The following is a 113774-nucleotide window of genomic DNA, read 5'->3' on the forward strand; positions in this document are numbered from 1 at the left end:
TAGTGAAACGATGCATCGCCGATGGTAGTGTGGGGTTTCCCCATGTGAGAGTAGGTCATCGTCAAGCGCCTATACCGAAACCCCAGATCATGAAAATGATCTGGGGTTTCTCTTTGCGCAGAAAAAAGTTCGGAAGGGCGGCCAGCGCGCAGCTTGCCCGCCAAGGTGCAACAACTTGGCCAGGGTTAGCAACAGCCGGTGGATGGATAAAGCGTCATCCACCCTACGTGGCAGCCGTGGCCGCGATCCGCACTAAACCCCGCGCAGGACCGAATCTCATGCATTAAAAAGCCACCTGACGGTGGCTTTTTAATTACTGCGGCTAGTCGCCGCGATACTCGCAGCCGCTGGTACAGGTTTCATGGATGCGAATGCGTGATAGCTCAGGTAGCAAGGGCTTTAACTCTTGCCAAATCCACTTCGCCAGTACTTCACTGGTCGGGTTTTCAAGGCCAGGAATATCATTCAGGTAGTTGTGGTCGAGTTGCTCATATAGCGGCTTGAATATCGCTTTAATCTCGGAGAAATCACGAATCCAACCGGTATGGGGATCAACCTCGCCTTCGATATAAACTGCAACCTTAAAGGAGTGTCCGTGCAGGCGACCACACTTATGGCCGTCAGGAACGTGAGGAAGGCGGTGAGCCGCTTCAAACATGAATTCTTTGAACAATTCCACTGGTTTACTCTCTGCGATACATCTCTACAAGCGTATTGAGCGGCGCCGTGTTGCCTGCCGCGTAACTGCGCTTATCTTAACAGTTTGGATGATCTGACGGGGTGTGCCGCTGGTAATCTGCGCATAGCTGGGGCGTGAGCGGTTAACCATGGTATTTGATTAACCGCTGTGCGCTGGTTTGTTGTGCAACCAACCTAGGCCGCAACATACACCAATGATCGAACGAGCATGATGCCGCGCTATTGGCGTTTACACACGAAACTGTCCGAGTAAGGCGCTAAGTTGCTTGGCCAACTGACCTACATGCTCACTGGCTTTATTCGATTGCTGCGCTGCAGACGCATTCTCATGGGCGAGACCGGCAGCTTGAGTGACATTCTGATTGATATCATCAACAACATGGGACTGCTCTAAAGTTGCACTTGCAATAGAGGTGTTCAGGCCTGTGATGTTTTTTAATGAGTGGGCAATTTGATCGAGGCTGTGGCCCGCCAAATTGGCTTGTTCAATTGTGAGCTGTGATGCACGGCTGCTCTCATTAATCACCTTAACTGCAGCTTGCGAGTTAGCCTGCAAGCGTTCTGTCATGGTTTGAATTTCAGCTGTGGATTTCTGTGTGCGCTGAGCAAGTAAACGTACTTCATCAGCAACAACCGCAAACCCACGACCTTGTTCGCCTGCACGGGCGGCCTCAATCGCCGCGTTGAGTGCCAACAGGTTGGTTTGTTCAGCAATTGAGCGAATCACTTCAAGTACGCTGCCGATCTCTGTGCTTTCCTCTGCAAGGGTATTCATCACTGTGACTGCATTGTCGATCATTGCCGACAACTGCCCTATTTGCTGCAGGCTCGATTGAATGTTGCTCTGGCCCTGTGATGCCTGTTGCTCGGCGGACAGAACCTCAGACGAAGCATGTTCGGCGTTTTTAGCTACATCCTGAACCGCGTAGGTGACTTGGTTAATCGCGGTAGCCACTAACTCCATCTGCTGCGATTGTTGTTGGCTGTGGTTGTGCGCATCCGTTGCTACGCTATCTAGCGACTGCGCAGCCTGAGTCAGCTCTGAGGCCGAATCAAGGGATTGCTTGATAACCTGACGTAGCTTTTCGGTAAATGCATTGAAGTGTTGCGCCAATGCAGTCAGTTCATCGTTGCCCTGTGCATCAAGGCTGTGCGTCAAGTCGCCTTCGCCGCTGGCAATATTAGCCATTGCGCTTACCGCCTGGTTTAGCGGTTTGGAAATGCTGCGGGCTATCAATGTGACAACGAGCGTCATCAGAAGCATCAAGGTCAGGCTGATGATGACGACACGTGTTGCCTGGGCTGAAAACTCAGCTTGCAGGTCATCGACGTATACTCCAGAGCCAATGATCCAGCCCCAGGGTTCGAAAAGTTGTACGTAGGATATTTTCGGTACGGGTTCGCTTGCCCCTGGCTTGGGCCAACGGTAATCGACCTGACCAGCGCCTTTGGCCTTAGCGATGCTCACCATTTCATTGAACAAAGCCTTACCGTCAGGGTCTTTGAAGGTCGACAGGTTCTGGCCTTCGAGCTTTGGATTGGTGGGGTGCATGATCATGGTTGGGGTCAGATCATTAACCCAGAAATATTCACTGGTGTCGTAGCGCAGGCCACGGACTATTTCCAATGCCTGCTTTTGTGCATCTTCACGCTTGAGCGTACCTGCCGTTTCTAAGGCATGGAAGTGCGCAATGATGCCGGTTGCACTTTGTACCAAGTGCTGGGTTTTTTCGCTTTTGCCCGCATACAAGTCACTGTGAATTTGTTTGAGCAATACGCTGCCCAAGGTCAATAACATGACGATTGCGACAATAAGTATCAACCATAGACGACGGCTGATGGGTAGGCTACGCAAGCTGCTCATAGGGAAACTCCTAATTCTTATTATGGGAGCTGGATAGTGTTGTTCTGGCATTTCCCTATGCCCGCATGCTGATCGGAATCAAACAGCCTGAGTAAAGATCAAGTAACCGGCTATAAATTGCTAATTCTCTGTTAGCATTTCGGCCCGAAACGCAGAAACCTGAGGGTTGACGGATAATTTGTCCGCGCGAGTGGCTCGTGTTGCTCAAACCCCGTCAAATGACGCTAGACATGCTTCAAAAATAATTTTTTGCGCGGCTATTAAACCCGCGCACATTGGGAGATCGGATGGACGTGTGGTTGGCCGTACAGGCATTGATTTTGGGCGTGGTTGAAGGCATTACCGAGTTTTTACCCATCTCTAGCACCGGGCATCAAATCATCGTTGCCGACTTGATTGGTTTCGGCGGTGAGCGGGCAATGGCCTTCAATATCATTATCCAGCTTGGCGCCATCTTGGCGGTGGTCTGGGAGTATCGCCAGAAGATTCTAGATGTCGTTATCGGCTTGCCTAAAGAGCCCCAGGCACAGCTGTTTACCCGCAACTTGTTAATCGCATTTTTCCCGGCAGTTATTCTTGGCGTGTGCTTTGCCGACTTGATTCACGAGTTCCTGTTCAACCCGATTACCGTGGCCACGGCGTTGGTCATTGGTGGTGTTGTCATGCTTTGGGCCGAGCGCCGTAAACACAAGGTCCATGCAGAAACGGTCGATGACATGACCTGGAAGGATGCGCTGAAGATTGGTTTCGCCCAGTGCCTGGCGATGATTCCCGGTACGTCCAGATCCGGTGCTACCATCATCGGCGGCTTGCTGTTTGGCCTATCGCGCAAAGCAGCGACCGAGTTTTCGTTTTTCCTGGCAATGCCGACCATGGTCGGCGCGGCAGTGTATTCTGGCTACAAGTACCGGGACCTGTTCCAGCCGGCTGACTTGCCAGTATTTGCCATTGGCTTTGTGACTTCGTTTATTTTCGCGATGATTGCAGTGCGGGCCTTGCTCAAGTTTATTGGCAACCACAGCTATGCAGTATTTGCCTGGTATCGAATCGGTTTCGGGCTGCTGATTCTGGCTACTTGGCAGTTGCATCTGATTGACTGGAGCACTGCTCAGGGCTAGTTATATCAGCCGGGTGCAGTATCGAGATGCACCTTTGGTGTAGCCGCCCAGTGAGTGAGTCATTTGATGAGCACAAGGTTATCCAACTCGACAGCAAGCATCACCAAGCAGGTGGTGCAGCGCTATCACCAGGCATGGAAGACTAGCGACCTTGATGCCGTGATGGCGCTCTATCATCCGCACGTTGAGTACAGTGATTTCTTTCAGAACAAGGTCTTTCATTTCGAGCAGTTGCGTGAGTATGTGCGCAGCTCGATGCCGCTTGCGCCACAAGAGGTGCTTGAGCACACCGATCGAATTCGCTTTGATGACGACACGGCCTTTATCCAATACCGGATTACTTTGCGTGGCGGTCCCGGCTTGGTTTCGTTCCGTTCCAGCGAGGCAATCACCGTTCGTGATGGGCTGATCTGGCGGGTTAACGAATACGCCTCGTTGATCCATGAACAGCATGATGGCCAGCATGAGTCGGACGGTCGCCCAGCCACCAGTCGACTCGGTTTGTCGGCGCGCCAACTGGGTATTTTGGCGTTGGATCTGCAAGAATACTTCGCTAAAAAACAACCCTATTTAGATCCAGGTCTCAACCTCCAGCAAGTGGCGAGCGAAACAGGCTACAGCCGTAATCAGATCTCCTACTTGTTAAACCAGGTACTTGGCCAAAGTTTTTACCGCTATGTGAATCATGAGCGGCTCAAGCATTTATTGCAGAGTGTCGAGCAACTCCAGCAGTCGGCCAAGGTCGATGATCTAGTCTTCGCGGCAGGCTTTAATTCGCTGTCTGCATTTTATAAATGCTTTCGTTTGCATATTGGCATTACGCCCAAAGCCTATTTGAAGTTACCGGTTGCAGAGCAAAATGCCCTGCGTGCTAGCGCGCATGACAATAGTGAGTAAAGGTATGCAGGGGATGACTGTTTAATCATGGAAGTACGCGGCTCGATCAAAAACTGGAATGATGACAAAGGCTTCGGTTTTATCCGCCCCGAGCAAGGCGGACCCGAAGTGTTCGCTCATATTTCGGCAATGCGTGGTGATCGTCGCCCGGTCGCGGGTGACCAGGTCATGTACATCGCTGGTAAAGACGACAAGGGCCGTTTGCGTGCGGAGCATCTACGGATTGCCGGCGAGCTGTCCATTGATCAGCCCAAGATTCGTCGTAAGCCAACTGGGTCTGCGAAGCGGCACAAGCAGCCTGAAATGCAGAAGGCGCCAAGACCGCCACGCCGTCAACTCAGCGTGCCCATGCAAAACCTTGGGCTCAAAACCCTGGTGTTCATTGGGCTCTGCGCCTTGCCCTTGTTCGGCAGTTTCCAGTTGTTTTTCAAGGTTGGCATCATCTGGATGCTGGCGGCTTATGCGCTGATGAGCCTGGTCAGTTTCGTGCAGTACTGGAGTGACAAAGCCAAAGCCATGCGTGGCGCCTGGCGCATACCGGAAAGCACGTTGCACCTGGTCGAGTTACTCGGTGGTTGGCCTGGTGCTTTGATCGCCCAGCAATGCTTTCGGCATAAAACCCGGAAAGGGACTTACCAGTTTATTTTCTGGTTGATTATCTTGGCCCATCAACTGCTTTGGTTTGATTGGCTGGTCTTGGGTGGCGAGTACTTCGGCCACTTTATCCGGCGCTTATAGATCAATCAGCAGGCCAAGCTGTTTGCGCTTTGATAGTTTAGCCACTACCAGTTGATGCGAGCGGGTGATCAGTTCGCGCAACTCTTCATCGCCGATGGGCAACTGATCACAGTTCATGCTGACCCAGTGCGCTCGGGCCAGATAGGGTGAAGGGCGGATTCCCGGGCGATCAACAAAGCCGAGAAAGAGATCGTTATCGACCTTGAAGGCGAGATTGCCGCCGAGAAAGTTAAGGATTGCAAACATCTTGTTTCCCGCGATGGAAAACACCTGGTTTTCACCCCATTTGAAGTCTTCACGGGCGCCCGGTAACTGCAGGCAAAAAGCAGCAATTTGTTGACGATTCATCTTTGCGCTCCTATTCAGCCCAAGCTCATTCAGGCCGAGCTCAGCCTGGAGCCTTTATCCCTGCTTAGCAAGATCAGAGTCAACAGCATCCCCAACAGGGCCATGCAGGCGGCAACCATAAAGATTGAGCCGAAGCCGAAGTGACCGGCAACGGCGCCCATCAAAGGCCCGGCGATGCCCAATGCCAGGTCAAAGAATACTGCATAGGCGCCGAGTGCCGAACTGCGGCTCGCGGGCGGAATATGCGAGATGATTTCAACCCCCAAGGCGGGGTAGACCAACGACAAGCCAAAGCCGGTGAGGGCAGCGCCACATAAGGTAATCCATGGGGTGGGTGCAAGCCAGATCAGCAATAAGCCTATGCACTCGATAAACAAGCATACGGTTGCAACGCGATAACCCCCGCGCTTTTTGATCGTGCTGGAAAACCAGAGGCGAGCGAGGATAAACGCGGCGCCAAATGCACTCAGGCAATACGCCGCGTTATCCCAGTCACGGCTGTCGTAATACAGGGTGATAAAAGTGGCCAGGGTGCCAAAGCCAATTGAGCCAAGAGCAAGCGCTACGCCGTTTGGCGCTACTTTGAGAAATACGCTGCTAAAGGGCAGGCGCTTACCCTTGATAATGGGGGCTGGGGTTTTGATGCGGGCCAGCAAAAATGATCCGCCTGCAAGAACCAGGGTCAGGCTGCCGATGCTCCAGAGCCCTAAGCTGGACACCATCATGACCCCTAAGGGAGCCCCGAGCGCCACTGCGCCATAGGATGCAATACCATTCCAGGAAATCACCCGGGCGGTGTTTTCCGGTCCGACCCTGCCGATGCCCCAACTGATCGAGCCTGTGCCAACCAAGCCTTGAGATACACCGAGGATAATCCTGGCCAGTATCAGCAATATCAAGCTAGCCAAAGGATAGGCCAGCAGGGATGTGGCGAGCAGGGTTACAGCGCCACTTATCGAGCAGCCAACAAGGCCATAAAGAACACCTCGTTTGGCGCCTAAGCGGTCGGCGATGGAGCCAGAAATCGGTCGAGTCAGCAGGGTCGAAAAATACTGTGTGCCAATTACCACCCCGGCCAGTATCGAGCTGTAGCCAAGGTCATAGAGGACGAAACCGGGGAGTACGGCGAGAGGCAAGCCGACGCACAAGAAGCTGATAAAGGTAAAAAATACGATGGTTAAAATCTGCAAGGTGGAGTTATCTGCAGATGTTGGCTCGGTCGTCATTTGGCAGCTCAGGTTGGCAATGGCGGCGGAAGATCGCGGACCCCAGAAAATCGACTGCGCGAGGTATCGTTAGGTCGGAAGCTGCTCAAGACGGTCGAACTCGACCACTAAGCCTGGCTTTTTAGCCTTGTCTGCCTTCGCTCGCTGCTTTTCCAGTGCCTCTTGTTATGAAAGCTCATCATACAACTGAAAACAAAGCCTGCTAACGAATATTTCAGGATTTTATTCAGCAAACTGAATTTTATGGGCAGAGACATCGCTCGCTCATGAGTTGAAATATCAATGTGCGCGAGCAATGCCGCAGGTGTAATGTGCTCAGTTCAATCTGCCATTTGTTGTGGAGCAATAACCATGTCGTTGTCCATGTACCAAGCCAGTGTTCCTGTTTTTATCCGCATGCTGAGCAATCTCGATGCGATTCTCGATAAGGCTTTGGCTCATGCTGAGGCTGGAGGTTTTGATTCGACTGTCTTGGTAAATGCTCGCTTGGCGCCCGATATGTACCCTTTGGCGCGACAAATACAAATCGCCACCGATGCGGTTAAAGGCTGTGTTGCGCGTCTTGCCGGGGTCGATGTGCCGAGCTATGCCGACAGCGAAGCAAGCATTGCTGAACTGAAAGAGCGGATTGCCAAGACCCAGGCTTTTGTTCAAACATTCAAGCCAGAGCAGATTGATGGCAGCGAGGACAAGACTATCAATATCAAGCTGCCTTCACGTGAGTTGAGTTTTGATGGGCAAATGTTCCTGCTGCATTTTGCTTTGCCGAACTTCTATTTTCACATCAGTTGTAGTTACGCGATCTTACGCCACAATGGTGTGAAAATTGGCAAGATGGATTTCTTGGGCGCGGTGTGAATCCGCTGATCGGCAGCCTAGACTGCGAGCGAGCAATGAATTCATTAAAGACGCAATTGCTTGAGGCAATCGAGAGGTTGCCGGGCATGCAGGTTGTGCTCTGGCCCGAGCGATCAGATGGCTTTACTACGCTGAACTACGGTCAAAAGGAAATTGCCCATTTTCACCACGACAACGAACTTGATCTAGCACTGGGCAAATCGCTGATCAAGCAACAGGGTTTACAACATCCTGCGAACTCGATAAGGCATCCAAAGCGCTCGGCTTCATCTGCTTATATCGAGTTGCGCTTTAACAGTCCTGCTGACGTTGAAGAGGTGATTCGCCTGTTGAAGTTGGCAATCGTTGATCGAGAATCCGCTGCGTAGCAAACGCCAGCAGCGGATACTTTTTAATCGCGACGGTGGACTGAGCGACCTGCAGCGAAGGTTTCTTTCACTGAGCGATCATCACCCAGAATGGTCAAGGCAAATAGCTTTTCTTCCAGCGTTTTTGCTTGCTGCATGCGGTAATCAATCAGCGCTGTGGATTTGTAGTCGAGAACAATAAAGTCGGCGTCTTTGCCGCTTTCAAAGTTACCGATCTTGTCATCCAGATACAATGCATTGGCGCTGCCGAGCGTTGCCAGATACAGCGACTTGAATGGATCAAGCTTGAGGCCTTGCAGCTGCATGATCTTGTAGGCCTCGTTGAGCGACTGCAGCTGCGAGAAGCTAGTGCCACCCCCGACGTCTGTGCCCAAGCCGACACGAACGCCATGCTGCTCAAGTTTCTTCAGGTTGAACAAGCCGCTGCCGAGGAACAGGTTTGAGGTTGGGCAGAAGGCAATTGCCGAGCCGGTTTCACCCAAGCGTTTGCACTCGTCGTCACACAGGTGCACGCCGTGGGCGAAGACTGAGCGGGCGCCAATCAATTTGTAGTGATCGTAGACATCCAGATAACCGGTGCGCTCAGGGAACAGGGCTTTAACCCATTCGATTTCCTTGAGGTTTTCAGACAGGTGCGTGTGCATGTATAGATCAGGGAACTCATGGTAGAGCTTACCGGCAAGTTCAAGCTGCTCTGGTGTGCTCGTCGGTGCGAACCGTGGTGTGACGGCATAGTGCAGGCGACCCTTGCCGTGCCAGCGTTGAATCAGTTCCTTGCTGTCGGCGTAGCCGGATTCAGCGGTGTCGGTCAGGTAGTCGGGGGCATTGCGATCCATCAGTACCTTGCCTGCGATCATGCGCAGGTTGAGCGCCTCGCTGGCCTCGAAGAATGCATCAACCGACTGCTTGTGCACGCTGCCGAAAACCAATGCGGTGGTGGTGCCGTTGCGCAGCAGCTCCTTGAGGAAGATACCGGCGACATCCGCCGCATGGGCTTTGTCGGCAAACTGCTGCTCAGTCGGGAAGGTGTAGGTGTTGAGCCAGTCCAGCAACTGCTCACCGTATGAGGCGATCATTCCGGTTTGCGGGTAGTGAATATGGGTGTCGATAAAGCCGGGCGTGATCAAGGCATCCGGGTATTCTGTAATCTCGATGCCGTTAAGCGAGCCGAGCAAGTCAGCGGCATGGCCGACCTTGACTACGCGACCGTCTTCAACGAGCAGGATACCGTCCTCAAAATACTCATACGATTGTTCGATGCCGACCACGGCGGGGTCGGCAAGGCTGTGGAGTATGGACGCGCGGTAAGCTTTTGCAGGGCTGGACATAATGTTCTCGGCAGTCTGTTAGTCAGCCGCTATCCGCCTGATCGTCGGCAGATAGCGTTGGTATTAAGTGTGTTTCAAGCGTGATTACGGCGCGAGGCCGGTAATAGCTGAGCAATAGGCCCGGCGGATTTGCTGTGCTTTTGCTCGCCAAAATGTGCGTTGTAGGTGGCGATGATTTCGCCCGCAATCGACACTGCAATTTCAACCGGTAACTTGCCTTTGACTTCACCTAAACCCATCGGGCAGCGCATGCGCTGAACCACTTCTGGGTCAAAGCCGCGATCACGCAAGCGATGTTCAAACTTGGCACGCTTGGTTTTTGAGCCGATCAAGCCGTAGTAGGCAAAATCATCGCGCTTGAGAATCGCCGCGCTTAGCTCAAGATCAAGTTGATGGTTGTGGGTCATGACGATGTAGTAGCTGCCAGCAGGCATGTTATCGACTTCATCGACCACCTCATCATTGACGACTTTTTCGGCACCGGCTGGAACCTGCTCTGGAAACTCGGCTTCACGTGAGTCGATCCAGCGTACTTTGCATGGCAGGCTGGCGAGTAGCGGTACCAGTGCGCGACCCACATGACCGGCGCCAAATACAGCGATTTGCGCTTGCGGCTGACCCATTGGCTCAAAGAGCAATACGGTCGCTCCGCCGCAACACTGCCCCAGGCTGGCGCCAAGGTTGAAGCGCTCCAGGCGAGTGCTTTGGGTGCCGCTTTCGAGCATCTGGCGAGCCATTTCCATGGCTTTGTATTCAAGATGACCGCCACCGATGGTTTGGTAAATCCGTTCGGCGGTAACCACCATCTTCGAGCCGGAGTTGCGCGGGGTAGAGCCGCGCTCATCAATGATGGTGACCAGTACGCAAGGCAGGCCTTGCTCTTGTAGCTCGGCGAGGGTGCTGATCCAGCTCATTTTCTCAGCCTCCAGCTATGTAAGGGTTTCGCCGGGCGTGACAAGCACCAGTCAGCAACTTTAGGTTGCTCAACCACAGCGCTTGATGGCTCCAGCACAAACAGCGGAGACACCTGACGGGCAGGGACTTTGGCTGTTTCAGTTAAATTTTCGGTGGTATTTGTCATTGTTGTACACCATTGGGAAAACAGAGCGGCGCAGCATCACGCCGCTCATTGCACCTGCTTAGACAGGTTCTACAGCCTCACGCGCTACCGCCTTGGCCGGTTGCTGGTATTTCTTCATCTGCTCAATGCCCCAAAGCACACGCTCAGGTGTTGCCGGTGCATCGATATCGGGTTGCTGGCGATAGTCAGCCAGGCTGGCCACGGCATCCTTGATCGCACACCAGACGGCAATCCCCAGCATAAACGGCGGCTCACCCACGGCTTTGGAGTGGAACACCGTGTCTTCAGGGTTCTTGCGGTTCTCGACCAGTTTGACCCGCAGGTCGAGCGGCATGTCGGCGATGGCTGGAATCTTGTAGCTGGCCGGACCATTGGTCATCAGCTTGCCTTTACCGTTCCAGACCAGTTCTTCCATGGTCAGCCAGCCCATGCCTTGAACGAATGCGCCTTCAACCTGGCCAATGTCGATTGCCGGGTTAAGCGAGGCGCCGACATCATGAAGAATGTCGCTACGCAGCATTTTGTATTCACCGGTCAGTGTGTCGACTATCACTTCGGAGCAGGCGGCGCCGTAAGCGAAATAGTAGAACGGGCGGCCTGCAGCTTTGTCACGATCATAGAAAATCTTCGGTGTGCGATAGAAACCGGTGCTCGACAGGGAAACCTGAGCAAAGTAAGCCTGCTGGATCACTTGGTCAAAGGCGATGAACTGATCGCGAACGCGGACCTGGCCGTTGCGGAACTCGATGTCTTCTGCGCTGACTTTATGCTCACGCATCAGGAAGTCGACCAAGCGCTGCTTGATGGTTTCAGCGGCGTTCTGCGCGGCTTTGCCGTTTAGGTCAGCGCCGCTGGAAGCAGCTGTCGGCGAGGTGTTGGGTACTTTGTCGGTATTGGTCGCGGTAATCTGGATGCGTGAAATATCGACCTGGAACACTTCAGCCACGACCTGCGCGACCTTGGTATTGAGGCCTTGGCCCATCTCGGTGCCGCCGTGATTGAGATGGATGCTGCCATCGGTATAGATATGTACCAGCGCGCCCGCCTGGTTGAGGAAGCTGGCGGTAAAGCTGATGCCGAATTTCACCGGCGTCAGCGCAAGGCCCTTTTTCAGCACCGGGCTTTGCGCGTTGAATGCGCGAATTTCTTCGCGGCGCTTGCTGTAGTCGCTGCTGGTTTCAAGCTCACTGGTCATCTCGGCCAGCATGTTGTGCTCTACTTTTTGGTAGTAGTGCGTGACATTGCGGTCTTCTTTGCCGTAATAGTTGAGCTTGCGCACCTCCAGCGGATCCTTGCCCAGTTGGCGGGCAATATGATCCATTACCTGCTCGATCGCGACCATGCCTTGCGGGCCGCCAAAGCCGCGGTAGGCGGTGTTGGAGGCGGTGTTGGTCTTGCAGCGGTGGCCATTGATGGTTGCGTTGCCGAGAAAGTAGGCGTTGTCCGAGTGGAACATCGCCCGGTCGACGATAGAACCTGACAAATCAGGGGAATAGCCGCAATTACCCGCCAGTTCAAGCTCGATACCCTGGAGCAAGCCGTCGCCGTCGTAGCCGACATCGTATTCGACATAGAAAGGGTGGCGCTTGCCGGTCATCTGCATGTCTTCAACACGCGGCAGACGCATCTTGGTTGGCCGGCCAGTGAGGTGAGCCACCACGGCGCACAAACACGCGGGGCCGGCAGCCTGGGTTTCCTTGCCACCAAAACCACCGCCCATGCGGCGCATGTCGATGACGATTTTGTGCATCGCCACGCCAAGCACTTCAGCCACCAGTTTTTGCACTTCGGTGGCGTTTTGCGTCGAGGTGTAGACAATCATCCCGCCGTCTTCGGTGGGCATCACTGAGGAAATCTGGGTTTCCAGGTAAAAGTGTTCCTGACCACCAATGTGCAAGCTACCCTGCAGGCGATGCGGGGCCGTCGCCAAGGCACCGGTGGAGTCGCCAATCTTGTGCTGGTGGCTGTCGAGTACAAAGTGTTTCTTGCGCAGCGCATCAACTACATCAAGCACCGGCTCAAGGTCTTCGTACTCAATGACCGCCGCCATGGCGGCCTTGCGTGCGGCTTCCAGGCTGTTTGCGGCTACGGCCAGCACCACTTGGCCTACGAATTCAACTTTGCCGTCGGCGAGTAATGGGTCACCAGGGGCCACTGCGCCGATATCCAGCTGGCCGGGTACATCTTTGCTGGTGATGGCAATGGCTACGCCGGGGATTTCATAGCACGGCGCGGTATCGATTTTGACGATACGTGCATGTGCACGGTCGCTCATGCGGGCATAAATGTGCAGCTGGTTGGGGAATTCCAGGCGGTCATCGACGTAGGTGGCTTCGCCTGAAACGTGTTTGGCTGCGCTTTCGTGTTTTACACTGCGACCAACACCGGTGGTGAGGTCGGCGCGGAACAGCTCAGCCAGTTCAGCCTGGGTTTTTTGAATGATGTGATTAGACATATGCAGTCACCCGCGTCTCAACTTCTGGAGCTTGCATTTCAAGGAAGAACTTACGCAGCAGGTTCTGTGCAATAAGCAGGCGGTATTCTTTACTTGCGCGGAAATCGCTCAGTGGCGTGAAGTCCTCGGCCAGAGCCGCGCAGGCTTGTTCGATAACCCCCGGATACCAGGCTGCGCCGTTGAGTACGGCTTCGCAGGCGGCGGCTCGTTTGGGGGTGGCAGCCATGCCGCCGAAGGCGATACGCGCACTTTGCACCGTGCCGTCTGCCACTTCGATATTGAAGGCTGCGCAGACTGCAGAGATATCATCGTCCAGGCGCTTCGATACTTTATAAGCGCGGAATGCACGATTGGCTTGTGCGCGAGGCACTACGATCTTCTCGATAAACTCGGCTTCCTGCCGCGCCGTGACCTTGTAATCGATAAAGTAGTCTTCGAGCGGCAAGGTGCGTGACTCATTACCTTTGCGCAGCACGATCTGCGCGCCAAGGGCAATCAGCAGCGGCGGGGCATCACCAATTGGCGAGGCGTTGCCTATGTTGCCGCCAAGGGTGCCCTGATTGCGGATTTGCAAGGAGGCAAAGCGGTGCAGCAGCTCACCGAAGTCCGGATAGTCCTTGGCCAGGGCCGAGTAGCAATCGCTTAGCGCCGTGGCTGCACCAATCTCGATTGCGTCGTCGTTGATATCAATGCGTTTCATTGACTCGATGTGGCCGACGTAGATCATCACGGGCAGTTCGCGGTGGAACTGGGTGACTTCCAGCGCCAGGTCAGTGCCTCCCGCAAGCAGGCGCGCTTCCGGGTTGGCGGCGTAGATATCGGCCAAATCCGCCACGGTCAGTGGCAGCAGGCAGCGCTTGTCGCCGCTATTGAGTTCGGCGGTTTCAAGTGGGGCGATGGCTTTGAGCTGGGCAATGGTTTGCGCTTCAGCATTGTCGAACTGGTCGGGCTGTTTCTGGCAGCAGGCTTGTTCGGCAGCATCAATAATCGGGCGGTAGCCTGTGCAGCGGCATAGGTTGCCAGCGAGAGCTTCTAGTGTTTCAGCCTTGTTGTAGCCGTTGCTGTTCTTTTGCAAGGCAAACAGTGACATGACAAAACCAGGGGTGCAGAAGCCGCATTGTGAGCCGTGGCAATCAACCATAGCCTGCTGCACGCTGTGCAATTGGCCTTGGTGCTTGAGGTCTTCAACGCTGATGAGTTGCTTGCCGTGCAGTGAAGAAACGAAGGTCAGGCACGAGTTGAGTGTGCGATAACGAATGCGCTCGCGGCCTTCACTTGTATCAAGTTCGCCAACAACCACGGTGCATGCACCGCAGTCACCAGAGGCGCAGCCTTCTTTGGTACCGGGTTTGCCAAGGTGCTCACGCAAGTAATTGAGCACTGTGACGTTGGGGTCGAGTTGCTGCTCAGTGCGCAGCTCCCGGTTGAGTAGAAACTGGATCAAGGAAGACCTCCAGGCATTTTATTGTTGTCGATTTGCTGGCTTGAAGCTGATCCGAGAAGGCGTCAGCCGCGGTTCAAGCAATTCGTTTCGACTAAATCTAGTGATTTCTGACTTTTGGGTCAACTAATATTTGACGTGCGAGTCAGGCAGTTTTCATGCCCAATGGTTATTTGTAAGTCCGTCGCCAATAAATACCTGAAGATCACTGCTTTTTTTGTGCCAAGCAGGCAACTCTGCACATCGCCAGGCCGAGCCCGCGTGACGGTCAGTAAAGCAAGCTCTGCGTTGCTTGGGTGGTGATCAGCCGTGTGGCCTGAATGCCTTGGTTTGGTGCGTTTGCCGCGCCAGCTTTGCAAGCCAAGGGCCTGTGTTACACTTTGACGATCTGTGGATCAATCTCAGCGCCTGTTACCAGCGGCTTGTAGCGTCTACGCCCAAGTTCGAGCTTGACCTAAATGATCGTCCGTAACCTTGCATGTTGGCGCTTTAATGCGCCTGTCGATAACTTCTTGCAAAGCACCTTCAGGTTTTAAGGAACAGCATGACCTTCAAGGCACCGGATAGCCTCGCCGAGCAGATTGCCCAGCATTTGTCAGAACGTATTATCCGCGGTGAGTTGCAGGCGGGCGAACGTATTCAGGAGCAGAAAGTCACCCAGCTGCTGAATGTGAGCCGGGGTTCTGTGCGCGAGGCTTTGCTGATCCTTGAGCGCCGGCACTTGATCGTTATTCAGCCTCGGCGTGGTGCTCAGGTTAGTGAGCTTACGGCGCACAATGTCAAAAGCCTATACGCACTGGTGGTTGAGCTATACGGCTTACTGGCCTGCACCGTTGCGCGTGGCTGGCGCCAACAGGCCGAGTTGGAGCCGTTCGTGGATATCCAAAAGCGCCTTATCAGCAACTTCGAGCAGGGTGACATAAGTGCCTTTGTCGATAACAGTTTCGAGATCATGCGCGCCGCCTATGGGTTTTCGAACAATCCATACTTGCAACAAAGCGTCGAAAACCTGCTGCCTGCGATCAGTCGCACCTATTATTTGGCGTTTGAGCGACGGCGTAGCGAAATGGGGCAATTTATCAATACCTTTACCCGCTTGTTGCAAGCGATCATCGAGCGCGATGAGAATCAGGCACGCGAAGTGCTTAAAGGCTACTGCGCACATAATTCTAAACTGGTGCTGGCAGCATTAGCTGAACGCTAAGGAACGCTTTGCATGCGTCTGAAGTCGATCAAACTCGCAGGTTTCAAGTCCTTTGTTGACCCGACTACTGTGTCGTTTCCCAGTAACATGGCGGCGGTCGTTGGGCCTAATGGTTGTGGCAAATCGAATATTATCGACGCCGTTCGTTGGGTGATGGGCGAAAGTTCGGCGAAGAATCTTCGTGGCGAGTCGATGACCGATGTCATTTTCAATGGCTCGAACACGCGTAAACCTGTAACCCAGGCCTCGATCGAGCTGATTTTCGATAACTCGGACTCAACCCTCGTGGGTGAGTACGCGGGTTATGCCGAGATTTCGATTCGTCGCCGCGTGACCCGCGACAGCCAAAACACCTACTTTCTCAATGGCACCAAGTGCCGCCGTCGTGACATCACCGATATTTTCCTCGGAACTGGCCTGGGGCCGCGCAGCTACTCGATTATCGAGCAGGGCATGATCTCCAAGCTGATCGAGGCCAAGCCCGAAGATTTGCGTAACTTCATCGAAGAAGCGGCGGGCATATCAAAGTATAAGGAACGCCGTCGCGAGACCGAGAACCGAATTCGACGCACCCATGAAAACCTTGCACGCCTGACTGACTTGCGTGAAGAACTGGAGCGTCAGCTGGAGCGCCTGCATCGCCAGGCCCAGGCTGCTGAAAAATATCAGGAATACAAGGCCGAAGAGCGCCAGCTCAAAGCACAGCTCACGGCCCTGCGCTGGCAAGCCCTGAATGAGCAGGTGGGCCAGCGTGAGTCGATCATTCGTGATCAGGAAGTTGGCTTTGAAGCGCTGGTTGCCGAGCAGCGAAATGCCGACGCCAGTATCGAGCGCTTTCGCGATGGTCATCATGAATTGTCTGAGCAGTTCAATCTGGTGCAGGGGCGTTTTTACTCGGTGGGCGGCGATATTGCCCGGGTCGAGCAAAGTATCCAGCATGGCCAGCAGCGGATCCGCCAGTTGCAGGATGATCTCAACGAAGCGGAGCGCTCGCGTCAGGAAACCGAGTCACATCTGGGCCATGACAGCACTTTGGCTGCAACCCTTGGCGAGGAATTGGCCCAGCTTGAACCTGAGCAAGCCCTGATTGCCGCTGCGGCGGAGGAGTCAGCCGCGGCACTTGAGCTGGCCGAAACTGCCATGCATGGCTGGCAAGAGCAATGGGATGTTTTCAACCAGCGCTCGGCTGAGCCGCGCCGCCAGGCCGAAGTGCAGCAGTCGCGTATTGGCCAGTTGGAACAAAGCCTTGAGCGTCTGGCCGAGCGCCAGCGGCGTCTCAGTGAGGAGTTGCAACAGCTTGCCGCCGATCCAGAAGATGCGGCGATACAGGCGCTTGGCGAGCAGGTTGCGGTTAGTGAGTTAAGCATTGAGGAGCTGCAAGTCACCGAGGCTGAACAAGCCGAGCGCTTGCAGCAGTTGCGTGCGGATCTGGAACAAGCTGGCCAGGCACAACAGCAGGCTCAGGGTGAGCTGCAACGCTTGCAAGGTCGGCTGGCATCACTTGAGGCGTTGCAGCAAGCGGCGTTGGAGCCGGGGCAGGGGGCTGGCCAATGGCTGGACAAGCAGCAATTGCTCGACCGTCCTCGGTTGGCTGAAGGGCTTAGGGTTGAAAGCGGTTGGGAGTTGGCGGTCGAGACAGTTCTCGGCGCTGATTTGCAAGCCGTGCTGCTGGATGATCCTGGGGCTTTGGATCAGCTGGATTTTTCAGGTTTTGAGCAAGGTGACCTTCGCCTGCTTAGTCCGGCCAAAAATGGCCAGAGAGTGGCGGGCAGCTTGCTCGACAAGGTTGAGTCTGTACTCGACTTATCGCCATGGCTGGGTGCTGTTCGCCCGGTTGAAACTCTTGATCAGGCGTTGGCTCAGCGTGGCAGCCTGGCTGCGGGCGAAAGCCTGATAAGCCGTGACGGTTACTGGGTCGGCAAGCATTTTCTGCGGGTGCGGCGTGCCAGCGAGGCTGAAAGTGGTGTGCTTGCTCGGGGGCAGGAGCTGGAGCAGCTTGGACTTGAATGCACGGAGCGTGAGGCGGCGCTGGAGTTGCTCGGGGAGCGCTTGTTGAGCCTGCGCGAGCAACAGCGCGAGCATGAAGAGCAACGCGAACAGCTGCGTCGCCAGGTGCAAGATCAATCGCGGCACCTGGGTGAGCTCAAGGCCCAGTTGTCGGCCAGTGCGGCCAAGGCAGAACAGCTGGTGTTGCGTCGACAGCGCCTCGACACTGAACTTAACGAACTGTCTGGCCAGCGTGAGCTTGAGCAGGAGCAGCTCGGCGAGTCGCGCCTGCAATTGCAGGAAGCGCTGGATACCATGGCTCAAGACAACGACCAGCGTGAAACGTTGCTTGCCAGTCGTGACCAATTGCGTGAGCAACTAGACCGGGTGCGCCACGATGCGCGCCAACACAAGGATCACGCGCATCAATTAGCTGTGCGCCTGGGCTCGTTGCGCGCGCAGTACGACTCGACCCGTCAAGCCCTTGAACGCTTGCGCCAGCAGTCCGAGCGCCTGCATGAGCGCCGTGAGCAACTGAACCTTAATCTCGAAGAAGGCGCGGCGCCGCTCGAAGAGTTGCGTATCAAGCTTGAAGAATTGCTCGACCGGCGCATGGGGGTCGAGGATGAGTTGAAGCTGGCGCGCTTGACCCTCGAAGATGCGGATCGACAATTGCGCGATGCTGAGAAGCGTCGTACTCAGGCTGAGCAGCAGTCGCAATTATTACGCGGTCAACTTGAGCAACAGCGCATGGAGTGGCAGTCGCTGACGGTGCGACGTAAAGCGCTGCAAGATCAGTTGCTGGAAGACAATTACGATTTGCACGGTGTTTTGGCGACGCTGCCGAGTGAGTCCAGCGAGAAGTCCTGGGAAGAAGAACTCGAACGCATGGCTGTGCGTATCCAGCGTCTGGGTCCGATCAACCTCGCCGCGATTGACGAGTATCAGCAGCAATCCGAGCGCAAGCGCTATCTGGATGCTCAGGATGCGGACTTGGTCGAGGCATTGGACACGCTGGAGAATGTCATTCGCAAGATTGACCGCGAAACACGCAATCGTTTCAAGGAAACATTCGATCAAATAAACGCGGGTTTGCAGGCATTATTTCCGAAGGTTTTTGGGGGTGGCACAGCTTATTTGGAACTCACAGGCGAAGATCTACTCGATACTGGTGTAACAATTATGGCGAGGCCACCTGGCAAGAAGAACAGCACTATCCATTTACTCTCCGGTGGTGAGAAGGCTTTGACCGCGCTAGCGTTGGTTTTTGCAATCTTTCAGCTTAATCCGGCACCGTTTTGCATGCTCGATGAGGTCGATGCACCTTTGGATGATGCCAACGTTGGCCGTTATGCGCGTCTGGTCAAAGAGATGTCTGAGAAAGTGCAGTTTATTTACATCACCCACAACAAGATCGCCATGGAAATGGCGGATCAATTGATGGGGGTAACCATGCATGAGCCGGGTTGCTCGCGTTTGGTTACTGTGGATGTCGAAGAGGCGCTGGCGATGGTGGATGCCTAGCACCAGGCAAGGCCTTGGAAGTGATGCTCTGCCGTGATGTGGTTAAGTTTTGAGCAAAATGTTACAGCTAACTTGATATAAGGGGTTTTTTTCACCTTTTCATCGTTTTAGCCTACTGTTGTAGTGTGTTTTCAAACTCGCCAGCAGTGTAAAGTAACCTTTCGTCGTGCTAGCGTAATGCCCACTTTTGTTACGCGTGGAAAGTGCCAGTCGGAACATGAAGTTGGCCCCACGTTTTTTGAGTTATCGGAGCAGGTTTGAATGCTTCCGTTGTGTATATTAATTGTCATTAGGGGTTAAGGTATTTCATGGAATTCGGTCTACGTGAGTGGCTGATCGTCATCGGCATTATTGTGATTGCTGGCATCTTGTTCGATGGCTGGCGCAGGATGCGTGGCGGCAAGGGTAAATTGAAGTTCAAGCTTGATCGAAACCTGTCCAACTTGCCGGATGATGATAGCGACCCCGAGTTGTTGAGCCCCGCCCGAGTGGTTGATAAGCCGCAACATCAAGAACCTTCATTCGATGAGCATGATTTGCCGTCGATGAGTGCGCGCGAGTTGGGCCGCAGACGTAATAACGAGCCACAGCAAGGTGACTTGAATCTTGATGTGGACGAACCTGTTCCGACGCTGCTAAACCCAGTGGATGATGCCCCTGCGACCAAGGTCGAGGCTAAAGAACAAGCGCCGGTTGACGAAGTTTTAGTGATTAACGTAATTGCCCGCGATGCCAATGGTTTTAAAGGCCCGGCATTACTGCAAAATATTCTGGAAAGCGGTTTGCGTTTCGGTGAAATGGATATTTTCCATCGTCACGAAAGCATGGCCGGCAATGGTGAAGTGTTGTTCTCCATGGCCAATGCACTCAAGCCGGGCACCTTTGACCTTGATGACATTGAAGGCTTCAGCACGCGCGCTGTGAGCTTCTTCCTGGGCCTGCCAGGGCCGCGTCATCCCAAGCAAGCTTTTGATGTAATGGTGGCGGCTGCACGTAAACTTGCCCATGAGCTTAACGGTGAACTCAAGGATGATCAGCGCAGTGTGATGACCGCGCAAACCATCGAGCATTATCGTCAGCGTATCGTCGAGTTTGAGCGTCGCCAGCTGACCAGTAAGCGTTAAACGCAACCTAGATTCGCGTGATTATCAGAAAGCAGCTTTGGCTGCTTTCTGTGTTTCTGAGAGACCGACATGACCGACGCCGCCCAACGTATCTTGCAGCTCCGCGCCGAGCTGGATCAGCACAACTACCGTTATCACGTGCTCGATGAGCCAAGTATTCCTGATGCCGAGTACGACCGCCTGTTTCACGAGCTCAAAGCGCTTGAGGCGCAAAACCCGCAGCTGGTGACGCCGGACTCGCCAACCCAAAGGGTCGGTAGCCTGGCGCTGTCAGCGTTTGGCGAGGTCAAGCACGAAGTGCCGATGCTGAGCCTAGGCAATGCCTTTGAAGATTCCGATCTTGAGGATTTTGACCGGCGTGTTCGCGAAGGGCTGGATCTGCCTGCTGATGACCGCTTAAGCGGTGATCTGTTTGGGGCGGCCCAGGAGGTTGAGTACAGTTGTGAGCCTAAGCTCGATGGTCTTGCCGTCAGCCTTCTGTACGAAAACGGCATGCTGGTACGTGGCGCCACGCGCGGCGATGGCAGCACGGGCGAGGATATCAGCGTCAATGTGCGCACCATTCGCAATGTGCCGCTAAAGCTGCAGGGTGAAGGCTGGCCACCGGTGCTTGAAGTGCGTGGCGAAGTCTTTATGTCCAAGGCTGGGTTCGAGGCGCTTAACGCCAGGCAGCTGGAGCAGGGCGGCAAGGTATTTGCCAACCCGCGTAATGCTGCAGCAGGTAGCCTGCGCCAACTGGACTCGAAGATTACCGCCAGTCGCCCGCTGGAGTTTTGCTGTTACGGCATTGGCCAGGTACGCGGTGACTTGCCAGAAACCCACATCGGTATTCTGCATGCGCTCAAAGATTGGGGCATGCCCATTAGTCGTGAGTTGAAACTGGCGAAGGGCGCCCAAGCCTGCCTTGATTATTATCGTGACATTGGTCAGCGTCGTGCAGCGCTGCCATACGAGATCGACGGGGTTGTGTTTAAGGTCAACAGCCTGGCCCAGCAGCGCGAGCTTGGGTTCCGGGCGCGTGAGCCACGCTGGGCCATTGCCCATAAGTTTCCGGCGCTTGAAGAGCTCACTGAGCTGCTTGCGGTGGAATTTCAGGTAGGCCGTACCGGTGCTGTAACCCCCGTTGCGCGCCTAAAGCCGGTCAAGGTAGCCGGAGTCACGGTGTCTAACGCAACCCTGCATAACATGGATGAGGTTGCCCGGCTTGGCCTGATGGTTGGAGATACCGTTGTCATTCGCCGGGCAGGCGATGTCATTCCGCAGGTGGTGCAGGTGGTCAGCGAGCGTCGGCCGGACTGGAGCCCAGGGGAGCGTGAGCAGCGTAGCGTTAAAGTTCCGGAACACTGCCCGGTATGCGGCTCGGCTGTCGAGCGTACGCAATTGGTCAAGCGCAGCAAGGGCAAGGAGTCTTTTGTCGAGGGTTCGATCTATCGCTGCGTAGGTCGCCTGGCCTGTGGTGCGCAGCTTAAACAGGCCATCATCCATTTTGTCTCGCGTCGGGCCATGGATATCGAAGGCTTGGGTGAGAAGAGCGTCGAGCAGTTGGTTGATGAGGACTTGGTTAATTCGCCAGCGGATCTTTACACCTTGACGTTCGAGCAAATCGTTGGCTTGGAAGGCTTTGCTGAGCTGTCGACTAACAACCTGCTCGAGGCCATCGAGCAAAGCCGCAAGCCAACCCTGGCGAGGTTTATCTATGCGCTGGGCATACCTGACGTAGGCGAAGAGACCGCCAAGCTGCTGGCTCGTGCGCTGGGCTCGTTGGCGCGCATTCGTCAGGCGCTGCCCGAAGTATTGACCTACCTGCCTGATGTCGGCATGGAAGTGGCGCATGAGATCCATAGCTTCTTTGCCGATGAACATAATCAGTCTGTGATCAGTCAGCTAATTGAGCGGGGTGTCGAGTTACAGGAAGAAGGTGACTTGCATCCCGAGTTTGCAGCCAGCACCACGCTTGCCGACTTCATCGCCAAGCTGAACATCGCATTTATTGCGACGACTGGGGCTGAGCGGCTGGCCAGCAAGTTTGGTTCTGTACAGGACATTATTGATGCTGATTGGCTGGATGTGCGCCAGGTTGAGCGACTCAGCGAAAAGGCGGCTAAATCCTTGCGCGAGTTCTTTGATAACCCGGCTAATGCTCAGCATGCGCTCGCTATAGAGAAGCAGTTGCTCGAATTTGGCATGCACTGGCAGAGCGAAAAGAAGCAGCTCGAAGGCCTGCCACTGGCGGGGCAAACCTGGGTGTTGACCGGTAGCCTCGAAGTGATGAGCCGGGATGTCGCCAAAGACAAGCTTGAGGCTTTGGGCGCTAAAGTTGCGGGCTCTGTTTCGGCTAAGACCAGCTGTGTCGTTGCAGGGCCGGGGGCGGGGTCAAAGCTGGCAAAGGCTAACGACCTGGGCCTGAAGGTGCTGGATGAAGATGAGTTTCTGGCCGTGCTGGCCGGGTACGGTGTAGCCGTCTAGGCAGAGTAGCCGCTCAAGTATTCTGACGAATCGACTTGAGCGGTACATCGTGCGGGTCTACTGCTTGAAGACCTCCGCGACGCTCCGATGCTTAGTTGATCGCGTCAGTCAGTGCTTTGGCTGGCACGTATTTAACGACTTTCTTGGCTGCGATTTCGATAGCTTTGCCCGTTTGCGGGTTGCGCCCGGTGCGTGCAGGACGTGCAGTTACTTTCAGCTTGCCAATGCCAGGAAGAGTGATCTCGTCACCATTTTCCAGCGCATCACTGACGATTTCGCTCAGTTGATCAAGCGCGGCGCGTACGGTGGTTTTTGGGGTGTCGATGGCTTCGGCGATATCACTGATCAATTGGTCTTTGGTCATAGCCATGTTGTAGCTCCTTGAGTGATTGAGGGCTCTTGTCGTGCCCACGCAGGTAAGTGCGTTTTGAGTCGCAGGTATTGTTTATAGGCTATTGCCTAAAGATAGCGACCTGTTTCTGACTCGTGGTTCGACAAGAAATTCCGTTGGGAATGCATTTCTACGAGTAATAATATCGGTGTAGAGGGCCTTGGCAGCTTGTTGAGCATCGCCAACCGCTAATATTCTCTGGCAGTTGAATAACCCCGGGCGCTGCTTCGACGGTACAGGTGATGCAGGGGCGCGCTTGATTATCCGGATGCAGCATCGGCTTTTTGACGGGTGCAGGTCGTGATACATGTCAATTATTCACTCATGAGCGCTGATCTAATACGCCAGCCTTGTCGGTGCTTATGCTCAGGGATGCCATTGGCCGGACAAGCCAGGCATTTTTAGCGCTAAGTGCTTGAAGCGGTTGTAACTTTAATTCAAGCCGGTACAATGGCGCGGCTCGCTTCTGGTGAGCAGCGTGATGGTGGTCCTGCCGGTCCCCCCGCAACGATTACCCGTGAACCTGGTCAGATCCGGAAGGAAGCAGCCACAGCGGGAACATTGTGTGCCGGGGTGTGGCTGGTGGGACCGCCTCCAATCTATAAATCCTTGGACTCGAGGATTTATCAGTCAAATACGCCATCTCGGCATTGCAGTCTCTCGCTGCATGATCCTTATCTTTTTAATGTCTTTAGCTGCATAACGGCGCAAATAATCGTTGTTATTGATTCAACGCGACTGATTGATGCTACGCGGCTAAAACTGCAGGCAATAAAAAACCCCGCAATTGCGGGGTTTTTGTATTTAAGCAAGGCATCAAGAGATGTGATAGCTGAGAACGCTGTCCTGTTCTTTCAGGGCTTTGCGCATTTCCGCAGGAATCGAGCCGGAGCGTACAGCCAGTTCAAGGCGGATTTCTTCGAGGCTTTGCGCGAAGCTCTCGGTGTTGTTGAGCTGCTCTGCGCTTAGCACGCGGCTGTAGACATTGGTTTCAGTGTCATCGAGCAATGAAAGGACAATGCTGCCGTCCGGGCGTGGCGAGCTGAAGGTGGTGCGCAGCGGGGCAAACAAGTTCTCTACGTTCGACTGAATAGTGTTGTCCATTACCGTATTCCATCCTATATGGTGATTCAGTTAGAGGCGAGTTTACCGGCAAAGTTCGCAGTTTGCCGGTTAGATTGCAGCTACTTCGCTTGAAATGTAGCGGCAATCACTGGCAAAGCCGTGAGGCAGACGCATTTTCTCTATAAGAAAAAACAGCGCCTTGTCGCGAGCTCATTTTGCAGAGTCAAGCGACGAGTGACTCACGGGCGCGCTCAATAACTTGCTGCAAGCGCTCGCCATTGTATTGGCCTGGGTACAGCCGCTGGCTGTGCTTGGCGATGCCGGCCTGATTGACAATGGTAAAACTGAAGCTGCCTTTGCGGGCAGCAAGGATGCGGCAATCAAACGGCGCAAATGCGCTGGATAGGGTGCGAATGGCATCCTGAATTTGAGTATGTGTATTCATTTTTTTGGGTGTTTCCTAAAACTGCATGCGCATCATTGCGCGGATAAAGCTCCAACATCCGGCCCAGTTTAGGCTGGAGATCTTGATGTAATCGGAGCGAAGTTGCGCGATTAAGTTCCAGCAACAGCTTGGCGTTGTTGGCTATTTAATCGGGTCTGTACTTCGGAGGCAGGCGAGCGGCATCGCTTAAGCGTGGCAGCCTGGTCAGTCAGCAGGGTGGGGCTTGGTTGAGAGCTGTGTAGCACCGTTTTTACGAATGCGCTCTGCAACTAAATTCCAACGAGAGGGGCTTTGCGTCTATCAGACGGGAGCCTATTTGACTTACAGCGTGGTACGAACAGCGGCAATACTAGCTGTTTGGTTAAAAAATAGCCAGCGCTTTTATTGACAGTCAAACACGCGCACATTTATAGCACTGCACAGCGGATGCAATTTACCCGGTGCTCCGTTAGGATTAGCTCACTTTTGCTTCCTCACGCGACGGGTTTCGATGAGTTATCAGGTTCTTGCACGCAAATGGCGTCCGCGCACATTCAGCGAAATGGTGGGGCAGACCCACGTACTCAAAGCGCTGATTAATGCATTAGACAGCCAGCGCCTTCACCATGCGTATTTGTTTACTGGCACCCGTGGCGTGGGTAAAACCACCATCGCCCGGATTATTGCCAAGTGCCTGAATTGCGAAACCGGTATCAGCTCGACGCCTTGCGGCACCTGCTCGATCTGTAAAGAAATTGATGAAGGACGCTTTGTAGACCTGATCGAGGTCGACGCTGCCAGTCGTACCAAGGTTGAAGACACCCGCGAGCTGCTCGACAACGTTCAGTATTCTCCGAGCCGTGGGCGCTTCAAGGTTTACCTGATCGACGAAGTGCACATGCTGTCCTCGCACTCCTTCAATGCCCTGCTTAAAACCCTGGAAGAGCCGCCGCCGCACGTTAAATTCCTGCTGGCGACGACAGACCCGCAAAAACTGCCAGTCACTATTCTCTCGCGTTGCTTGCAGTTTTCGCTGAAGAACATGCCGCCTGAGCGCGTTGTCGAGCACCTGACCCACGTACTTGGCGTTGAGCAGATTCCTTTTGAGGATGACGCGCTGTGGTTGCTTGGGCGTGCAGCCGATGGCTCCATGCGTGACGCCATGAGCTTGACCGACCAGGCGATTTCGTTCGGCGAAGGCAAGGTGCTTGCCGCCGACGTACGGGCAATGCTCGGCACCCTGGATCATGGCCAGGTCTACGGCGTGCTGCATGCATTGCTGGAGGGCGACGCACGCGCGGTGATTGATGCAGTTCGTCACCTGGCTGAACAAGGCCCTGACTGGGCTGGCGTGCTGGCCGAGATACTCAATGTATTGCACCGCGTCGCCATTGCCCAGGCCATGCCGGATGCGGTAGATAATGGTCAAGGCGACCGGGATCGTGTCATGGCGCTGGCACAGGCATTGCCAGCGGAAGATATTCAGTTTTACTACCAGATGGGGCTGATCGGTCGCCGTGATTTACCTCTGGCGCCGGATCCGCGTAGCGGCTTTGAGATGGTGCTGCTGCGCATGCTGGCGTTCAGGCCAGCCGATACCAACGATGCGCCGAGGGTGGCGCTAAAGCCAGTAGGGATTAGCCAAGCCACTGCTAATCCCCCAACAGAACCAGTGGCTGGCGCTGCACAAGCGGCCCCGGCAACTATTGCTCCAGCGCCTGTTGCTGAAACGCCTGCGGCTGTTACGACTCAAGCTCCTGTATCAACAGTCGCCCATGAGCCTGATGCCGAACCAGTGGTTGAATCCGCAGTACAAACTGTGGCCGATCAGTCAGACCTTGTTGCGGCGCCTGTTGTAGCAGGGCCAGTTGCTGATGCCGCACCGTTGCCTACTCCCGTTGCCGAGCCAGAACCAAAGGCTGTACCTGCGGTAACCAACTTGCCGTGGGAAGAGCAAGCGCCTGAGCCGCTGGTTGGCGCAGAGGCCGCCGCTGAATTGGTCAATCCGCCTGCTGAAATCGTCGAGGCGATCGAGCAGGGCGCACAAGTCATCGCTGTGGCTGAACCAGAAGCCGACGAAAGCGACGATGACGAACCGCCGCTGGATTATGATTACGTAGAAATGGATGCCGACTCCATTGATTACGATTTCGACGCGGTAGAGCCAGCAGTGCCAGCAGAGCCTGAGCCACAACCTGCCATGCAGCCGGCGACTGGCCTGGCGGCTGATTGGTTGCAGCTGTTTCCAAAACTTGGCCTGTCGGGCATGACCGGGAGCATTGGTGCAAATTGCACGCTTATTTCGGTTGAGGGTGACAGTTGGTTGCTGCACCTTGATCCCGGTCACAGCGCATTGTTCAATGCGACCCAGCAGCGCCGGCTCAATGATGCGCTCAACGCTCAGCTAGGTCGTACTATCGAGTTGAAGATCGAATTGATTACACCTGAGCAGGAAACACCTGCACAGGCCGCAGCACGCCAGCGGGCCGATCGCCAGCGTGAGGCTGAAGAATCGATCAATAACGATCCTTTCGTGCAGCAAATGATCCAGCAGTTCACCGCGGTAATCCGCGCTGACAGTATTGAACCCATTGACACCCCAGTTAACCCCTGAATACCGAGGACAACACCATGATGAAAGGTGGCGGCATGGCCGGCTTGATGAAGCAGGCACAGCAGATGCAAGAAAAAATGCAGAAAATGCAGGAAGAATTGGCCAATGCCGAAGTTACCGGTCAATCCGGTGCCGGCTTGGTTAGCGTGGTGATGACGGGTCGCCACGACGTTAAGCGCATCAGCCTGGACGACAGCCTGATGCAGGAAGACAAGGAAATCCTCGAAGACCTTATTGCAGCGGCCGTCAACGATGCCGTGCGTAAAGTCGAGCAAAACAGCCAGAGCAAAATGGCCGGCATGACTGACGGTATGCAGTTGCCACCTGGCTTTAAAATGCCATTCTAAGCAACACCGGCAGTCTGATCGAATGACTGTTGTATGTGTCCGCAGCGGCTTTACTTGGGTAAGTTCGCTGCGGACACAGTTCATTTTGCCTCGCGGTTCAACCGACAGGCTTGGATGACCATCGATTTCTCCGCTTTATTGCCCACGCGAGTATTACCATGAGCTTTAGCCCATTGATTCGTCAGTTAATCGATTCCCTGCGTGTATTGCCGGGAGTGGGGCAGAAGACTGCTCAGCGCATGGCCTTGCAACTGCTTGAGCGTGATCGCAGTGGTGCTTTGCGCTTGGCGCAGACCCTCACCCAGGCAATGGAAGGCGTTGGCCATTGCCAGCAGTGCCGCACGCTCAGCGAAGAAGCTATTTGCCACATCTGCCAGGACACGCGTCGCGATGACACCCTGTTATGTGTGGTAGAAGGCCCGATGGATGTCTATGCGGTCGAGCAAACCGGCTTTCGCGGCCGTTATTTTGTGCTCAAGGGCCATTTATCGCCGCTTGATGGGCTTGGGCCTGAGGCCATTGGTATCCCGCAATTACTCGCACGTATCGAACAGCAAGGCACTTTTACCGAAGTGATTCTGGCAACCAACCCGACGGTGGAGGGTGAAGCCACTGCACACTACATCGCCCAGCTACTGACCAACAAAGGCCTGGTCGCCTCACGTATTGCCCATGGTATGCCTCTGGGTGGCGAGTTGGAGCTGGTTGATGGCGGCACTTTGGCACATGCGCTGGCAGGTCGCCGCCCGATCTCGGTCTGATAACACCAAGCTATCTGCTCAAGGGCGGCACCGGTTTAGCTCGCTGGCCTGTGTAGCAAGTCGGGTGCTGATTCGAGTGGGCTACTGGATATTTGGTGTTGAGAAGCATTACCATTAGCATCTTCCGCTAAAAGATGCTTGTGAGTGCCTGCGATGCCGGTTGTGCAGTTGTCTTCCCAGCAGTATGTACAACGTCTCTACTGCGACCATAATGTTTGGCTCAATGGCTGGCTGCGTCAGCGCCTTGGTTGCGCGCATAACGCCGCAGACTTGGCGCAGGACACCTTTGTTCGCCTGCTCAAATCGCCAGACAGCCTGGCCACCTTGCGTCAGCCCCGTGCTTACCTGTCGACCATTGCCCATGGCCTCGTCGTAAATTTCTGGCGTCGACAATCGGTTGAACGTGCCTATTTAGATGCGCTTGCGGCGCAACCTGAAGCACTGGCTCCCTCGCCAGAAGAGCGCCAAGTGATTGTAGAAACCCTGCTGGCCATTGATGCGATGCTGCTAAGGCTGCCGAGCAAGGTGCGCGAGGCATTTCTGTTGTCGCAACTAGATGGCCTGACCTATGCCGTCATTGCCCAGCGTCTGGGCGTCTCCGAGCGAATGGTTAAAAAGTACATGGCGCAGGCCATGCTGCATTGCCTGATGCTGGCGCAGCAATAGCATGTCTGCCCAGTCCGATTTCCAGGTACTTGAACAGGCCGCCGAATGGTTTGCGGTGTTGGCGAGCGAAGCTGCAAGCGACAGGCAGCGCAAGGCGTGGCAGTTGTGGCTGGCGAGTAATCCGGCGCATCAAGAGGCCTGGCAACGGGTGCAGCAAATCAGTGGTCAGTTCCAGGCCCTACCTGCCGCCCAGCGTGAGCCTGCCCATAATGCTCTGCGCGCAGGCGGCCGTACGCGTCGTCAAGTACTTAGCAGTTTGCTGTTGTTGGTGGGTGGCGCTGGCTTGGGCCTGGCTGTGTCGCGCAAGCCGGTGCAGGCGTGGGTGGCTGACCAGACCAGTGCAACCGGTCAGATCAAGCAGTTGCACCTGGCAGATGGCGGCCGGTTGTGGCTCAACAGCAACAGTTCAGTCGATATCGACTACAGCCTTGAACTGCGGTTATTACGCTTGTGGCAGGGCGAGTTGCTGGTCGACAGCGTCGCTGATATCCAGCAGCCTGCTCGACCGCTGTGTGTCGACACGGCTGACGGACGCTTGCAGGCGTTGGGTACTCGTTTCAGCGTGCGCAAACAACAACGCGGTACTTTGCTCAGTGTGTTCGACGGCCGTGTTCGCATTACCTGTGATAGCTGTGCGAGCACGCTGGTGCAGGCCGGTGAGCAGGCTTGGTTTGATCGGCAGCAGGTCGGCCCCGTCAGCCAGGCTTCACCTGCCCGTAATGCATGGCAGCGCGGCATGCTGCTGGCAGATGATCGCGCCCTCGGCGACTTTATCAGCGAACTGGCCGAGCATGTGCCCGGGCATTTGGCTGTCGATCCACGGGTTGCCGGTCTGCATCTGGTCGGCGCATTCCCGTTGGATGACCCGGAACGCATCTATGCGGCGCTTGAGGCGAGCTTACCCATCCGTGTCAATCGACGCTGGCCATGGTGGGTCACCCTTGAACCGGTTTCTGGCTAAGGCCTGCGGTTTTTTTTGATGCGATGGGTTCCCTTTTTTGCGACTCGTTTGGCCTAGTCACTATAACCATCTGCCAAAGGGTCACCCGATGCGCTCTACCGATTTTTGTCCAACTCATTTGCGCCATGCTATTCGCTGCGCTGCACTGATGTTTCCGCTTGCGCTGTTGCCGCAGCAGTCCGCAGCCGCTGAAGGTCAGGCGGCGAGCCAGCAAGTGCGCCAATACAGTATTGCGCCGGGCAACTTGTCATCTGCATTGAGCCGTTTTGCCGGTGAGGCGGGGGTGATGCTATCGGTCGATGCACGACTCACTGAAGGCAAGCAAACAGAGGGCTTGAACGGGGAATACGCTGCTCACGAAGGCTTTACACGCTTGCTCCAAGGCACTGGCCTGAGTATCAGTCAGGGCGCGCAGGGCGGATATACGCTGCATGGCCAGGCCAATGACGGCGCCATGCAATTGCCTGCCACTACCGTCAAAGGGTTTGCCTTGGGCAATGCACTGGGCAGTATCGATGGCTATAACGCCACGCACAGCAGCGTTGCCACCAAGACCAGCTTGCCACTGCTGGAAACCTCGCAATCAGTTTCGGTGGTAACCCGCGAGCAAATGGATGACCAAGGCTCGCAAACCGTTGCCGAAGCCATGCGCTACACCCCGGGTGTGATGACCAATCCGTACGGAGCGACGCATCGCTACGATTATGTAGCGATGCGCGGTTTCAATGACGGCTCGGTGGACAATCTGTTCCTCGACGGGCTGAAGATGATGGGCGACAGCGGCACCTACAGCAGCCTGCAGATCGACCCTTACTTTCTTGAGCGTATCGATATTCTAAAAGGTCCGTCCTCAGTGCTTTATGGCCGTAGCCTGCCGGGCGGCCTGGCGGCGATGACCACCAAGAAGCCAGAGTTTCAGGCCTCAGGACAGATCCAGGCGATTGCCGGCAGCAACGACAAGAAAGGTATTGGTTTCGACTTCACCGGGCCATTGGATGACCAGCAGCGCATTGCCTATCGTTTGACCGGGCTGGTCGACAGCGCCGACACCCAATTCGATTACGCCGACGAAGAGCGTTACACCCTGGCGCCAAGTGTTTCGATCGATTTCAGCGAAGACACCCATTTGACCCTGCAGGCTTACCTGCAGAAAGATCCGAACGGTGGTTATCACGGCGGGCTGCCTGCGGAGGGTACGATCAATCGTCACGCTGGGCGCTATATCTCCGAGCATTTCTTCGAAGGTGAGCCCGATCAAGACAGCTTCGAGCGTGAGCAGCAGATGATCGGCTACCAGTTCGAGCATCGCTTCAACGATATCTGGTCGGCGCGGCAAAACTTCCGCTATCAAACCTCTGATGTCAGTGCCGAGCAAGTCTATGCCGCTGGCTGGGCCAACGATACCGAGTTGTATCGTGCCTATACCGGCGCCGATGAAAAGCTGCACGCCTGGATCATCGACAATATGCTCCAGGCCGAATTCAATACTGGCGCGGCGCAGCACACTGTAGTGGGTGGGCTTGACTATCAGCGGCGCAAAACCCGGGTCGACTACACCGCCGGCACCGCCAGCAATATCGATGCTTTCAACCCGGTCTACGGCGGCACGGTAACCATCAATCCGGCATGGTCAAGCAGTGCCACGCGGCGGCTTGAGCAAACCGGTGTGTACCTGCAAGACCTGATTGCCCTGGATAACTGGCGCTTCTCGCTGGGTGTCCGCCAAGACTGGGTCAAGGTCGAGTCAGAGGACGAAATATACGGTGGTACCAGCAAGGATGAACCCAGCAAGTTCACCGGGCGTGCCGGTGTGTTGTACCTGTTTGAAAACGGTATTGCGCCGTACATGAGTTACTCGGAGTCCTTCAATCCCAATGCCTATGCCGACCAAGACGGCAATCCGCTGGCGCCTACGGAAGGCAAGCAATGGGAGTTTGGTTTGAAGTTCCAGCCTACTGGCACCGATGACCTGTACACCGCGTCGCTGTTCCATATCGATCAGGAAAATCTTGCAACCAAGGCCGCCGATGAAGACTTCTATCGCCCCGTCGGCGCTGTGCGCTCGCAAGGGCTGGAGCTTGAGGCACGTCTGCAATTGACTGAAGCTGTGCGCTTGCTTGGCGGCTACACCTACACCGATATCGAGTACTCGAAATCAATTATCAGCACTGTCGACCCAACGCTGGACAACAAGGGTAACTCACCGACCCAGGCCGCCGAACACATGGCCTCGGCGTGGCTCGACTACAGCTTCCTTGGCGGTCGCCTTGAGGGCCTGAAAATCGGTGCGGGCGTGCGCTATGTCGGCGATAGCTGGGCGGATGCCGAGAACACCCTTGAGGTGCCGTCCTACACACTGGTCGATGCATCCCTGGGTTATGACCTCGGCGAGCTCGGCCTGACCGGCGTTGATGTGCGCCTGAATGCCAATAACCTGACTGACAAAAAGTACGTGGCGTCCTGCGGCAGCCTTAACTATTGCTACTTCGGCGAGGAGCGCAACATCACCGCGACGGCGAGTTACAACTTCTGATTGGTTGTCCCAAACGCCGGAACGAGCAACTCCGGCGTTCATTTTTGTGCAGCGTTGCAATCAGCGCGGTTGATTGAGTCGGCGTTATGGCGGTTATCTCATCTTGTCTACCTAGCAAGCGCTTGGTAAGGTCGCAAGAAATAATGAGTACAGCTGATGACTGCCATGCATGACTATTTCGACGACTCCCATCGTTTGGTTCGCGACACCGTCCGGCGTTTTGTTGAACGCGAAATTCTTGCGCATGTCGATCAGTGGGAGGAGGCTGGTGAATTCCCCCGTGAGCTGTATCAAAAGGCCGGTGCCGCCGGCATTCTGGGAATTGGTTACCCGGAACATTTTGGTGGCAGTCACGAGGGCGATGTCTTCGCCAAAGTCGCTGCCAGCGAGGAATTGATGCGTTCAGGCTCAGGCGGCTTGGTCGCCGGGCTCGGTTCATTGGATATTGGTTTGCCGCCAGTACTGAAGTGGGCCAAGCCGGCGCTGCGTGATCGCGTGGTGCCACAGGTGCTTGCGGGTGAAAAGATCATGGCGCTGGCGATTACCGAGCCGGGCGGCGGTTCTGATGTAGCAAACCTGCAAACCCGGGCGGTGCGTGAGGGTGATTACTATCGTGTAACGGGCAGCAAGACCTTTATCACCAGCGGCGTGCGCGCCGATTTCTACACGGTTGCCGTGCGTACCGGTGGTGATGGCTTTGGTGGTGTCAGCTTGCTACTGATCGAGAAGGGCGCGCCCGGGTTTAGCGTCGGCCGTAAATTGAAAAAGATGGGCTGGTGGGCATCGGACACCGCGGAATTGTTCTTTGATGACTGCATGGTGCCAGCCGAAAACCTGATCGGCACCGAAAACATGGGTTTTGCCTGCATCATGGCTAACTTTCAGAGTGAACGCTTGGCGCTGGCGATCATGGCTAACATGACGGCTCAGTTGGCGCTTGAGCAAGCGCTGCAGTGGGCGCGGGAGCGGCAGGCATTCGGTAAACCTATCGCCAAGTTCCAGGTGCTCAAGCACCGTTTGGCTGAAATGGCCACTCAGCTTGAAGTGTCGCGCGAGTTTACCTATCGCCAGGCAGCGCAAATGGCCGCAGGCAAAAGCGTGATCAAGGAAATATCCATGGCCAAGAACTTCGCCACCGACATCGCTGACAAGATTACCTATGACGCCGTGCAGATATTAGGCGGCATGGGCTATATGCGCGAAAGCCTGGTCGAGCGCTTGTATCGCGACAACCGGATTCTTTCGATTGGCGGTGGCTCACGTGAAATCATGAACGAGATCATCAGCAAGCAGATGGGCCTGTAGCGGCTGTAGGGAATGACAACGCAAAGCTTGTCCGCCACGGATCGGCCGGCAAGCATTTTCGTGTGGTCAATGGCGGACAGAGAAGCGCTGTCCTCCCTACAGGACATGCGTAGGGTGTGACAAGGCGAAGCTTGTCCACCAAATGTGCGTAAAAACCTGAATATCTGCGGATGGGGTGGGTGAAAAAAGCGTCACCCACCTTACGAGAGCGTCATGTCAGTCATCAGGTTGCTAATTAACTGGCGCTGCGCAGGCGGGCCAGGTCGCGCAAAGGTGGCGCGCCAAACAGACGGCTGTACTCGCGACTGAACTGGGAGGGGCTCTCGTAACCAACCTTGTAACCTGCCACCGCCGCTTCAATGCCTTCGCTCAGCATCAGGCGCCTGGCTTCTTGCAGGCGCAGCTGTTTCTGATATTGCAATGGGCTCAATGCCGTCACTGCCTTGAAGCGATGGTGCAGGGTCGATTGGCTGAGATTGACCTCGCGGGCCAGGTCTTCGATCCGCAAAGGCTCGGTGTAGTTGCAGTTGAGCCAGTCGATCGCACGGGCAATGCGGTGGCTTTGGCTGTCGTTGATCACTATTGCATGCAGGTGATGGCCCTGGGCGCTGTGCAGCAAACGATAGAAGATTTCGCGCAGTACCATGGGCGCCAGGATGTTGATATCCCGTGGTGTCTCAAGCAATCGCACCAGGCGAATCACGGCATCGAGTAGCGGTAAGTCAACCCGGTCGAGATACAAGCCACGGCGCGGGCCGGTGTTGGGTACGCCTATTGGACCTGTGTCGGCGATCAGGTTGCTGACCAGTGCCGGGTCGATATCCAGGCGCAGGCAGAGGTAGGGTTTTTCTGGTGTGGCTTGAATGATATGCCCGCTGACGGGTAGCGGGACCGAGGCCACCAGGTAATTGAGCGGGTCGTATTGGTAGACCTCGTCGGCCAGGCGTACCTCTTTGCGACCCTGGGCGATGATGCACAGGCTTGGCTTGTACAGCACCGGCATCGGCAGGGTTGGCTGATCGGCTCTGGCGAGAAATACACCCTTGATTGCGGTCTCGGCGACATCATCAGTCGGCACCAGGCGGCTTATCAATGTCGCCAGTTCGTCCTGGCGTTGGGCGAGTAGCGTTGCGGTGTGTTCGAGGCTTGTCATGCGCGGGTCTCTCGGTTGGTCGACAAAGCTTAGCTCGGTAGATCAGGCAATTGGTGGTCTGGGAAATACAATTGCAGGAATAGGCAAAAATTGGCTTTTAACAGGCAATTGCCGCTATCGTGCCCGCCGCTTAAATAGTTTTTGCCCAATCGGCGCCAACCGCTTAAAAGCTGTTTGCGCAGTTTTAGGCAATAACTACCCAGTAATTGACTAGTCGCAATAGCGGCTATCCAAGTACGCTTTAATCACTGGGTAATGTTCTATTACCCAGGCGCAGTGCAACGCTGACGCACAGGTTCAGCAGATAGCCTATCTGTACTGAATCGGCTCTGATCCAAGCTCTGATCAAAGCCATTACGCGAGCCAATCAATATAGGTACAGATTCTCGGGGGCCGTTGACGCGAACTTATCGCTGACTGCCTTGCCGTTGTAGCTGTATTTGGCGAGCGCCGTTGCGTCAGTTGGCCAAGTACAGCGGTTAAAAAGAGATGGAGAGCGACATGACGACTTATCAACGCGCCCTGATTCGGGCCAACAACGGCTGTAATGAAGTGCTTGGGGCTTACTTGTGCGAAGCCCTTGATGATGTTTCGTCCATGGTCGGTTGCCGCGCCTTCACTGTCGAGGCAGATCCGCGGCTCAGCGCCAGTTGGATGTTGAGTGCAACCTGGGAATCACCAGAGGCGATGCGTGCGTTTACAGGCAGCGAGCAATTGGCACAGGTGCTCAGTCACGCATTGCAACAAGGCTGGATCCAGGAAATCAACTGCAACGCGCCCTAGTGGCGCGCTGCAGCTTGAGGGGGAATTAAGCTTGTGCGACCAGTTCTTCAAGGTGGTCAATAATGTCGTCGGGCTTGAGGACCAGCACATCACTCTCAAGTGCGTCGAGAATCACCTCGGCCGTGTTACCGATCAATGCGCCGGAAATACCCGTGCGTGCAACCGTGCCAATGACGGTCACCACCGCGCCAAGGTTATGCGCCGTGAGTGGGATCAGTGAGTCGGCCGGGCCTTCGGTAATGTGCAGGCGGTCTTCGCTGATGTCGAACTCGGCCTGGAACTCTTTGCAGGCCGCCCGGTAGCGCGCCTCGATTGTTTCTTTGAGTTGGAATGTGGGGTCAGCGGCAGACAACATCGGTGTCGGGTGCGCACTGATTACGTGCAGCTTGGCGTGGGCCAGGCCAGCAATCTCGAAGCCATGGCTGATAATCCCGGCATGAAGTGCCTTGTGCTCATAATCATCGTTGCCAACATCGACTGCCGCCAGCACCACGCCTTCGGTCCAGGGACGCTCGGTCTTGACCATCAACACCGGGCTGGGGCAATAACGCAAGAGTTTCCAGTCATCGGGGGTGAGCAGGGCGCGCTTGAGTGGGTTGTCCGGCAGGTGCTGCTTGATAACCAAGCCACAGCCCTCGGCCTGCTGCTCGGTAATGATGGTGTTGTGCAGGTTGTCGCGCCAGGCCTGGTTGCTGCTGACGCTAAAACCCTCGTCAATCACCATGTTGCACAGGTCAGCAAGAAACGCCGAATGGTCGCCTTTGTGGCTGCAAACCAGCAGGTGTAAGTGCGAGCCGGTGACACCGGAAATCAATTTGGCACGCTTGAGCGCCAGGGCGTCCGGCAGTGCGGGGTCAACCACAACGAGAATGCTTCGGATTGCTTGCATGACAATCTCCCAGGGAATCGGCACGTCTTCATCAACTATAGATGCAACCAGCGCACTGTGTAGTTGATACAAGTCAATCTGCCGGGCTGGCTGTTCGCGGCGTCATTCGTATAATGTGCCGCCGGTATCTATGCCGGTATCGCCCTTGATTGTTGTGAGCCTATGCAACCGCTAGCCAATATTGATTGTTTATCGCGTTTTCGCGCGCCCTTAGCGTCAGCCACAGTGCTGGCTTCGTCGTTTGTGTCAACCACTGCGGAGCGTGCTTGTGCTGACTGAAATCAATGCGTTTCTCGGCAGTGAAACGCCGCAAGGGTGGATCGATGCGGCGCTTGATCAGCAAGAAGTGATGTTGCTGGACCACAAGAATTGTGAGTTCAAGGCCGCATCAACGGCCTTGAGCCTGATTGCCAAGTACAACACCCATACCGATTTGGTGGTCTACATGTCGCGCCTGGCTCGGGAAGAGCTGGTGCACCATGAGCAAGTCGTGCGCATCATGAAAAAGCGCAAAATCGCATTACGACCCTTGTCAGCCGGTCGTTATGCCTCTGGCTTACGCGCCGGGGTACGCAACCATGAACCGGTGAAAATGGTTGATACCCTTGTGGTCGGTGCTTTTATCGAAGCGCGTAGTTGTGAGCGATTTGCCAAGATTTACCCGCATTTGGACGAAGAACTTGGCAAGTTCTACTACGGCTTGTTGAAGTCGGAAGCACGGCATTACCAGCACTACCTCAAGTTTGCCTACCAGTTTGGCGAGGCGGCGGATGTCGAGCGGACTATCGAGCGAGTAAGGGCCATTGAACAAGAGCTGATTGCCAGTCCCGACACCGAGTTTCGCTTTCACAGTGGCGTGCCAGTCGCCTCCTGATCTGCTTTACCCCCTCTAGAACGCGGTTGTCAGCTGCAAGCCTTGGCTTGCGGCTCGCTCGCGCCTGAAAAAATGCAACAAAATGTTTTGAAATATAGCTGCCTAGGCAGTAATATCTGGCGCATTCTCTGCCTAGGCAGCTTTTCAGGTGCGCAATGAGTAATCCAACCCCGCCATTATTTCCATTTTCCGTGATGGGCCTGTTGATCGGTCGTACGGCATTGCTTAAAGACCAGATCCTGGACCGTAACCTGGTGCCGTACTCGGTCACGGCAGCGCAGTTCAAAGTGCTGATCATGATTGCCCACTTTGGGGTGGATACCCCAGCCGAGCTATGTCGCCAGCTGTCGTTGGACAGCGGCGCCATGACTCGCATGCTTGATCGGCTTGAGCACAAGCAACTGGTTATCCGCCGCCGTTGTGCGGATGACCGCCGCCAGGTGCGCCTGGCGTTGGCCGAAGATGGCCAGGCGTTGGCCAATCAACTGCCAAGAATCGGTGCTGATGCGATGGATGAGTTGCTCGGTGTGCTGGAGCCTGAAGAGCGCGCCATGCTCGAGAGAATCCTCAAGAAAATACTGTTCAGCGCAGGAGACACCATCACTATGCAACGTCTGGGTGATCAGCAATGAGTCGCGTAATCAGGCGGCAATTTTCCCTTGCACTGCTGGCGCTGAGCATTGCCGGCTGTGCAAATTATTCCGGTCTCAATACCTCGGCCACGGGCATTGATGCCAGTGAACTGCAAGCGCAGAAGTCGTTAAATGAAGTCAAGGTCTCGCCGGCCACCTGGCCCAAAAGCGACTGGTGGAAAAGCCTCGGCGATGCCCAGCTCAATGGGCTGATTGAAGAAGCCTTGAAAGACAGTCCGGATCTACAGGTCGCTGAGGCCCGTGCGCATCAGGCCAGCGCAGCAGCCTATGCGGTGGATGCCGCGCGGATGCCGGAAATTGATGCCCAGGCTGGTGTCGATCGTGAGCGCCTGGCTCGCGTCCAGGACCCCTTGGGCGAGGGCGGTCGCTACAGCACGCTGCGCAGCGCAGCCATTGATTTCAACTACAACTTCGATTTGTGGGGTGGCCAGCGCGCAGCCTGGGAAGCCGCCTTGGGGCAGGCGCGAGCTGCGGAAGTGGATCAGAAAGCTGCGCAGCTGACGGTTGCCGCCGATGTGGCCCGTGCCTACAACAACCTGGGCCAAGCCCATGCCTTGCATGATCTTGCGGTTGAAGACCTCAAACGCACCACGCAGATGGTCAAGCTCAGCAAGCGGCGCATGGATGCAGGCATTGACAGTGTTTATCAGTACCAGCAATCCGAGAGCCTTGCTGCAAGTTCCAAAGAGCAGTTGCTGGCTTCGGAAAAGAATCTGCAAAGCGCCAAGATTGCCCTGGCGGTGTTGCTGGGCAAGGGGCCAGACCGTGGCCAGCAAATCGCCCGGCCTGCGATCTTGCAGGCCAGTGCCGTTGCCTTGCCCAGCCAGTTGCCAGCTGAGTTGCTTGGGCGCCGACCCGATATAGTCGCATCGCGCTGGAGGGTTGAAGCCGCAAGCAAAAGCATTGATGCCAGCAAAACGCGCTTTTATCCCAACCTCAACCTGAGCGCCTCGGGCGGTGTCCAGTCGTTGCTGGGTGATGCGATGTTTGGCAATGCCAGCCGTTTTTTCTCCATAGGCCCAAGCCTGTCGTTGCCGCTGTTTGATGGCGGCCGTCTGCGTGCTGATCTTGATGCGCGCGATGCTGATTACGACCTTGCGGTTGCCCAATACAACAAGAACCTGGTGCAGGCGCTGGGGCAGGTGAGTGACACCATCAGCCAGTTGCGCTCGATTGACCAGCAAATACAGTCGCAAAGCCTTGCCGCCCAAATCGCGCAAAACTCCTACGACACGGTTGCCGACCGCTACGGCTCGGGGATTGGTAATTATCTCGACGTATTGAGCATCGAACAGCAGCTACTCGGCGCGCAGCGCCAACTGGCCAACCTCAATGCCGAACAAATCAACTTGTCGATCCTGCTGATGGAGGCGCTCGGTGGTGGTTTTCAACCCGACACCACGGGCCTCGACACCACTTCGACAAATGCGCACGCCAACGCGCCGCTCACTGAATAATCAAAGGTAACTTGCCATGGCTACAGCTACTCATTCTGAACCCGCTGAAAACCAACAAGCGATTGATGCGGGCAATAAGCGCAAGCGCAAAACCTGGTTGTTTGTACTCTTGCTGGTGGTCATTCTCGGCGGACTGGGTTTTTGGGCCTGGTACGAGTTTTATGGCCGCTGGAATGAAAACACCGACGATGCCTACGTAAACGGTAACGTTGTCGAGATCACGCCGCTGATCACCGGCACTGTTGTCAGTATTGGTGCTGATGATGGTGATCTGGTGCATGAAGGCCAGGTGTTGATCAACTTCGACCCAAGCGATGCCTTGGTCGGGTTACAAAGTGCCGAGGCCAATCTTGCGCGCACGGTACGTCAGGTGCGCGGCTTGTACAGCAATGTGGATGCCATGAAGGCGCAAGTGCAAACACAGTTGACCGCAGTGCAAAAAGCCAAGAAGGACTACCAGCGTCGGCAGAGCCTAGCCGCTGGCGGGGCCATTTCCCGCGAAGAGCTGTCCCACGCCCGTGATGCCCTGACCTCGGCGCAAAGTGCCCTGAATAACGCGCAACAACAACTCAACAGCACTCGTGCGCTGGTCGATGACACCGTTATTGCTTCGCACCCGGATGTGCTGGCCGCGGCAGCCGATTTGCGTCAGGCCTATCTCAACAATGCGCGTAGCGCCTTGATTGCCCCTGTGACCGGCTATGTAGCCAAACGCACCGTGCAACTGGGTCAGCGCGTGCAGCCGGGTACGCCAATGATGGCGGTGGTGCCGCTGGATCAAGTCTGGATCGATGCCAACTTCAAGGAAACCCAGCTAAGCAACATGCGAATTGGCCAGTCAGTCGAGATCACCAGCGACCTTTACGGCGATGACGTGACCTTCAACGGCACGGTCGACAGCCTTGGGGCTGGCACCGGCAGCGCTTTTGCACTCTTGCCTGCGCAAAACGCAACCGGTAACTGGATCAAGATCGTGCAACGTGTACCGGTGCGAATCCATATCAACAGCGAGGAGTTGGCCAAGCATCCGTTGCGCATTGGTTTGTCGACCCTGGTCAATGTCAACTTGCATGACCAGAGTGGCCCAGTCCTGGCCCAGCAGCCGCCGGTCAAAGCCTCGTACACCACCAATGTCTACAAGCAGCAATTGGCCGATGCCGATGCCTTGATCAGCAAGCTGATCAAGGACAACAGCGAGCAAGTTGTGAAGACCGCGGTGCGCTAATCCTCTTGGGCCCCGCTTATCGGGTGGGGCCAGTCTCTATAAATTAAGGAGTGGTGATGAGCTCTCAAGCTTCTTTCACACCGCCCAGCTTGTTGCTTTGCACCATTGGTTTGTCGTTGGCGACCTTTATGCAGGTGCTCGACACCACCATTGCCAACGTGGCGCTGCCGACGATTGCAGGCAACCTTGGCGTGAGTTCGGAGCAGGGCACCTGGGTCATTACTTCGTTCGCGGTCAGTAACGCAATTGCCTTGCCGCTGACCGGATGGCTGAGCCGCCGATATGGCGAGGTGAAGCTGTTTGTCTGGGCTACCATGCTGTTCGTGCTGGCGTCATTTCTCTGCGGGATTTCGCGCTCCATGCCCGAACTGGTGGGGTTTCGGGTGGTGCAGGGGTTAATGGCCGGGCCTTTGTATCCGATGACGCAAACCTTGTTGATTGCGGTGTATCCCCCGGCCAAACGGGGGTTGGCACTGGCATTGCTGGCGATGGTGACGGTTGTGGCGCCGATTGCCGGGCCGATTCTTGGCGGCTGGATAACCGACAGCTACAGCTGGCCATGGATTTTCTTCATCAACGTGCCGATCGGTTTATTTGCCGCCTTTGTGGTGACCCAGCAAATGCGTAAGCGACCAGTGGTCACCAGTCATCAGCCTATCGACTACATAGGCTTGTTGACCCTGATTATTGGTGTCGGCGCGCTGCAAATCGTCCTCGACAAAGGCAATGATCTCGACTGGTTCGAGTCGAGCTTTATCGTGATTGGCTCGTTGATCTCAGTGATTTCACTGACGATATTTATCATTTGGGAAATGACAGACCGGCATCCGATCGTCAATTTGCGTTTGTTTGCCCACCGTAACTTCCGGATCGGCACTATCGTGCTGGTCGGGGGCTATGCCGGTTTCTTTGGCATTAACCTGATCCTGCCGCAGTGGCTGCAAACACAGATGGGCTACACCGCGACCTGGGCCGGTTTGGCCGTGGCGCCTTTGGGTATCTTGCCGGTGCTGATGTCACCGTTCGTGGGCAACTATGCGCATAAGTTTGACTTGCGAATTCTGGCGGGCATCGCGTTTTTGGCGATTGGTACCAGTTGCTTTATGCGCGCCGGCTTCAACTCGCAAGTGGATTTTCAGCACATCGCCTTGGTCCAGCTCTTTATGGGGATAGGTGTCGCGCTGTTCTTCATGCCGACGCTGAGCATCTTGCTCTCGGACTTGCCACCGGACCAGATTGCCGATGGCTCGGGGCTTGCGACTTTCCTGCGTAATCTGGGCGGCAGTTTTGCGGCATCGCTGACAACCTGGATCTGGATACGTCGCTCTGAAGTGCACCACGCTTACTTGAGCGAGCATATCAGCGTGTACGATCCGGTAACACGCCAGGCGCTGGATCAGCTCGGTGGAGCCAACGTCCAGTCCTATGCCCAGCTTGAGCAGACCCTGACGAGCCAAGCCTATATGGTCTCGACCGTGGATTATTTCACTCTGATGGGATGGGTGTTCATAGGCCTGATATTCATTGTATGGCTGGCCAAACCGCCCTTTACCGCCAAGGCAGGGCCTGCAGCTGCGGGGCATTGATCAGGAAGCGTGTTGGTTGAGAAAAACGGTGCGATTGCACCGTTTTTTTGTCAGGTGTCGAGAGAAAACGGCGCCTGGTTGAAACCCTGTTCATCGACCTGCAAGGCCCAGCCTTGACGATCCCAGTCGCCCAAGACGATGCGCTTGGCAGATTCACCGTTTACCAGCAGCTTGTGCACGGCTGGCCGATGAGTGTGGCCATGGATCATGGTTTTGACGCCATGCTCGGTCATGACCCGGCTGACTTCATCGGGGGTGACGTCGACAATGTCGCTGGCTTTCATCCGGGTTTGCGCCCGGCTTTCATTGCGCAGCTTGCGCGCCAGCTTATGGCGAGTACTCAGCGGCAAGTGACGTAGAATCCACAGGCTCAACGGGTTACGCAGGTAGCGGCGCATGCGCATGTAATTTTCATCGCGGGTGCACAGGCTGTCGCCATGCATCAGCAACACCGGCTCACCGGCCAGCTCGACCACGCTGGGATCGCGCAGCAAGGTGCAACCAGCCTCGCGACAAAAGCGCTGGCCAATCATGAAATCGCGATTGCCATGCATCAGGAAAATTGCCGTGCCGCTTTCGCTGAGTTGTTTCAGTGCGTCTGCAATCGAGCGTTGAAATGGGCTGATTGCATCGTCGCCAACCCAAACCTCAAAGAAATCGCCGAGAATGTAGAGCGCCTCAGCCTGGCGTGCGCGGGTGCTGAGAAAATGCAGAAACGCCCGGGTAATGTCCGGGCGCTCCTGTTCAAGGTGAAGATCTGAGATCAGTAGGATCACTCAACGATCTCAGCACGCTCGATGATGACGTCTTCAACTGGGACATCCTGGTGACCAGACTTCATGGTGGTAGGTACGCCCTTGATCTTCTCGACCACATCCATGCCGTCGGTGACTTCACCAAACACTGCATAACCCCAGCCTTGAACTGTAGGTGCGGTGTGGTCGAGGAAGGTGTTATCGGCAACGTTGATGAAGAACTGGGCAGACGCCGAATGCGGCTCCATGGTGCGTGCCATGGCAACAGTTCCCACTTTGTTGGAAACGCCGTTGTTAGCTTCGTTCTTGATGGTGGCGTTGGTCGGCTTCTGCTTCATACCAGGCTCAAAACCGCCGCCCTGAACCATGAAGTTGCTGATTACGCGGTGAAAAACGGTACCGTCGTAGTGACCGCTTTTTACGTATTCCTTGAAGTTGGCCACGGTTTCTGGCGCCTTGTCAGCAAACAGGGTCAGGGTGATAACGCCGTGGTTGGTGTGCAGCTTGATCATGAGAGTAATCGCTCTGTCGAATTAAGCAGGAGGCCATGTCACGCTGTATTGCCAGCTATGCAGGCCCTTGAAACTACTGTGTCAGGTTATCGCTGGGGCGCAATAAATCAACGCCGTTGAAGCCGTTTTGGCCCTGTCTCTGCGCGAGTTTTACCTGCGCCCATCGGTGCAACCGCTAGTGTAAACGTAACTTAAGTGCTACGCAGCGCAAATGAACTGGCTCCAAGGCCTGTCAGGGGGTTGACAGCTTCGGCTATGATAGGCGTTTTGCAATTGCTGGAAAACCATCAGCTCAGAAATCACCGTGCAGCCTTGGATTACCGGTTTGGGGTGTTTTGATTCCCGATGACCTTGATGCAGGGTTGTAATCTTCGGTTTAGATACTGGTCTGGTAGTTTCGATGCATTCATTGTTTTAGTCGGCCGTTGCTAAGCCGCGCACCTGCATGATCAAGGACACCATGAGCAAGTCAGAGACTCCCGCCGCAACGAACTTCCTTCGCCCCATCGTCCAGGCCGATCTGGAGTCAGGTAAACACGCGAAGGTTATTACCCGTTTCCCGCCGGAACCTAACGGTTACCTGCATATTGGTCATGCCAAATCGATCTGCCTGAACTTCGGTCTGGCCAAAGAGTTTGGCGGTGAATGTCATTTGCGTTTCGATGACACCAACCCGGCCAAGGAAGATCAGGAATACATCGATGCGATCAAGCAGGACGTGCAATGGCTGGGTTTCCAGTGGGCTGGCGAGGTGCGTTTCGCCTCCAACTATTTCGACCAGTTGCATGACTGGGCTGTAGCCCTGATCAAGTCCGGAGATGCCTATGTTTGCGACCTGTCGCCAGACGAGTCGCGGGCATACCGTGGCTCCTTGACCGAGCCGGGCAGGAACAGCCCGTTTCGTGATCGCTCGGTTGACGAAAACCTCGATTTGTTCGCCCGCATGAAAGCAGGCGAGTTTGCTGACGGCGAGCGCTCGCTGCGGGCAAAAATCGACATGGCCGCGCCGAATATCAACCTGCGCGACCCGATTCTGTATCGTATTCGTCATGCCCATCATCACCAGACGGGTGACAAATGGTGCATCTACCCAAGCTATGACTTCACTCACGGCCAGTCCGATGCCATCGAAGGCATTACCCATTCGGTCTGCACCCTTGAGTTCGAAGATCATCGTCCGCTGTACGAGTGGTTCCTGGCGCATTTGCCTGTACCAGCACAGCCTCGTCAGTACGAATTTGCGCGCCTTAACCTCAACTACACCATCACCAGCAAGCGCAAGCTCAAGCAACTGGTTGACGAAGGCCATGTAAATGGCTGGGACGACCCGCGCATGTCAACGCTGGTGGGTTATCGCCGCCGTGGCTATACGCCTGCATCCATGCGTCATTTCTGCGACATGATCGGGGTTAACCGTGCCGGTGGCGTGGTGGATATCGGCATGCTCGAATTTGCCATTCGCGAAGATCTCGACGCCAACGCTGCGCGTGCCATGTGCGTACTGAAGCCGCTGAAGGTGGTTATTACTAACTACCCGGAAAATGAGGTGCAAGTGCTCAGTCTGGCGCGTCACCCGAAGCAGGACATAGGTACGCGTGAGCTGCCGTTTGCCCGCGAGATTTATATCGATGCTGGCGACTATGAAGAAAACCCGCCGAAAGGCTACAAGCGCCTTGAGCCAGGTGGCGAAGTGCGGTTGCGCGGTAGCTACGTGATTCGTGCCGATGAAGCGATCAAGGATGCGGACGGCAATGTGGTCGAGCTGCGGTGTTCCTATGACCCCGACACCCTTGGTAAAAACCCGGAAGGGCGCAAGGTCAAAGGTGTGGTGCACTGGGTTCCAGCCGATGCCAGCGTTGAGTGTGAAGTCCGGCTTTATGACCGGTTATTCCGCTCAGCCAATCCGGAAAAAGCCGAGGAGGGTGGCAGCTTCCTCGACAATATCAATCCGCAGTCGCTGGTGGTGCTCAAAGGGTGTCGCGCCGAGCCGTCTCTGGCCAATGCAACAGTTGATGATCGTTTCCAGTTTGAGCGTGAAGGTTACTTCTGCCTCGACTCGAAGGATTCCAAGCCAGATGCACTGGTCTTCAACCGCACTGTAACCCTGCGTGATTCCTGGGGTTGAGCCTGGCGCAGGCTGAGTGAGTAACGCGGTGGTCGCAGTTGAACCTGCGGCCCTGGGTTATGCAGCAGATTTTGTGGCTTAAAGGGCCGCGTTTAAGGATTTTTTATGCTGACCATCTACAACACCTTGAGCAAAACCAAAGAAGCGCTTAAACCGCTAGTCGGCAATCAGGTACGCATGTACGTCTGTGGCATGACGGTTTATGACTTCTGCCACATTGGTCATGCCCGGGTGATGGTCGCTTTTGATGTGATTGCACGCTGGCTGCGCTTTCGTGGCTACGAGCTGACCTATGTGCGCAATATCACTGATATCGACGACAAGATTATTCGTCGCGCCCAGGAAAATGGCGAAGGTTTTGAAGTGCTGGTTGAGCGCATGATTGCCGCCATGCATGAAGACGAAGCCCGTCTCTCGGTGCTGCGTCCAGATATGGAACCGCGCGCAACAAGCCATATTCCCGGCATGCACGAAATGATTCAAACCTTGATCGACAAAGGCTTTGCCTACGCACCAGGTAACGGTGATGTTTATTACCGGGTGGGCAAATTTGTCGGTTATGGCAAGCTCTCGCGCAAGAAGATTGAAGACCTGCGCATCGGGGCGCGTATTGAGGTCGATGAGTCGAAGCAGGACCCGCTTGATTTCGTCCTCTGGAAGGGCGCCAAGCCAGGCGAGCCAAGCTGGACATCACCCTGGGGTGAAGGGCGACCCGGCTGGCATATTGAATGCTCGGTCATGTCGACCTGCTGCCTGGGCGAGACATTCGACATTCACGGCGGCGGTCCCGACCTGGTGTTCCCGCACCATGAAAACGAAATTGCGCAGAGCGAAGCCGCGACCGGCAAGCTTTACGCCAACGCCTGGATGCACGCGGGCGCAGTCCGTGTCGATGGCGAGAAAATGTCCAAATCCCTGGGCAACTTCTTCACCATCCGCGAGGTGCTGGAAAAGTACCATCCAGAAGTGGTGCGCTACTTCCTGGTGTCGAGCCAGTACCGCAGCCCGATCAACTACTCTGAAGACAGCTTGAAAGAAGCCAAGGGCGCGCTGGAACGTTTCTACCACGCACTCAAGGGTTTGCCTGAAGCTGCGCCTGCTGGCGGTGATGCCTATGCCGAGCGCTTTGCCGAGGCGATGGATGACGACTTCAACTCACCCGAAGCCTGCGCCGTGTTGTTTGAGATGGTCCGTGAGATCAATCGCCTGCGCGATACTGACCTTGAGGCCGCAGCTGGTTTGGCCGCGCGCATGAAACAGTTGGCGTCTGTATTGGGGGTGTTGCAGCTTGAACCTGAAGCCTTCCTGCAAGCGGGCGCGCAGGGCAAGGTTGATGCTGCGCAGGTCGATGCATTGATAGCTGCACGGTTGCAAGCACGTAGCGACAAAAACTGGGCTGAGTCTGACCGTATTCGTGATCAACTGACTGCCATGGGGGTTGTTCTTGAAGACGGCAAGGGCGGTACGACCTGGCGTTTAGCCGAGTAAGGCAACGTCAGATCCGCTGTAGAAGAAGCCGCTTATGCGGCTTTTTTTATGCTCGAACGCTGAGCAGAGCTTTGGTGATCCTAAAACCTGTCACCTTAAAACAAACCTTTGTCGTGTAATGTCAAGCTAAGGTGGATGACAAAGCCGTATCTTGCAGCTTGGAGCACTGTTCCATTTGAAAGTCAGGCACTTTGCTGGCGTTGTCCACGCACCAGCGCAGTGGCTGTAAGGCTCGAGTTAAAGCGTGATCGTAGTGGGGCCTGCAACGGTTCAGGTCAACGATGCCCACGCTTGCGCCGCAGGCTAATAATAATGACCCAAAGGATGTCATGATGACTTGGTTACGAGTACGTCTTAAAACCATCGGCACGGCCGCGCTGCTAGCGTCTTCGGTATGTGCCGCCTCCCTGGTATCTGCCGCCGATAAGCCCAATATCCTGGTGATCATGGGCGATGATATTGGTATCACTAACATCAGCAAATACAGCTACGGCCTGATGGGCTATCCAACGCCCAATATCGACCGGATTGCCAATGAAGGCATGATGTTCACGGATTATTACGGTGAGCAAAGCTGTACCGCCGGACGCGCCGCCTTTATCACAGGCCAGCATCCGGTACGTACGGGGCTCACCAAAGTTGGCATGCCCGGCTCGACAGTCGGGCTGCAAAAAGAAGACCCAACTCTGGCCGAATTACTCAAGCCATTGGGTTACACCAGCGGCCAGTTCGGTAAGAACCACTTGGGTGATCGCGACGAATTCTTGCCAACCAATCACGGGTTTGATGAATTCCTCGGCAACCTTTATCACCTCAATGCCGAAGAAGCGCCTGAAGATGAGGATTGGACCAAGAACCCGGTCATCGATAAAGCCATTCGCCCGCGCGGAATCATTCACAGCACCGCCGATGGCAAGATCGAAGATCTTGGCCCGCTGAACCGCAAGCGCATGGAAACCATCGACCAGGAATTCCTGGATGCGTCGCTTAACTTCATGGACAAGGCGGTTAAACAAGACAAGCCGTTCTTTGTCTGGTTTAACTCAACGCGCATGCACTACTACACCCACATCAAGGAAGAAACCAAGGGCCTGTCTGGCCAAGGTTTCTACAACGATGGCATGGTTGAGCATGACGGTCAGGTCGGTGAGCTGCTCAAGAAGCTGGATGATTTGGGTGTCGCTAAAAACACCATCGTGATCTACACCACTGATAATGGTGTGCATTTCAACCAGTGGCCAGACGCCGGTATCACCCCATTCCGTGGTGAGAAAAACACCAACTGGGAAGGTGGTTACCGCGTACCGGCAATCATTCGCTGGCCAGACCACATCAAGCCAAACTCTGTTTCTAATGAGATTGTCTCGGCTCAGGACTGGGTTCCAACATTGATGGCCGCCGCCGGTGTGCCGGATGTCAAAGAGAAATTGCTCACTGGCTACACAGCTGGTAACAAGAGCTTCAAGGTCCATCTCGATGGTTACAACCAATTGCCGTACCTTGAGGGCAAAGAGCCTAAAGGCCCGCGCACTGATTTCTACTACTTCAGTGACGACGGTAAATTGCTGGGCATGCGCGATGGTGACTGGAAGGTTGTCTACGCTGAACAGCGAGCGCACCGCTTTGATGTATGGCGCGACCCGTTTGTAGACCTGCGTGCGCCTAAGCTGTTCAATTTGCGTCGCGATCCATTCGAACGTGCTGACACTGATTCCAACAGCTACAACGTGTGGTGGGACAAGAAAGCCCAATCGGCAATCTTCCCTGGAATCTTCCGTACCCAGCAGTTCTTGATGACGTTCAAGGACTTCCCGCCACGTCAGCGTCCGGCTTCGTTCACAATCGACCAAATGGTTGAGAAACTGATGAACTTCAAGGGCAAATAAACGTAACCGCCCAGCGAAGTCGCCTACCCGGCACCTGGAATAAGGGCGATGTTCTCCACTAAACAATACGTGGACTCCATCGCCCTTATCGTCAGGTCTGCCGTGCGCTTAACAACCTATTATCCCAAACCTTCTAAAGCCTAGGACGTCCTGGAATGCCTGCTATCTGGCGTATTGATAGCCAGCGTATTTGATGGCAGTCATTGGCTTATCGATTGGTCACCGCAAATTGCCTCATTTGGCAAAAGCGGCACCTTGGCATCGCGCCTCATGCCTTGATGCCTCCGGAAAAACTGCATGCTCAGGCGGTTTTAGGTACAGCACCCGCTCAGTGGATGAAGGCAACCACCCGCCAATCAGATTCGGTCGTGGGCTCTGGCCGTTCGAACTGGCCGCGACCACCTATACTGCCGAGACCCTGTGTTTGAGGTGGAGGCAAGTCGTTTTGCCCAGCTTCGGCTTTGCGCGTGTTGTCGCACGGCTAGGATACTTGCGTACTAAGTTCAATCACTCTCAAGCGTAAAGAGAATGTCCCATGAATATGAACAAGTTTTTGTTGGGAGCCACCACTTTGCTGTTTGCTACCGTAGCCTGTGCTGATATTCCACAGCTCAACTACGATTGCCCGACCAATATCGCCGTGCATGCGGATGAGGGTGGGCCAGTGTTCATCAATGGCAAAGAGACAAAACTCAAGAAATTCAATGACAACGCCTATGAAGCTAAAGGCTCTGGAGTGGTGATCTCCCTCACGCGCAATCCCGATGAGTCATGGGATGTATCCTATACCGGTAAAGGTGGGGCCAACGGGGTTTGCAAGCCCGCGACATCGGGCGGTACACCTGCCACTAGCAAGGCTGAGGAAGCCTGCCTGACTGAAGTGGCGAAGCAAACCGGTCTTGCCACCAGCAAACTTTCTGTGACCGACGTCATGACTGCCGAAGCGGGCATTGGTGTGACGATCAACGTACCTGGCGCAGACGCTCCTTGGTCGTGCCTGTCCGATGAAAGTGGCAAGATCCAAGGCGCAAGCTATACCGGCTCTGAAGGCAAACTCTGAGTTGCAGCCAAGCGTCTTTAGGTTAGCTTGTCTATAAGTACAAAAACCGCTTTCGAGCGGTTTTTTGTGTTTTGAATTGGGCCTTTATAGTTTCAGGCCTTGCTCGCGCAGGCGTTTGTATAAAGTGTTACGGCTTACCCCAAGGCGTCGGGCAAGCTGGGAAACATTGCCGGCACAGGCCTGCAGTTTGTCATTGAGATCAGTTGGATCACTCAGGTCGAGCGTTTCGCTTGAGTTGATACACCGGGTGTTCGGCAGTACCGCCGAGCCATTGGCTGTCGATTGCTGGGTGTGCAGTTCTATCAGGAAGTCTTCTGGCAGGTGTTCAGCCTTGATCGGCAGATCATCTGCCATTGCCAGCGCGACTCGAATCACACTGCTGAGCTGGCGCAGATTGCCGGGCCAGGGGTGCGCGCTGAACAATTCCAGCACCTCATTGCTTAAACCCGCCCATTGCTGTGGTTCGCGGTACTGCTGCCACAGGCGTTTGAACAAGGCGACTTTATCGCTGCGCTCGCGAAGCGGGGGCAGTTCGAGGCTAAGCCCGTTGATACGGTAATAGAGGTCTTGGCGAAACAAGCCCTGTTCGACATCTTTTCGCAGTGGACGGTTGGTCGCCGAGATCAAACGGATATCCACCGCGTAGCTTTCACTGCTGCCCAGTGGTTGCACGCAACGTTCTTGCAGTACCCGCAATAGCCGTGCCTGCACCCGGGGCGGCATGTCACCGATTTCATCGAGGAACAGCGTGCCCTTGTCTGCCTTGCGGATCAATCCACTGCTGCCTTTCTGGTTGGCACCCGTGAAGGCGCCTTTCTCGTAGCCAAACAGTTCGGACTCAACCAGCTCGCTGGGAATGGCGGCGCAGTTGACTGCAATAAATGGCTGAGCCGCGCGGCTGCTGGCGTGGTGCAGGGCTTTGACGAAGACCTCCTTGCCCACGCCGGTTTCGCCATGGACGAGCAGGGGAATATCTTTCTCGATCAGACGTTGTGCCTGCTGGATGGCTTTATCGACCCGAGCATCGCCCATGCTTAGGTTCTCCAGTCTCAAGCCGTCTTCAGTGGGCGCTAACGGGGTGTTTTTAGCCTGTGGGCGAAAGTCGCGTGCCTTAGGCGCTAGTGGCTGTTCTGGGCGGGTGACTTGGGCATAAAAACGAAAGCGTCCACCCGCTTTTAGGGCAAACGGCTGCCCGGAGGGTTGGTTGAGCAGTTGCCGCAGCGGCACATCGAATAAGGTTTCGATATTGGTTAGCGCCAGGCTGGTGCCGAGTAGGTTGTCTGCCCGGCGGTTTGCCGATATCACCTGGCCGCTGTCATCAAATACCACCAGCCCAGCCCAAGGGCTTTCAAGGTTATTGAGGCTGGTATTGAAGGTCAGCTGGAAATAGTGCTGTTTGAACAGATTCAGGATCAGCCGGTTTTCCACTGACTGACTCATCATCTTGACCATGCCAAGGGTGTGCGATGGTGGCAGATAGCTGTCGCTGGATACATCAAGTACCGCAACCACTTGGCGCTGCTCATCGAAAATGGGCGAGGCTGAACCGGTCATAAATCGGTTGGCCTTGAGGTAGTGCTCATCCTGTTGGATGTGTATGGCTTGTGCGCAGCTTAGTGCGGTGCCAATCGCATTAGTTCCGGTCTGGCGTTCCTGCCAACTGGCCCCGGTGACAAAACCGCGGCTGTGCTGCGCGTCGAGAAATCGCTGGTCGCCCCATGATTGCAGCACCTGACCTTGGTTGTCTGCCAGCATTATCAGGCAGCTTGAGTTCGTCAGGATGGTGTCGTAATAGGGCAAGACTTCCTGGTGGGTGGTGACCACTAAGTTTTGGTGGCGATCAAGCAAGGCGCTGATCTCGCCCTGTACAGGCGAGCCAAAGCTCGGCTTGGTTTGATGCGTCAGGCCAAATTTACGACAGCGTGACCAGGAATCCTCAATGATTGCTTGATGAGTCTGTAGGCGGGCAGATTCAGCCATGCTTGGCAGTTCTCCGTTGCAGCGTTTCTTATTGTTGTGGGGCTCCGGTCTTTGCCGAGTTCCTTGAGTGTCGTTGATGACTGTTCAATGTCAACGTTTGAGTGTTCAGTTGTTCAATTAACAGTTGTTCAAAACTGTTCAATGCCGCTATGTGGCGTCGCCCCGTTTGGTTGAATACTCATTGTTAAACAATAAGATAGAGGTGACACCTGCGGGCTGGCACGGACATCGCTTAAGGATGTGAAATGGCATAACAAAAAAAGGAAGAGCCATGTCACTGACGCTGGAGCATGTCAGCCGTACGGTTGATAACCAGGTTTACATCGACGATGCCTGCCTTAGTTTCGAGCCCGGCTCTTTCAATGTGCTGCTGGGGCGCACCCTGTCTGGAAAGACCAGCCTGATGCGGTTGATGGCCGGACTCGACCGTCCAAATAAGGGGCGAATCCTGATGAACGGTGCGGATGTCACCAGCATCCCTGTGCGCCAACGCAATGTGTCGATGGTGTATCAACAGTTCATCAATTACCCCACGCTTAGCGTTTTCGAGAATATTGCCTCGCCATTGCGTCAGGCGCGTTGCTCGGAGGCCGAGATTAACGAGAAGGTTCACGCCACGGCCAAGATGCTGCGGATCGAGGGCTTGCTCAAGCGCTTTCCCCTGGAACTCTCTGGTGGCCAGCAACAGCGCACGGCCATGGCCAGGGCGCTGGTCAAGGATGCATCCTTGATTCTGTTTGACGAACCGCTGGTCAACCTCGACTACAAGCTGCGTGAAGAGTTGCGCCAAGAGATGCGTGAGCTATTTGCCGCGCGTCATACCATCGCCATTTACGCCACCACCGAACCCAATGAGGCGCTGGCGCTGGGCGGTACCACCACTATTTTGCATCAGGGGCGAATCATCCAGAGCGGCAATACGCCCGAGGTCTACCATCGTCCGCAGCATATATTGGCTGCGGAGCTATTTTCTGAGCCGCCAATCAATATTTTACCGGGCCAGATCAGCGGTACCGAGGTGAGTTTTGCTGATACCGTGCATTTCCCCCTCAATCCTGATCTGCAACAGCTTGAGCCTGGTGAATACCGCTTTGGCATGCGGCCTAGCCATATTGGCCTGGTGCCTTCCAATGATGATGACCTTGAGCTTGCGGTGACGGTCGACCTTGCGGAAATAAGCGGTTCGGAAACCTTCCTGCATGTGCGAGGCGAGCAGTTCTCGTTGGTGCTTCACCTTCCTGGCGTACACGAGTACGACGTCGATACGCCGATTCTGATTTATATCCCTACCCACAAATTGTTTGTCTTTGATGTTCAGGGCCAGCTCAAACAGGCACCAGCGCGACGCGCGGGGAGGGCTGCCTGATGGCTGAGATCCGTTTGCATAACCTGGCGCACAGCTACAGCCGCACGCCAAGCAGCGCCGCTGAATATGCGATTCGCGAGATGAATCATACCTGGGAGCAAGGCGGCGCCTATGCGCTGCTCGGGCCATCGGGCTGCGGGAAGTCGACACTGCTGAACATCATCTCCGGGCTGCTCAGCCCGTCCCATGGCGAGGTGTTGTTTGACTCAAAGGTGGTCAATGGCTTGACCCCGCAAATGCGCAACATTGCCCAGGTTTTCCAGTTTCCGGTGGTGTACGACACCATGACAGTGTTCGATAACCTGGCCTTTCCATTGCGTAATCAAGGGATGGCTGAGCCGCAAGTGCTGAGCAAGGTGCACGAGATTGCCGAAGTGCTGGATTTGCATCCTTTGCTGACGAAAAAGGCCAGCAACCTGACCGCTGATGAGAAGCAAAAAGTTTCAATGGGGCGTGGCCTGGTGCGTGATGACGTCTCGGCGATTCTGTTTGATGAGCCGCTGACGGTGATTGACCCGCATTTGAAGTGGAAGCTGCGGCGCAAGCTCAAGCAGATTCATGAGCAGTTTAATATCACCATGGTCTACGTCACCCATGACCAGTTGGAAGCCTCGACCTTCGCCGACAAGATCGCGGTGATGTATGGCGGTCAAATTGTGCAGTTTGGTACACCGCGTGAACTGTTCGAGCGGCCAAGCCACACCTTTGTCGGTTATTTCATTGGCAGCCCTGGCATGAATTTGATTGAAGTCGAGCGCTGTGCGGGCGGCGTCAGCTTTGCCAATACCCGCTTGAGTCTTGGCGCTGCACTCAACCAGCGCCTTGATTCACTTGACTATCAGCAGTTGAAAATCGGTATCCGCCCCGAGTTTGTTCATCTCTGGGATGTGCCCGGCAGCGATCTTGCCGGTGCTGCATCCGTAGCTGAAGTATCGGCTGACAGCGACGCCTTCAGCGCCGAGGTGGTTCATGTCGAAGACTTGGGCACTTATAAAATTCTCAGCCTGAACCTGGATGGCCAGCCGCTCAAGGTGCGCCTGCAAGAGGACCAGGTCGTGCCCAAGCATCGGGCATCGGTCAGTTTTCCGGCGCAGTGGCTGATGGTCTATGCCGACGACTTCCTGGTCACGGCAGACGCACAGGAGGCGCGCCATGAAAGTGCATAACAACAAAGCCTGGTGGTTGGTGTTGCCGGTGTTCTTGCTGGTGGCGTTCAGCGCGGTAGTGCCGATGATGACCGTGGTCAACTACTCGGTGCAGGACATCTTTGACTCCTCCAGCCGCTTCTTTGTCGGCGTTGACTGGTTCAAACAGGTGCTGCGTGATTCGCGCCTGCATGACTCACTGCTGCGCCAGTTTATTTATTCAGGCTGTGTGCTGTTGATCGAGATTCCATTGGGCATTGCGATTGCCTTGACCATGCCGACCAAGGGGCGCTGGGCGTCGTTGTGTCTGATCGTGATGGCGATTCCACTGCTGATTCCATGGAACGTGGTTGGTACCATTTGGCAGATATTTGGCCGCGCTGACATCGGCCTGCTGGGCTGGAGCCTGAATGCGCTGGGTATCAGCTACAACTATGCATCCAACACCACGGATGCCTGGGTCACAGTGCTGGTGATGGATGTCTGGCACTGGACCTCGCTGGTGGCGCTGCTGTGTTATTCCGGCCTGCGCGCGATTCCCGATGTGTATTACCAGGCTGCGCGTATCGATCGCGCTTCATCCTGGGCGGTGTTTCGCTATATCCAGTTGCCCAAGCTCAAGAGCGTGTTGTTGATAGCAGTGATGCTGCGCTTCATGGACAGCTTCATGATCTACACCGAGCCCTTTGTGCTGACCGGGGGCGGCCCCGGCAATGCAACGACCTTCCTCAGCCAGACATTGACCAAAATGGCCGTCGGCCAGTTCGACCTTGGCCCGGCGGCCGCATTCTCGCTGGTCTACTTCCTGATCATCTTGTTGGTGTCATGGTTGTTCTACACCGCCATGACCCACACCGATAAGAACAGCTGAGGAGGCGGGCGATGTTACGTAAACGCGTGGTTTTAGGGCTCTACATTCTGTTCCTGCTGGTGCCGATCTACTGGCTGGTGAACATGTCGTTCAAGAGCAATACCGAGATTCTGGGCAGCCTGACGCTCTGGCCCAGCAGCTTTACGCTGGATAACTACAAGGTGATCTTCACCGACCCGAGTTGGTATCAGGCTTACCTCAATTCCTTGTATTACGTGAGCTTGAATACCCTGATCTCGCTTGCTGTAGCGCTGCCGGCAGCCTATGCGTTTTCCCGTTACCGCTTTTTGGGTGACAAGCACCTATTCTTTTGGTTGCTGACCAATCGCATGGCGCCGCCTGCAGTGTTTCTGTTGCCGTTTTTCCAGCTTTACTCATCGATTGGCTTGTTTGATACGCACATTGCGGTGGCTCTGGCGCACTGCCTGTTCAACGTGCCTTTGGCGGTATGGATCCTCGAGGGCTTCATGTCCGGGGTGCCTAAGGAGATTGATGAAACGGCTTATATCGACGGCTACAGCTTCCCCAAGTTCTTTGTGAAGATTTTTATCCCGTTGATTGGCTCCGGGATTGGTGTGACTGCCTTCTTCTGCTTCATGTTTTCCTGGGTTGAACTGCTGCTGGCGCGAACCCTGACCTCAGTGGATGCCAAACCTATTGTCGCGGTAATGACGCGCACGGTTTCAGCCTCGGGTATCGACTGGGGCGTGCTGGCCGCTGCGGGCGTCTTAACCATTTTGCCGGGCATGCTGGTGATCTGGTTCGTGCGCAACCATGTTGCCAAGGGCTTTGCCCTGGGCCGGGTGTAAGGAGAAACCTATGGAATGGATGGCTTGGACATTACCGACAGCCCTGTTTTTTGGCGGTATCGGCTTGTTGCTGGTTGGTATGACCGTCTGGGAATTGCGTTCACCCTGTGTTGAGCGTCGCGGCTTTTTACCTATTACCACCAGTCGTGGTGATCGTTTGTTTATTGGGCTTTTAGGCAGCGCATACCTGCATCTTATGGTGATAGGTGTGACTGACTGGAGTGTCTGGATAGCCTCGGCGCTGTCTGTGGTGTGGTTGGTGGCAGTGATGCGTTGGGGCTGACAAAGCACGGATAACCGGCTTTCTATAGCTGTAGTAAATACCCTGAGATGGAGGTCTCTATGTTCGAAAATAACAACAAAACCCGACATAGCATGGCGCTGGCAGCCTTGCTGGCGTTGTCCGGACTCAGTGGCACGGCATGGGCCGATGCTTACGAGGATGCGGCGAAAAAATGGATGGCAAGCGAGTTCAGTCCCTCGACACTCACACCAGAGCAGCAACTGGTCGAGCTCAAGTGGTTTATCAAGGCGGCAGAGCCATTTCGCGGCATGACCATTAACGTTGCATCCGAAACCATCGCCACCCATGAGTACGAGTCCAAGGTGCTGGCCAAGGCCTTTAGTGAAATCACCGGGATCAAGCTCACTCACGACCTGATGCAAGAGGGCGACGTGGTTGAAAAGCTGCAAACCCAGATGCAATCAGACAAAAACATCTATGACGGCTATATCAACGACTCGGATCTGATCGGCACTCACTTTCGCTACGGAAAAGCTGTGGCGATCAGCGACATGATTGCCAACGAAGGCAAGGATTTCACCTCGCCAACCTTGGATCTGCCAGATTTTATCGGCATATCCTTCACCACCGGGCCCGATGGCAAGCTGTATCAGCTACCCGACCAACAGTTCGCCAACCTTTACTGGTTTCGCGCGGACTGGTTTGAGCGTGCTGACCTGAAAGCCAAGTTCAAGGAAAAGTACGGCTATGAGCTGGGTGTGCCGGTCAATTGGTCGGCCTACGAAGACATCGCCAAGTTCTTCTCTGAAGATGTCAAGGAGATCGACGGCAAGAAAGTCTACGGCCACATGGATTACGGCAAGAAAGATCCATCGCTCGGCTGGCGCTTCACCGATGCCTGGTTCTCCATGGCCGGCGGCGGTGACAAGGGCTTGCCCAATGGCCTGCCGGTCGATGAGTGGGGGATTCGGGTAGACGGTTGCCGTCCGGTGGGTTCGAGCGTTGCCCGTGGCGGCGCCACCAATGCCCCGGCCGCAGTATTCGCCACCCAGAAATACGTCGATTGGCTGCGCCAGTACGCACCGCCAGAGGCGCAGGGCATGACTTTCTCTGAAGCTGGGCCGGTGCCTGCGCAAGGCAATATTGCTCAGCAAATCTTCTGGTACACCGCCTTTACCGCAGACATGACCAAGCCAGGTTTGCCGGTGGTTAATGCCGATGGCACGCCAAAGTGGCGGATGGCACCTTCGCCAAAAGGGCCGTACTGGGAAGAGGGCATGAAGCTCGGTTATCAGGACACTGGCTCATGGACGTTCCTCAAGTCGACGCCTGAGAAGCAGCGTCTTGCCGCTTGGTTGTATGCGCAGTTCGTGACCTCGAAAACCGTGTCGCTAAAGAAAACCCTGGTTGGCCTGACGCCTATTCGTGAGTCGGACATCAACTCGCAGGCCATGACCGACATCGCGCCGAAACTGGGTGGCTTGGTTGAGTTCTATCGCAGCCCGGCTCGTGTGCAGTGGACGCCAACAGGTACCAATGTGCCCGACTATCCGCGTCTGGCGCAGCTCTGGTGGCAGTTTATTGCCGAAGCCGCCAGTGGTGATAAAACCCCGCAAGAGGCTTTGGATGGCTTGGCCGCAGCACAGGACACTATGCTCGGTCGTTTGGAGCGAGCCAATGTATTGGGCGAATGCGGGCCCAAGCTTAACGAGCCGCGTGATCCGCAGTATTGGTTGGATCAACCGGGCGCACCAAAGCCTAAGCTGGCTAACGAGAAGCCCAAGGGCGAGACGGTTAACTATGCTGACCTGTTGAAATCATGGGAACAGGCTCGTAAGTAAGCCAAGGCATGGGTTGATTGAACCTGGTGCAAATAAAAACGGCAGACGCTTAACGTCTGCCGTTTTTATTCAAGCCGCGTGCTTAGTCGTGCAGATGTTCTGCCGCGTGCAAGGTGTTTTCCAGCAAGCCTGCGCGCGTCATCGGGCCAACGCCGCCTGGCACGGGTGTAATCCAGCCTGCGCGAGGCAGGGCGGTTTCGTACACCACATCGCCAATCAACTTGCCGTCTTCCTGGCGATTGATCCCGACATCAATCACGATCGCGCCCGGCTTGACCCATTCGCCCTTGACCAGCCCCGGCTTGCCCGCCGCAACCACCAACAAGTCAGCATCGCCCACGTGGCGTGCCAGGTCTTTGGTGAAACGGTGGGTCACAGTGACGGTGCAACCGGCGAGCAACAGCTCCATGGCCATTGGTCGACCGACAATATTCGAGGCGCCAACGACTACCGCGTGCAAGCCATACAGATCAACGCCAGTGCTTTCGAGCAGGGTCATGATGCCTTTTGGCGTGCATGGGCGCAGCAGCGGCATGCGCTGAGCCAAACGGCCGATGTTGTAAGGGTGGAAACCATCAACGTCTTTATCGGGACGAATACGCTCAAGAATCAAGGATGAGTCCAGATGCTCCGGCAGCGGCAGCTGAACCAGAATCCCGTCGATGGTTGGGTCTTGGTTCAATTGATCAATCAGTGCCGCCAAATCCTCTTGGTGGGTATCGGCTGGCAGATCATAGGCCTGCGATAGGAAGCCTACTTCTTCACAGTCTTTACGTTTATGCGAGACATAAACCTGAGAGGCAGGGTCGCTACCCACCAGGATCACTGCAAGGCCCGGCGCTCGTAGTCCTTGCTGGCGTCGCTCGGCGACAGATTTGGCTATCTGTTGGCGAAGGCTGGCAGCAATCGCTTTACCGTCAATCAGTTGTGCGGTCATTGCGCGTGGTTAACCATTAGAGAGGGTGGAAAAAGGATGCGTATTCTCGCACGGAGCAGGCGTGGGGCAAAGGCGCTAAGCCACGAAATTCGTGTAACTCCTTTATCTCACTGATTTTTTTGATTTTAGTGTTGACGGATATCTAATCCGCCATTAACATTCGCCCCGCTTGTCGAGCACAGCCAGTCGCTGGGTAAGACGGCAAACAAGCAAGCTACTTACCTGGTAAGTGTTTGTGAGAATGCCGAAAGCTTAAAGTCTGCTTTTGCAGATGGATAAGCGCCCGTAGCTCAGCTGGATAGAGCATCCGCCTTCTAAGCGGATGGTCGCAGGTTCGAGTCCTGCCGGGCGTGCCATTTGGCAGCTTTGGCTCAAGTAGTTATATGGTGGGCGTAGCTCAGTTGGTAGAGCACAGGATTGTGACTCCTGTTGTCGTGGGTTCGATCCCCATCGTCCACCCCATATTGCTGAAATAAGAGCCAGGCCTTAGGCCTGGCTCTTATGTTTCACCCCCTTGTTTTGCGGACGTGGTGGAATTGGTAGACACACTGGATTTAGGTTCCAGCGCCGCAAGGTGTGAGAGTTCGAGTCTCTCCGTCCGCACCAATTAAGGTATTGTTTTCAATCAAAAAGCATTTGATTTGAAAGCAAAGTTAAAAGGCAGCCCGTAAAGGCTGCCTTTTTTCGTTTATGGGTGTTTCAGGTTGGCAGTCCGTTTGTATCGGCGGCACTGTGTTGCGCCGGCTAACCAATTGATTTGTATTGTTTTGCTGGGGTGGGCTGTGGTGCGTGGCGAAAAATAGCTTTTTCCCATTGGTCAATACAAAAGGTGTATTATGCGCCCCGGCTGTGCCCTAAAGGCTGACTTGGCGAAACCATGCTGGCGTTTGGGGAACACAAATACGCTGATTAACAAAGCACAACGCCCGTATTTAAAGGCGTTGCTGCGATGGTGGCCAATGCACGAGCCCAAGGCTCTGCGTGCGCACCATCTATTAGTTATCTCCCGTTTGCCGCCTGCATCTAGGGTGACTTCTGTAAATTGACCCTCTAGAATGCATGCCCTTGATCTGGGACTGGAAACAGTCGGCTTAATGTCTGTGCAACGAGGATTATCAATGCAAGTTTCTGTTGAAAACACTTCCGTACTCGAGCGTCGCATGACCGTCGGTGTACCCGTCGAGCGCATCGAGACCGAAGTCAACAAGCGTCTGCAGCAGACTGCTCGTCGCGCTAAGGTCCCTGGCTTCCGTCCAGGCAAAGTACCGATGAGCGTTATTCGTCAGCGCTACGAAGATTCTGCACGCCAGGAAGCTCTGGGTGACCTGATTCAAGCAACCTTCTATGAAGCCGTTGTCGAGCAGAAACTGAACCCGGCTGGTCAGCCCGCTGTAGAGCCTAAGTCGTTCGAAAAGGGCAAGGATCTCGAGTACGTTGCTACTTTCGAAGTGTTCCCTGAGTTCGAAGTAACCGGCCTTGACACTATTGCTGTCGAGCGTCTGGATGCTGAAGTTGTTGATGCTGATGTCGACAACATGCTGGACATCCTGCGCAAGCAGAACACCAGCTTTGAAGCTGTTGATCGCGCCGCTGAAACTGGCGACCAGTTGACTATCGACTTCGTCGGCAAGATCGACGGTGTTGAGTTCGCAGGTGGTTCGGCCAAGGGCACCCAACTGGTTCTCGGTTCTGGCCGTATGATTCCTGGCTTTGAAGACGCCCTGGTTGGCGCCAAGGCTGGCGAAGAGAAAGTCATCAACCCGACTTTCCCTGAAGATTACCAAAACCTTGATCTGGCCGGTAAAACCGCAGAGTTCACCGTAAATGTGACTGCTGTTGCTGCGCCTAAGCTGCCTGAGTTGAATGACGACTTCTTCGCGCTGTTCGGTATCAAGGAAGGCGGCATCGAAGGTTTCCGTGCCGAAGTTCGCAAGAACATGGAGCGCGAGCTGCGCCAAGCCATCAAATCCAAGGTTAAGAACCAGGTGATGGACGGCTTGCTGGCTGCCAACCCGATTGAAGTGCCAAAGGCGCTGCTGTTGAGCGAAGTTGACCGTCTGCGCGTGCAGGCTGTTCAGCAGTTCGGTGGTAACATCAAGCCAGACCAGCTGCCAGCCGAGCTGTTTGAAGAGCAAGCCAAGCGCCGTGTGGTGTTGGGCTTGATCGTTGCCGAGGTGGTCAAGCAGTTCGATTTGAAGCCAGATGACGCTCGCGTTAAAGAGTTGATCACTGAAATGGCTTCTGCTTACCAAGAGCCTGAGCAGGTTATTTCCTGGTACTACAAGAACGATCAGCAGATGAACGAAGTTCGCTCTGTTGTGCTCGAAGAGCAAGTTGTAGATACTGTTTTGCAGAAGGCTAATGTGACCGATAAAAAGGTCTCTTACGAAGAAGCTGTCAAGCCGGTAGAAGCTCCAAAAGCCGACTGATTTCTTTACCTCGTTCGAACACACCATAAGCCAGCCCTCGTGCTGGCTTATGCGTATTTGAAATATGACTATCTAGGGAGCGAGTGCAAGAAATGTCCCGCAATCCTTTCATGCAACAAATGCCTGACATGCAAGCCGCTGGCGGCTTGGTACCTATGGTTGTCGAGCAATCGGCCCGTGGTGAGCGCGCCTACGACATCTATTCACGTTTGCTCAAGGAACGAGTGATCTTCCTGATTGGTCCGGTCGAAGACTATATGGCCAATCTGGTTGCTGCTCAGCTGTTGTTCCTTGAAGCAGAAAACCCGGATAAAGACATTCATCTGTACATCAACTCGCCAGGCGGCTCGGTGACTGCGGGTATGTCGATCTACGACACCATGCAGTTCATCAAGCCTGACGTGTCCACCACCTGTATTGGCCAGGCCTGCAGCATGGGCGCGTTCCTGTTGGCCGGTGGCGCGGCAGGCAAGCGTCATTGCCTGCCAAACTCGCGGATGATGATCCACCAGCCTCTGGGCGGCTTCCAGGGCCAGGCATCGGACATTGACATCCATGCGAAGGAAATCCTTCACATTCGTCATCGTCTCAATACCTTGCTGGCGCATCATACCGGTCAGACGCTCGAAACCATCGAGCGTGATACCGAGCGCGATAACTTCATGAGCGCTGAGCGTGCGGCTGAATATGGCCTGATCGACTCGGTAATGATGAAGCGCGACATGCCTGCCTAAGCAGTTCAGATGAAGGTGGTTGGTCTATCTAACCACCTGTGGACTTGAAAAAGCCCACGTTTGCCTTCATCTTGTGTTTCAAGCCTACCGTATTGGATTGATCGAATGACTGACACCCGCAACGGCGAGGACAACGGCAAGCTGCTTTATTGCTCCTTCTGCGGCAAAAGCCAGCATGAAGTACGTAAATTGATTGCTGGTCCTTCCGTCTTTATCTGCGACGAGTGCGTCGACCTGTGCAACGACATCATCCGCGAGGAGGTGCAAGAAGCCCAGGCCGAAAGTACTGCGCACAAATTACCTGCGCCCAAAGAAATTAGCGCCATCCTTGACCAGTATGTGATCGGTCAGGAGCGCGCGAAAAAGGTTTTGGCGGTAGCGGTGTACAACCACTACAAACGTCTTAACCAGCGCGACAAGAAAAGTGACGATGTTGAACTGGGTAAAAGCAATATATTGCTGATCGGTCCAACCGGCTCGGGTAAAACCCTGCTGGCTGAAACCCTGGCGCGTTTGCTCAATGTTCCGTTCACCATTGCTGACGCCACCACCCTGACCGAAGCTGGTTATGTGGGTGAAGACGTCGAGAACATCATTCAGAAGCTGTTGCAGAAGTGCGACTACGATGTGGAAAAGGCCCAGATGGGCATTGTCTACATCGACGAAATCGACAAGATTTCGCGCAAGTCTGACAACCCGTCAATTACCCGCGACGTGTCGGGTGAGGGCGTTCAGCAGGCGCTGCTGAAACTGATTGAGGGCACCGTTGCCTCGGTTCCACCGCAAGGTGGCCGCAAGCATCCACAGCAAGAGTTCCTGCAGGTTGATACCCGCAGCATTCTGTTTATCTGTGGTGGCGCTTTCTCCGGTTTGGAAAAAGTGATTCAGGGTCGCTCCGAGAAGGGCGGTATCGGTTTCAATGCACAGGTTCGCAGTAAAGACCTGGGCAAAAAAATCGGTGAGTCGCTGCGCAATGTCGAACCTGATGATTTGGTCAAGTTTGGTTTGATTCCTGAGTTCGTTGGCCGCTTGCCGGTTATCGCAACGCTGGACGAGCTGGATGAAGCTGCATTGATGCAGATTCTGACTGAGCCAAAGAATGCGCTGACCAAGCAATACGCCAAGCTGTTCGAGTTGGAAGGTGTGGATCTGGAGTTCCGTCCAGACGCGTTGAAGTCGGTCGCGCAAAAGGCGCTGGAACGTAAAACCGGTGCTCGTGGTTTGCGCTCCATTCTAGAGGGCATCCTGCTCGACACCATGTATGAGATTCCGTCTCAGACCGATGTCAGCAAGGTCGTCATCGACGAAAGCGTCATTGATGGCTCTTCGCAGCCGCTGTTGATCTACGAAAACAGTGAGCCGCCAGCCAAAGCAGCACCAGACGCATAGTTCGTCTGTTACATCCTGAATGCAAAAGGGCCTGCGGGCCCTTTTTGTTTTTCAGTCGTAGCGCTTGTTTTTTCTTGAGGGTAGCCCCATCTTAGTGTTAAGGGTTATTCCCATCGTTTACGGCCGTATGGTCGCTGTAGAGCCGAAATCATGAAGACAACCATCGAATTGCCTCTCCTGCCGCTGCGCGATGTCGTGGTCTATCCGCACATGGTCATCCCGCTGTTTGTAGGGCGTGAAAAATCCATAGAAGCACTCGAAGCCGCGATGTCGGGCGAAAAGCAGATCCTGCTGGTCGCACAAAAGAATCCGGCTGACGATGATCCAAATGAAGAAGGCCTCTACCGAGTTGGCACCGTTGCCACAGTGTTGCAGCTGCTCAAGCTGCCTGACGGTACCGTTAAGGTGCTGGTTGAGGGCGAGCAGCGCGGTGAAATCGAGCAGTTTATCGAAGCCGATGGCTACTTCCGCTCGGAAGTCCAGCTGCTTGACGAAGCTGAGGTCGCCGAGCGTGAGTCTGAGGTCTTCACCCGTAGCTTGTTGAGCCAGTTTGAACAGTATGTGCAGTTGGGCAAGAAGGTCCCGGCTGAAGTGCTGTCATCGCTCAATAGCATCGATGAGCCGAGCCGCCTGGTCGATACCATGGCCGCGCACATGGCGCTGAAGATCGAACAAAAGCAGGAAATCCTCGAAATTACCGACCTGTCTGCGCGTGTTGAGCACGTGCTGGCGTTGCTCGATGCCGAAGTTGACCTGCTCCAGGTTGAAAAGCGTATCCGTGGGCGGGTCAAGAAGCAGATGGAGCGCAGCCAGCGCGAGTACTACTTGAATGAGCAGATGAAGGCCATTCAAAAAGAGCTGGGCGATATCGATGAAGGTCATAATGAGATCGATGAGCTGAAAAAGCGCATCGAAACATCGGGTATGAGTAAAGACGCTCATGCCAAAGCCACCAGTGAGTTGAATAAGCTCAAGCAGATGTCGCCGATGTCAGCTGAAGCCACTGTGGTGCGTTCCTACATCGAATGGCTGACCAATGTGCCGTGGAAGGCGCAGAGCAAGGTTCGCCTTGATCTGGCGCGTGCCGAGACGATTCTCGACGCCGATCACTACGGCCTTGAGGAGGTCAAGGACCGCATCCTCGAATATCTCGCCGTGCAAAAGCGGGTGAAGAAGCTCAAGGGGCCTGTGCTGTGCCTGGTTGGGCCTCCTGGCGTGGGTAAGACCTCGCTGGCAGAGTCAATTGCAACCGCAACCAACCGTAAATTTGTGCGGATGGCCTTGGGTGGTGTGCGTGATGAAGCGGAAATTCGCGGTCACCGGCGTACTTACATCGGCTCAATGCCGGGCAGATTGATACAAAAGATGACCAAGGTTGCGGTGCGCAACCCGCTCTTTTTGCTCGATGAAATCGACAAAATGGGTCAGGACATGCGTGGCGATCCTGCCTCGGCATTGCTGGAAGTGCTCGACCCTGAGCAAAACCACAACTTTAACGATCATTATCTTGAGGTCGACTACGACCTTTCAGATGTGATGTTCCTCTGTACTGCCAACTCAATGAATATTCCGGGTCCGTTGCTGGACCGTATGGAAGTGATTCGCCTGCCTGGCTATACCGAAGATGAGAAGATCAACATCGCCATCAAATACCTGGCGCCCAAACAAACTCAGGCCAATGGCGTGAAGAAGGGCGAGCTGGAGTTTGAGGTCGATGCGATTCGCGACATCGTCCGTTACTACACCCGTGAAGCCGGTGTGCGCAGCCTTGAGCGGCAGATTGCCAAGGTTTGCCGTAAAGCGGTCAAAGATCACGCCAAGGAAAAGCGTTTCAAGGTTCTGGTAACCGCTGAAAACCTCGAAGATTTCCTTGGTGTGCGCAAACATCGCTACGGTTTGGCTGAGCAACAGGATCAAATTGGCCAAGTTACCGGTCTTGCCTGGACACAAGTTGGTGGTGAATTACTGACCATTGAAGCCGCCGTTGTGCCGGGCAAAGGCCAGTTGATCAAAACCGGTTCGCTGGGTGATGTGATGCTCGAATCCATCACCGCCGCACAGACTGTTGTACGCAGTCGGGCGAAAAGTTTGGGCGTGCCTCTGGACTTCTATGAGAAGCGCGACATCCATATCCATATGCCGGAGGGGGCAACGCCGAAAGACGGCCCTAGCGCGGGCGTGGGGATGTGTACGGCATTGGTTTCGGCGCTGACTGAGATTCCTGTGCGCGCAGACGTCGCGATGACGGGTGAAATCACGTTGCGCGGTCAGGTTTTGGCCATCGGTGGCCTCAAGGAAAAGCTGCTTGCAGCACACCGTGGCGGTATCAAAACCGTGATAATCCCGGAAGAAAATGTGCGTGATTTGAAGGAGATTCCGGAGAACATTAAACAAGACCTGCAGATTAAACCGGTTAAATGGATTGACGAGGTCCTGCAAATTGCGCTGCAATACGCCCCGGAGCCCTTAGCTGATGCGGCTCCAGAGTTAGTTGCAAAGGATGAAACTCGCGAGTCTGATTCCAAGGAGCGAATCAGCACGCATTAGCCGGAAGGGTTCCTTGACACCATTTTAGAGCCCTTGTTATAAAGCGGCTCTAATTGGGGTTGATGAGCCCTCCAGCACTCGCTTCACGTACACTAAAAAACGAAGAAATATTCTCAACAGAAATTAAGGGGACTTAGAGTGAACAAGTCGGAACTGATCGATGCTATCGCAGCATCTGCTGATATCCCAAAAGCTGTTGCTGGCCGCGCGCTAGATGCAGTAATTGAATCTGTAACTGGTGCTCTGAAGGCTGGTGATTCTGTTGTATTGGTAGGTTTTGGTACTTTCGCAGTTAAAGAGCGTGCAGCTCGCACTGGCCGCAACCCACAGACTGGCAACCCAATCAGCATCGCGGCAGCCAAGATCCCAGGTTTCAAAGCTGGTAAAGCACTGAAAGACGCTGTTAACTAAGCGCCTTTCGGGCATTGCCCATCAGGTCAGCTTCATCGCTGATCTGACAGCGGAGCGGTAGTTCAGTCGGTTAGAATACCGGCCTGTCACGCCGGGGGTCGCGGGTTCGAGTCCCGTCCGCTCCGCCAGTTACGAGAAGGCGCATCCTCGGATGCGCCTTTCTTCTATCCGGAACTTACCCACACTGCGCGGCTGATTTATCTATACAGTCGTTCTGGGGGATGCATGCTTCAGAATATTAGGGACAATTCACAAGGTTGGATTGCCAAGACTATTATCGGTCTTATCGTTGCGCTGCTCGCTTTGACGGGTGTCGACGCGATCTTTACCAGCACCAGTAATAGTCAGAATGCCGCCGAGGTTAATGGCGAAAAAATCACACAAAGCGAGCTTGGCCAGGCTGTGGAAATGCAGCGTCGCCAGCTTGTTCAGCAGTTGGGCAGAAATTTTGATCCTGCACTGCTTGATGAAAAGCTATTGCGTGATGCTTCGCTCAAGGGCCTGATTGAACGTAGCCTGTTGCTGCAAGGCGCGACTGAAGCCAAGTTCGGTTTTTCCGAAGCTGCGCTGGACCAGGTCATCCTGATGACGCCTGAGTTCAGTGTTGACGGCAAGTTTAACGCTGAACGTTTTGACCAGGTGATTCGTCAACTGGGCTACACACGTATGCAATTCCGCCAGATGCTCAGGCAGGAAATGCTCATCGGCCAACTGCGTGCAGGTTTGGCTGCCAGCAGCTTTGTAACTGACGAAGAAGTGCAGGCATTTGCTGCGCTGGAAAAGCAGACCCGTGACTTTGCAACTCAGACAATCAAGGCTGACCCAGCTCCGGTGACGGTCAGTGATGATGACGTCAAAGCCTATTATGATGCGCAAAGCAGCCAGTTCATGAGCCCTGAGCAAGTTGTAGTTCAGTATGTTGAGCTGAAGAAGGACGCGTTCTTCGATCAGGTCAAGGTTGCTGACAAAGACTTGCAGGATGCCTACAAAGCCGAAATCGCCAACCTCACCGAACAACGTGACGCTGCGCATATCCTGATCGAAGTCAATGACAAGGTCAGCGATGACCAGGCCAAAGCCAAGATCGAGGAAATCCAGAAGCGCCTGCAAAACGGTGAAGATTTCGCGGCATTGGCTAAAGAACTGTCGCAAGACCCGGGTTCTGCCAATAACGGCGGTGACCTAGGCTACGCTGGCCCTGGCGTTTACGACCCCGAGTTTGAAAAGGCGCTGTATGCGCTGGACAAGGACCAGGTGTCTGCGCCCGTGCGCAGCAGCTTCGGTTGGCACTTGATCAAGCTGCTCGGCGTGCAGGCGCCACAAGTACCTAGCTTCGATAGCTTGAAAGAAAAACTGGTTAACGACCTCAAGGAACAAAAAGTTGAAAAACGTTTTGTCGAGGTGTCCAAGCAGCTTGAAGACTCTGCATTCGAAGCATCTGATCTGGCCCAGCCAGCCCAAGAGCTTGGCCTGAAAGTTGAAACCAGCAAGCCATTCGGCCGCGAAGGCGGAGAGGGCATCACAGCTAACCGTAAGGTGGTTGAAGCGGCCTACAGCGATGATGTGCTTGAAGGTGGTAGCAACAGTGCGGTGATTGAGCTTGATCCAAGCACTGCAGTAGTGATTCACGTTAAGCAACACCTCAAGCCTGAGCAGTTGAAGCTTGAAGAGGTCGCTGACAGCATCCGCGAGCATCTGACGACTGTACGTGCCAGTGAAGCTGCAAAAGCCGCTGGCGAGAAGCAGATTGCTCAGCTCGCTGCGGGTGATTCCTCCAGCGGTAATGAACAATGGGCTGTCACCGAAGCTGCGGCGCGTGCCCAGGAAGGTGTCGATCCTACCGTCCTGCAAGCGCTGTTTCGCATGCCTAAGCCAGCTGATGGAAAGCCGACATACACTGGCGTGAGCTTGGCCAGTGGTGATTTTGTGGTGATTCGTCTCGATGGTGTGAGCAAGCAAGAGCAGGCCCTGACTGACGAAGAGAAAACCACTTACCGTCGTGTCCTGGCATCGCGTATTGGCCAGCAAGACTTTGCGGCTTACCGCAAACAGCTTGAAGCCAAAGCGGACATTGAGCGTTACTGATTTGTCCGTATTATAAAAAAGGCCGCTTAGCGGCCTTTTTTATTGTCTGTGTTCAACCTGGTTTTGGGCTTGGATTCGGCCTGTCGCCAGCTCGATCTCTAGGCAGCAGTCGCTCGCCCAGCATTAACTGCAGCGCTAATCAAAGCGATAAATATCCATGCCCAAGGCGCCAAGGGTGAAGCCTGTGTGCGCAACGCTGAATGCTGTGCCTGCACCGTAGGCAAAAAATAGTGGCAGCAGATGTTCATCTGTTGGATGGTTGCGCGCTGCATGGGGAGCATGCTGTCGATAATCGAGCAGAGCGTTTTGTGCGTTATCGGTCAGGGCTTGTACAACCCAATCACGAAACGCCTGAGCCCAAGGCTGCGCAGCGTCATGAGTCGCTTGCCAGTCGAGTTCGCGCAGGTTGTGGGTGATGCTACCCGAGCCAATCAGCAAATAACCTTCGCCGCGCAGCTGGGTTAATGCCTGGCCGATCCTGTACTGCATTGCAGGGCCGTGTGCGCTCGGCAGGGATACCTGGACCACCGGGATAGTCGCTTGCGCATACATCAGTGAAAGGGGTACCCAGGTACCGTGGTCAAAAGGACGGTTGGCATCAAGGGTGGCGGGCAGGCCTTGGTCATTCAATAACTGCGCAACCCTGCTGGCGAGCCCAGGGTCACCGGGAGCGGGGTAATTGACTTGATAGAGTGCAGGCGGGAAGCCGCTAAAGTCATGCCAGGTGCTGGGGTGGGCTGCGCTGCTGACCTGCAACGACTGGGTTTCCCAGTGCGCTGACATCACGATTATGCCTTTAGGTGTATCGAGGTTTGCTGCCAGTGCTCGCAGCGCAGGGCCGCTAGCGCCTGGCTCAAGTGCGAGCATGGGTGAGCCGTGGGAGATATAGAGGCTGGGGAGCATGATTTATCCTGATAAATATGCGGCTGATACCGAATAGAACAACGCTTGCATGGAATAGTATTTGATCAAGTGTGCCGGGTATCAAATACTAAAAATCGGATCAATTTATCGATAAACTTGATGTGATCTTGCTCCGGCTATAGGGCTCCGGGCTGCAATAGTAATCTCCCGTGCTTTGGGGGAAGATGGTATTCAACGGAATGATTAGGTGAGGCAATCAATGCAGGCGGATTTTTGGCAGGCTCGTTGGGAAAACAATGAAATTGGTTTCCATGCGAAACAGATCAATAGCTACTTGCAGGCCAATTGGTCTGCGCTCGGTTTACAGGCGGGGGATCAGGTATTTGTGCCTTTGTGTGGCAAAAGCCTGGATTTAACCTGGCTGGCTGCGCAAGGTCTGCGTGTGACCGGTGTGGAGTTGTCGCAGATTGCCGTGGAGGCTTTTTTTGCAGAGCAGCAACTTGAACCCAGCATCACTGAGGAAGGCGTATTCAAGGTCTATCGCGCAGGTTCGATCGAGATCTACTGCGGCGATTTCTTTGAGTTCGATTCGAGCTTGGTGGCAGGCTGCAAGGGCTTTTATGACCGTGCCGCGCTCATTGCCTTGCCGGCGGAGATGCGCGCTCGCTATGTACAACACATGCGCGCAATCTTGCCGATTGGTTGCCAGGGTATTTTGGTCACGCTGATTTATGATCAAGCGAAGATGGACGGGCCGCCATTCTCGGTGGCTGACGAGGAAGTCGAACACCTGTACAGCAGCGGCTGGCAATGTCGGCACCTGCGTACCGAGGATGCATTCAACCGACGCTTTGCCGATCGCGGTCTTGAGTCGCTTGAAGAGTCGGTGTACCAGCTACGCCGCTGCTGAGCGCCCGTTAGGTTGCCTTGAGCGCGATCTTGTCAAAGATTTCCGGTGTGAGCGCCGCAAGCCCTTCGCGATCGAGTACTTCGCGGGGGTGTTGCTCGCCGGGGAAGCTGCTGTCGATCATGTTCAATAGTTGCAAGCCGCGATCTGTGAGGACAAAGTTCTCGCCGTTGCCGCCCTCGGCCTCTGGCCGTGGCGCGATAAAGTCGGCCTTGAGCAGCAGCGCCTCATAGTCGCAAGCCTGCGCCTTGAGTTCGTCCTCATCAACATGGCCAGCGCCTGCACGTTGCTCCTCTTCTGCGAGTTGCACCGCGTACTTGCGTGGATTGAAGCGCTCATTGGCTGAGCTCTGGACATGTTGCAGCAAGCGTTCAATAAGGTCCCAGTTGTACTTCATGGTCGTACTCCTGCTTTTTGACTATAGGGGCAAACGGCTGCACAAAGTGCTGTGCCTTATTAGTGTCGACCTTGTTGTGCCGCTGACGTTCAGCTGCAAGGATCAGCGGCTGCACTGGGCAAGCCGTCAGCCCCACGCAGAAGCAATAAAAAAGGCGACCCTAGGGTCGCCTTGGTTTGCGTTCGGCTGTTTAGCCGCGCTGACGCAGCGCCTCAATGCGCACCTCAAGCGGTGGATGGCTCATCAGCAGGCCAGCCAAGCCGTTTTTCAGGCTGCCATTGATGCCGAAGGCGGCGAGGGTGCTTGGCATCTCGACCGGCACGCCTTGCTCGGAGCGTAGGCGTTGCAGCGCGGCAATCATGGCGTTGGTGCCGGCCAGCTTGGCGCCGGCTTCGTCCGCCCTGAACTCACGCTGACGTGAGAACCACATGACGATGATGCTGGCGAGAATCCCCAGTACCAACTCGGCAAAAAGGGTGGCCACGAAATAACCGATGCCTGGGCCGTTTTCGTTCTTGAGGATTGCCTTGTCGACGAAATTGCCGAAGATTCGCGCAAAGAACATCACGAAGGTGTTTACCACGCCCTGGATCAAGGCCAGTGTCACCATGTCGCCATTGGCAACGTGACCAATCTCATGGGCCAGCACGGCTTTGACTTCATCGGGCGAGAAGCGCTCAAGCAAGCCTTGGCTGACGGCAACCAGTGCGTCGTTCTTGTTCCAGCCGGTGGCGAATGCGTTGGACTCATAGGCCGGGAATATGCCGACTTCAGGCATTTTGATGCCCGCTTCGCGTGATAGCTCTTCAACCGTTTGCAGTAGCCACTGTTCGTGGCGGGTGCGCGGTTGGCTGATGATTTGTGTGCCTGTGCCCATCTTCGCCATCCACTTGGACAGGAACAGCGAAATAATTGAGCCGGCGAAACCGAATACCGCACAGAAAGCCAACAAGCTACCGTAGTTTTGACCGGTATAGCGATCGACTCCCAGGATTTTCAAGGTGATGCTGGCGATCAACAACACTGCCATGTTGGTGGCCAGAAATAAGAAAATGCGTTTCATGGTTTGAAACTACTCCTCGAGGGATAGGTATTCACGGTATGCAGGCTATATAAGGCCGCAAGCGCCAGTCTTCAACCGGGCGACTATTTCAAGCTGTTTCGTTATCAATGCCCAGGTTGCTAACAAACAATAGTCGGGCCAGGCGGGCAAGCTGTTCGCTGTTCTGTTGACTGATGGCCTGGCGCAGCTGGAATGCCAAGGTTGCATGGACCCGACGCACGCTTGGCGGAAGGTCTGGGTCATTGCTGACAACATGGGGGATGCTGCGCGAGAGGCGTAAAAAACCCTTTTCAGTGAGTACCGCCTGGTCGAGTGCGTCATAGGCAATGCTGGACTCAAAGCGAATATAACCTTCCTCAGCCAGCCAAAGTTGCGTGCCGAGGCAGCTTTGATGACGCTTGCTTGGCAAACCGAACTCATCGGGCTCCTCGCGACCAATCAGGTCTTCAATATACAGGCCGATCTTGCGCGGAAAGGCCTGATAAAGCATGAGCAAGCCGGCCGCTGCGTCTTTATAGAAGTCGTCGATTTGCAGGTCCATAAATCTCGGCGCCACTTATTGTCGAAAGCTGCAGGTTTGCAGCACCGGTCAAGCCGGCGCTGCACGTCTGTTATTGACTGTAACCCTTGAGGAAGCTGCCAATGCGGCCGATGGCTTGCTCAAGGTCGTCCACTCGCGGCAAGGTCACGACCCTGAAGTGGTCGGTCCACGGCCAGTTGAATGCGGTGCCTTGGACGATCAGCAGCTTTTCCGAGAGCAGCAGGTCGAGAACGAATTTTTCATCGTTATGGATTGGGCAGATCTTAGGGTCGATCTTGGGGAAAGCATAGAGCGCGCCCATCGGTTTTACGCAACTGACCCCCGGAATGTCGTTGAGTAGTTCCCAAGTGCGGTTGCGTTGTTCGAGCAGTCGGCCTTGGGGCAGGACCAGGTCGTTAATACTCTGGTAACCGCCAAGTGCGGTTTGAATCGCATGCTGGCTGGGCACGTTGGCGCACAGGCGCATGTTAGCCAGGATATCAATGCCTTCGATGTAGCTTTGCGCGCGATGCTTGGGCCCTGAGATAGCCACCCAGCCAGAACGGAAGCCGGCGACGCGATAGGACTTGGACAGACCGTTAAATGTCAGGCACAGCACATCTGGCGCCAGTGAGGCCGTGCAGATATGTTGTGCGCCGTCGTAGAGGATCTTGTCGTAGATTTCGTCCGAGAACAGTACCAGGTTGTGCTGGCGAGCCAGTTCGACAATATCCAGCAAGACTTCCTTGGAGTAGACCGCACCCGTCGGGTTATTCGGGTTGATCAGCACCAGCGCCTTGGTATTGGGTGTTATTTTCGCGCGAATGTCAGCAACGTCAGGAAACCAGCCCGCCTGTTCATCACACAGGTAATGCACGGGCTTGCCGCCGGAAAGTGCCACAGATGCCGTCCAGAGCGGGTAGTCGGGGGCTGGAATCAGCACCTCGTCACCATTGTTGAGCAATGCTTGCATGGCCATGACGATCAACTCGGAAACGCCATTGCCCAGGTAGATGTCTTCGATGCCGATGCCTTCGACGTTCATCTGCTGGTAATACTGCATCACGGCTTTGCGCGCGCTGAACAAGCCTTTGGAGTCGCTGTAGCCTTGTGCTGTAGGCAGGTTGCGAATGACGTCTTGGAGGATCTCTTCAGGCGCTTCAAAGCCGAACGGTGCAGGGTTACCGATATTCAGTTTAAGAATGCGGTGGCCTTCTTCTTCAAGGCGCTTGGCATGCTTGAGCACTGGACCACGAATGTCGTAGCAGACGTTGGCGAGCTTGTTCGATTTGCTGACCTGCATGTGAAGTGATCCCAAGTAAGTAACTAATCCCACGGGCACCGTTGGCGTGAGAGGGCTAGTGATAAGCCGCACCGAGCAACAGGGCTGGAATGATACGTTGCAGCATGGGTTAGGCAAAGTGACTTGGCAGGCTTTTTTCGCCAAGGCGTTAGCAATGCGTGGGAGGTTTCTTGTCTCAGGCAGTGGCGCTCATTGATCTGTATCACCTTGGCTTATTTAGATTGTGTGCAATTTAATTGCGAGCTATCTTTTGCATTAAATCAGCGACCAGGAATTGTTACCGTGGCCAACTCATTGCTAGATATCCCGTGCACCACAATCAGTGGAGAGCAAAAGACCCTTGCCGATTTTGCAGGCAAGGCGGTTTTGGTGGTCAATACCGCCAGCAAGTGCGGGTTCACCCCGCAATACAAGGGGCTTGAGGCCCTGTGGCAAACCTACAAAGACCAGGGTTTGGTGATCCTGGGCTTCCCCTGCAATCAGTTCGGCAAGCAGGAGCCGGGCGATGAGAGTGATATCTCGCAGTTCTGCGAGCTTAATTTTGGTGTGAGCTTTCCGCTGTTCAAAAAAATCGATGTCAACGGCAGCGATGCCCATCCATTGTTTGTCGAACTCAAGCAGCGCGCGCCAGGTTTGCTCGGTAGCAAAGGCATCAAGTGGAATTTCACCAAGTTCTTGCTCAGCGCCGATGGCAACCAGGTTAAGCGTTTCGCACCTACGACCAAGCCTGAAGAACTCACTAACGAGATTGAAGCGTTACTCAAATGAAGCCTGAGTTGTCGCTACAGCTTGATGATCAGCTGTGTTTCAAGCTCTATGCAGCGTCGCGGGCAGTGGTGCGGGCGTACAAGCCCATGCTCGATGAACTGGGCCTGACGTATCCGCAATACCTGGTGATGTTGGTGTTGTGGGAGTGGCATCAATCTGCGCCCGAGCAAGCCACGGTAAAGGCGCTGGGAGCCCGATTGATGCTTGATTCCGGCACCTTGACGCCACTGCTTAAGCGTCTTGAGCAACAAGGCTTGCTGCTTCGTCAGCGCTCAGTCAGTGATGAACGCGCTGTCAACCTGCAACTGAGCAATCAGGGTGTGCAGTTGCGTGAGCGGGTCATACCGCTCAAGGCGCAGTTGATTTGCGAGTCTGGTGCGGACCTGAACGAACTGGACGAATTGCGCACCCAGGTTGGCGGGCTGCTTGAGCGCATCGCGCCTATGCTCGGTTATTGAGTGCGGTTTCGAGGACGTTGATCAGTTCTTCACGGGTGAATGGCTTGGCCAGGTAATTGCTCATTCCTGCGGCTGTGCAGCGTTGGCGTTCGTCACTGAGGGCGTTGGCGGTCAGTGCAATGATTGGCAGGTTGGCGTATTGACCGCTCTGGCGAATGCGTCGGCTGGCTTCGTAGCCATCCATGATGGGCATGTTGCAGTCCATCAGGATTAGGTCGATGGCATGCTCGCTGAGTTGCTTGAGCGCATGCTCGCCATCATTGGCGATGATCACCTTGTAACCCAGTTTGATGAGCATGCCTTTGGCCACAAGCTGGTTGACCGGATTGTCTTCAACCAGCAATACACAGGCTTTGTAGTCAATCTCAGTACCGCTTGCAGGTCTGTTTTTCAACTCCAGCGGGCGTGTGCTGAAGTGGCGCTCCAGGGCGTGATACAGGGCTTTGCGTGGCATTGGACGGGCCAATTGCTCAAGCGGTGCGAGCGACTTTGCCTGTTCCGGCGCGAGGAAGCTGCCATAGGCTGTAACCAGCAAGATGGGCGCCTGGCAGTTCAGGCGCGTGCTGTACAGGCATTCAGGGCAGTCGCTGATGACGACATCGGCTGTATAGCCAAGCAGGCTGGCATCGGTGTCCAGGCGCTGATACTCAAGCCCCCAGTGCGGTACTAGTGTCTTGAGCATTTCGTGCAGGCCGGAACTGACCGAGGTGAGGGCGATGACCTTGCCCTTGAGCGGCTCCCAAACCGGGGCAGGGGCGCAGCCTGTGAGCGGGAAATAGGCCGTGAACTCTGATCCAAAGCCTATCTTTGATTGCAGGCTGAGCGTGCCTTGCATTATTTCGCACAAATGGCGGCTCAATGCCAAACCAAGACCTGTGCCGCCGTATTGGCGCGTGATGCCTGCATCGGCTTGGGTAAAAGGCTCAAAGATCCGTTCGTAGGCGTCTTCAGTGATACCGATTCCGGTATCGCGCACGGAAAACTCGATTCCTGCAACAGCCGGTCGAATACGCACATCAACCCGGCCGAAGCGAGTGAACTTCAAGGCATTTGAGATCAGGTTGCTGATGATCTGGCCGACTCGTGTCGGGTCGCCAAGTACCTCGGCCGGTAGCTCGGGATCGATCAGGCAGGTCAATTCAACGCCGGGGCTGGCGTTCTGTGAGAGCAGGCTGGCGGTGTCTTCAACCAGCGCACAGAGATCAAAGGCGATGTGCTCAAGCTGCAACTGGCCTGACTCAAACTTGGACAGGTCGAGAATGTCATTGAGTAGGTCGACCAGCACTTTTCCCGAGTGATGGGCAATGCTCAGTTGTTGCTGTTGTTCACTGTTGGACGGGTTGTCGAGCGCCAGCGAGAGCATGCCAAGCAGTCCATTCAAAGGCGTGCGTATTTCATGGCTCATGTTGGCCAGAAAGGTGGCGCGGCTCTGCGCAGTCTGTAGCGCTTGTTGTTGGGCGTGCTCGAGTTCGTGATTTGATTTGAGCAGGCGGTCATTGGTTGCTTTCAGCTCTGTGGTGCGCTGGGCAACTGCAGTTTCAAGTTCGAGCAGGGATTGGTTGAGGCGTTGCTCGGCATTTTTCCGTTGCTTGATTTCATCATCGATATTGAGCAATTGCTGGTTGGCAACGCCGACCAATGTGCCGATTTCATCATGTTCGTGACCTGGCGGGCAGGGCAGCAAGGCTGCATTGGGTTTGTCCAGGGTGCGTGAGCTCAGGGCCCTGACCACTTGGATCAAGGGTTTGGTCAGCATGAAATAAAACATGACCAGCAAAATCAGCGAGAGCAATAGGGTGCGTGCAAATCCGCTGGCGATGGTTAGCATCGAGCGCCGCAGGAAATTGCTGCCAAAGGCATAGGTGTCGACTTCAATCCGCAGCGCTCCGAGGTTCTCCTCCGGGGCTCGGTCGATTAACAGCACTCTTTCAAATTGGCGACGTGCCCCAAACAATGAGTCGCTGATAAATCGGTATTGGCTATCGCTGGCTGGACGCGATGCGTGGGCCATGAGGTTGTGGTCGGCAGAGATGATGCTCGCCTGGATCACGGCGGGTGAGCGTAGCAAGCCAACCACCAGCTCTTGCGCTAATTCAGCATCGAGATTGTAAGCAATACGTGCTGCCGGGTTGTAGCTGGTGTCGAGCAACGCCTGGATTTCACGGTCGATCGAGGCGTCTTCGCTGAGGTAGTCGAATCCAACCTGAATGCAGCAGAGCACGGTGCCAAGAACAAATGCAACCAACACCGTCAGGCTGGCCTGCTTATACGAGAGACGGTGGGTTAGCGATATTTCCATGGGTGCTAGCGGGCCTGTTGGTTTCAGCGGGCAAGCATAGCTGATGTTGGTGTCGGGCTGGCAGCTTGATTTTATTTACTGTCGACGCTGTACCGCAGTGGTCTATATCCCAGCTTTACGCTTTGGAAATGACCTGCCCGGCGGGTAGACTGCTTGACCCGGTCGCATCATTGGGAGCTTGTGCCAAAAACCGCTGGTCAAGGCGGTATAACAGGCGTGCGCAGTCGTTTGCAGGCTGTCCCTTAACTGATTGCGAAACAAATACCATCTGGAGGATGGCGATGATCTTGATCGCCACGCCTGGGAGTGTGAGTTGTGGATTCGCGGATAATTGATTTTGTACAGCGTGCCGAAGGGGTTCTGGCGCGCCTGGAGCCGCTTTTGCCTGCTGAACCAGTGACGATCGACTGGCAACAGTGCCTGGCGGCGCGTTGGCAGCGGGAAGGGCGTGGCGGCTTCTTGCAGCCATTGAAGGTCAGCTTGGACCTTGACCTGACGGATTTGATTGGCGTTGATACCCAGCGTGAGCAACTGTCGCGCAATACCGCACAGTTTGTCCGCGGCTTACCGGCCAATCACGCGCTGTTGTGGGGCGCAAGAGGGACTGGCAAGTCTTCTTTGATTCGCGCATTGCTGGCTGCTCATGCGGGCAGCGGCTTGCGTCTGATAGAGATCGAGCGTGATTACCTGGCTGATCTGCCGCGAATCGTCGAGCTGTTGGCCGGGCTCAAGCAGCGTTTTATTTTGTTCTGTGATGACCTGTCGTTCGACACAGGCGAGGGTGACTACCGCATTCTCAAGAGTGTGCTCGATGGTTCGTTGGAGCGGGCGCCGGATAACGTCTTGCTCTATGCAACATCCAATCGTCGTCACTTGGTGCCGGAGAAGGAAAGCGATAACCAGAATTACAAGATGGTTGACGGCGAGTTGCACCCAAGTGAAGCGGTAGAAGACAAGATTGCCTTGTCGGATCGGTTTGGCTTGTGGATCTCGTTCTACCCATTTACCCAGGATCACTTCCTCAATGTAGTGCGTCACTGGGTAAAGATGCAGGCATCGGCAGCAAGTTTGAACTGGACTTGGGATGAGGCCCTGGAAAAGGCCGCAATTCGCTGGGCAACAGGGCGGGGTAATCGTAACGGTCGCTGTGCTTATCAATTCGCCCGCTATTGGGTCGGGCTACAACTTTTAGAGGGTGCAGATGTTTGAGTTAGAAGGTGCTGAGGAATACCCGCTGTTGGTCGCTCAGTTGGGGTCCTTGTTGGCGGATGAGCGTGACTTTATTGCCAATGCCGCACAGTTTTCTGCTTTTCTGTTCCAGCAAATGCCCGCGCTGAACTGGGCTGGTTTTTACCTGGCGCGTGACAATGAACTGGTGCTCGGGCCGTTTCAGGGCAAGGTTGCTTGCGTGCGCATCCCGTTTGGCCGTGGTGTCTGCGGGGCTGCAGCGCAAAGCCTGCAAACCCAGCGAGTGGAGGATGTTCATGCATTTGCCGGGCATATCGCTTGCGACAGCGCATCCAACAGCGAGTTGGTGGTGCCGTTGCTCAAGTCGGGCCGACTGATTGGCGTGCTTGATCTGGACAGCCCGCAAGTGGGGCGCTTCACAGCCGAAGATCAGGCGGGTGTCGAGCAAATGGTCGATGTGTTTCTGCGGCTGACCGATTGCTGAGCACAGGTTTCGCGCAAACATAAAGCCCGCTGCAGTGCGGGCTTTATGTTGTTGGAGCGAGATTTAGCTAGGCTGTGCGACTTTGCTGGCCATTTTCGCCAGCATTGCGTGCTCTGCCGCTAAGACCGCCTGTAGCGAGCCAAGCGAGTAAATACGTGAGCAATGAGCGGCGAGCTTGGGCCAGCGACTGGCATCAATGCGTTCATCGCCGTGTTGCATATTCACCCATTGGCAGGTAATCGCCAGGTCGGCCAAGGTCAAGGCGTCGCCAACGAAGAACTGTTTATCGCCCAGTTGCTCCTCTAGGTAATCGAAATGCGGCGGCAGCTTTTCGTTCATCGTCTGGGCAATTGCAGTTTCATCGCTGGCCTTGCCCATGGATGTTTTCAGTACGCGGTTACGAAATACGCAAAAGGTGCTGAGTGGGGCGATTTCATAGTCAGCGTATTTTTCCAGCCAGCGCACCCGTGCCCGTTGTTCTGCATTGTTGCCGAGCAATGGCGTGCAGTCTGGATATTGCTCTTCAATGTACTGGCAAATCACGCTGGAGTCGGCGAGGCTAAAGTCGCCATCTTTGAAGGCCGGGATGCGTCCAAGCGGGTTGAGGTCCTTGTACCAGTCGGGCTGCTTGCCGAATGGAAGGATCATCTCAAGGTCATAATCAAGGCCTTTTTCCGCCAGAAACAAGCGAACTTTTCGCACGAAGGGCGAAAGTGGGGCGCCGTAGACGATCATGCTCATTGGGTTTCCTTATGCATTGGGTTGTTCGACACTTGCCGACCTAGTCGTAAATGTTCTTCTTTTTCCAATCTTCGTCACTGCCAATGTTTTCCAGGCCCTGATTAAGCTCACTGTTTTCATCAATAGGCGCTGGTGGCTGGTTCAGTACCAGGTTATTGGCGATCTGCAGTTGCTCCTGGAACTGCTTGAGTACGGCGCTATAGCGTGCGGGGTCGTTTTGCTTGCGCAGGTATTGGACGCCACGCTCGAATGCCAGGCGCGCCTGGCCGGCTTGGTTCTGTTGCAGGGCGCGCTGGCCGATATTGCCGAAATATTCGATATGCAGCTGGGTGAGCAGTGGGGGAATTTGTTGCAGCCATTGCTTGGCCTGCCCGGCAGGCAGGATTCCATCCTGGCCTGCACGGGTAATCTGGCTGTGCAGGTCTTCGAGGATAAACCGGGTTTGCTTGGCTTGCTGCTCGTTAAGGATCTTGACTGGCGGGTTCTTCACCGGAATTGACTCGCCCTGAGCAACCAATTGTTGAAGCTCGGTAATCGACTCCTTGAGCTTGGTATTGGCTTTATCCTTGGCGAGCAGTCGTTCGCTGTAGCTTTGCTGGATTTGGCTAAGCAACAACTTGAGGCTCGGTGACATCAGTTGGCCGGGCATGGACTCAGACACTTCGGCGCAGCGCCGTATGCGGTCATTGAGCTCGGCCTTGAGCCTGGCTTTCTCAAGTTTGCTATTTTCAACGGCATGATTGATGTAGGCGATTATTAGCAAAATGCCAATACCGCCTACTATCAACAGGGTAATCACGAGCGGGGACATCTATACGACCTCTCGATCACTTGGTTTTCTGCGAGTGTAGTGCCTTAAGTGATCAGCTGATAGCACAGTCGCATTTTTTGGTTTGAAGTTATTGATTTTAAAATATTTTTACACAGAGGTTGACGACTCGATCAAGGCTCCATAGAATGCGCGCCACTTCTTAGCGCAATGTCAGATGGCAAAGCACGGGAAGCCGGAGATAGAGTTGTTGATTCCGGGCTGCGTCCCCTTCGTCTAGTGGCCTAGGACACCGCCCTTTCACGGCGGTAACAGGGGTTCGAGTCCCCTAGGGGACGCCACTTTCAACAAGTGGCGTTGCAGATGTAAAATGCGGGAATAGCTCAGTTGGTAGAGCACGACCTTGCCAAGGTCGGGGTCGCGAGTTCGAGTCTCGTTTCCCGCTCCAGTTTAAGATGTGTTGCCCGGCAGGCGGCACAAAGGCTAGCCAGAGACAGCTCTGATTAGCCTGCAAAGTTCCAGGTCCCCTTCGTCTAGTGGCCTAGGACACCGCCCTTTCACGGCGGTAACAGGGGTTCGAGTCCCCTAGGGGACGCCATTTTGTTGTAAGCACTTCGCAAGAAGTGTGTTGTAAATGCGGGAATAGCTCAGTTGGTAGAGCACGACCTTGCCAAGGTCGGGGTCGCGAGTTCGAGTCTCGTTTCCCGCTCCAAATAAACAAAAAAGCCGCTCACTGAGCGGCTTTTTTGTGCCTGAAAATCAGCATCTTTCAAAAGCCCGCTCAATATTGTGTATTGGCGGGCTTTTGTCTGTCAGTGGGCTCAGTGCTTGCTGGAGGTCTGCGGTGACAGGGCGAGCAGGCGCTTCTCCTGGTTCCAATCAAAGGGTTCGTCATTTTCCATTGCTTCAAAGCGGCGCTCATCAAGCGTCTGGAACATTTCGATTTCTTCATCGGGCATGAAGTGCAGGCAATCGCCACCGAAGAACCAAAGCAGGTCGCGGGGGACCAGGTGGGCGATTTGCGGGTAACGATGAAATATCTGGCTGATCAGGTCCTGGCCAAGATACAAGCTGCTCTCGGTATCGACTGGCAGCAAGGCAATTAATTCGTCGTAGCGTTCTACGAACAGCGCGTGGCTATCGTCGAGAATTTGCTCGGCTTCACCCAGGGCGACCAGAATACCGCGCAATTGAGTGAGCAGGGCGAGGTGGTGATCAAGGTGGCTGCTGGTCATGGCGATAATCCTGAAAGTAAAACGGGCGCGGGAGTATAAAGCTCCGCGCGCCCGCTGTCCTGTTATGGACGATGGGTTGCTGTAATGCTTACCTGATTTTGCCGCGGCTGAGCTTGAGCTCATCCTTGGCAAAGTCATCGACATCAATGACCACACGCCGCGCTGCTTCAGCTTGTTGCAGGCTGGCGGCTTCTTCGGCTGAGAGCACGCCTGCCGCGAGTGCGGTTTCGATCAGGGTTTGCCCCGGCACTTCGTTAACTTCGCCAGCCTTGGCCGCTTTATGCAGTTTTTTCTGCAGCGGCTTAGCCTGCTCAAGCAGATCCATTGCCCGCTGCAAGGCCGCGACTGGATCTTTATCGGCGGTTGGTCGGTAGCAACCGGTGAGGATTTCTTCCAGCGCTGCATCGCCTTTGTTGCGACCGATGATTTCGGCAATTTCTGCATCAAGTTCATCACTTGGGCCACGGTGACGACGGCCTAGTGGGAATACCAGCACGCGCAGGGCGCAACCAAGGAACTTGTTAGGGAAGTTGCACAGCAGGTCATCCAGCGCTTCTTCGGCTTTGCTCAGGCTTTCTTCCATTGCCCAGCGCAGCATGGGTTTGGAGTGAGCTGAATAGTCAAGGTCGTGATAACGCTTGAGTGCGGCCGAACCCAGGTAGAGATTGCTCAAGGCATCGCCAAGGCGTGCGGAGAGGCGTTCACGGCGTTTCAGTTCACCACCCAACAGCATCATGCTCATGTCGGCGAGCATGGCGAACGCCGCAGACAGGCGGTTCAGTGCGCGGTAGTAAGGCTGGCTGAGGTTGTCGCCGGGTACGCTGCCAAGACGGTTCAGGGTCAGGCCCAGGACCAAGGTGCTGGCGGCGTTACTAATCGCAAAACCAATGTGCTGCATCAGCAGCGCATCAAACTCGATGAGCGCCTGGTCCTTGTCTTCACGGCTGGCCAGGGACATTTCCTTGAGCACGTAGGGATGGCAGCGGATCGCGCCTTGACCGAAGATCATCAGGTTGCGCGAGAGAATGTTCGCACCCTCGACGGTGATGAAGATCGGTGCGCCTTGCCATGAGCGGCCCAGATAGTTGTTAGGGCCCATGATGATGCCTTTGCCGCCGTGTACATCCATGGCGTCGCTGATGCAGTCACGGCCGCGCTCGGTCAGGTGATACTTGAGGATTGCCGAGAGAACCGATGGTTTTTCCCCGAGGTCGACGGCATTGGCGGTGAGGATGCGCGCACTGTCCATCATCCAGGCATTACCACCAATACGCGCCATGGCCTCCTGAATGCCTTCAAAAGCCGAAAGTGGCACGTTGAATTGCTCACGCACCTGGCTGTACTGCCCAGTCACCAAGCTGGTGAACTTGGCGGCGCCGGTGCCCACCGCAGGCAGTGAGATGGAGCGCCCGACCGAAAGGCAGTTCATCAGCATCATCCAGCCTTTGCCGAGCATCTCTTGTCCGCCGATCAGGAACTCAAGCGGAACAAACACATCTTTACCCGAGTTAGGGCCGTTCATGAAGGCCGCGCCCAGCGGGTAGTGTCGGCGACCAATCTCGACACCGGCGGTATCGGTCGGTACCAGCGCCAGGCTGATACCGAGGTCTTCTTCTTTACCCAACAGGTGGTCAGGGTCATAGGCTTTGAACGCAAGGCCAAGCAAGGTCGCGACTGGGCCCAGGGTGATGTAGCGCTTTTCCCAGGTCAGGCGCAGGCCGATAACTTCCTTACCTTCCCATTCGCCTTTGCAGATGATGCCGGTATCAGGCATGGCGCCCGCATCGGAACCAGCCAATGGGCCGGTCAATGCGAAGCAGGGGATGTCTTCGCCGCTCGCCAGGCGGGGTAGGTAATGGTTGCGCTGTTCGTCTGTGCCGTAGTGAAGCAACAGCTCTGCAGGGCCGAGCGAGTTGGGCACCATCACGGTCGAGGCAAGGTCACCGCTGCGGGTGGCAAGCTTCATTGCGACTTGTGAGTGGGCGTAGGCTGAAAAGCCTTTGCCGCCGTATTCCTTGGGAATGATCAGGGCAAAGAAACCGTGATCCTTGATGTGTTTCCAGGCCTTTTCGGGAAGGTCCATCTGCTGACCAATGTCCCAGTCAGTGACCATGGCGCAGAGTTCTTCGGTGGGGCCATCAAGGAAGGCTTGCTCTTCTTCGCTGAGCACTGCCTTGGGGTAAGCCAGCAGTTTGTCCCAGTCAGGGCGACCGCTGAACAGTTCGCCATCCCACCATACGGTGCCGGCTTCGATCGCATCGCGCTCGGTTTCGGACATGGGCGGCAGTACTTTCTGGAACCAGGCGAATAGCGGTGCGCTAAACAGCTTGCGGCGTAAGTCGGGTAATGCCAATGGCAGGGCGACTGCAAGCAGGATCAGCCATAGCACCGTCATAAGCGCGCCATGTGCGTGGCTGAAAGAGCCCATGACCAGCAGGTAAACGGCAACGCATGCCAAGGCGGGTATTGGTGAGATGCGGCGGTGGGCCAGATAAGCCACGCCAATCACTAAAACAATTAACCAGACTGCGAGCATTTAACGTCCTCCATGATGACGCCTGGGCGTCATGAGCTTAGCCATCACCTGTCAATAGATGACGAAATGAGCGGTGAGCTTGGCTTTCGTATTGTCACTTCAGCGTATTGATCCTACCGAGACTGGGCTCGCCAGGCCATTGGCAGGCGCTGATGCAGCAATACGTTAAAGCTAACCGCTTCATCGATAAAGACCACCCTACGCTAATTGAGTTCGCAGATCATGTTCAAGGTGTGACATCTGATGCTTGTCGGCGAGAAATTTACCTTTAAATGCGCAGCGCCTGGATGTATTTGCACTCGTTTGCGTGACCCCATTCAGGCAAGGCCTGACAGGGCCATTATGAAGCGCAGTAATAGTCACCATCAGGCTTGGGGGCTTTCTTCTTTATGGCACAGTGCTAGGCTGTGCGGGTGCCAATTTATTTCATTAAATTTCGACTGTTGCTTCGAGCCCATGCCTTTGGGCGGTAAACTTGTGCAGTCGCATCACGGCATAGCTTGTCTCTTTAACTCACTTTTTATTTTTGGGTGCGTGCATTCTTTATGACTACCGCTCTGTCCATTCGTCAACTTACAAAAACCTATGGCAATGGCTTTCAAGCACTCCACGGCATTGATCTGGATGTAGCTGAAGGCGATTTTTACGCATTGCTCGGCCCTAATGGCGCTGGCAAATCCACCACAATCGGCATTCTTTCGACCCTGGTGAATAAATCCAGCGGTACGGTCAATGTGTTCGGTTTCGACCTCGATAAAGACCCGGCTTCACTCAAGCGTTGCATTGGTGTGGTGCCGCAAGAGTTCAACTTCAACCAGTTTGAGAAAGTCTTCGACATTGTTGTCACTCAAGCCGGTTACTACGGCATTCCTGCGCGAATCGCCAAGGAGCGTGCCGAGCACTACCTCAAGCAGCTTGGCTTGTGGGAGAAGCGTGATGTAGCGTCGCGCGAGCTTTCTGGTGGCATGAAGCGCAGGTTGATGATTGCCAGGGCGTTGGTTCACGAGCCGCGCTTGTTGATCCTCGATGAGCCTACGGCTGGGGTTGATATTGAACTGCGTCGTTCTATGTGGAGCTTTTTGACCAAGCTCAATGAGCAGGGCATCACCATCATCCTGACCACTCACTACCTAGAAGAGGCCGAGCAGTTGTGTCGCAATATCGGCATCATCGATCATGGCCGGATTGTGGAAAACACCAGCATGCGCGAGCTGCTGCAAACCCTGCATGTTGAAACATTCCTGCTCGACCTGACGGCTTCCTTGCTGGTCGAGCCCGAGCTTGAAGGCTACCCGGTCAAGCTGGTTGATCATCACACCCTTGAGGTGCAGGTCGACAAGAATCAAGGTGTAACCGAGCTGTTCCGACAGCTTGCCGAGCAGAATATCGACGTCTGCAGCCTGCGCAATAAAAGCAATCGACTGGAGGAGTTGTTCGTCAACTTGGTCGAGAAGAACCTGGCCAAGGAGACCCTATGAACACCGAACACTTAAATTCAGAATTTGCCGCGAACATGGTTGCCCTGCGCACTATTGTGTATCGCGAAGTGCGTCGTTTTACCCGTATCTGGCCGCAAACCCTGCTGCCGCCAGCCATCACCATGGTCTTGTATTTTGTCATCTTCGGTAACTTGATTGGCCGGCAGATTGGCGACATGGGCGGATTCAGCTACATGCAGTACATAGTGCCGGGCCTGATCATGATGTCGGTGATCACCAACTCATATGGCAACGTGGTTTCGAGCTTTTTCGGCAGTAAATTCCAGCGTTCGATTGAAGAGTTGATGGTGTCCCCCGTGTCGCCACACACCATTCTGATCGGTTATGTAACCGGTGGCGTACTGCGCGGTCTGGCTGTGGGCTTTATTGTTACGCTGCTGTCGCTGTTTTTCACTGACTTGCAGGTTCACCACCTTGGTTTGACTGTATTGGTGGTGCTGTTGACTGCGACGATTTTTTCGCTGGGCGGCTTCGTCAATGCGGTATTTGCCCGCAACTTCGACGACATCTCGATTATTCCGACCTTCGTCCTGACGCCGCTGACATACCTGGGCGGGGTGTTCTACTCGATCAATCTGTTGCCGCCGTTCTGGCAGACCGTCTCGATGGCCAATCCGGTGCTGCATATGGTCAACGCCTTCCGATATGGCATTCTTGGCGTTTCCGATATTCGCATCAGCGTCGCTGTCGCCTTTATGCTGCTCGCTACAGCCGTGCTCTACCTGGTTTGCGTGCGCTTGCTGGTCAGTGGCCGCGGTATGCGCCAGTAACAGGATCACTGAAATAAAAAAAGCGGTGCTTGGTCGTCCTGCCAAGCACCGCTTTTTTGTGGGTGCAGGTTTAAACCTTGAGCACCAACTTGCCGAAGTTTTCGCCGCTGAACAGCTTGAGCAGGGTTTCCGGAAAGGTTTCCAAACCTTCGACAATATCTTCTTTTGACTTCAGCTTGCCGCTGGCCATCCAGCCGCCCATTTCTTTGGCGGCATCGGCAAACTGGCTGGCGTAGTCCATCACCACGAAGCCTTCCATGCGCGCCCGGTTGACCAACAGTGAAAGATAATTGGCCGGGCCCTTGACGGCTTCTTTGTTGTTGTACTGGCTGATGGCGCCACATATTACGATGCGTGCTTTCGGCGCGATCCGGGTCAGCGCGGTATCGAGGATATCGCCACCGACATTGTCGAAGAACACGTCGATGCCTTTCGGACATTCACGCTTCAGACCTGCTGCCAGGTCTTCATTCTTGTAGTCGATTGCGCCGTCAAACCCTAGCTCATCGACCAGTAACTTGCATTTTTTCTCACCGCCAGCGATGCCCACGACACGGCAGCCTTTGATCTTGGCGATTTGCCCGACAATGCTGCCAACGGCCCCAGCAGCGCCCGAGATCACCACGGTTTCTCCCGATTTAGGAGCGCCGACATCGAGCAAGGCGAAATAGGCCGTCATGCCGGTCATGCCTAGCGCAGACAGGTACAACGGCAGCGGCGCGCGGCTGGGGTCAACTTTATAAAAGCCGCGCGGCTCGCCAACGAAGTAGTCCTGTACGCCAAGTGCGCCATTGACATGATCGCCCACTTCGAACTTCGGGTTCTTCGAGGCGATGACCTCGCCAACACCCAAGGCACGCATCACTTCGCCCAGGCCCACCGGCGGGATGTAGGACTTGGCGTCGTTCATCCAGCCGCGCATGGCTGGATCGAGCGACAGGAAGGCATTCTTGACGACGATCTGGCCTTCAGCAGGTTCAGCCACTGGGGTTTCGACAAAGCTGAATGTATCGCGTGTTGGTGCGCCAACTGGGCGCTTGGCGAGCAGAAATTGGCGGTTGATTTGGACGGTCATGGCAATTTACTCATTGTTCGAAAACTAGGGTGATAGCGCGTCATGTGCCAATGAGCAACCTGCGCCTGAAAATCGAATGTAGGCCGATTTATCGAGGTGATAGTAGGTCTCAGTGTTTTATCACTATTTTTAATCCAGCAACTATGATGCTTTTGATAGTGCTGCCCGCCACCTTGGGTTCCTGACTAGACTCGATCATCAGAAATCTTCAATACAGGGGAATATGCACATGGGCTTTAGCTTCAGCGGTGAAGTTGCGTTGGTTACGGGGGCTGCGGCTGGCATTGGTCGTGCAACGGCGCTGGCATTTGCTGAGCAAGGGCTGAAGGTCGTGGTTTCCGATGTTGATAGTGCCGGTGGTGAGGCTACCGTTGAAATGATTCGCCAAGCCGGTGGCGAAGCTTTTTTCATCCCCTGTAATGTCACGCTCGACGCCGAAGTAGCGGCGCTGATGCAGCAGGTTGTCCAGTGTTATGGCCGGCTGGATTATGCATTCAATAATGCCGGTATTGAGATCGAGCAGGGCAAGCTCGCAGACGGCAGTGAGTCCGAGTTTGATGCGATTATGGGTGTCAACGTCAAAGGCGTTTGGCTATGCATGAAGCACCAGATTCCACTGTTGCTGGCTCAAGGTGGTGGCGCCATTGTCAACACCGCCTCGGTTGCCGGTCTTGGCGCAGCGCCGAAGATGAGCATTTACAGCGCGTCCAAACATGCGGTCATTGGTTTAACCAAATCGGCCGCGGTCGAGTATGCGAAGAAAAAGGTGCGGGTCAATGCCGTGTGTCCTGCGGTTATCGACACCGATATGTTCCGTCGTGCCTACGAGGCAGATCCACGCAAGGCTGAATTCGCTGCGGCCATGCATCCGGTTGGACGTATAGGAAAAGTTGAGGAAATTGCTGCTGCGGTGCTGTATCTGTGCTGCGATGAGGCAGGTTTTACCACTGGTCAGGCGCTGGCAATCGACGGTGGTGCAACCGCAATCTAGCAACTTCTAGAAGAGCCAAGCAGCCTTGCTCATCAGGCAAGGCTGCTTGGCAGGTTACTCGGCCTTGCGCCAATTCAAGATCACCAGCGTCATCAGGCCGGCGACGATTCCCCAGAATGCCGAGCCGATGGTGAACAGGGTCATGCCCGAAGCCGTCACCAGAAAGGTGATAAGCGCAGCTTCGCGTTCTTTGGGCTCGCTCATGGCCTGGGTCAGGCCGCCGATGATCGAGGCAAACAGCGCCAGCGCCGCAATCGACAGAATCAGTGCCTTGGGCAGTGCGGCAAAGAGCGCCGCCAAGGTCGCGCCAAAAATCCCGGCAATACCGTAGAACACGCCACACCAGACGGCGGCGGTGTAACGTTTACTTGGGTCTTCATGGGCCTCTGGGCCTGCGCATATGGCTGCGCTGATCGCTGCCATATGAATGCCGTGGGAGCCAAAGGGGGCCAGCAATATTGAGCAGATACCCGTGGTATTGAGCAACGGGGAGGCGGGCACGTCATAGCCATTGGCCCGTAAAACCGCCATGCCCGGCAGGTTTTGTGAGGTCATCGCGACAATAAATAGCGGTATGCCAATACTGATTGCCGCCGCAAGCGAAAAGCTCGGTGTGGTCCATTGCGGCGTCGCCAGCTTGAGTTCGAAGTGATCAAAGTTGAGCAAGCCAAACACCCCGGCTAATACGCAGCCAACAATCAATGCAGCCAGTACTGCGTAGCGCGGCATAAAGCGTTTGCCGAATAGATAAGCCAGTAACATGGTGACCACCAAGATTGGCTGCTGTTCGGCCGCCACACAGATCTCCAGGCCGATCTTAAACAGCACGCCCGCCAGCAATGCCGCGGCAATCGAGCCGGGTATGCGCCGCATAATGCGATCAAAACTGCCGGTCATACCGCAGATCACGATCAAGGCCGAGCAGATGATATAGGCGCCGATAGCTTCGCTATATGGCACGCCAGGCAGGCTGCTGATCAATAGCGCCGCACCTGGCGTTGACCAGGCGATCATGACCGGTGCGCGATAACGCAGCGATAAGCCGATGCAGCACACAGCCATGCCAATCGACAATGCCCAGATCCATGATGAGATCTGGCCGTTGCTCAGGCCGGCCGCCTGGCCTGCCTGGAACATCAATACCAGTGAGGAGGTGTAGCCGGTGAGCATGGCGATAAAGCCTGCAACCACTGCGGACGGCGAACTATCCGCCAACGGGCGTAGTCGGGCCTGGCTCGCGTGTGCCATTACAAAACTCCTTGAACGTCTGCAAATATTGGATAAAGCGATGCCGCTAAGAGCAGTGCCATGCTGATGTTAAATCCGCGCAACACTACTGGGTTACTGAGCCACTTGCGCAGCAGGCTTCCAGCTGCAGTCCAGACCCCAACGCTTGGGCAGTTTACTAGGGCGAACAGCGCCGCGATCAGCAGCACATTCAGCTCGAAGTTTTCATGCGGGGTGTAGGTGGTGATTGCGCCAATGGCCATTACCCAGGCTTTGGGGTTGATCCATTGAAACGCCGCAGCCTGGATAAAACTAAATGGCTTTGCACCCGGGTTTTGCCCCTCGGGCGCGCTGGAGTTAGCTATTTTCCAGGCCAGGTACAACAAATAGGCCGCTCCAGCAAAACGCAGGATGTTATAGAGCATCGGCACCTGCTCAAACAGCTGGCCCAACCCCAAGCCAACGGCAATCACCAGAATCATAAAGCCAATGCTGATACCAAACATGTGCGGCAAGCTGCGGCGGATACCAAAATTCACCCCGGAGGCCAGCAACATCATGTTGTTGGGGCCGGGCGTGACTGAGGTCACGAAGGCAAAGGCGATAAATGCGATAAGCAGTTCGGCGTTCATCAGGCTCACTCTATAGACAGATGCACTGGGCGTGATCGCAGCCGTGCATCCTGGGTTTACAGAGCCTAAATCCTTAGCTTGGTGACGTCGCGGTACAGCGAGGCAGCAAAATCGCCGATACAGTCGCAGGATTGGTGCGCTCTAGCGGTGCTTAGCCAATGCCTGATTGACTTGCATCCAAGCATTCATGGCCTCTTCACCGGTATCGCCAAGTGCACGTTGCAGCATTTTCGCTTGCTCGCGGCGCAGGGCCAGTTCGAGCTTTGCACCTTCGGCGGTGAAGGCCAACAGGCGTTTGCGCTTGTCATCCACTGAAGCCTGGCTTTCTACCAAGTGCATTTCAATCAACTGACGCAGCGGGATGTTAAGCGCCTGTTTGCTGACGCCGAGATAGTTGAGCAGTTCTTTCATGCTCAAGCCTGGATACATGGCGATAAAAAACAGAATGCGATGGTGCACGCGAGACAGTCCACGCCGTGCCAGCATTTCATCTGCCTTGGCGGTAAACGCCTGGTAGCCAAAGAAGAAAGCCTTCATGGCGGACTGCTGGGCGGCTAAGTTTTTAAGGTCAAACATATTGACGTATCTGCATGAGTGGGCGTAGTTTCGGTCAACAAGTTTGACTTACTTCCTCCAAATAATCACCTGGTGTATCCGATGGCCTTCTCTGAACGTATTGCCCGCCTGAAAAGCTCTTTGATTCGTGAAATTTTATCGGCGGCGCAGCGTCCCGAGGTGATGTCATTTGCCGGTGGTTTACCTGCTGAACCAATGTTGCCGAAAGTTGAGTGGGCGCAGATGCCAACCACTATTGGCCAATACGGAATGAGTGAAGGCGAGCCGGAGTTGCGTGAGGTCATCGCCGCAGAAGCCCGTGCCCTGGGTGTACCTTGCGATGCCAGCCAGGTATTGATTGTCAGCGGTTCGCAGCAAACTCTGGATCTGGTCAGCAAGCTGTTTATCGATCCGGGCACCGAAGTGTTGGTTGAGGCGCCAACCTATCTGGCGGCCTTGCAAGCTTTCCAGCTGTTCGGTGCCGATTGCATTGCGGTGCCGCAAGAAGCTGATGGGCCAGAAATTGCAGCTCTGCGCCAGCGCTTGGAAACCCACAAGCCCGCATTTGCTTACCTGATTCCAACATTCCAAAACCCATCTGCCGTTCGCTACAGCGAGGCCAAGCGTGATGCCGTAGCAGCGTTGCTTGATGAGTTTGGCGTAACCTTGATCGAAGACGAACCTTATCGCGAATTGGTGTTTGATCAAGGCAGCGCGACGCCTATCGTCAGCCGCTTGCAGAAGGCCAGCTGGGTCTACACCGGCACCGTATCTAAAACCTTGTTGCCGGGGCTGCGTGTTGGTTATCTGATTGCCACGCCGGATTTGTTTGCGCATTTGCTGCGTCTGAAACAGTCGGCGGACCTGCACACCAACCGTATTGGCCAATGGCAGGCGCTGCAGTGGCTGGGTAGCCAGCATTATCGCGATCACCTGGCGCAATTGCGTGAGTTTTACCGTGTGCGTCGCGATGCCATGCAGGTTGCACTGCTTGAGCACTTTGCCGACCTGGCTGATTGGGAGATCCCGCAAGGTGGGCTGTTCTTCTGGCTGACACTCAAGCAGCCACTTGATACGCGCACACTGCTGGCGCCAGCGCTGGCGCAGAACATTGCCTTTATGCCGGGCGAGCCTTTCTTTATCGATCCGGATCAAAACCCGGGGCACTTGCGCCTGAATTTCAGTCACGTCGCGCCTGAGCGTCTCAGTGAAGGTTTGCAGCGTCTGGCTGGTGTGATTCGTGTTGCGCAGACAGGTGCAGCTGCCTAAACGCAGCGCAGGGCGACGATTGAGGATTTGTGACCAAGCATAGCGAGGCTTAGGCCTCGCAGGATCAGGAGTAGGGCGATGTTGAAGGTCTATGGCGATTATCGTTCGGGGAACTGCTACAAAATCAAGTTACTGCTCAATCTGCTGGGCATGTCTTATGAGTGGATAGCCATTGATATCCTCAAGGGTGAAACGCAAACCGAGGCATTTCTGGCCAAGAACCCCAACGGTAAAATTCCGGTGCTTGAGCTTGAGGATGGCACCTGCCTTTGGGAGTCGAACGCAATCCTCAACTACCTTGCCGAGGGCAGTGATTACTTGCCAACCGAGCCGCGCTTGCGCACCCAAGTGCTGCAGTGGCAGTTCTTTGAGCAGTACAGCCATGAGCCAAGCATTGCTGTGGCGCGTTTTATCCAGCTGTACCTGAAAATGCCTGAAGAGCGATTGGCCGAATACCAGCGCTGTCATGTGCTGGGCTATAAAGCGCTCAGGGTCATGGAAAAACAGTTGCAAAACACGCCTTATCTGGTCGGCGAGCAATGCTCAATCGCAGATATCGCACTCTATGCCTACACCCATGTGGCCCATGAAGGTGGTTTTGAGTTAGGCGAGTTTCCTGCGATACGCCAGTGGCTGGATCGAGTCGCCAGTCAGCCCGGGTATGTCGGGCTGTTTGATTGACGCAATATGAAACCCGCAGAGGTTAGGCTTGCAGCTGTTTTGCTGGCATAATTTCAGCGGGTTTATCACTTACTCTTACTCTTGGCGTTGCGCTGCTTCCATGCACAAAACTCTGCGATTACTGCTCGTCTGCCTGATGCTATTTGCACTGCCTGTGCAAAGCATGGCAGTGATCAGCATGCAAAACTGCATGTCGCTTAGCCAGGCTTCAGTGTCCGAGACGCCCCAATGCCACAGCTTGCAGACTCAGGGGGTGGATGCCGAACACCAGTCTCTAGCCAGTCAACTTTGTGCGCATTGTTCAATGTGCCTGAGCGCTGCCGTCCTGGCTGCGCCATTGCTGAAAACCCCAGTCTTTGAAGCGACAGCGCTAGTTGTCCAGGCCAGCCCTCGGTTCATCGGTCATATCAGCGACCTGCCCAAGCGCCCCCCGCGTAACAATCTCGTTTAATTCTCAATTGGTTTCGGCTCAAAAGAGCCGTTTATTGCCTTGCCCGTCATGTGCTGCAAGGCAGGATTTAATCGAGGTTTCATATGACTTTTACTAAAACGCTGTTGGCTACCGTTGCATTGCTTTGTGGGGTGTTTGCCAGCCCTGTGCTTTGGGCGGATGCCAATCATTCGATGACTGACCATTCGACGCATTCGCAGCCCGAGCAAATGCCTTGGGGGATTGCTGGTGATTCTAGCCAGGTGTCTCGTACTGTTGATGTGCGCATGGGCGACGACATGCGATTCAGCCCAGGCGCCCTGACATTCAAGCAAGGGGAGACGGTGCGCTTGGTATTGCACAACGATGGCAAGTTATTGCACGAGTATGTGCTTGGCACCAAGCAAACCCTTGATGAGCATGCGCAGATGATGCTGAAACACCCTGGTATGGAGCATCACGCCGCCTATATGGCGCATGTCCAGCCAGGGCAAACCGGGGAGATCATCTGGACCTTCAATCAATCAGGGCGTTTTGACTTCGCGTGCTTGATCGCCGGGCATTATCAAGCAGGAATGGTTGGCAGCATTGAGGTCAGCCAGTAACAGGCATAGAGGAAGTACGGCGCGCCCTGAACGGTCGCGCCGTTTTGCTTATACGGCGGCGAAACGATCCTGCAAATAGCTGGCAATGGCTTTCGACTCATACAGCCAAGTGCTTTGGCCGTTTTCTTCAATGCGCAGGCAAGGTACTTGGATTTTGCCGCCTTGTTCGAGCAAGTCACTGCGCGCTTGCGCATCATTTTTAGCATCCCGTAGCTGCATCGGTACGTTCAGTTTGTGCAGCGTGCGCCGTGTTTTTACGCAAAATGGGCAAGCTCTGAACTGATACAGCGACAGGTTAGATGCAGCTTGGGCAACCGCCGCTTGAGCTTCTGGCGAACGCTGTGTTTTGCGCGGACGGGTGATGAAGTCGATAAAGATAATGATCTGGCCTAAGCCGTTGCGCAGGATGTTGATGAACATGGGTATGAGTCCAGGGTGGAAATTTGCGGACCAGAATCTTACCTGAGTTTGCCTTGGCTGACTTGCCAAACCACTTAATTGCACTGCATCTGGGCTGAAGCTTTGGCATAATTGGGCGCATAAACGCTCAAGATTGGTCTGTAATGAAGCCTGAAGACTTAAAGCTGCTGGTTACGCTGGAAATGCCTTTTGGTAAATATAAAGGCCGGCTGATTGCCGACCTGCCTGGCCATTATCTTAATTGGTTCGCCCGCGAAGGCTTTCCCAAAGGGCAGATTGGTCAGTTGCTACAGCTGATGCAAGAGATTGATCACAATGGCTTGAGTGCCTTACTGGAGCCGTTACGCACCAAGCCTCGTCAGCCACTGCGCTAGCAGCGCGGGCATCAACAATCCATTGCGCGAGTAATCATTGACAGCACAGCCTGCTCCGGCGTCTCGGCAGTTTTGTAGCTGGGGCAACCTTAGGGGGCCGTCTTGGATTGCGTACCTCCCGCCTGCTTCTTGCCTAGCTTGACGCCCAGCTTCATCGCCGCAATCACTACGCGTTGATAGAGCGCAGGCAACAAGCGTTGCATCCAGTCCATGGCATAGGCATCGGCACCAATCAGTATTCGACGCTTATTTTTCAGCACACCCTTGAGAATGACTTTCGCAGCTTGATCGGCTGTTGTGAGCATGAGCAGTTCATTGAACTGTTGGCGTGCCTGCTCGTTATCTTGCCCCGTCATGGCTTGCATGCTGTCATTCATTCGTGCGGCGTTGGCGATGTTGGTTTTTATCCCACCTGGATGAACGCAGCTGGCTGATACACCGCACTGGGTCATGTCCAGTTCTTGACGCAGTGCTTCGGTAAAGCCGCGCACAGCGAATTTGCTGGCGTTATAGGTGCTCATGCCCGGTTGCGAGAAAATTCCGAAAATACTGGATAGGTTGATGATATGGCCGGTGCCTGAGGCTTTCAGGTAAGGCAAAAACGCCTTGGTGCCATTGACCACGCCCCAGAAGTTGATCTTCATGACCCATTCGTAGTCGCTGTAGTCATTGCCTTCAACAGTGCCACTTTGGGCGACCCCGGCGTTATTGAAGATCGCATTGACCTTGCCAAAGGTCTCAACCACCTCGCTTGCCCAGGCATGCATGGCCTCGCGGTCAGTCACGTCCACAACAGTGCAATGCACCTCAACCCCCAGCTTGCGAGCTTGTTCAGCCGTTTCATCCAAACCTTCGGCATTCACATCAGACAAGGCCAATGCACAGCCCTGGCGGGCGAGTCCGAAAGCTAAGGCCCGGCCAATACCTGAGCCTGCACCGGTGATGGCTGCGACTTTATTCTCAAACGATTTCATGCAGATTTCTCCCTGGCTGTTGAACCGCATTGCTTTGCGCTGGATGCACCGGTTGCTTGCGGCTGAAGTGATAGGCAGAGGGGTCAAAATTGCGCGTTAGTAGACGGAATCGCCAGGTAAACCCTGGCCAGATTGTGCAATTGCGGCCACTGATTGGGTGTATATACCAACTGGTGCAGCCTCCAGCATTCCATACCGTGGTCCCAAGTTTGTTTTGCAATTTGCGGTTGAATGCATCCTGAGCCTCACGTTTAACCTCTAGGCTTTGTAGGTTGTATTTTTTCAATCTATTGAGCGCAGCAAGCACGTAATGGATTTGCGACTCGATCATGTAAACCATCGAGTTGTGACCCAGGCCTGTGTTGGGGCCCATCAAAAAGAACAAGTTTGGAAAGCCGGCTGTCATGGTGCCTTTGTAGGCCTGCGGGCCTTCTGGCCAGGTATCGAGCAAGTCAATGCCATCACGGCCGAAAACTGCGTTGCGCGGTATGGGGTCGTTAGGGCTAAAGCCCGTGCCGAAGATGATTGCATCGACCTCGCGCTCTTCGCCCCGCATAGTGACAATACTGTTGTGGCGGATTTCCTTGATACCGTCGGTGATCAATTCGACGTTGGCCTGAGTCAGCGCTGGGTAATAGTCGTTGGATATCAAGACCCGCTTGCAGCCCATGGCATAATCAGGTGTGACCTTGGCCCGTAAGTCCGGATCGCTGATTTGTTTGTGCAGGTGCCACTTGGCGAATTTGGCAGCCAAGGTCATTAATTGGGGCAGCATGGCAAAACCAACCACGCGACTTTCAAGCAGGCTATAAATCGCTGCGCGCCATAACTTCTGCAGTGCAGGGAAGTGCTTGAAACGTTTGCGCTCGGCAGCGCTAATCGCCCGATCAGGCTTGGGAATAACCCAGGGCGCGGTACGTTGGTATAGGTCGAGTTGGGCAACTTCAGGCTGTATCTGCGGGACGAACTGAATGGAGGAGGCTCCGGTGCCGATCACGGCAACGCGCTTGTCTTTCAGTGAGAATGCATGGTTCCACTGCTGTGAGTGAAATACCTCGCCCTTGAACGTATCCAGGCCGTTGATGGGCGCAATGCTAGGCTGGGATAGAGCGCCCATACCTGAAACAACGCAGCTTGCGGTAAACACCCGACCGTGCTGGTCAGTGAGCTGCCATATTTCTTGTGCTTCATCCCAGGCAAGTGTGCAGATTTCACAGTTGAGATGGGTTTTGCCTTGGAGCTGGTATTTGTCCCAGCAGCTTTCCAGGTAAGCCTGGATCTCAGGTTGCTTGGCAAACATTCGCGACCAGTTGGGGTTTGGCTCAAACGAGAAAGCGTAAAGGTGAGACTGCACATCACAGCCACAACCTGGGTAGTTGTTAACCCGCCATGTGCCGCCCACTCCAGCGTCTTTCTCGAAAATCTGGAAATCAGTTTCGCCTTGTTGCTGTAGGCGCATTGCCATGCCAAGCCCAGAGAAACCGCTGCCGATAATGGCTACGGCGCAGTGTCGAGCAGGGGAAGAAGTGGCTATTGATGCATTCATAGGCAGGTTCCATGGCTTCTATTGTTGGTCTTTTATGGGCGCTTACGGCTGTTACTCAATGTAGACACTTGTATACTTAGCGGCAATATCAGGCTTGCGTGACCAACTGTAAGATGGGGCCAAACATGGTTTTGGGTAGAGCAACGATGACTGTGTCGGGTAAGCAGTTACTGCTTGAGGCCGCATTGCGCCTGACTTCAAGCAACCGCAGCCTTGATAGTTTGGGTATACGCGAACTGGCCCGCGAGGCGGGGTTGAACCCCAACACCTTCTATCGTCACTTCACAAATATCGATGACTTGGGTCTGACAGCCATTCACCAGTTGGCTGCCAAGCTACGTCAGCCGCTGCGTGATTTGCGTCGTGAAGCTGCAAGCCGTGCCGAAGGCGGCGACCATGCTGGTGGGCCAGCGTTGTTTGGCATCAACCTTGGCCGTGGGCGCAGGGTGTGCCATCAAACGGTAGTGCTTTTTTTTGATTTTGTTGCAGGTAACCCGCAGGCGATCATGTTGGGTGTTCGCGAGCTGCAAGGCCCTTCCGCAGTGCTGCGTGAGGCGCTGCACCGGGTGATCTCGGAGCTGGCGACGGATATGGCTGAGGATATTATTGAGTTTGAGCTATTACCCAAGAGCGTTGATGCGCAAGCAATCGAGCAGGTCGCCAAGTTGATCACCCGGAATCTCTTGCAGATGTCGCTTGATTACATCAACCAGCCTGAGCAGCGCGATTCAATTCGTGCGTTGGCTGAGGAACAGGTTGTCATGCTCTTCACGGGGGCGATGGTGCTGCATGAAGCAGGTCAGCTGAAACTACCCGTTTGAACCCACTTCGATGGTCAAGCCCGGCATGCACCGGGCGTTGCTCAAATTTGCTCAAGTGTTGTAAGCCCCAGGCGTTTGCGCCAGCGCTGCACAAGTGTTTCGGTGTCATATTGAAGTGGATGAAAACCAGGTCGGTAGTACGCCAGGTAGGGCTTGATCAGTCGCGTTAAAAAGCCGTGGCGCGGGCCGAGCAAGATGCTAAGCCCTTTACCCCAGCTACGCCAATTGAACAGTTGGCCGTCCTTGCGCATCAGGTGCAGTTGGAAGCCGCCAACCACACAGAGAAAGCTGATGGTTACAATAGCCATCGCCCCAATCCGGGTGAGGTAGCCACCCCCAATGGCCTTGTAGGTATCGTAAGCCACGGCCTTGTGTTCGTTTTCTTCGATGGCATGCCACATCCAAAGCTGATAAAGCTTGGGGTCGTTCATTTGAGTGGTGAGGTCTTCGCGCTTGAGCAGTTGCTCGGCCATGGTGGCGGTAAAGTGCTCTAGCGCACAGGTGGACGCCAGTTGCTGTTTTTGGCTGCTCCAGAGTTTCGACCACTCGAGCAAGGCCTTTACCCTCAGCTCAAGGCGCTGCAAATCAATGCCGTGCTCTGCGGCGTAATTGTTATAGGCCTTGTGCTCCTTGGAGTGCATGGCTTCTTGGCCAATAAAGGCGCTGATGTCTTTTTGCAGTTGCGGGTCGCTAACGTGCTGGCGCCAGGCGCGTACGCTGTCGACAAAAAACTGCTCGCCGTAAGGGAAGAGTGAAGACAGGTTGCTCATGAAGTGGCTCATGAAGGGGTCATCGGCAAACCAATACTTGCGGCTTTGAGCAAAGTTGAAATCCATACGTCTTACGGGGAAGCTGGCTATCGCGGAATGGGTGTTTGGTTGCATGACTGACTCCTTGGGCTGTGTATTGTGATCAGCGCCAAATCAGTAATGCAGGGGGCGGGGTGTTTGTGGAGGTCAATTCTGGCCAGTTGGCGTTTATTCTTGCCAACTTAAGTTCAGAGATGCTGTGCAGAATAGATTATGAGGTGCAAAGCAAAACGCCCACTTTGGGGCTGCCAAAGCGGGCGTTTTGCTGGCTGGGAAGCGGCTATTTTTCGTCGAGGGCGAAAGCCGTCAAGGCAAATGTTGGAATACCTGCATCCACGAGCTTTTGCGAACCGCCGAGTTCTGGCAAGTCAATGATTGCAGCAGCTTCATAGATGCTCGCACCCAGGCGACGAACCAGTTGGACGGCAGCCAGCAAGGTCCCGCCGGTGGCAATCAGGTCATCAAACATCAATACCTTATCGCCTTTGCTGAGGCTGTCGGCATGGATCTCGAGAAATGCTTCGCCGTACTCGGTCTGGTAACCCTCGCTGATCACATCGGCTGGCAACTTGCCTTGTTTGCGGAACAGGACCAACGGTTTGTTCAGCTCATAGGCGACGATTGAGCCGATCAGGAAGCCGCGCGCATCCATCACACCAATATGGCTGAAGTCTGCTTCGATATAGCGCTGAATAAAGCTGTCGATCACCATGCGCAAGGCGCGTGGCGATTGGAACAGTGGGGTGATATCACGAAAAACCACGCCTGGCTTAGGGAAGTCCTGCACGGGGCGAATCAAGGTTTTAAGGCTGAATTCATCGAGAATCATGCTGCGTCCTGGGTAAATTGTCGCTTAAGACTGGCGTTAGGTAACATCTGGCAAAGGCAGTGAGCGAGCACTGAAAATCCAAAAAGTAAAAGGGGCGCGGGTTATTTTAATCGCCTTGAGTCAGCATGCCGAGTGATTTAAGTGCAGCATGACGGCCTCGGTTCAGGGTTGCTTAGCTCTCAAGATTGCCGCCAGCAAGCGCGCACAGCTCGATTGGGTCGGTTATGCGAACTTCCTTGCCTTCAGCTTCAAGCAGCTTGTTCTGTTGAAAGCGGGTGAAGACGCGTGACACAGTTTCTACTGCCAGGCCCAGGTAGTTGCCGATTTCATTACGCGACATGGCCAAGCGGAATTGTTGAGACGAAAAGCCGCGGGCGCGAAAGCGGGCCGATAAGTTGACCAGGAAAGTGGCAATGCGCTCATCAGCGTTTTTCTTCGATAACAGCAGCATCATTTGCTGATCGTCACGGATCTCGCGGCTCATGATGCGCATAAGTTGGCGGCGCAGTTGGGGCAGCTTGGCCGTCAGTTCATCCAGGCGCTCAAAAGGGATCTCACAGACCGAGGTGGTTTCAAGCGCCAAGGCTGATACCGGGTAGGTTTCGCTGTCCATGCCGGAGAGCCCGACCAGTTCGCTCGGCAGATGAAAACCGGTGATTTGCTCTTCGCCAGCGTCACTTAAGGTGAAGGTTTTCAGTGCGCCTGAACGCACAGCGAATACGGAGCCAAAGTTGTCGCCTTGCCGAAACAGGAACTCGCCTTTCTTCAAAGGCCGACCGCGTTTGACGATTTCATCCAGCGCATCCATGTCTTCTAGGTTCAATGATAGTGGCAGGCATAAGCTCGCCAGACTGCAATCTTTGCAGTGGGCTTGATGGGGCGTATGCGTCTTGATGATTCCGGTCATCGAAAAAGTCCTAGATGTTCGCGCTAAAGCCCTTAGATTACAGCAGCGCGCCTTATCCAGCCAGCAATTGGCTAGTTGACTATAAGTTCAAGTTTTGCAGCGAACGGCCGAAATAGCCACTAAGTCTTGGTGAGTAGAGAAGGGCTGCATATGCAAATTATGACAGGTGAGGCCGGCCGCTTTGCTTCAACAGCCTTGCGCTTGGCTGGCAACGGACAGGACAAAGTTGGGCTTCGTGAAGTGTCGGGAGCGGGTGGCGGTATACGGCTAAGCCTCTCGCAAGCCGGGAGTGCGCAGTCCAGCCAGGCTTCAAAAAACCAAGATATTGATGACAGCAACCTGCCAGATAACATCAAGCAGACCCTGAAAATGATCCGCCAATTGCGCGCAGAGCTAGCAGCCAAACAAGCGGAGCTCGATGCCATCCTAGCAAAGCCACCGAGTAGCGACTCTCAGCGTGAGGCGGATGCCGTTTCAGCTGAAATTGCCAGCCTGCATGGTGCTATCAGCAGTGCTAATGCCTCGCTGGTATCCCTGATGCGTAAGCAAGACTTGAGCAGCGAACAGTTGCTCAGCATCGCGACCTTTATCGCAGGTTAAGCTGAGCCTTAGATCACCCGTGAAAAGCGTTGCCGGCTCTGCTCCGACAGATACTTGTCAAATAGCATGCATAACGCTCTGACCAGCAGGCGACCACTGGGCAGTACGTTGATGCTTTGCTGGGTCAACTCGATCAAACCGTCGTGAGCCATTTGTTGCAGCTGTGGCCAGACATCGCTGAAATATTGCTGGAAGTTAATTCCATAGCTGTGCTCGATATCGGCGAAATCCAGCTGGAAGTGACAGATCAATTGTTGGATTACCGCACGCCGGACAAGGTCGTCGGCATTGCAGTGAAGTCCGCGCTTGGTGGCGAGCAGGTCGTTATCAAGAGTTTGCTGATAAAGACTCAGGTCATTGTTGTTTTGGCAGTAAAGCCCGTCTATCTGGCTGATTGCGGAAACACCCAGGCCAATCAAGTCACAGTGTCCGTGGGTGGTATAGCCCTGGAAATTGCGTTGCAGCGAGCCTTCTTCCTGGGCGACTGCCAGTTCGTCATCAGGAAGGGCAAAGTGGTCCATGCCGATATAGCGATAGCCAGCAGCGCTTAGCTGTGCAATCGAGTTCTGCAGCATGTTGAGTTTGTCGGCACTGCTGGGCAAGTCGCTATTGGCAATGCGTCGCTGTGGCATAAAGCGTTCAGGCAGGTGGGCATAGTTGAACAGCGATAAGCGGTCCGGCTGCATGGCGATTATCTCAGCCACGGTCTTGGCGAACCGTTCAGGTGTTTGCAGCGGCAAACCATAGATCAGGTCGATATTGACCGAGCGAAATTGCAGGGTGTGCGCGGCATCGATAATGGCGCGGGTCTGTTCGACTGACTGCATGCGGTTGACGGCCCGCTGTACTTGCGGGTCTAGATCCTGCACGCCAAGGCTGATGCGGTTAAAACCGAGTTCGCGCAGCAAGCCCATGGTCGCCCAGTCGGCCTCACGCGGATCAATCTCAATGCCGTAGTCGCCTGAGTCGTCATCGAGCAAGGTAAACCGCTTGCGCAGATTGCCCATCAAGTTGCGCAGTTGATCATGGCTGAGAAAGGTTGGCGTGCCGCCACCAAAATGCAGCTGTTCGACAACTTGGCCGGGGTCGAGATGGGCACTGATCATTTCGATCTCGTGACTCAGCGCCTGCAAGTAGGGCTGGGCTCGATCACGATTTTTGGTGATGACCTTGTTGCAGGCGCAGTAGTAGCAAATATTGGCGCAAAAAGGCACATGGACATAGAGCGACAGTGGTCGCTTGGCATTCCTGCTGGCACGCAGTGCACAAAGCAGGTCGCGGGGGCCAGTATCACCTTGAAACTGCATGGCGGTTGGGTAGGAGGTGTAGCGAGGGCCTGAATGATCGTAGCGGCTGATCAGTTCAGGGCTCCATTGGATGGCATCGAGCATAAAACCGCTCTCGGTAGACGGAGAATGCTCTTGATTCTAGAAGCGCAGGGTGGGGCTTATGTTGATCTGGGTCATGGCCGGGCTTGGAATATGCGCAATATCTGGCGCAAATTGCCCTCGCGCCAAGATTTAGTGGCCCATTAACCAATGCTGGTGTGGCCCTGGAAGGGTCCAGATACCGAAGACAATGACCAGCAGGCCGCCCGCCACACGCACGCCTTTGATCCGCAGGAAGCGATTGATGCGCTCAGCGGCCATGCCTGTCGCTATAAGTACCGGCAAGGTGCCCAGGCCAAATGCCAGCATCAGTGCTGCACTGTAGAGGGCATTGCCCTGGCTTGATGCCCAGAGCAAGGTGCTGTAGACCAGGCCACAAGGGAGCCAGCCCCACAGGCCGCCGAGCATCAGTGCGCGCGGCATGCTGTCGACTGGCATAAAACGTCGGGTAAGTGGCTGAATGTAGCGCCACAGGCCGCGTCCGAGCGCTTCGATGCGGGTCAGGCCACTCCACCAGCCAGCCAGGTACAGGCCCATGCAAATCAGCAAGATACCGGCAGCCACGCGTAGCAACATGGCCGCCGGGCTGGAGGCCACGGCAACCCCAGCGAGTCCGATTAATAGCCCCGCGACTGTGTAGCTGCTGATCCGACCCAGATTGTAAGCAAGCATCAGCCTAAAGCGCCTGCTGCGTTGTTCCGGGGGAATAGCAAGAGACAGGGCGCTCATCAAGCCGCCACACATGCCCAGGCAATGACCACCACCAAGCAAGCCTAGAATCACCGCCGAAACAAGCAGCGGCGCAAGCTCAAGCATCTGGCTGATCCTTCTGATCATGCTTGCGGGCTTCGTCTACCCCAGCTTTGTGCATCGGATCTTCATCATCGAACAGGATGCTATGGGCTGGCCCGTCCAGGTCATCATACTGGCCGCTATCAACCGCCCAAAAAAACACCCAAATCGCAATTGCGACCAGTATCAGGGCAATGGGGATCAAGATGTATAACGCTGGCATGGTGACTCCGTGCAGCAAACTTGCGGTTAATGCCGGGTAAGGCGTAAGGCGTTCAATACCACGAGCAGCGAGCTGATGGACATGCCGACCGCCGCCCACAAAGGTGTTATCAGGCCAAATGCGGCAAAGGGCAGGACCAAGCCATTGTACAGCGCGGCCCAGATCAGGTTTTCAATGATAATACGCCGGGTGCGCCTGGCCAGCTTGAATGCATCGACCAAACTGCCCAGTCGATTGGACAAGAGCACCGCGTCAGCGCTGGTTTTGGCCAGGTCGGTGGCGCTGCCCATAGCGACGCTGATGTCAGCACCAGCCAGTACGGGTACATCATTGACCCCATCGCCAAGCATCAGCACGCGTCGGCCTTGCTGGTGCAGGACGTTAAGGGCGGCTAGTTTATCATCGGGTGTCAGGCCGCCTCGGGCGTCCTCAATACCGAGTTGCGTGGCAATCTGTGCAACCACAGGTGAGCTGTCGCCCGACAACAGCAAAACCTGCCAGCCACGGGCTTTGCAACTGGCTATCAGTTCCGGTGCATCGGTGCGCAGACGATCGTCGAGCACAAACCAGGCAAGCGGGCCTTGCTGGTCGCCGAGCAATAACCATTGGCCGCTTTCGCCGGGAATGGCGGGCGCTGGTTTGCCACTCAGGGCACAGACAAATGTGGCCTGGCCAATGCGCAACTGCCGGCCGGCAATAGTGCCGTGCAAGCCTTGGCCAGTGAAGCTGTCGACTTGATCCGCGGCCTGAGTGGCGCGGCCAAAGGCTTTTGCTATGGGGTGTTCGGAGCGATTTTCCAGTGCCGCAGCGAGCGCCAGACAACTGTCGCTGTCGAGGGCACCAAGTGGATGGATGGCGCTGAGCGTCAGCTTGCCTTCAGTCAGGGTGCCGGTCTTGTCGAATATCACCGTATCAATCTGATTGAGGCCTTCAAGCACGTGGCCGCGGGTCAACAAGACACCAAGCGCGTGCAAGGTTCCGGTTGCGGCGGTAAGGGCCGTGGGTGTAGCCAAGGCTAACGCGCAGGGGCAGGTGGCGACGAGAAGGGCAAGTACCACCCAGAATGCGCGTGATGGATCAATTTGCCACCAGATGACCCCAACAACGGTGGCTGCCAGCAACAGGAACAACAGGAACCATTGGGATACCTGATCCGCCAGCTCTGCCAGGCGAGGCTTGTCAGTTTGCGCGCGCTCCAGCAGACGCACTATTGCTGATAAGCGTGTGGCATCGCCCAGCGCTTGGACTTCGACAACGAGCGGGCCTTCGACATTGAGCGTGCCGGCTGTGACGTGATCCCCTTCAGCGCGAGGCTGCGGCAAATATTCACCGGTCAGCACCGACTCATCAACACTCGACTGGCCACTGATGATGCAGCCATCGGCTGGCATCAGCGCGCCCGGTTGCACCAATACCCGTTCGCCGAGTTGCAGTTCGCTGAGCAGAATGCGCAGGGTTTGACCTTGCGCATTGAGGCGTAAACAGGATGCAGGCAGCAGGTTTACCAGCTGTGCGGTCGCTGCTGCGGTGCGCTCGCGGGCGCGCCGTTCGAGATAGCGCCCGGCAAGTAAAAAGAACGCAAACATGCCCACGGCATCAAAATACAGCTCGCCGGTACCGGTGATTGCAGACCAGATCCCTGCAACATATGCGCCGCCAATCGCCAGTGAAACCGAGAGATCCATTGTCAGGTGGCGGGTGCGTAGATCGCGCAGCGCGCCACGAAAGAACTGCCCGCAGCAGTAAAAGATGATCGGTGTGGTCAAGAACAGGCTGACCCAGCGCAAGATCGTGTGTAGCTCGGGGCTGAGGTCTACGTTGAATTCCGGCCAGGTTGCCATGGTCGCCATCATCACCTGGAACCAGAGCAGGCCCGCAAGGCCAAGCTGACGCATGGCCCTGCGGTTCTCGGTGGCTAGTTTCTGTGCGGCCTCGTCGGCTTGCCAGGGGTGGCCGGCATAACCAATTTTGCGCAGTTCACTGAGTAACTGGCTGAGCGCGACCTGGCTGTCTATCCAACTGACATTAAGCCGATGGTTGGACAGGTTGAGTCGCGCATCATTGACGCCGGGCAGGGCGCGCAGGTGTTTTTCGATCAGCCAGCCGCAGGCCGCGCAATTGATGCCCTCGATGAGCAGCCAGGTCTCGCTGGTTTCGCCCTGATGCTGCACAAAAGGCTCTTGCACTTCGGCACGGTCAAACAGCTGTAGTTCGTCAGGCAACGCCTGCGGCAAGTCCTGCGGGTTGCTGGCTGATTCGCTGCGATGCTTGTAATAGTGCTCCAGCCCGCCTTTCACAATGGCTTCGGCCACTGCCTGGCAGCCAGGGCAGCACATGTCGCGGCGCTCACCGAGTATTTCAGTGCAGAACTGGCTGCCAGCAGGAACTGGTAAGCCGCAGTGATAGCAAGGGTTTGGACTGGCCATTAATCAACTATCTTGATGCAGGTACAGGTGGCTTATGGAGAGCCAGCCAGGCAGGGCGGCGCAGTTTTTGCGCCGCACAAGATCGGGTTACTTGTCGTCACCGAGGCGGATTGTCTTGCCGGATTCGAGCACTTCTTCCTCGAATACGCGCCAGTCCTTGCCACCTTCGCGGCCGATCAACTCGACAAAGCGACGGCCTTGCACCGCATCTTCAAGGTTGCCGGTGTAGTTGCCGTCACCTTTGGCTTGCAAAGTGATGTGACGATCACGCTCGGGTTGTGTTGGTGAGATCACATTGAGTTTGAGCACGGCAGGGCCAGTAAGCCCTTTGAGCTGCATATCAACCACGCCGGTTTCATTGTTGAAGATGATCTTGGCGCTGACCTTGAGCTGTTTGGCCAGGTTCTCGCGATCCAGCGACTGGTTGATGCCCTTGCCGACTTCGTAATAGTTATCGGAAATCAGCCCCGGTGGGTTGTTGATTGAGAAAATCAACATCGAGCCGCCCTGCACGACGGATAAGCCGAGCAGGCCAATGATGAACCAGGGCCAGAACTGCTTGTACCAAGGGGCGACTGTTGCTTCTTCGGTCATCGATTTGCCTACAAACTTAGCGAATGCTGGGGCCGTTGAAGCGGCTGTCAGCGTTGGAGTTGATACTGTCGTCTTCGAGTGCGCGCACATGGAACATGATCTTGTTTGCGCTGGATGGCAGCTTCTCAGGTTCAATAGAAAGCCCAACCGGCACTGAAAGGACTTCACCGGCAGAGGCCTTGACCTGGCTTGTGCCTTCGAATTTGAGGCCTTCAATGCCGTCAGCGCTGATGCTGTACGTCACATCATGCTGGGCTTTGTTCATGATTTTCAGGGTGTAGACGTTTTCAATGTGGCCATCCTGATTTTCACGGAACATGACCCGGTCCTTGATCACATCAAGACCCACCAATGGACGGCTGGCAACTGCCCAGGCAAATACGCACATCATGGCCACCAGAGCGACGGCGTAGCCTATCAGGCGCGGACGCAATAAATGGGTTTTCTGGCCGGAAAGATTGTGTTCAGTTGTGTAGCTGATCAAGCCTTTGGGGTAATCCATTTTCTCCATGATGCTGTCGCAGGCGTCGATGCATGCGGCGCAACCGATGCACTCAAGCTGCAGACCATCGCGGATATCAATGCCGGTAGGGCAGACCTGCACGCACATGTGGCAGTCGATGCAGTCGCCCAGCCCCTGGGCTTTGTAGTCAGCACCTTTCTTACGCGGGCCACGGCCTTCGCCACGGCGTGGGTCGTAAGACACGATCAGGGTGTCGGCATCGAACATCACGCTCTGGAAGCGTGCATAGGGGCACATGTAGATGCACACCTGTTCGCGCAGCCAGCCAGCATTGCCATAGGTGGCAACCGTGAAGAAACCAACCCAGAACAAGGCCCAGCCGCTGGCGTCGAAGGTGAACAGGTCGGGAATCAGCTCGCGAATGGGGCTGAAGTAGCCGACAAAGGTGATGGCTGTGGCCAGTGATACGCCAATCCAGATGCTGTGCTTGGCCAGTTTGCGCAGGAACTTCTCGGCGCTCATTGGTGCTTTGTCGAGCTTCATGCGTTTGTTGCGGTCACCCTCGGTGACTTTCTCGCCCCACATGAAAATCCAGGTGAATACACTTTGTGGGCAGGTGTAGCCACACCACACACGCCCGGCAAACACGGTAATAAAAAATAAACCGAAGGCACAAATGATCAATAGTGCTGAGAGCAGCACAAAGTCTTGAGGCCAGAAGGTTGAGCCAAAAATATAAAATTTGCGTTCTGGCAGGTTCCACCAGACGGCTTGACGACCATCCCAGTTGAGCCAGACGGTGCCGAAATAAACCAGGAACAGAAAGGCGCCGCCAACCCTGCGCAGGTTGCGGAAAACGCCGGAAAAGGCGCGGGTGTAGATTTTTTCAGCGCTGGCGTAAAGGTCAGTCGATGACTGTACTTTCGCGGCAGGAGGGGTGATGTTTTTAACTGGAATCTGGCTCATCAGATCGTCCCAAGCGGTTAAATGGGGTGCCGCAGTCGATACGTGCCGACCGTGGTCATTCTAATAACGCTATGGTACGCCTGAGGCTCTTGCCACCGGGTGCGACTGACCGTCGCGGCCCGGTGGCAAGAAGGTATTACTCTGCTGCTGGCTTGTGCGACAGGCTGTACACATAGGCTGCTAGCAAGTGGACCTTATCGTTGCCGAGGAAGTCTTTTTGCGTAGGCATTCTGCCGTGACGGCCGTAGCGAATGGTTTGCTGCAACTGAGCGTAGCTGGTGCCGTAGATGAATGCTGCCGGATCAGTCAGGTTAGGCGCGCCCATGGCTGGAGTGCCTTTACCGTCTGCGCCGTGGCAAGCGAAACAAGTAGTGCTGAAGACTTTTTGACCTGCAGCGATATCCGCTTCAGTGCCTTCAGGCAATTTACGACCAGCCAGTTCGGTCAAAACGTAAGCCGCTACGTTATGCACGCCGTCTTCGCCAATGATTGGCAAGTGAGCAGGCATCGCACCTTCACGACCTTCCATAATGGTGGTCTTGATGGTTGCAGGGTCGCCGCCCCAGCGCCATTCATTGTCGGTCAGGTTAGGGAAACCGTAGGCACCCTTGGCATCCGAACCGTGGCAAACCGAGCAGTGCGAAGCGAACAGGCGGCCGCCCATCTTCAACGCTTTGTCGTCCTTGGCCACTTCTTCAATCGGCATTGCTGCGTATTTGGCGTAGATCGGGCCATATTTGGCGTCAGCCTTGGCCATCTCTTTTTCCCACTGGTGAACACCAGTCCAGCCACCGTTACGCTCTTCGCCGCCGGCGATCTCTACGTTAGTGGCGAAAGGGGTTTTCGCCTCATTGTCGAGGTACTCAAAGCCCGGCAGCAGGCCCTTCCAGTTACCCAGGCCTGGGTAAAGGGCAAGGTAACCGAGGGCGAAAACGATGGTGCCAACGAACAACATGAACCACCACTTAGGCAGTGGGTTGTCGTATTCCTCGATGCCGTCGAAGGCGTGGCCTACCGTTTCGTTGGTGACTTCGTCGTTTTTTTGCCCTTTACGTGTGCCGAAGATCAGCCACGTCAGAGCAAAAATGGTTCCGAGTGAAAGTATTGTTACGTACCAACTCCAGAAAGTGGTCATTGGTTATTGCTCCTGGAAGATTGCTCGTCACGCTCGCTTGGTTTCGGCTCGTCAGCAAAAGGCAGGTTGGCAGCTTCGTCAAAGTCTGACTTACGTCTGCTGCTATATGCCCATAGCAGCAGACCAATGAAGGCGATGAATACGACTGCTGTGCCTATGCCGCGAATAGTCCCGATTTCCATCGTGCGTTACCGTTTGCTCGTGATAGAGGTGCCAAGAACCTGCAGGTACGCAACTAGAGCGTCCATTTGGGTTTTGCCTTTAACAGCTTCTTTGGCCCCAGCGATATCTTCATCGGTGTAAGGCACGCCGAAACCACGCATAACTTCCATCTTTTTCGCAGTGTCCTTACCGTCGAGCTTTTTCTCAACCAGGAACGGGAATGCCGGCATGTTCGACTCAGGCACTACGTTGCGTGGGTTATACAGGTGAGCACGATGCCACTCATCCGAGTAACGACCGCCAACACGGGCCAGATCGGGACCGGTACGCTTGGAGCCCCACAGGAATGGGTGATCCCAGACGCTCTCGCCAGCAACCGAGTAGTGACCATAACGCTCTGTTTCAGCACGGAACGGACGGATCATTTGCGAGTGGCAACCGACGCAGCCGTTGGCGATGTAAACATCACGGCCTTCGAGTTGCAGGGCGGTGTAGGGCTTGAGGCCTTCAACCGGCTCGTTGGTGACGTCCTGGAAAAACAACGGGACGATTTGGGTGAGGCCGCCGATGCTGACGCAAAGCACCATCAACAGGGCCATCAAGCCAATATTTTTCTCGATGATTTCGTGTTTCATCAGTGAGCTACTCCGGCAGGAATCATTGCCGCGGCGTCATACTCGGACGGTTTGGCGGCACGCACGGTGCGGTAGGTGTTGTAAGCCATCAGCAACATGCCGAGGACGAAGAACCCGCCACCAATTGCGCGAACTACATAGCCAGGGTGGCTTGCTTGCAGGGCTTCAACGAACGAGTAGGTCAGTGTGCCGTCTTCGTTCACTGCACGCCACATCAGGCCCTGGGTGATACCGTTGACCCACATCGAGGCGATGTACAGAACGGTGCCGATGGTCGCCAACCAGAAGTGGGCATTGATCAGGCCGACGCTGTGCATTTGCTCGCGACCGAAGACTTTCGGGATCAGGTGGTACAGCGAACCGATGGAGATCATCGCAACCCAGCCGAGCGCACCTGCGTGAACGTGGCCGATGGTCCAGTCAGTATAGTGGGACAGGGCGTTGACGGTCTTGATAGCCATCATCGGACCTTCGAAGGTCGACATGCCGTAGAACGCCAGCGAAACCACCAGGAAGCGCAGGATAGGGTCGGTGCGCAGCTTATGCCAGGCGCCTGAGAGGCTCATCATGCCGTTGATCATGCCGCCCCAGCTTGGAGCCAGCAGGATGATCGACATGGCCATGCCGAGGGACTGAGCCCAGTCAGGCAGAGCGGTGTAGTGCAGGTGGTGAGGACCGGCCCAGATGTACAGGGTGATCAGTGCCCAGAAGTGCACGATAGACAAGCGGTAGGAGTAGATCGGACGCTCAGCCTGCTTGGGTACGAAGTAGTACATCATGCCCAGGAAGCCGGTGGTCAGGAAGAAACCTACGGCGTTGTGGCCGTACCACCACTGGATCATGGCGTCTGTTGCACCTGAGTACATCGAGTACGACTTGAACATGCTCACAGGCATTTCTGCGCTGTTTACGATGTGCAGCATCGCCGTCACCAGGATGAAGGCACCGTAGAACCAGTTACCAACGTAGATGTGCTTTGGCTTGCGTTTGACAATAGTGCCAAAGAACAGAACCGCATAAGCCACCCAGACGACTGCCAGAAGGATGTCGATTGGCCATTCCAGTTCTGCGTACTCTTTAGAGCTGGTCAGACCCAGCGGCAGAGTAATAACTGCGGCAACAATAACTGCTTGCCAACCCCAGAAGACGAAAGACGCCAAGGAGTCAGAAATCAGACGTACCTGACTGGTGCGCTGCACCACATAAAGTGAAGTTGCCATTAGCGCGCATCCGCCAAAAGCGAAAATCACCGCGTTAGTGTGCAGAGGACGTAAACGACCAAAGGTCGTCCATTCCAAGCCAAAGTTGAGTTCAGGCCACACGAGTTGTGAAGCGATGAAAACGCCTAGGCCCATGCCAATGACCCCCCAAATTACCGTCATGACGGCGAATTGGCGGACCACCTTGTAGTTATAAGCAGTCGGACTGATTGCTGTGCTCATTGCTGGGGTTCCACGGTTAATGGATTTTTTAGGGATAAAAATCGGCGGCAAGTATGTATAAAGCAGTAAGGCATTGCAACGATACATGCCGTCACGATCAGGGTCTAAAGGCATTTAAAAAGCATTTTGCGCATTTCGAAAACGCTTTATTAACAGCACTCTAGACCAATTTGCTGTTAAGCAAAGATGGGGATCGCCTTATGGGTTGTGCAACGTGGCGAATGCCAACAAGATTAGCTCATGTCTACAGTCTTGAGTGCCACTGGTCGACAGGGTGCGACGTCAGGTCGCACTTTAGTTTTTGCCCTGTGACCCCAATATCGCCACGCCGCCAGCCAATCACAACGCACCTGTATGCGCAACCCTTGCCTTCACGCTCATGGCTGGGCGCTTTGCTTGCGAAACAGCGGGATTGGCTATCTGCACTTGCCTGATTGTAGACCGGACCATTAGGTTATCTCCTGGATAATTATAGACAGCGTTACAGGACCAATTGCCGGTAACGTCAATGCCAGTGATCAGAGGTATCAAGTTGAAAGCGAGTATGGGTAAAGCAACGGTGGTAAGTGTTGATCAAGATCAATCTTGCCCCGCAACCCGGTGCCCAGAACTGCTTTGGGATAAACCTCAAGGAACCTGTGATGCCACCTTGATTCTTGCCCACGGCGCAGGTGCGCCTATGGACAGTGAGTTTATGCAGCAAATCAGCCAGTTATTGGCGAACTGCGGCATTGCGGTGGTGCGGTTTGAGTTTGCCTATATGGCGGCAAGGCGTATTGATGGTAAGCGGCGTCCACCTAACCCTCAGTCGCAATTGCTTGAGCAGTGGCGCGGCGTTTATGCCGAGATACGCCGGCAGACAGATGGCCCCGTTGTAATTGGGGGCAAGTCCATGGGCGGGCGTATGGCCAGCATTGTTGCCGATGAGTTAGGTGCTGCTGGGTTGGTCTGCCTGGGCTATCCGTTTTATGCATCTGGCAAGCCAGAAAAGCCCAGAACAGCACATCTTGCAGGCCTGCAAACGCGGACGTTGATTGTTCAGGGCGAGCGTGATGCCTTGGGTGACCGGCAGGCTGTCGTGGGTTATGACTTGTCACCGGCGATTGGCTTGAAGTGGCTGGAGGCTGCGGATCACGACCTCAAGCCGCTTAAACGTTCAGGCTTCACTCATTCGCAGCACCTGCAGTCTGCCGCGAATGAAATTGCCGCCTTTATAAAAGCCCAAAGCCAATAGTTGCTTAATTCACCTTGCTGCGAGTCAGCCAGCTTCCAGTAACCGCAGTGATAATACTGAAGCTTGCAGCAAGTGCTGCTATCCAGCCAAAGAACCACAGTTTTCCTGCGAAATCATCTTCGGCATAAGAGGCTGCGAATTGGGTTTTGCCATAGGTTGTAATGGCAATGCTGATCACCAGCAGGGTGGTGAAGGTAATCAGCTGTTGAGCCAGGCGCTGTTTGGCTAAAGTGGCCAGAACGCTCATGATCAGGCCCGCGCCAATCGCAAAATACGCAATTTTCATTCCCCAAAACGGATGCGCCCCCAGCGCTTGTGCGCCACCAAAGCAAACAAAGCCAAGCACGCCCGCCATTGCAATGGCAGCCCCACCGAGTGTCGAAAGATTAAACCGAGTGTGGTTGCTGTTGGCAGTTTGGCTAAGCATTTTGGGTCCTTAAGTGATCAGGGTTCGCACATGCATCGAATCTCGCAAGTGCGTTGATCTACTGAGGGCCGAGCCTGCTAAAAATTACACATTTAGTCGGTTTGATAGAGTTCTAGCGGCAATCCATCCGGATCGCTAAAAAATGTGAAGTGGCGCTGCGTGTAGGGGTCGATACGAATGGGTTCAACGCTAAGGCCTTGCTGTTCAAGCTTTGCCTTGACTTGGGCGATGTCGTCGACCTCAAAAGCCAGATGGCGCAAGCCCTGGGCTTCCGGATATGAAGGGCGTGCAGGGGCGCTGGGAAACGAGAAAAGC

The 113774-nt window shown here is 55.0% G+C and carries 100 protein-coding genes, 8 tRNA genes, 1 other RNA gene and 3 pseudogenes (1 of these 112 running past the window's edge); 62 read left to right on the top strand and 50 right to left on the bottom strand.

The window, feature by feature from the left end; all coding sequences use genetic code 11:
* Positions 1-322: 322 nt before the first annotated feature.
* The 3 genes and pseudogenes from queD to AACY26_RS21420 all read right to left on the bottom strand — a co-directional run.
* The gene (gene queD, locus AACY26_RS20095; RefSeq protein WP_339516651.1) at positions 323-679 is read right to left on the bottom strand and encodes a 6-carboxytetrahydropterin synthase QueD; all 357 of its coding nucleotides are present in this window, start codon (positions 677-679) and stop codon (positions 323-325) included.
* Between the two features lie 249 nt (positions 680-928).
* Positions 929-1663, bottom strand: a complete 735-nt coding sequence (locus AACY26_RS21415) for a methyl-accepting chemotaxis protein (protein ID WP_445261339.1) — start codon at positions 1661-1663, stop codon at positions 929-931.
* A gap of 120 nt (positions 1664-1783) precedes the next feature.
* Positions 1784-2614 (bottom strand): annotated as a pseudogene (locus tag AACY26_RS21420) (cache domain-containing protein); the annotation flags it as partial.
* A 236-nt stretch (positions 2615-2850) separates the two neighbouring features.
* Between AACY26_RS21420 and AACY26_RS20105 the strand changes: the two are divergent.
* The 3 genes from AACY26_RS20105 (at position 2851) to AACY26_RS20115 (ending at position 5316) form a co-directional block, all read left to right on the top strand.
* Entirely contained in the window at positions 2851-3681 is an 831-nt protein-coding gene (locus AACY26_RS20105) for an undecaprenyl-diphosphate phosphatase (protein WP_339516655.1), read from the top strand.
* 66 nt (positions 3682-3747) lie between these two features.
* Positions 3748-4578 carry an AraC family transcriptional regulator gene (locus AACY26_RS20110; RefSeq protein WP_339516657.1) on the top strand — a complete coding sequence of 277 codons (831 nt, stop codon included), beginning with the start codon at positions 3748-3750 and terminating at the stop codon, positions 4576-4578.
* Between the two features lie 27 nt (positions 4579-4605).
* Positions 4606-5316: a DUF1294 domain-containing protein gene (locus tag AACY26_RS20115; protein WP_339516659.1), complete on the top strand. Its 711-nt coding sequence runs from the start codon at positions 4606-4608 to the stop codon at positions 5314-5316.
* On the opposite strand, the gene AACY26_RS20120 is transcribed toward AACY26_RS20115, so the two are convergent.
* Positions 5311-5664: an MmcQ/YjbR family DNA-binding protein gene (locus AACY26_RS20120; protein WP_339516661.1), complete on the bottom strand. Its 354-nt coding sequence runs from the start codon at positions 5662-5664 to the stop codon at positions 5311-5313. The genes AACY26_RS20115 and AACY26_RS20120 overlap by 6 nt on opposite strands.
* A gap of 29 nt (positions 5665-5693) precedes the next feature.
* Complete coding sequence (locus AACY26_RS20125) at positions 5694-6890, bottom strand: MFS transporter (protein ID WP_339516663.1); 1197 nt, start codon at positions 6888-6890, stop codon at positions 5694-5696.
* A gap of 351 nt (positions 6891-7241) precedes the next feature.
* Here AACY26_RS20125 and AACY26_RS20130 point away from each other — a divergent pair, with 351 nt between their 5' ends.
* Entirely contained in the window at positions 7242-7748 is a 507-nt protein-coding gene (locus tag AACY26_RS20130) for a DUF1993 domain-containing protein (protein WP_339516665.1), read from the top strand.
* Positions 7749-7783: 35 nt separating this feature from the next.
* Complete coding sequence (locus tag AACY26_RS20135) at positions 7784-8116, top strand: luciferase domain-containing protein (protein ID WP_339516668.1); 333 nt, start codon at positions 7784-7786, stop codon at positions 8114-8116.
* 23 nt (positions 8117-8139) lie between these two features.
* On the opposite strand, the gene guaD is transcribed toward AACY26_RS20135, so the two are convergent.
* From guaD to xdhA, 4 genes are all read right to left on the bottom strand, one after another.
* Positions 8140-9444 carry a guanine deaminase gene (gene guaD / locus AACY26_RS20140; protein WP_339516670.1) on the bottom strand — a complete coding sequence of 435 codons (1305 nt, stop codon included), beginning with the start codon at positions 9442-9444 and terminating at the stop codon, positions 8140-8142.
* A gap of 74 nt (positions 9445-9518) precedes the next feature.
* Positions 9519-10358, bottom strand: coding sequence for a xanthine dehydrogenase accessory protein XdhC (xdhC, locus tag AACY26_RS20145; RefSeq protein WP_339516672.1), 840 nt, complete (start codon positions 10356-10358; stop codon positions 9519-9521).
* 225 nt (positions 10359-10583) lie between these two features.
* Positions 10584-12980: a xanthine dehydrogenase molybdopterin binding subunit gene (gene xdhB / locus AACY26_RS20150; RefSeq protein WP_339516673.1), complete on the bottom strand. Its 2397-nt coding sequence runs from the start codon at positions 12978-12980 to the stop codon at positions 10584-10586.
* On the bottom strand, positions 12973-14424 hold the full coding sequence (xdhA, locus tag AACY26_RS20155; protein ID WP_339516675.1) for a xanthine dehydrogenase small subunit: 1452 nt from the start codon (positions 14422-14424) through the stop codon (positions 12973-12975). The genes xdhB and xdhA overlap by 8 nt, the downstream gene beginning before the upstream one ends.
* A 541-nt stretch (positions 14425-14965) precedes the next feature.
* On the opposite strand from xdhA, the gene AACY26_RS20160 reads away from it, so the two are divergent.
* The 4 genes from AACY26_RS20160 to ligA all read left to right on the top strand — a co-directional run bounded on the left by AACY26_RS20160 (position 14966) and on the right by ligA (position 22725).
* Positions 14966-15625 carry a GntR family transcriptional regulator gene (locus tag AACY26_RS20160; protein ID WP_339516677.1) on the top strand — a complete coding sequence of 220 codons (660 nt, stop codon included), beginning with the start codon at positions 14966-14968 and terminating at the stop codon, positions 15623-15625.
* A 12-nt stretch (positions 15626-15637) separates the two neighbouring features.
* Positions 15638-19135: a chromosome segregation protein SMC gene (gene smc, locus AACY26_RS20165; protein WP_339516679.1), complete on the top strand. Its 3498-nt coding sequence runs from the start codon at positions 15638-15640 to the stop codon at positions 19133-19135.
* Positions 19136-19443: 308 nt separating this feature from the next.
* Positions 19444-20259, top strand: coding sequence for a cell division protein ZipA (zipA, locus tag AACY26_RS20170; RefSeq protein WP_339516681.1), 816 nt, complete (start codon positions 19444-19446; stop codon positions 20257-20259).
* 69 nt (positions 20260-20328) lie between these two features.
* Positions 20329-22725 carry an NAD-dependent DNA ligase LigA gene (gene ligA, locus AACY26_RS20175; protein WP_339516683.1) on the top strand — a complete coding sequence of 799 codons (2397 nt, stop codon included), beginning with the start codon at positions 20329-20331 and terminating at the stop codon, positions 22723-22725.
* Positions 22726-22816: 91 nt separating this feature from the next.
* Here the strand turns inward: ligA and AACY26_RS20180 are convergent, their stop codons facing one another.
* Positions 22817-23095 (bottom strand): HU family DNA-binding protein, encoded by a 279-nt coding sequence (locus AACY26_RS20180; RefSeq protein ID WP_010490267.1) that lies wholly within the window; start codon positions 23093-23095, stop codon positions 22817-22819.
* Between the two features lie 512 nt (positions 23096-23607).
* Here AACY26_RS20180 and ffs point away from each other — a divergent pair.
* Positions 23608-23704, top strand: an RNA gene (gene ffs / locus AACY26_RS20185) — signal recognition particle sRNA small type.
* 228 nt (positions 23705-23932) lie between these two features.
* Here ffs and AACY26_RS20190 read toward each other — a convergent pair.
* Positions 23933-24220, bottom strand: coding sequence for a DUF3509 domain-containing protein (locus AACY26_RS20190; protein ID WP_339516685.1), 288 nt, complete (start codon positions 24218-24220; stop codon positions 23933-23935).
* A 184-nt stretch (positions 24221-24404) separates the two neighbouring features.
* A complete protein-coding gene (locus AACY26_RS20195) occupies positions 24405-24626 on the bottom strand; it encodes a hypothetical protein (RefSeq protein WP_010490265.1) in 222 nt (73 codons plus the stop codon).
* Between the two features lie 490 nt (positions 24627-25116).
* Between AACY26_RS20195 and dnaX the strand changes: the two genes are divergently transcribed.
* From dnaX to AACY26_RS20230, 7 genes are all read left to right on the top strand, one after another.
* Positions 25117-27219, top strand: a complete 2103-nt coding sequence (gene dnaX, locus AACY26_RS20200; RefSeq protein ID WP_339516688.1) for a DNA polymerase III subunit gamma/tau — start codon at positions 25117-25119, stop codon at positions 27217-27219.
* 20 nt (positions 27220-27239) lie between these two features.
* Positions 27240-27566: a YbaB/EbfC family nucleoid-associated protein gene (locus tag AACY26_RS20205; RefSeq protein ID WP_010490263.1), complete on the top strand. Its 327-nt coding sequence runs from the start codon at positions 27240-27242 to the stop codon at positions 27564-27566.
* 158 nt (positions 27567-27724) lie between these two features.
* Positions 27725-28327 carry a recombination mediator RecR gene (gene recR, locus AACY26_RS20210; protein ID WP_339516689.1) on the top strand — a complete coding sequence of 201 codons (603 nt, stop codon included), beginning with the start codon at positions 27725-27727 and terminating at the stop codon, positions 28325-28327.
* Between the two features lie 153 nt (positions 28328-28480).
* Complete coding sequence (locus AACY26_RS20215) at positions 28481-28993, top strand: sigma-70 family RNA polymerase sigma factor (RefSeq protein ID WP_339516691.1); 513 nt, start codon at positions 28481-28483, stop codon at positions 28991-28993.
* Between the two features lies 1 nt (position 28994).
* Positions 28995-29954 carry a FecR domain-containing protein gene (locus tag AACY26_RS20220; protein ID WP_339516693.1) on the top strand — a complete coding sequence of 320 codons (960 nt, stop codon included), beginning with the start codon at positions 28995-28997 and terminating at the stop codon, positions 29952-29954.
* A gap of 88 nt (positions 29955-30042) precedes the next feature.
* Positions 30043-32487: a TonB-dependent siderophore receptor gene (locus tag AACY26_RS20225; protein WP_339516695.1), complete on the top strand. Its 2445-nt coding sequence runs from the start codon at positions 30043-30045 to the stop codon at positions 32485-32487.
* 156 nt (positions 32488-32643) lie between these two features.
* Positions 32644-33792, top strand: a complete 1149-nt coding sequence (locus AACY26_RS20230; protein WP_339516697.1) for an acyl-CoA dehydrogenase family protein — start codon at positions 32644-32646, stop codon at positions 33790-33792.
* A gap of 235 nt (positions 33793-34027) precedes the next feature.
* Here the strand turns inward: AACY26_RS20230 and AACY26_RS20235 are convergent, their stop codons facing one another.
* The gene (locus AACY26_RS20235) at positions 34028-34945 is read right to left on the bottom strand and encodes an AraC family transcriptional regulator (RefSeq protein ID WP_339516698.1); all 918 of its coding nucleotides are present in this window, start codon (positions 34943-34945) and stop codon (positions 34028-34030) included.
* Between the two features lie 501 nt (positions 34946-35446).
* On the opposite strand from AACY26_RS20235, the gene AACY26_RS20240 reads away from it, so the two are divergent.
* Complete coding sequence (locus AACY26_RS20240) at positions 35447-35728, top strand: hypothetical protein (protein ID WP_339516699.1); 282 nt, start codon at positions 35447-35449, stop codon at positions 35726-35728.
* Between the two features lie 25 nt (positions 35729-35753).
* On the opposite strand, the gene AACY26_RS20245 is transcribed toward AACY26_RS20240, so the two are convergent.
* On the bottom strand, positions 35754-36617 hold the full coding sequence (locus AACY26_RS20245; RefSeq protein ID WP_339516700.1) for a universal stress protein: 864 nt from the start codon (positions 36615-36617) through the stop codon (positions 35754-35756).
* Positions 36618-36879: 262 nt separating this feature from the next.
* Between AACY26_RS20245 and AACY26_RS20250 the strand changes: the two genes are divergently transcribed.
* The 5 genes from AACY26_RS20250 to AACY26_RS20270 all read left to right on the top strand — a co-directional run bounded on the left by AACY26_RS20250 (position 36880) and on the right by AACY26_RS20270 (position 42412).
* Entirely contained in the window at positions 36880-37491 is a 612-nt protein-coding gene (locus tag AACY26_RS20250; RefSeq protein ID WP_339516702.1) for a tRNA-(ms[2]io[6]A)-hydroxylase, read from the top strand.
* A 155-nt stretch (positions 37492-37646) separates the two neighbouring features.
* Positions 37647-38123: a MarR family winged helix-turn-helix transcriptional regulator gene (locus AACY26_RS20255; protein ID WP_339516704.1), complete on the top strand. Its 477-nt coding sequence runs from the start codon at positions 37647-37649 to the stop codon at positions 38121-38123.
* On the top strand, positions 38120-39601 hold the full coding sequence (locus tag AACY26_RS20260) for an efflux transporter outer membrane subunit (protein WP_339516706.1): 1482 nt from the start codon (positions 38120-38122) through the stop codon (positions 39599-39601). The genes AACY26_RS20255 and AACY26_RS20260 overlap by 4 nt, the downstream gene beginning before the upstream one ends.
* Before the next feature lie 16 nt (positions 39602-39617).
* On the top strand, positions 39618-40826 hold the full coding sequence (locus AACY26_RS20265) for an HlyD family secretion protein (RefSeq protein ID WP_339516708.1): 1209 nt from the start codon (positions 39618-39620) through the stop codon (positions 40824-40826).
* Between the two features lie 56 nt (positions 40827-40882).
* Complete coding sequence (locus AACY26_RS20270) at positions 40883-42412, top strand: DHA2 family efflux MFS transporter permease subunit (RefSeq protein ID WP_339516710.1); 1530 nt, start codon at positions 40883-40885, stop codon at positions 42410-42412.
* A 50-nt stretch (positions 42413-42462) separates the two neighbouring features.
* Here AACY26_RS20270 and lpxH read toward each other — a convergent pair whose 3' ends face one another.
* Both lpxH and AACY26_RS20280 read right to left on the bottom strand, forming a co-directional pair.
* A complete protein-coding gene (lpxH, locus tag AACY26_RS20275; RefSeq protein WP_339516712.1) occupies positions 42463-43188 on the bottom strand; it encodes a UDP-2,3-diacylglucosamine diphosphatase in 726 nt (241 codons plus the stop codon).
* Positions 43185-43679, bottom strand: a complete 495-nt coding sequence (locus AACY26_RS20280) for a peptidylprolyl isomerase (RefSeq protein ID WP_339516714.1) — start codon at positions 43677-43679, stop codon at positions 43185-43187. Before AACY26_RS20280 ends, lpxH begins: the two co-directional genes overlap by 4 nt.
* A gap of 460 nt (positions 43680-44139) precedes the next feature.
* On the opposite strand from AACY26_RS20280, the gene AACY26_RS20285 reads away from it, so the two are divergent.
* From AACY26_RS20285 to AACY26_RS20300, 4 genes and pseudogenes are all read left to right on the top strand, one after another.
* A complete protein-coding gene (locus AACY26_RS20285; RefSeq protein WP_339516716.1) occupies positions 44140-45804 on the top strand; it encodes a glutamine--tRNA ligase/YqeY domain fusion protein in 1665 nt (554 codons plus the stop codon).
* 105 nt (positions 45805-45909) lie between these two features.
* Entirely contained in the window at positions 45910-47292 is a 1383-nt protein-coding gene (gene cysS, locus AACY26_RS20290) for a cysteine--tRNA ligase (protein ID WP_339516717.1), read from the top strand.
* A 332-nt stretch (positions 47293-47624) separates the two neighbouring features.
* Positions 47625-49178: an arylsulfatase gene (locus tag AACY26_RS20295; protein WP_339516718.1), complete on the top strand. Its 1554-nt coding sequence runs from the start codon at positions 47625-47627 to the stop codon at positions 49176-49178.
* A gap of 541 nt (positions 49179-49719) precedes the next feature.
* Positions 49720-49998, top strand: a pseudogene (locus tag AACY26_RS20300) (hypothetical protein); the annotation flags it as partial.
* 324 nt (positions 49999-50322) lie between these two features.
* On the opposite strand, the gene AACY26_RS20305 reads toward AACY26_RS20300, so the two are convergent.
* The gene (locus AACY26_RS20305; protein WP_339516720.1) at positions 50323-52218 is read right to left on the bottom strand and encodes a sigma-54-dependent Fis family transcriptional regulator; all 1896 of its coding nucleotides are present in this window, start codon (positions 52216-52218) and stop codon (positions 50323-50325) included.
* A gap of 271 nt (positions 52219-52489) precedes the next feature.
* On the opposite strand from AACY26_RS20305, the gene AACY26_RS20310 reads away from it, so the two are divergent.
* The 6 genes from AACY26_RS20310 to AACY26_RS20335 are packed head-to-tail and all read left to right on the top strand — an operon-like array spanning position 52490 to position 58494.
* Positions 52490-53584: an ABC transporter ATP-binding protein gene (locus tag AACY26_RS20310; protein WP_339516722.1), complete on the top strand. Its 1095-nt coding sequence runs from the start codon at positions 52490-52492 to the stop codon at positions 53582-53584.
* Positions 53584-54750, top strand: coding sequence for an ABC transporter ATP-binding protein (locus AACY26_RS20315; RefSeq protein WP_339516724.1), 1167 nt, complete (start codon positions 53584-53586; stop codon positions 54748-54750). The genes AACY26_RS20310 and AACY26_RS20315 overlap by 1 nt, the downstream gene beginning before the upstream one ends.
* A complete protein-coding gene (locus AACY26_RS20320; RefSeq protein ID WP_339516726.1) occupies positions 54737-55600 on the top strand; it encodes a carbohydrate ABC transporter permease in 864 nt (287 codons plus the stop codon). The genes AACY26_RS20315 and AACY26_RS20320 overlap by 14 nt, the downstream gene beginning before the upstream one ends.
* 11 nt (positions 55601-55611) lie before the next feature.
* Entirely contained in the window at positions 55612-56409 is a 798-nt protein-coding gene (locus tag AACY26_RS20325) for a carbohydrate ABC transporter permease (protein WP_339516727.1), read from the top strand.
* Between the two features lie 10 nt (positions 56410-56419).
* The gene (locus tag AACY26_RS20330; RefSeq protein ID WP_339516728.1) at positions 56420-56692 is read left to right on the top strand and encodes a DUF2160 domain-containing protein; all 273 of its coding nucleotides are present in this window, start codon (positions 56420-56422) and stop codon (positions 56690-56692) included.
* A gap of 59 nt (positions 56693-56751) precedes the next feature.
* The gene (locus AACY26_RS20335; RefSeq protein ID WP_339516729.1) at positions 56752-58494 is read left to right on the top strand and encodes an ABC transporter substrate-binding protein; all 1743 of its coding nucleotides are present in this window, start codon (positions 56752-56754) and stop codon (positions 58492-58494) included.
* An 82-nt stretch (positions 58495-58576) separates the two neighbouring features.
* Here AACY26_RS20335 and folD read toward each other — a convergent pair whose 3' ends face one another.
* Complete coding sequence (gene folD, locus AACY26_RS20340; RefSeq protein WP_339516730.1) at positions 58577-59431, bottom strand: bifunctional methylenetetrahydrofolate dehydrogenase/methenyltetrahydrofolate cyclohydrolase FolD; 855 nt, start codon at positions 59429-59431, stop codon at positions 58577-58579.
* Positions 59432-59710: 279 nt separating this feature from the next.
* On the opposite strand from folD, the gene AACY26_RS20345 reads away from it, so the two are divergent.
* From AACY26_RS20345 to AACY26_RS20390, 10 genes and pseudogenes are all read left to right on the top strand, one after another.
* Positions 59711-59787 (top strand) — tRNA-Arg (locus AACY26_RS20345).
* A gap of 30 nt (positions 59788-59817) precedes the next feature.
* Positions 59818-59893: transfer RNA gene (locus AACY26_RS20350), tRNA-His, on the top strand.
* A 59-nt stretch (positions 59894-59952) separates the two neighbouring features.
* Positions 59953-60037: transfer RNA gene (locus tag AACY26_RS20355), tRNA-Leu, on the top strand.
* A 512-nt stretch (positions 60038-60549) separates the two neighbouring features.
* On the top strand, positions 60550-61860 hold the full coding sequence (gene tig, locus AACY26_RS20360) for a trigger factor (RefSeq protein WP_339516731.1): 1311 nt from the start codon (positions 60550-60552) through the stop codon (positions 61858-61860).
* Between the two features lie 92 nt (positions 61861-61952).
* Positions 61953-62594 carry an ATP-dependent Clp endopeptidase proteolytic subunit ClpP gene (gene clpP, locus AACY26_RS20365; protein WP_339516733.1) on the top strand — a complete coding sequence of 214 codons (642 nt, stop codon included), beginning with the start codon at positions 61953-61955 and terminating at the stop codon, positions 62592-62594.
* 105 nt (positions 62595-62699) lie between these two features.
* On the top strand, positions 62700-63983 hold the full coding sequence (gene clpX, locus AACY26_RS20370; protein ID WP_339516734.1) for an ATP-dependent Clp protease ATP-binding subunit ClpX: 1284 nt from the start codon (positions 62700-62702) through the stop codon (positions 63981-63983).
* A gap of 150 nt (positions 63984-64133) precedes the next feature.
* Positions 64134-66530, top strand: coding sequence for an endopeptidase La (gene lon, locus AACY26_RS20375; RefSeq protein ID WP_010490209.1), 2397 nt, complete (start codon positions 64134-64136; stop codon positions 66528-66530).
* A 114-nt stretch (positions 66531-66644) separates the two neighbouring features.
* A pseudogene (locus AACY26_RS20380) lies at positions 66645-66941 on the top strand (HU family DNA-binding protein); the annotation flags it as partial.
* Positions 66942-66992: 51 nt separating this feature from the next.
* Positions 66993-67069, top strand: a tRNA-Asp gene (locus tag AACY26_RS20385).
* Positions 67070-67166: 97 nt separating this feature from the next.
* On the top strand, positions 67167-69026 hold the full coding sequence (locus tag AACY26_RS20390; protein ID WP_339516737.1) for a SurA N-terminal domain-containing protein: 1860 nt from the start codon (positions 67167-67169) through the stop codon (positions 69024-69026).
* A 135-nt stretch (positions 69027-69161) separates the two neighbouring features.
* Here AACY26_RS20390 and AACY26_RS20395 read toward each other — a convergent pair whose 3' ends face one another.
* Complete coding sequence (locus AACY26_RS20395) at positions 69162-69929, bottom strand: DODA-type extradiol aromatic ring-opening family dioxygenase (RefSeq protein WP_339516739.1); 768 nt, start codon at positions 69927-69929, stop codon at positions 69162-69164.
* A 220-nt stretch (positions 69930-70149) separates the two neighbouring features.
* On the opposite strand from AACY26_RS20395, the gene AACY26_RS20400 reads away from it, so the two are divergent.
* Complete coding sequence (locus AACY26_RS20400; protein WP_339516740.1) at positions 70150-70800, top strand: thiopurine S-methyltransferase; 651 nt, start codon at positions 70150-70152, stop codon at positions 70798-70800.
* A gap of 7 nt (positions 70801-70807) precedes the next feature.
* Here AACY26_RS20400 and AACY26_RS20405 read toward each other — a convergent pair whose 3' ends face one another.
* From AACY26_RS20405 to AACY26_RS20420, 4 genes are all read right to left on the bottom strand, one after another.
* A complete protein-coding gene (locus tag AACY26_RS20405) occupies positions 70808-71194 on the bottom strand; it encodes a transcriptional regulator (protein WP_339516742.1) in 387 nt (128 codons plus the stop codon).
* A gap of 190 nt (positions 71195-71384) precedes the next feature.
* Positions 71385-72257: a protease HtpX gene (gene htpX, locus AACY26_RS20410; protein WP_339516744.1), complete on the bottom strand. Its 873-nt coding sequence runs from the start codon at positions 72255-72257 to the stop codon at positions 71385-71387.
* A gap of 88 nt (positions 72258-72345) precedes the next feature.
* Positions 72346-72798, bottom strand: a complete 453-nt coding sequence (locus AACY26_RS20415) for a hypothetical protein (protein WP_339516746.1) — start codon at positions 72796-72798, stop codon at positions 72346-72348.
* Positions 72799-72868: 70 nt separating this feature from the next.
* Positions 72869-74080, bottom strand: a complete 1212-nt coding sequence (locus AACY26_RS20420; protein WP_339516748.1) for a pyridoxal phosphate-dependent aminotransferase — start codon at positions 74078-74080, stop codon at positions 72869-72871.
* Positions 74081-74362: 282 nt separating this feature from the next.
* Between AACY26_RS20420 and AACY26_RS20425 the strand changes: the two genes are divergently transcribed.
* Positions 74363-74848 carry a glutathione peroxidase gene (locus AACY26_RS20425; RefSeq protein ID WP_339516750.1) on the top strand — a complete coding sequence of 162 codons (486 nt, stop codon included), beginning with the start codon at positions 74363-74365 and terminating at the stop codon, positions 74846-74848.
* Positions 74845-75306 carry a MarR family winged helix-turn-helix transcriptional regulator gene (locus AACY26_RS20430; RefSeq protein ID WP_339516752.1) on the top strand — a complete coding sequence of 154 codons (462 nt, stop codon included), beginning with the start codon at positions 74845-74847 and terminating at the stop codon, positions 75304-75306. The genes AACY26_RS20425 and AACY26_RS20430 overlap by 4 nt, the downstream gene beginning before the upstream one ends.
* On the opposite strand, the gene AACY26_RS20435 is transcribed toward AACY26_RS20430, so the two are convergent.
* Entirely contained in the window at positions 75290-77605 is a 2316-nt protein-coding gene (locus AACY26_RS20435; RefSeq protein ID WP_339516754.1) for a hybrid sensor histidine kinase/response regulator, read from the bottom strand. The genes AACY26_RS20430 and AACY26_RS20435 overlap by 17 nt on opposite strands.
* Positions 77606-77920: 315 nt before the next feature.
* Here AACY26_RS20435 and AACY26_RS20440 point away from each other — a divergent pair, with 315 nt between their 5' ends.
* A complete protein-coding gene (locus AACY26_RS20440) occupies positions 77921-78814 on the top strand; it encodes an ATP-binding protein (protein ID WP_339516756.1) in 894 nt (297 codons plus the stop codon).
* Positions 78807-79277: a GAF domain-containing protein gene (locus tag AACY26_RS20445; RefSeq protein WP_339516758.1), complete on the top strand. Its 471-nt coding sequence runs from the start codon at positions 78807-78809 to the stop codon at positions 79275-79277. The genes AACY26_RS20440 and AACY26_RS20445 overlap by 8 nt, the downstream gene beginning before the upstream one ends.
* A gap of 63 nt (positions 79278-79340) precedes the next feature.
* Here AACY26_RS20445 and AACY26_RS20450 read toward each other — a convergent pair whose 3' ends face one another.
* Positions 79341-80018, bottom strand: a complete 678-nt coding sequence (locus AACY26_RS20450) for a glutathione S-transferase family protein (RefSeq protein ID WP_339516760.1) — start codon at positions 80016-80018, stop codon at positions 79341-79343.
* A gap of 40 nt (positions 80019-80058) precedes the next feature.
* Positions 80059-80829 carry a hypothetical protein gene (locus AACY26_RS20455; RefSeq protein ID WP_339516762.1) on the bottom strand — a complete coding sequence of 257 codons (771 nt, stop codon included), beginning with the start codon at positions 80827-80829 and terminating at the stop codon, positions 80059-80061.
* A gap of 223 nt (positions 80830-81052) precedes the next feature.
* Between AACY26_RS20455 and AACY26_RS20460 the strand changes: the two genes are divergently transcribed.
* The 4 genes from AACY26_RS20460 (at position 81053) to AACY26_RS20475 (ending at position 81499) form a co-directional block, all read left to right on the top strand.
* Positions 81053-81128: transfer RNA gene (locus tag AACY26_RS20460), tRNA-Glu, on the top strand.
* Between the two features lie 31 nt (positions 81129-81159).
* Positions 81160-81235, top strand: a tRNA-Gly gene (locus tag AACY26_RS20465).
* A 74-nt stretch (positions 81236-81309) separates the two neighbouring features.
* Positions 81310-81385 (top strand) — tRNA-Glu (locus tag AACY26_RS20470).
* Positions 81386-81423: 38 nt separating this feature from the next.
* A tRNA-Gly gene (locus AACY26_RS20475) sits at positions 81424-81499 on the top strand.
* 109 nt (positions 81500-81608) lie between these two features.
* On the opposite strand, the gene AACY26_RS20480 is transcribed toward AACY26_RS20475, so the two are convergent.
* Complete coding sequence (locus AACY26_RS20480; protein ID WP_339516764.1) at positions 81609-82022, bottom strand: PA2817 family protein; 414 nt, start codon at positions 82020-82022, stop codon at positions 81609-81611.
* 88 nt (positions 82023-82110) lie between these two features.
* On the bottom strand, positions 82111-84558 hold the full coding sequence (locus AACY26_RS20485; RefSeq protein ID WP_339516766.1) for an acyl-CoA dehydrogenase: 2448 nt from the start codon (positions 84556-84558) through the stop codon (positions 82111-82113).
* Between the two features lie 545 nt (positions 84559-85103).
* Here AACY26_RS20485 and AACY26_RS20490 point away from each other — a divergent pair.
* Both AACY26_RS20490 and AACY26_RS20495 read left to right on the top strand, forming a co-directional pair.
* A complete protein-coding gene (locus AACY26_RS20490) occupies positions 85104-86036 on the top strand; it encodes an ABC transporter ATP-binding protein (RefSeq protein ID WP_339516768.1) in 933 nt (310 codons plus the stop codon).
* Positions 86033-86827 (top strand): ABC transporter permease, encoded by a 795-nt coding sequence (locus tag AACY26_RS20495; protein ID WP_339516769.1) that lies wholly within the window; start codon positions 86033-86035, stop codon positions 86825-86827. The genes AACY26_RS20490 and AACY26_RS20495 overlap by 4 nt, the downstream gene beginning before the upstream one ends.
* Positions 86828-86897: 70 nt before the next feature.
* Here AACY26_RS20495 and AACY26_RS20500 read toward each other — a convergent pair whose 3' ends face one another.
* Positions 86898-87902 carry an NADP-dependent oxidoreductase gene (locus tag AACY26_RS20500; RefSeq protein WP_339516770.1) on the bottom strand — a complete coding sequence of 335 codons (1005 nt, stop codon included), beginning with the start codon at positions 87900-87902 and terminating at the stop codon, positions 86898-86900.
* Positions 87903-88131: 229 nt separating this feature from the next.
* On the opposite strand from AACY26_RS20500, the gene AACY26_RS20505 reads away from it, so the two are divergent.
* Positions 88132-88893 (top strand): SDR family oxidoreductase, encoded by a 762-nt coding sequence (locus AACY26_RS20505; protein WP_339516771.1) that lies wholly within the window; start codon positions 88132-88134, stop codon positions 88891-88893.
* A 54-nt stretch (positions 88894-88947) separates the two neighbouring features.
* Here the strand turns inward: AACY26_RS20505 and AACY26_RS20510 are convergent, their stop codons facing one another.
* The 3 genes from AACY26_RS20510 to AACY26_RS20520 form a co-directional block, all read right to left on the bottom strand.
* Positions 88948-90141, bottom strand: a complete 1194-nt coding sequence (locus tag AACY26_RS20510; protein ID WP_339516773.1) for a benzoate/H(+) symporter BenE family transporter — start codon at positions 90139-90141, stop codon at positions 88948-88950.
* Positions 90141-90752, bottom strand: a complete 612-nt coding sequence (locus AACY26_RS20515) for a LysE family translocator (RefSeq protein WP_339516774.1) — start codon at positions 90750-90752, stop codon at positions 90141-90143. The genes AACY26_RS20510 and AACY26_RS20515 overlap by 1 nt, the downstream gene beginning before the upstream one ends.
* A 141-nt stretch (positions 90753-90893) precedes the next feature.
* On the bottom strand, positions 90894-91328 hold the full coding sequence (locus AACY26_RS20520) for a MarR family winged helix-turn-helix transcriptional regulator (protein ID WP_339516775.1): 435 nt from the start codon (positions 91326-91328) through the stop codon (positions 90894-90896).
* An 81-nt stretch (positions 91329-91409) separates the two neighbouring features.
* Between AACY26_RS20520 and AACY26_RS20525 the strand changes: the two genes are divergently transcribed.
* The 3 genes from AACY26_RS20525 (at position 91410) to AACY26_RS20535 (ending at position 94292) form a co-directional block, all read left to right on the top strand.
* Positions 91410-92576, top strand: a complete 1167-nt coding sequence (locus tag AACY26_RS20525) for an aminotransferase-like domain-containing protein (RefSeq protein WP_339516776.1) — start codon at positions 91410-91412, stop codon at positions 92574-92576.
* Between the two features lie 78 nt (positions 92577-92654).
* On the top strand, positions 92655-93257 hold the full coding sequence (locus AACY26_RS20530; RefSeq protein WP_339516777.1) for a glutathione S-transferase family protein: 603 nt from the start codon (positions 92655-92657) through the stop codon (positions 93255-93257).
* Between the two features lie 534 nt (positions 93258-93791).
* Positions 93792-94292 (top strand): cupredoxin domain-containing protein, encoded by a 501-nt coding sequence (locus AACY26_RS20535; RefSeq protein WP_339516778.1) that lies wholly within the window; start codon positions 93792-93794, stop codon positions 94290-94292.
* Between the two features lie 48 nt (positions 94293-94340).
* On the opposite strand, the gene AACY26_RS20540 is transcribed toward AACY26_RS20535, so the two are convergent.
* Entirely contained in the window at positions 94341-94712 is a 372-nt protein-coding gene (locus AACY26_RS20540; RefSeq protein ID WP_339516780.1) for a glutaredoxin family protein, read from the bottom strand.
* 143 nt (positions 94713-94855) lie between these two features.
* Between AACY26_RS20540 and AACY26_RS20545 the strand changes: the two genes are divergently transcribed.
* Positions 94856-95086, top strand: coding sequence for a DUF3820 family protein (locus tag AACY26_RS20545; protein WP_339516782.1), 231 nt, complete (start codon positions 94856-94858; stop codon positions 95084-95086).
* A gap of 89 nt (positions 95087-95175) precedes the next feature.
* Here the strand turns inward: AACY26_RS20545 and AACY26_RS20550 are convergent, their stop codons facing one another.
* Both AACY26_RS20550 and AACY26_RS20555 read right to left on the bottom strand, forming a co-directional pair.
* On the bottom strand, positions 95176-96060 hold the full coding sequence (locus AACY26_RS20550) for an SDR family NAD(P)-dependent oxidoreductase (protein WP_339516783.1): 885 nt from the start codon (positions 96058-96060) through the stop codon (positions 95176-95178).
* Positions 96047-97606 carry a flavin-containing monooxygenase gene (locus tag AACY26_RS20555; protein ID WP_339516785.1) on the bottom strand — a complete coding sequence of 520 codons (1560 nt, stop codon included), beginning with the start codon at positions 97604-97606 and terminating at the stop codon, positions 96047-96049. The genes AACY26_RS20550 and AACY26_RS20555 overlap by 14 nt, the downstream gene beginning before the upstream one ends.
* Positions 97607-97731: 125 nt before the next feature.
* On the opposite strand from AACY26_RS20555, the gene AACY26_RS20560 reads away from it, so the two are divergent.
* Complete coding sequence (locus AACY26_RS20560) at positions 97732-98427, top strand: TetR family transcriptional regulator (protein ID WP_339516787.1); 696 nt, start codon at positions 97732-97734, stop codon at positions 98425-98427.
* A 41-nt stretch (positions 98428-98468) separates the two neighbouring features.
* On the opposite strand, the gene AACY26_RS20565 is transcribed toward AACY26_RS20560, so the two are convergent.
* From AACY26_RS20565 to fnr, 3 genes are all read right to left on the bottom strand, one after another.
* Positions 98469-99311, bottom strand: a complete 843-nt coding sequence (locus AACY26_RS20565; RefSeq protein WP_339516789.1) for a metal-dependent hydrolase — start codon at positions 99309-99311, stop codon at positions 98469-98471.
* 205 nt (positions 99312-99516) lie between these two features.
* On the bottom strand, positions 99517-100065 hold the full coding sequence (locus tag AACY26_RS20570) for an adenine phosphoribosyltransferase (protein ID WP_339516791.1): 549 nt from the start codon (positions 100063-100065) through the stop codon (positions 99517-99519).
* A 172-nt stretch (positions 100066-100237) separates the two neighbouring features.
* Positions 100238-100972: a fumarate/nitrate reduction transcriptional regulator Fnr gene (gene fnr, locus AACY26_RS20575; RefSeq protein WP_339516793.1), complete on the bottom strand. Its 735-nt coding sequence runs from the start codon at positions 100970-100972 to the stop codon at positions 100238-100240.
* A 150-nt stretch (positions 100973-101122) separates the two neighbouring features.
* Here fnr and AACY26_RS20580 point away from each other — a divergent pair, with 150 nt between their 5' ends.
* Positions 101123-101572, top strand: a complete 450-nt coding sequence (locus AACY26_RS20580; RefSeq protein WP_339516795.1) for a hypothetical protein — start codon at positions 101123-101125, stop codon at positions 101570-101572.
* Between the two features lie 8 nt (positions 101573-101580).
* On the opposite strand, the gene hemN is transcribed toward AACY26_RS20580, so the two are convergent.
* From hemN to ccoN, 10 genes are all read right to left on the bottom strand, one after another.
* A complete protein-coding gene (hemN, locus tag AACY26_RS20585) occupies positions 101581-102963 on the bottom strand; it encodes an oxygen-independent coproporphyrinogen III oxidase (protein WP_339516797.1) in 1383 nt (460 codons plus the stop codon).
* 129 nt (positions 102964-103092) lie between these two features.
* Complete coding sequence (locus tag AACY26_RS20590; protein ID WP_339516798.1) at positions 103093-103776, bottom strand: sulfite exporter TauE/SafE family protein; 684 nt, start codon at positions 103774-103776, stop codon at positions 103093-103095.
* Positions 103769-103975, bottom strand: a complete 207-nt coding sequence (gene ccoS / locus AACY26_RS20595; RefSeq protein ID WP_339516800.1) for a cbb3-type cytochrome oxidase assembly protein CcoS — start codon at positions 103973-103975, stop codon at positions 103769-103771. The genes AACY26_RS20590 and ccoS overlap by 8 nt, the downstream gene beginning before the upstream one ends.
* Positions 103976-104001: 26 nt before the next feature.
* Positions 104002-106401, bottom strand: a complete 2400-nt coding sequence (locus AACY26_RS20600; protein WP_339516802.1) for a heavy metal translocating P-type ATPase — start codon at positions 106399-106401, stop codon at positions 104002-104004.
* An 87-nt stretch (positions 106402-106488) separates the two neighbouring features.
* On the bottom strand, positions 106489-106995 hold the full coding sequence (locus AACY26_RS20605) for a FixH family protein (protein ID WP_339516804.1): 507 nt from the start codon (positions 106993-106995) through the stop codon (positions 106489-106491).
* Between the two features lie 16 nt (positions 106996-107011).
* Entirely contained in the window at positions 107012-108427 is a 1416-nt protein-coding gene (ccoG, locus tag AACY26_RS20610; protein WP_339516957.1) for a cytochrome c oxidase accessory protein CcoG, read from the bottom strand.
* A 133-nt stretch (positions 108428-108560) separates the two neighbouring features.
* The gene (ccoP, locus tag AACY26_RS20615) at positions 108561-109559 is read right to left on the bottom strand and encodes a cytochrome-c oxidase, cbb3-type subunit III (protein ID WP_339516806.1); all 999 of its coding nucleotides are present in this window, start codon (positions 109557-109559) and stop codon (positions 108561-108563) included.
* On the bottom strand, positions 109556-109741 hold the full coding sequence (locus AACY26_RS20620; RefSeq protein WP_339516808.1) for a cbb3-type cytochrome oxidase subunit 3: 186 nt from the start codon (positions 109739-109741) through the stop codon (positions 109556-109558). Before AACY26_RS20620 ends, ccoP begins: the two co-directional genes overlap by 4 nt.
* Positions 109742-109747: 6 nt before the next feature.
* Positions 109748-110356 (bottom strand): cytochrome-c oxidase, cbb3-type subunit II, encoded by a 609-nt coding sequence (gene ccoO / locus AACY26_RS20625; RefSeq protein ID WP_339516810.1) that lies wholly within the window; start codon positions 110354-110356, stop codon positions 109748-109750.
* Positions 110356-111798 carry a cytochrome-c oxidase, cbb3-type subunit I gene (ccoN, locus tag AACY26_RS20630; protein WP_339516811.1) on the bottom strand — a complete coding sequence of 481 codons (1443 nt, stop codon included), beginning with the start codon at positions 111796-111798 and terminating at the stop codon, positions 110356-110358. Before ccoN ends, ccoO begins: the two co-directional genes overlap by 1 nt.
* 544 nt (positions 111799-112342) lie before the next feature.
* On the opposite strand from ccoN, the gene AACY26_RS20635 reads away from it, so the two are divergent.
* The gene (locus AACY26_RS20635; RefSeq protein ID WP_339516812.1) at positions 112343-113032 is read left to right on the top strand and encodes an alpha/beta family hydrolase; all 690 of its coding nucleotides are present in this window, start codon (positions 112343-112345) and stop codon (positions 113030-113032) included.
* A gap of 4 nt (positions 113033-113036) precedes the next feature.
* Here AACY26_RS20635 and AACY26_RS20640 read toward each other — a convergent pair whose 3' ends face one another.
* A complete protein-coding gene (locus AACY26_RS20640; RefSeq protein WP_339516813.1) occupies positions 113037-113459 on the bottom strand; it encodes a hypothetical protein in 423 nt (140 codons plus the stop codon).
* Positions 113460-113551: 92 nt separating this feature from the next.
* Positions 113552-113774: the 3' portion of an SMU1112c/YaeR family gloxylase I-like metalloprotein gene (gene gloA2 / locus AACY26_RS20645; protein ID WP_339516815.1), read on the bottom strand. 164 nt of this gene lie beyond the right edge of the window; the window shows 223 of its 387 coding nt (coding positions 165-387); its start codon lies beyond the right edge, outside the window; its stop codon occupies positions 113552-113554.

It is taken from the genome of Pseudomonas sp. RL_15y_Pfl2_60, from assembly GCF_963970595.1.
GTDB lineage: Bacteria > Pseudomonadota > Gammaproteobacteria > Pseudomonadales > Pseudomonadaceae > Aquipseudomonas.

Bases quoted from the DNA above. Each gene is read 5' to 3' on its own strand.
- AACY26_RS20160 (WP_339516677.1), top strand. From the start codon at position 14,966: ATGACCTTCAAGGCACCGGATAGCCTCGCCGAGCAGATTGCCCAGCAT.
- AACY26_RS20325 (WP_339516727.1), top strand. From the start codon at position 55,612: ATGTTACGTAAACGCGTGGTTTTAGGGCTCTACATTCTGTTCCTGCTG.
- AACY26_RS20135 (WP_339516668.1), top strand. From the start codon at position 7,784: ATGAATTCATTAAAGACGCAATTGCTTGAGGCAATCGAGAGGTTGCCG.
- zipA (WP_339516681.1), top strand. From the start codon at position 19,444: ATGGAATTCGGTCTACGTGAGTGGCTGATCGTCATCGGCATTATTGTG.
- AACY26_RS20315 (WP_339516724.1), top strand. From the start codon at position 53,584: ATGGCTGAGATCCGTTTGCATAACCTGGCGCACAGCTACAGCCGCACG.
- AACY26_RS20255 (WP_339516704.1), top strand. From the start codon at position 37,647: ATGAGTAATCCAACCCCGCCATTATTTCCATTTTCCGTGATGGGCCTG.
- AACY26_RS20635 (WP_339516812.1), top strand. From the start codon at position 112,343: ATGGGTAAAGCAACGGTGGTAAGTGTTGATCAAGATCAATCTTGCCCC.
- AACY26_RS20505 (WP_339516771.1), top strand. From the start codon at position 88,132: ATGGGCTTTAGCTTCAGCGGTGAAGTTGCGTTGGTTACGGGGGCTGCG.
- xdhC (WP_339516672.1), bottom strand. From the start codon at position 10,358: ATGAGCTGGATCAGCACCCTCGCCGAGCTACAAGAGCAAGGCCTGCCT.
- AACY26_RS20530 (WP_339516777.1), top strand. From the start codon at position 92,655: ATGTTGAAGGTCTATGGCGATTATCGTTCGGGGAACTGCTACAAAATC.
- AACY26_RS20205 (WP_010490263.1), top strand. From the start codon at position 27,240: ATGAAAGGTGGCGGCATGGCCGGCTTGATGAAGCAGGCACAGCAGATG.
- AACY26_RS20405 (WP_339516742.1), bottom strand. From the start codon at position 71,194: ATGAAGTACAACTGGGACCTTATTGAACGCTTGCTGCAACATGTCCAG.
- AACY26_RS20190 (WP_339516685.1), bottom strand. From the start codon at position 24,220: ATGGACAACACTATTCAGTCGAACGTAGAGAACTTGTTTGCCCCGCTG.
- AACY26_RS20495 (WP_339516769.1), top strand. From the start codon at position 86,033: ATGAACACCGAACACTTAAATTCAGAATTTGCCGCGAACATGGTTGCC.
- AACY26_RS20415 (WP_339516746.1), bottom strand. From the start codon at position 72,798: ATGGACCTGCAAATCGACGACTTCTATAAAGACGCAGCGGCCGGCTTG.
- AACY26_RS20485 (WP_339516766.1), bottom strand. From the start codon at position 84,558: ATGCTCGCAGTCTGGTTAATTGTTTTAGTGATTGGCGTGGCTTATCTG.
- hemN (WP_339516797.1), bottom strand. From the start codon at position 102,963: ATGCTCGATGCCATCCAATGGAGCCCTGAACTGATCAGCCGCTACGAT.
- ccoP (WP_339516806.1), bottom strand. From the start codon at position 109,559: ATGACCACTTTCTGGAGTTGGTACGTAACAATACTTTCACTCGGAACC.
- htpX (WP_339516744.1), bottom strand. From the start codon at position 72,257: ATGAAACGCATTTTCTTATTTCTGGCCACCAACATGGCAGTGTTGTTG.
- lon (WP_010490209.1), top strand. From the start codon at position 64,134: ATGAAGACAACCATCGAATTGCCTCTCCTGCCGCTGCGCGATGTCGTG.
- cysS (WP_339516717.1), top strand. From the start codon at position 45,910: ATGCTGACCATCTACAACACCTTGAGCAAAACCAAAGAAGCGCTTAAA.
- AACY26_RS21415 (WP_445261339.1), bottom strand. From the start codon at position 1,663: ATGGAGTTAGTGGCTACCGCGATTAACCAAGTCACCTACGCGGTTCAG.
- AACY26_RS20455 (WP_339516762.1), bottom strand. From the start codon at position 80,829: ATGTCCCCGCTCGTGATTACCCTGTTGATAGTAGGCGGTATTGGCATT.
- smc (WP_339516679.1), top strand. From the start codon at position 15,638: ATGCGTCTGAAGTCGATCAAACTCGCAGGTTTCAAGTCCTTTGTTGAC.
- AACY26_RS20640 (WP_339516813.1), bottom strand. From the start codon at position 113,459: ATGCTTAGCCAAACTGCCAACAGCAACCACACTCGGTTTAATCTTTCG.
- AACY26_RS20600 (WP_339516802.1), bottom strand. From the start codon at position 106,401: ATGGCCAGTCCAAACCCTTGCTATCACTGCGGCTTACCAGTTCCTGCT.
- AACY26_RS20310 (WP_339516722.1), top strand. From the start codon at position 52,490: ATGTCACTGACGCTGGAGCATGTCAGCCGTACGGTTGATAACCAGGTT.
- clpP (WP_339516733.1), top strand. From the start codon at position 61,953: ATGTCCCGCAATCCTTTCATGCAACAAATGCCTGACATGCAAGCCGCT.
- AACY26_RS20480 (WP_339516764.1), bottom strand. From the start codon at position 82,022: ATGACCAGCAGCCACCTTGATCACCACCTCGCCCTGCTCACTCAATTG.
- AACY26_RS20565 (WP_339516789.1), bottom strand. From the start codon at position 99,311: ATGCAACCAAACACCCATTCCGCGATAGCCAGCTTCCCCGTAAGACGT.
- AACY26_RS20525 (WP_339516776.1), top strand. From the start codon at position 91,410: ATGGCCTTCTCTGAACGTATTGCCCGCCTGAAAAGCTCTTTGATTCGT.
- AACY26_RS20390 (WP_339516737.1), top strand. From the start codon at position 67,167: ATGCTTCAGAATATTAGGGACAATTCACAAGGTTGGATTGCCAAGACT.
- AACY26_RS20550 (WP_339516783.1), bottom strand. From the start codon at position 96,060: ATGAAATCGTTTGAGAATAAAGTCGCAGCCATCACCGGTGCAGGCTCA.
- clpX (WP_339516734.1), top strand. From the start codon at position 62,700: ATGACTGACACCCGCAACGGCGAGGACAACGGCAAGCTGCTTTATTGC.
- AACY26_RS20605 (WP_339516804.1), bottom strand. From the start codon at position 106,995: ATGACCGAAGAAGCAACAGTCGCCCCTTGGTACAAGCAGTTCTGGCCC.
- AACY26_RS20540 (WP_339516780.1), bottom strand. From the start codon at position 94,712: ATGTTCATCAACATCCTGCGCAACGGCTTAGGCCAGATCATTATCTTT.
- AACY26_RS20320 (WP_339516726.1), top strand. From the start codon at position 54,737: ATGAAAGTGCATAACAACAAAGCCTGGTGGTTGGTGTTGCCGGTGTTC.
- AACY26_RS20545 (WP_339516782.1), top strand. From the start codon at position 94,856: ATGAAGCCTGAAGACTTAAAGCTGCTGGTTACGCTGGAAATGCCTTTT.
- guaD (WP_339516670.1), bottom strand. From the start codon at position 9,444: ATGTCCAGCCCTGCAAAAGCTTACCGCGCGTCCATACTCCACAGCCTT.
- AACY26_RS20225 (WP_339516695.1), top strand. From the start codon at position 30,043: ATGCGCTCTACCGATTTTTGTCCAACTCATTTGCGCCATGCTATTCGC.
- AACY26_RS20490 (WP_339516768.1), top strand. From the start codon at position 85,104: ATGACTACCGCTCTGTCCATTCGTCAACTTACAAAAACCTATGGCAAT.
- AACY26_RS20265 (WP_339516708.1), top strand. From the start codon at position 39,618: ATGGCTACAGCTACTCATTCTGAACCCGCTGAAAACCAACAAGCGATT.
- dnaX (WP_339516688.1), top strand. From the start codon at position 25,117: ATGAGTTATCAGGTTCTTGCACGCAAATGGCGTCCGCGCACATTCAGC.
- AACY26_RS20245 (WP_339516700.1), bottom strand. From the start codon at position 36,617: ATGCAAGCAATCCGAAGCATTCTCGTTGTGGTTGACCCCGCACTGCCG.
- AACY26_RS20195 (WP_010490265.1), bottom strand. From the start codon at position 24,626: ATGAATACACATACTCAAATTCAGGATGCCATTCGCACCCTATCCAGC.
- AACY26_RS20260 (WP_339516706.1), top strand. From the start codon at position 38,120: ATGAGTCGCGTAATCAGGCGGCAATTTTCCCTTGCACTGCTGGCGCTG.
- AACY26_RS20125 (WP_339516663.1), bottom strand. From the start codon at position 6,890: ATGACGACCGAGCCAACATCTGCAGATAACTCCACCTTGCAGATTTTA.
- tig (WP_339516731.1), top strand. From the start codon at position 60,550: ATGCAAGTTTCTGTTGAAAACACTTCCGTACTCGAGCGTCGCATGACC.
- AACY26_RS20430 (WP_339516752.1), top strand. From the start codon at position 74,845: ATGAAGCCTGAGTTGTCGCTACAGCTTGATGATCAGCTGTGTTTCAAG.
- AACY26_RS20555 (WP_339516785.1), bottom strand. From the start codon at position 97,606: ATGAATGCATCAATAGCCACTTCTTCCCCTGCTCGACACTGCGCCGTA.
- AACY26_RS20330 (WP_339516728.1), top strand. From the start codon at position 56,420: ATGGAATGGATGGCTTGGACATTACCGACAGCCCTGTTTTTTGGCGGT.
- AACY26_RS20520 (WP_339516775.1), bottom strand. From the start codon at position 91,328: ATGTTTGACCTTAAAAACTTAGCCGCCCAGCAGTCCGCCATGAAGGCT.
- AACY26_RS20270 (WP_339516710.1), top strand. From the start codon at position 40,883: ATGAGCTCTCAAGCTTCTTTCACACCGCCCAGCTTGTTGCTTTGCACC.
- ligA (WP_339516683.1), top strand. From the start codon at position 20,329: ATGACCGACGCCGCCCAACGTATCTTGCAGCTCCGCGCCGAGCTGGAT.
- AACY26_RS20435 (WP_339516754.1), bottom strand. From the start codon at position 77,605: ATGGAAATATCGCTAACCCACCGTCTCTCGTATAAGCAGGCCAGCCTG.
- recR (WP_339516689.1), top strand. From the start codon at position 27,725: ATGAGCTTTAGCCCATTGATTCGTCAGTTAATCGATTCCCTGCGTGTA.
- AACY26_RS20420 (WP_339516748.1), bottom strand. From the start codon at position 74,080: ATGCAGGTCAGCAAATCGAACAAGCTCGCCAACGTCTGCTACGACATT.
- AACY26_RS20450 (WP_339516760.1), bottom strand. From the start codon at position 80,018: ATGAGCATGATCGTCTACGGCGCCCCACTTTCGCCCTTCGTGCGAAAA.
- AACY26_RS20120 (WP_339516661.1), bottom strand. From the start codon at position 5,664: ATGAATCGTCAACAAATTGCTGCTTTTTGCCTGCAGTTACCGGGCGCC.
- AACY26_RS20180 (WP_010490267.1), bottom strand. From the start codon at position 23,095: ATGGCTATGACCAAAGACCAATTGATCAGTGATATCGCCGAAGCCATC.
- AACY26_RS20590 (WP_339516798.1), bottom strand. From the start codon at position 103,776: ATGCTTGAGCTTGCGCCGCTGCTTGTTTCGGCGGTGATTCTAGGCTTG.
- AACY26_RS20215 (WP_339516691.1), top strand. From the start codon at position 28,481: ATGCCGGTTGTGCAGTTGTCTTCCCAGCAGTATGTACAACGTCTCTAC.
- AACY26_RS20295 (WP_339516718.1), top strand. From the start codon at position 47,625: ATGACTTGGTTACGAGTACGTCTTAAAACCATCGGCACGGCCGCGCTG.
- AACY26_RS20620 (WP_339516808.1), bottom strand. From the start codon at position 109,741: ATGGAAATCGGGACTATTCGCGGCATAGGCACAGCAGTCGTATTCATC.
- AACY26_RS20510 (WP_339516773.1), bottom strand. From the start codon at position 90,141: ATGGCACACGCGAGCCAGGCCCGACTACGCCCGTTGGCGGATAGTTCG.
- AACY26_RS20500 (WP_339516770.1), bottom strand. From the start codon at position 87,902: ATGACCGTCCAAATCAACCGCCAATTTCTGCTCGCCAAGCGCCCAGTT.
- AACY26_RS20240 (WP_339516699.1), top strand. From the start codon at position 35,447: ATGACGACTTATCAACGCGCCCTGATTCGGGCCAACAACGGCTGTAAT.
- AACY26_RS20230 (WP_339516697.1), top strand. From the start codon at position 32,644: ATGACTGCCATGCATGACTATTTCGACGACTCCCATCGTTTGGTTCGC.
- AACY26_RS20535 (WP_339516778.1), top strand. From the start codon at position 93,792: ATGACTTTTACTAAAACGCTGTTGGCTACCGTTGCATTGCTTTGTGGG.
- AACY26_RS20130 (WP_339516665.1), top strand. From the start codon at position 7,242: ATGTCGTTGTCCATGTACCAAGCCAGTGTTCCTGTTTTTATCCGCATG.
- AACY26_RS20400 (WP_339516740.1), top strand. From the start codon at position 70,150: ATGCAGGCGGATTTTTGGCAGGCTCGTTGGGAAAACAATGAAATTGGT.
- AACY26_RS20560 (WP_339516787.1), top strand. From the start codon at position 97,732: ATGGTTTTGGGTAGAGCAACGATGACTGTGTCGGGTAAGCAGTTACTG.
- ccoO (WP_339516810.1), bottom strand. From the start codon at position 110,356: ATGAAACACGAAATCATCGAGAAAAATATTGGCTTGATGGCCCTGTTG.
- AACY26_RS20580 (WP_339516795.1), top strand. From the start codon at position 101,123: ATGCAAATTATGACAGGTGAGGCCGGCCGCTTTGCTTCAACAGCCTTG.
- AACY26_RS20335 (WP_339516729.1), top strand. From the start codon at position 56,752: ATGTTCGAAAATAACAACAAAACCCGACATAGCATGGCGCTGGCAGCC.
- ccoN (WP_339516811.1), bottom strand. From the start codon at position 111,798: ATGAGCACAGCAATCAGTCCGACTGCTTATAACTACAAGGTGGTCCGC.
- AACY26_RS20285 (WP_339516716.1), top strand. From the start codon at position 44,140: ATGAGCAAGTCAGAGACTCCCGCCGCAACGAACTTCCTTCGCCCCATC.
- AACY26_RS20445 (WP_339516758.1), top strand. From the start codon at position 78,807: ATGTTTGAGTTAGAAGGTGCTGAGGAATACCCGCTGTTGGTCGCTCAG.
- AACY26_RS20115 (WP_339516659.1), top strand. From the start codon at position 4,606: ATGGAAGTACGCGGCTCGATCAAAAACTGGAATGATGACAAAGGCTTC.
- xdhB (WP_339516673.1), bottom strand. From the start codon at position 12,980: ATGTCTAATCACATCATTCAAAAAACCCAGGCTGAACTGGCTGAGCTG.
- AACY26_RS20395 (WP_339516739.1), bottom strand. From the start codon at position 69,929: ATGCTCCCCAGCCTCTATATCTCCCACGGCTCACCCATGCTCGCACTT.
- AACY26_RS20515 (WP_339516774.1), bottom strand. From the start codon at position 90,752: ATGAACGCCGAACTGCTTATCGCATTTATCGCCTTTGCCTTCGTGACC.
- AACY26_RS20570 (WP_339516791.1), bottom strand. From the start codon at position 100,065: ATGATTCTCGATGAATTCAGCCTTAAAACCTTGATTCGCCCCGTGCAG.
- AACY26_RS20110 (WP_339516657.1), top strand. From the start codon at position 3,748: ATGAGCACAAGGTTATCCAACTCGACAGCAAGCATCACCAAGCAGGTG.
- AACY26_RS20105 (WP_339516655.1), top strand. From the start codon at position 2,851: ATGGACGTGTGGTTGGCCGTACAGGCATTGATTTTGGGCGTGGTTGAA.
- AACY26_RS20305 (WP_339516720.1), bottom strand. From the start codon at position 52,218: ATGGCTGAATCTGCCCGCCTACAGACTCATCAAGCAATCATTGAGGAT.
- ccoS (WP_339516800.1), bottom strand. From the start codon at position 103,975: ATGCCAGCGTTATACATCTTGATCCCCATTGCCCTGATACTGGTCGCA.
- AACY26_RS20280 (WP_339516714.1), bottom strand. From the start codon at position 43,679: ATGATCAAGCTGCACACCAACCACGGCGTTATCACCCTGACCCTGTTT.
- folD (WP_339516730.1), bottom strand. From the start codon at position 59,431: ATGACCGCACAACTGATTGACGGTAAAGCGATTGCTGCCAGCCTTCGC.
- AACY26_RS20220 (WP_339516693.1), top strand. From the start codon at position 28,995: ATGTCTGCCCAGTCCGATTTCCAGGTACTTGAACAGGCCGCCGAATGG.
- fnr (WP_339516793.1), bottom strand. From the start codon at position 100,972: ATGACCGGAATCATCAAGACGCATACGCCCCATCAAGCCCACTGCAAA.
- AACY26_RS20235 (WP_339516698.1), bottom strand. From the start codon at position 34,945: ATGACAAGCCTCGAACACACCGCAACGCTACTCGCCCAACGCCAGGAC.